The sequence below is a fragment of the Carnobacteriaceae bacterium zg-84 genome, assembly GCA_013874835.1.
In the GTDB taxonomy this organism is placed as follows: Bacteria; Bacillota; Bacilli; order Lactobacillales; family Aerococcaceae; genus WM01.
Genome location: CP059430.1, coordinates 749,728 through 865,070, shown reverse-complemented (window position 1 = coordinate 865,070; position 115,343 = coordinate 749,728). Strand labels below are relative to the sequence as shown.

Below are 115,343 nucleotides of genomic sequence, written 5' to 3'. Positions count from 1 at the left end.
GCGGAAAACTTCTTTACATTTGGTATGTCTAATCGTGAAGTTGAAGCCTTTTATGAAAATGGCTCGTATAATGCACGTCATATTTATGAAACCAATCCAAAAGTTCACCGTGTCCTAAACGCCTTATTGGACGGTACAGTGCCACATACAGCACATGAAGGTCAAGAGATTTTTGACTCGCTTGTCACTTACAATGATGAGTATTTTGTCCTACAAGACTTTGAAAGTTATGTCATGACACAAGAAGAAGTGGATAGAGCCTACAAAGATAAAGAACGTTGGACAAGAATGTCCTTGCAAAATGTTGCTAATGCGGGGCCATTCTCATCTGACTATACGATTTTACGTTATGTTGATGAAATTTGGAATTTAAAGCCATACAAACGCCAACGTTAAACATATAGTGTTAGTGAAAAGAAATAAGTAATATTTTTGGAACTAGCCTAAAAGTCAATATCTATTTAAATGAACAGATTTGATTATACTCAAAAAGGCATGAAATCAACTCTTTAAACAGATTGATTTCATGCCTTTTTAGAAAAACAACCCTGACACAACTCTTTAAAAGTGTTGTGTCAGGGTTGTTCATTAGTCAATAATTGTCATATTTTCTAATTCTTTAAATGGTTCTGTTTCATTGATACGGTCATAAAACATAATCCCATTTAAGTGGTCGATTTCGTGTTGTACGACAATGGCAGGAAATCCTTTTAGTACCATGCTTTGCTTATTACCGTCTATATCAAAATACTCTAGTGTGATTTTTGAAAAGCGAGGGACATAACCGGGTACTTCACGGTCAACAGATAGGCAACCTTCTCCAGTTTTTAAACATGTTTGTTGGACAGAGTGTTTTATAATTTTAGGGTTAATCATAACCATATCTAAAATAAACGGATCATCTTCGTATTCTCCTGGAACAAGAAGTGCAATCATTTGTTTAGATACATTGATTTGTGGTGCTGCTAGTCCAACACCTGCACGTAATTCATATTTTTCAGCAATTTCTTCATTTTGGCTATTGTGTAAAAACTCAAGCATTTCTTTTGCGATGTCTTTTTCTTCTTGTGTTAGTGGAAAAGAAAGAGGTGCTGCTTTTTCTCTTAACGTTGGATGTCCTTCACGGATAATATCTTTCATTAGTAACATTCTATTCGCTCATTTCTAATTTATATTGATAGTATTATCATATTAAAAAATAAAAAATTTGTCTATTATTTTGCCATACAAGAAAATAGTCATTCTATGGATTGTATGATAAGATGTTACTGAATAAAGATAAGTTAGGAGAGAAGAAATGAGTGAGCATGTTTTTGAAGTAGTTTCTCCCTACCAACCAAGTGGCGATCAGCCACAAGCGATTAAAGAATTAGTCGCAGGTATCCAACAAGGGAAAATGGCACAAACACTATTAGGTGCCACAGGAACAGGAAAAACATTTACGATTGCTAATGTTATTAAAGAAGTAAATAAGCCAACTTTAGTATTGGCACATAATAAAACATTAGCGGGACAGTTATATAGTGAATTAAAAGAATTTTTTCCAAATAATGCAGTTGAATATTTTGTGAGTTATTATGATTATTATCAACCAGAAGCGTATGTTCCTTCTAGTGATACATATATTGAAAAAGAATCGAGCGTCAATGATGAAATCAATAAACTACGTCATTCGGCAACAAGTGCTTTAGTTGAGCGGAAAGACGTTATTATTGTTGCGTCTGTATCGTGTATTTATGGATTGGTTAATCCAGAAGAATATAAAAAATTCGTATTGTCGTTGCGTGAGGGACAAATTATTGAACGCGATGACGTATTACATCGTTTGATTGACATGCAATTTACACGTAATGATTTTGACTTTAGGCCCGGAACATTTCGTGTAAGAGGTGACAGTGTCGATATTTTTATGGCATCAAGAGATTCTCAAGCCATTCGTGTGTCCTTTTTTGGAGATGAAATTGATCGTATTCAAGAAATAGACGTGCTAACAGGAGATGTCAAAGCGACACGTTCTCATGTTGCCATTTTTCCAGCGGCGCATTTTGTTTCAAGTGAAGAACAAACCTTAAAAGCGATTGACTCTATTCGAGAAGAGTTAGAGGAACGCTTGAGTGAACTTCGTGCCGACAATAAATTATTAGAAGCACAACGATTGGAACAACGTACAAACTATGATATTGAAATGTTGCTTGAAATGGGTTATTGCAATGGTATTGAAAATTATTCCAGACATATGGATGGTCGTCAACCGGGAGAACCTCCTTATACATTATTAGACTTTTTCCCAGATGATTATTTGATTGTTATTGATGAATCACACATTACAATGTCGCAAGTTCGAGGTATGTATAATGGTGATAGAGCCAGAAAAGAACGCTTAGTTGAATATGGATTCCGATTGCCAAGTGCAGTTGATAATCGTCCACTGCGATTAGAGGAATTTGAAGACAGAGTAAATCAAATTATCTATATTTCAGCAACACCAGGGCCGTATGAATTGGCACAAACACCGACTGTTACCGAACAGATTATTCGTCCAACAGGATTACTAGATCCACCAGTCGAAGTGAGAAAAATCAAAGGACAAATTGATGATTTAGTGAGTGAAATTAACGAACAAATCGAAAAAGGTGGACGTGTTTTTATTACGACATTAACAAAAAAAATGTCAGAAGATTTAACGGATTATTTAAAAGATATTGGTATTAAAGTGAAATATTTGCATAGTGATATTCATACACTAGAACGAACAGAAATTATTCGAGATTTGCGTGTTGGAACATTTGATGTTTTAGTTGGTATTAACTTGTTGCGTGAGGGATTAGATGTACCCGAAGTGACCTTAGTAGCGATTTTAGATGCCGATAAAGAAGGATTTTTAAGAAGTGAACGTTCCCTTGTGCAAACGATTGGACGTGCTGCACGTAACGCTGAAGGAAAGGTGATTATGTATGCAGATAAAATAACGGATTCGATGCAACGTGCCATTGATGAAACGAATCGTCGACGAAGCATTCAACAAGCTTACAATCAAGAGCACGGTATTGTGCCAAAAACGATTAAAAAAGACATCCGCGACTTAATTGCGATTACGCAAGTGGCTGAAAAAGAAGTGGAGCATACGAAGTCTTACAAAGAAATGACTAAAGCAGAAAGAAAAGAGAGCATTCATCACTTAGAATTAGAAATGAAACAAGCTGCAAAAGAATTGAACTTTGAAAAAGCAGCAACATTGAGAGATATTATTTTAGAATTGCAAGCGGAGTATAAAATATGAGGGAAAACATCGTTAATTTTTTACTAACGATTCTATCAGTTGTGTTTTTAGGAATAGGAGTTAGTTTCAGCGTTAAAGCAGATATTGGATTAGGGAGTATTGATGCTTTTAATTTATCATGGTCGTATTTGACTGGTTATGATATAGGAACAATGACAACGGTGACAAATATGATGTGTGTTTTTTTACAAATTCTCATTTTAAGAAAAAATTTTAGGGTACGTCAGTTTTTACAAATTCCGGTATCTTTTGTATTAGGCATATCTATTTCCATGATATTAACCTATGTGCTGTCCCATATAACGATAACACATTATCCTTTTCAACTAATACTGGCAGTTATTGGTTACATCATTGCTGCAATTTCTGTTGGATGTATGATTGCTTTAAATTGTGTGAGTTCACCGATTGAAGCATTAGGATTAGTGTTGTGTGAGAAAGGGAATTTTAATTTTCGTCGTTTTAGACAGTGGTATGACGTCTGTTTAGTTGGTTTTGCTATTATTGTGTGTTCTATATTACAAGAGGCATTACCCATTCGAGAAGGCACAATTATCTCGATTTTGATGTATGCAAAAATTGCAAGTTGGGTAAGATATAAACTTGAACAAACTCATTTTATAAAACGTATTAGAATACAGTAAACACAATATTTAGTATATGTGAATATCATTTAGTTGCATATTTTGATAATTTCATGTATGATGTAACAGTATCGAAGAAAGATTGGAGAATTATAATGGGTAAATCTATTATTGTTTATTCAAAACCAAATTGCATGCAATGTCAATTTACAAAACAGTTTTTAGAAGAACATCAAGTTGATTTTATCGTGAAAGATGTTATGGAAAGTGACGAAGCAATGGCAGAAGTAAAAGATCTTGGATTTTCGTCATTACCAGTTGTCGTAATTGACGGAGAAGAGCCTTTTTCAGGATTTAGACCAGACCGATTAGAACAGGTTGTGTAAATAGTTATAAAAAGAGTTTAATCATTTATTTTTTGATTAAACTCTTTTTATTTGTTCAAAAAATATTTGACAAATTTACTATATTATATAATATAATAATATAGAGAATAAAAATTGTGTTTTTTAACATAAAAGGAGGGGGTTTATGAATTATTGTTTTTGAAAGTGTAAACGTTTAAAAAGGAGGGAAAAATATGGTGAACACTTTAAAAACTAAAAAGTATACTCGAACACTTTTTACTCTTAGTTTATGTTCTATGGTTTTAGCATCGGTAACGCTAATACAAAATTATCAAGCAGTGGGAGTTGAAATGACACAACCAACTACAACCTCTAATGAGGAGAATCACTATTTAGAATGGGTTTCTACATCTGCAATTAAAGGAAAAGCAACTGTAAAAGAACAGGAAGGTATTCGTTACAATGTATTGGAAGCGGTTAATGGGAACGATAACGGTACGAATATGGCTGTTTTTGAAAAACAAGGGTTGCAAGTTGATGAAGAGGGAAACGTTACAGTGGGGCTAACTTTTGTTGAAGAATCAGAAACAGGTCATGGTCGTTTTGGTGTGTTATTACGCCATAAAGATGCTAATAATCATATTTTTGTTGGATATGATAAAGAAGGATGGTTTTGGCAGTATAAAGCACCTGGCGTTGATAGATGGTATCAAGGTTCAAGGATTGCAGCACCTGCTAAAAATTCAAGAAATGAATTAGTTGTCAGCTTAAAACATGATGGACAATTAAATGCAACTGTAAATGGAAACGCTGTTATTAACACAGAAGTTGTGCCACAGAATGTGTTAGATGCTTTACAAGATAGTCGAAAAGTGGCGTTAAAAGTCGGTAAATTTGGTGATCAAGTGACTAAGGTAGCCATTGTAACAGACAATCAAGAAAATGTATCTACACAATCAGATAATGGAAATGTCCCAGTAGGAACATCTATTACTGAAGTGGATAATCAAGCAAATTATGATACATTAACATCTGGTACGCTTGATGTAAAAGTAGATCAAGCATTTCCACGTATTCGTGAATATAAATTGGGAGATGAGCGATTACAAGGACAAGTAACAGCAACAAATACAGTACGTATCAACGGGCATGACATAACACCACAAGTAGCTTATTCTAAAGTGGATAATGACAAAGCTATTTATACGATGACACTGAAATCAGAAGCAGATTTGATTGATGCTGTTATTAAAGTTCAAATAAAAGTAGAGAATAATATTGTTCACTATGATGTGATTGATATTGAGAATCATTATGAAGTTGTTCCAGAGCAACAAATAGATGATGTTAGAAAACTTATTCAAACGATTGATATACCGGGGTACTTTGTTTCTGTATCAAGTGAGAATGCACAATCTAGTTTCTCAGGAGCTAGAATGTCTGTCAATACACATGAAAAAGGTGATGTGTACTATCGTCCATCAGAATTAAAAACAGCAGAAGATTTTGAAAGAGGATTTATGTATGGTTTTGTATCAGACAATCATTTAGCTGCTGGTGTATGGAGTAATTCACAATATAGTTCTGGTGGTGGCGGTAATGATTATACACGTTTGCGTGTTTCAAAACATAATGCTGACTCACAAGCATATATCGGTATTGGTAGTTCACCATTCATTTATCAAAAAGCACATGATAACAAAGTATATCATGAACGTACTTTTGTGTTGCCAAGTGCAAAAATAGTTGTCACAAAAGATAGAAATAACGACCAAGTTGTTGATTGGCAAGATGGAGCCATTGCTTATCGTGATATTATGAATAATCCAGTAGGATATGAAAGTGTGCCAGATTTGGTAGCATATCGTATCGCTATGAACTTTGGATCTCAAGCACAAAATCCATTTTTAATGACACTGGATGGTATTAAAAAAATTGCTTTACATACAGACGGTTTAGGACAATCTATTTTATTAAAAGGATATGGTAGTGAAGGTCATGACTCAGGTCATTTGAATTATGCAGATATTGGAAAACGTATTGGTGGAGCAGAAGATTTTAAAACATTGATTGCCGAAGCAAAACCATTTGGTGCGAAATTAGGGATACACGTCAATGCATCAGAAACATATCCAGAATCTCTTTACTTTTCAGAAGATAGATTGATGAAAACAGCTAGCGGTGAATATAGTTATGGCTGGAACTGGCTAGATCAAGGTATCAATATCAACGCTGCTTATGATATGGCAAATGGACGTGCTAATCGTTTCAAAGATTTGAAAAATGTTCTTGGAGAAGGTCTAGATTTTATTTATGTGGATGTTTGGGGTAATGGACAATCTGGAGATAATAATGCATGGGCAACACATATGTTGGCAAAAGAAATCAATGAATTAGGTTGGAGAGCTAGTTTTGAATGGGGTTATGCAGGTGAATATGACTCAACATTTCAACATTGGGCAGCCGACTTAACGTATGGTGGATATCGCTTGAAAGGTATCAATAGTGATATTGTAAGATTTATTCGTAATCATCAAAAAGATTCATGGGTAGGAGATTATCCTTCTTATGGTGGTGCTGCCAACTATCCATTACTTGGTGGATACAGCATGAAAGATTTTGAAGGTTGGCAAGGAAGAAGTGATTATAGAGGATATATTACAAACTTATTTGCCAATGATGTCATGACAAAATATTTCCAACATTTTACTGTATCGAATATGACTTTAGGACAACCTGTGTCCATGACTGATAATGGCTCTACCTATTCTTATACACCAGAAATGTCTGTAACATTAACGGATCCACAAAATAATCAGCTCGTTATTAACAGAAAATCAAATAATGTTTCTAGTGCTGAGTATAGACAACGTACCGTTTCATTAAATGGACGTATGATTCAAGATGGTTCTGCATATTTGGTACCTTGGAATTGGGACGCAAATGGGCAACCATTGCCACAAGAAAAACAAAAAATGTACTACTTCAATACACAATCAGGTGCAACACAGTGGCAATTACCAGATGATTGGCAAGTAAGTCATGTTTATTTATATAAACTAACAGACTTAGGAAAAGTAGAAGAAAAACAAATTCCTGTACAAAATGGTGCTATTCAATTAGATGAATTATCAAATCAACCGTATGTACTATATCGTACGCCACAACAAAATATAGACGTTTCTTGGAGTAGTGGCATGCATCTTGTCGATCAAGGGTTTAATAGTGGTTCATTAAGTCAATGGACAATTTCTGGAGATACAGCATCTGCTGAAATTGTACGTTCTCAAGGAGATAATCCAATGTTACGCTTGTCAGGAAATCAAGAATCAGTTTCTTTAACACAACGTTTAACAGGACTAAAACCAAATACAACTTATGCGGCATATGTAGGCGTAGACAATAGAAGTGATGCTAAAGCCTTTATTCGTGTGAATACAGGAGAAAAAGAAATTGAAAATTATACGAAACATTCTATTGCTTCTAACTATGTTAAAGCTTACGCACACAATACATTGTCACAAAATGCAACAATAGATAATAAAAGTTTATTCCAAAATATGTATGTTTACTTTACAACTGGAGATAATGTCGATAATGTGACATTAACATTATCAAAAGAAACTGGAGATGGGGCAACTTATTTTGATGATATTCGTATTTTTGAAAATCAATCCGCTATGTATAATGAATCACATGATTCAACATCAAAAACCGTCTTTAAACAAGATTTTGAAAATGTTGCACAAGGTATTTTCCCATTTGTCATTGGCGGTGTCGAAAATGTTGAAGATAATCGTACACACTTATCTGAAAAACATGAACCATATACACAAAGAGGTTGGAATGATAAAAAAATCTCTGATGTTATTGAGGGAAATTGGTCATTAAAAACAAATGGGTTGAGTGGACGGAATAAATTGGTATATCAAACCATTCCACAAAACTTTAGATTTGAAGCTGGTAAAACATATCGTGTGTCATTTGACTATGAAAGTGGTAGCGATAATACGTATGCCTTTGTTGTAGGAAATAGAGCTTATGAAAATCCAAATACGTTAGAAAAACAAACACCACTGGAGAATACATGGGTAAATAGTGATACCGCAAAACATGCATCATTCCTTGTAACAGGAGATGAATCTGAAAACACATGGATTGGTATTTTATCAACAAGTACAGCAGGAGATACAAGAGGCGACGCAGGAAAAGCTGTTAACTTTAAAGGATATAATGACTTTATGTTAGATAATTTGATGATTGAAGAAATCGAATTAACTGGAAAAATGCTCATTGATAATTATCTGAAAGAACATTTACCAATTCCAGAAGGTTATACAGTAGAAACATTAAATGCTTATAAAGAAGCGTTATTTGCATTGAATTTAGTGCCTGAAACAATTACGCTTGATGAGGCACGTGCTGTTATTGCAAAAGTGGATGATGTGTACAATGCTCTTGAACCGGAAGAAACAGTGATTACACCAGAAGATATTGAAAGTGCAGATGCTCCTTCACAAAGTGGCGAAGACATTATGCGTGCATTTGACGGAGATTTATCAACAATATGGCATACGCCATGGAGTGAAGTGGCGATCAATAGACCTGTGACGATTGTATTAAAAGAACCTAAAGATATTACAGGTTTTGTTTATACTCCACGTCAATCAGGAAGTAATGGTAATTTAAGAAATGCGACACTTGTTGTGACAGATGATAAAGGTCAAGAGCATACTTACTCAGCAGAGAATTGGGCGAATAATGCTGAAGAAAAATGGTTAGAATTTGGTGAAACCATTAAAGCGAAAAAAATTGTTTTAACGGGGACATCATCTTATGGAGATTCTGAAAATACATTCCAATCAGCAGCAGAACTGTACTTCTTACTTCCTGAAAAAGAAAAACCAATACTTGATGAAACACCTTATACAGAAGCACTTGAAAAAGCGGGAACCTTATATGGTGTAGAAGATAAAGTGAATCGTATTAAAGAAGTATTTGCTTATGCGAAAGAACATCAGTTATTAACACCAGCAACATTGAATTACTTAGTTGAAGCATTAACGAAATTAGAATCTATTCCTGATTTTGTGACGAATGGTATGCATGTGACAGTAAAAGAAGATACCGACGGAAAAAAAGTCGCCATATTTGAAGATGATGACAAAGATACAGAGGCAACTGTTCGTATTCCTGTATCTGGTTTAGCAAATGATGTATATGCATTTGTTGTGAAACATTTGGCAAGTGAAGTCGTTGACTTAAAACCAGAAGATCATGATCTTTATGACATGTATTTTGTCGATAAAAATGGAGAGAAAAAACAAATTAAAGAATCAGCAGATGTAACTATTCCAGTAACAAGAGAAGTTGAGCATGTGTATCATGTTTCAGAAACCGATAAACGCACACTTGAAGAAGTACCGTTTACGATGAATGAAGAAAAAACAAGTGTTACTTTCCATGTTGAACACTTTAGTCATTATGCAATTGCATATAAACCAATACCAAAAGATGAAAGTTCAACAACGACAACGACAATGACGAGCACGTCATCCACAACTGAGACGACTACGGAAACAACAACACAAACAAATACAGAAACAACAAGTTCTCAGGTATCAGCAACACAAACAGAAAAAGTGACGACAACAACACAAAAACGTCCAAGTGAAAATGCTGATGCTGAATCTAGTGTTAGACAAGAAAAACCTCGTATTTCTATTTCTATTCGTCACACAACAGCATCTGATAAAGAATCACCAAGTCAACAAGGGGAAAAACCAGTAGGGAAACATTTACCGAATACAGGGGATGCGTCTACTTCAATGATTACTATTGGACTTATTGGCACTATTGTCGGTACAGTAATGAGTATCGTATCTAAAAAACGAAAAGCAGAATAGTAGTAAAGAATATCAATCACACAAGATAGCGTCTTGTGTGATTGGTTATCTCTTTTGATATAGAGCGCATATGAAAGAAACATTATATAGAATTAGAAATGGTATTGTTCATAGTGTTACCTCATGTATTATCTCATATCGGATACATTATAAAAACAACGATAAAAATACAAACAAATTCTTTAGCGATTTAAATCAAAATAAACAATATAACAAAAATATGTAACCGTATACAATTAAAGCGATTAGTATTTTATTAAGGAATATAGCTAATATATAAATCAATCAATAAAATTTAAATATCTTTTATTGACTAAAGAAATCATTCACTTAGAACGAATAATATCATTCATACAGAATAACCGTTAGTATTACAGTCTTTAAATAGGACACGTCAATGATACACATGTAATAACCATTTACCAAATACGTTTCAACGCAACACTTTTTATGTGTTTGTCGGAATGCGTTTTATCATATTTGGATTGGGAGCATGGTGGTATAAAAGGGAGGAAAAAATGAATAAAATCATAAAATGGATAAGTGCCATGTGTGTGATGTTCCTTTGCATCATTGGAGCAACAACAATACATGCAACAGAAAACGCATATCAATTCTATCCAACAGTACAAGACATCACTTATCAAGAAGAAAATTTATCATTAAGTAATCAGACGATTTCGCTTTATTTTGGGAATGGAATTGATGAAGAAACGAAAGCTTATGCACGTCAGTTATTGACAGCACATCATATTGTTTTTCAAGAAGTAACTCAAAAAGTAGACAATGGTATATCATTAAATGTTGAAATAACGGATACACAAGAAAACTTGTTTAGTCATTGGGATGCTTATTCATTAAACATTAACGCAACAGGTGTTCATATTATTGGAAAACATAAAGATGCAGCGTATTTTGGTTTGACAACATTACATCAAATATTAACACAAGCAACAAACCAAACGCTTCGTTATCTTACAATTTCCGATTATGCAGATGTGAAATATCGTGGGTTTATTGAGGGGTATTACGGTATTCCATGGTCTCATGAAAATCGTCAATCTTTAATGCAATTTGCAGGTCAATTTAAGGCTAATACATATATTTTTGCACCAAAAGATGATATTTATCATAGTCAACAATGGAAAACTCTATATCCAGAAGAAAAATTAGCACAAATACGTGAATTAGTAGAAGTGGGTAAATTAACAAAAACACGGTTTGTTTGGACAATTCATCCATTTATGAGTGGGGCTCGCTTTAATTTTTCACAGTATGAAGAGAATTATGGTTATTTAATCAATAAATTTGAACAACTGTATACAACGGGGGTACGTCAATTTGGTATTTTAGCCGATGATGTTGGTTCTATTGATCGCAATCAATTATTACGTTTATTAAATGATATTAGTCAATGGGCAAAAGATAAAGGAGATGTAGAAGATATTCTATTTTGTCCGGCTGGCTATAATACATCTTTCCAAGGAAATTTTTCAGAAATGAAAAAACTGAATGAAGCACCGGATAATATTCAATTTTTCTGGACAGGTGAAACAGTTGTTAATAGAGTAACGAATCAAACAATCAATCGTTTTAAAACATCTTCTACAACAGATGGACACCCAGGTAGAGCACCGTATTTTTGGTTGAACTGGCCTGTAAATGATTATAAAAAAAGTCGTTTACTAATGGGCCCAGCTGGCACATTATTAGAAACAGGTGTTACTGATTTAGCTGGTTTAGTGACCAATCCAATGCAACAAGCACAAGCAAGTAAAGTTGGAATTTTTGCTACAATTAACTACGGTTGGAATACACACCATTTTTCTTCTGATGATGTGTGGCATGACGGTATGGCATATATTGAGAAAAACCAAACAGATGCTTTATTAGAAATTACAAGACATTTACAAGATGTATCTCCAAGTGGACATGGTTTAGTCATGGAGGAATCAGAAGCATTTAAAGATTTGATTGCATCTTATCAACAAGCAGTAGAAAATGGAACATCTATCAAAGAAGTAGGTACATCTTTGATACAAAAATATCAAGTATTGTATCAAGCAACACAAGATTTTTTAAATGGTGCTGAAAATGAAGGATTAAAAGAAGAAATGACACCATGGGTAAACACACTCGCCAATATTGCACAAGCAAGTCAGTCTTTTATTGAAAGTGCGATTGCTTTAGAAGATAACGATACAGAAAAAGCATGGTTGGCATATTCTAAAGCTGCAACACAAGAAGAATTATCAAAAACACATACTGTACAAAATATTAGTAGTGTAGATAAAGTAGAAGCAGGTGCAAAACGTTTAACGCCATTTATGCAGTTTTTAAAAGAGAAAATGGCAGATAAAGTGAAACGAATTGTATTGCCACAACATGATGACACACAATCTGCTCCAGAAACACCTACGCTAGTTAAATCATCTCATTTCAATAGTATTTATAGTGGTAGTGAAGCAAATATGCTTGATAATAATCCAAATACATTCGTTTGGTACAGTGTTGCGGGAGATTCATTACCTCGTGATGCCTATTTAGGCGTTGATTTACATGAGGTGTACCGTATTGGTGACATTGCCTTTTTACAAGGAACAACATCTAATGACGATATTTTTAAAAATGCGGTACTTGAATATTCAGTTGATGGTGTGACGTATCAACCTTTTACAGATACGCTTTACAATCAAAAAGATGTTCGATACGATGCTACACAACAAAATATAAAAGCACGTTATATTCGTTTGAGAAATGGTGATAGTACAGAAAAATGGGCTGCCATGAGAGAAATTAGTGTGACAACATTAGCCAATCAACAGCTTATTGAAACGAATGTTGATAGTTTAAAAGAATTACCGGCAAAACAAACACCACAAACATTTATATTAAATCCAACAACACAAGTGACATTACAACCAAATGAATACATTGGATTGGATTTACAACGTATTCGCTCTTTAAAACGAGTGTCTATTGAACACACTAGTCAATTACCAATTTATGCAGGAACAAATAGAGATGATTTAAAACCATATACATTGGAAACTGTTCCAAATGCACGTTATATTGTGATAAAAAATACAACAGATAATCCAGTAACATTTGATATTCAACAATTTAACGTCGAAACAAATGATGTTCTACCATTGAAAGTGAAAGATACAAACTTTACGGATATGGAAAATCCTTTAGCTGCATTTGACGGAGATTGGAATACTAAAGCATGGTTTAAAAATAGTCAATTAGCAGGGAAATACGTTGTGTACGATTTAGGTCAAACGATTACTTTAGACAAAATCAAACAAATTGTATCTGACTCAGAACATGACTATATTCGCCATGGTAAAATTTCAGTTTCTGAAAATGGTACAGATTTTACAGATGTTTTAACATTAGGAGATACTGAAAATGATTTAGAAATAGAAGGTGTTTATCCAGATAGAGAAGTCCAAGTTTTAGGTAAATCTGCTAATGTCAATCATTTACCTGTTCGTTACATTAAAGTGATGTTAACGAAAAATAAAAGTGGTGATGATAAATGGGTACGTTTTAATGAGATTGTGTTAAATGACCGTGAAGAATTAAAAGTATCCAATAATCCGACTTTTGACGTAACACCGGCTGTAAGAAATGCCGATAGACCAGAAAATATGGTAGACAATCGTTTAAATACAGCTTTTAGAGGTTCACAAGATGGAGGAGAGTTACTCTATCATTTATCAGAAACAGCTTTCCATAATGCTTTAACTGTTATTCAAAATGACGAAGTATCTCATGCGAAAGTAAGTGCTCAAAATCGTGCGGGTGACTGGCAAGAGATTGGCGAATTAACAGGTGGTATCAATACATTTAACTTAAAAGATAAAGGTGATATTGTTACTGTAAAACTAACATGGCAGGAAAATAATCGACCAGTCATTTATGAAATGTATACCACTAATGGCATCAATCGTTTACCATTACAAAACTTGTTAAAAGAAATTGCGACTTTAAACGAAAACGATTATGCAGAGGGGTTCCCTGCCTTAAAAGAAAAAGTGACAGAGGCAAATCGTGTGTTGCAAGATGATGAGGCAACAGCAGAACAAATTGCACAAATGGTACAAGCATTACAAGATAAAGTCAATCAATTAAAAAAATATCATCTATTTATCTCAGAAGATGTGACAGTGAAAATGGCAGATGCAGATACTATCAAAGACTTAGAGATGAAGGTTGTACCAACGACAAGTCCTACTTTAGATCAAACGAATAAAGAGTACGATTTATATGACATTTATTTCGTGAAAAAAGGAACGACTGAAAAAGTGGAAGTTACACAACCAGCTAAAGTCATATTAAATATAAACGAAAATAAAACAGTGGCAGAAATCGTATATATCAATGAGCAAGACGAAAAAGAAAGTTTATCATTTGACATAATGCGTGAAGAAAACAAAGTTGTATTCCTAGCAACACACTTTAGTAAATACGGTGTGGTGTATACATCATCTAAACCGGCTGAACCAGAAGAAAATAAACCGGACGAAAATAAACCAGATGAGAATAAACCGGACGAAGTACCTGTGGAACAACCAAAAGATGAAGCAACAACGACCACAACAACAAGTCAAACTGAAACAAGTCAGACAGAAACAACCACACTCACAACAACGACAAAACAAGAAAAAACAGAAAACACAAGCACATCTGTAAGTACAAGTGTTGTACCAAAAGAAATTGCAGATGCAACAATGACAAAACAAAGAGTACACTTTATTAGTGGCTCTTCACAACAAGTAACAGATAAAAACAGTACACAAAATAACCGTCAAAAAGAACAATCAAAAGGATTACCGAATACAGGGGAACAAAACCACTGGTTACAAGTAGGTTTAGGTGCTGGTTTATTATTACTAGGTATTGGACTATGGATACTTTATACACGTCGTAAAAAGTAAGGGGCGAAAAAATATGCAAATGAAAAAAGGTTTAAGCATTTTGTCTATGGTAGCATTTTTAGTCGGGATTAGTGGTTATCACGCTATGGCAACAGAAACAATCACACAAAAAGTTAATATTGCACTAAATGCACAGGCGACGACAAATGATTCAGAAACAAACTATTGGGGTGCTGATAAAGCTGTTGACGGTATTATCAATAGAGAAGAAAGCGTCAAGGCTAATCAATCTCGTTGGTCAACAAATAGAGGGACAACAGATAAAATATTAACAGTTGATTTAGGTCAAGAAAGAGCATTTCAAGAATGTCGTATCGCTTGGGAAAGACAAAATGTAAAAGGATTTCGTATCGAAGCATCTCATAACGGAACAGATTATACACCGGTTTATGAAAAAAATGATGATACTTATGTTGAATTAGACACAACTGTTCGATTAAATACAGAGCAAACAGCACGCTATGTACGATTGGTTGTGACCAATTATGACGGAGGAGAAATAAATTGGGCGTCTGTTTCTGCGTACGAATTTCAAGTGATTTCAGAAATGACATTGCCGAATTTAGCATTGCACAAAGAAGCTACATCAAATGGGAATGAAGCTAATAGTTTAGCAGCAAATAAAGCAACAGACGGTAATGTGGATACAAGATGGGCGAGTACCGTTGGACAAAACCAAAAATGGTTACAAGTCGATTTAGGTGACGTCAAAACAGTAGGTTCAGTCGTGTTAGAATGGGAGCGTAAAAATGCTCAAGATTACACAATACTTGTTTCTGAAAATGGACAAGATTGGACAGAAGCCAAACATATTACAACGGCACCAGACTCCTTTAGAGAAACGATAAATTTGGATCAAAAACATCAAGCACGCTATATTAAAGTTCAAATCAATCAATTCAATCCAAGTGCTCCAAATCGAACAAGTGATTCACCAATTAACTGGGCAACTGTTTCGATTATGGAACTAGAGGCATATAGTGAACGTATTATACCTGAAAAACAAGTAACACTCCAAGATGTTGCCAACGGCTTACAAATACCCGACATTACTTCAGACATGACAACGTGGACATTACCAGAAGTACCAAATGGATATACAGTTTCCTTTATTGGTGCAGATTTGGAACAAGTTATTGACAGAGATTTAACGATACACAAACCATTAGTTGATACACCTGTTGTGGTAAACTACAAAATCTCTAATGGTACAGACAGTATTGAAACAGCAGCTATTCCTGTTACGGTACCGGGACAATATACAGTTGAAGAAACAGATAATGCAAAACCAACTGTTGTTCCTGCGATTGCAGAATGGAAAGGTCACACAGGTGAGTTTTCTGCAACGGATAGCACGCGTATTGTTGTAAATCCTACTGATAGACAAGCCTTACAAGAGATTGTAAATAGTTTTAAAGAAAGTTATACAGAATTGACTGGCAAACCTATTGATATTGTGGAAGGGACAGATACCCAAGCAGGAGATATTTATTTCTCTTTAAATCCACAAAATAGTGGCTTAAAAGAAGAAGGCTATTTCATGAATATTGATGATGCTATTCGTGTAGAAGCTAGTCATGTCAAAGGTGCTTTTTGGTCTACACAAACGCTTTTACAACTTTTGAAACAATCTACACAAATACCAAAAGGACTTGCTAGAGATTATCCAAAATACGCTGTTCGTGGATTTGTATTAGATGTTGGTCGCAAAATGATTAGTATGGAGCATTTAAGAAATACATTAAAACTTATGGCTTGGTACAAAATGAATGACTTACACGTGCATTTAAATGATAATTTCATCAATGTCGAACGTTACCAAACAACAGATAACCCTTACGGTGCGTATTCAGCATTCCGTTTAGAGTCTAATATTAAAGAAGGCGGTAATAACGGGCTGAACAAACAAGACTTAACGAGTAAAGATTTATTCTATACAAAAGCAGAATTTAAAGCGTTTATCCAAGAAGCAAAACGCAAAGGTATACAAGTTGTTCCAGAATTTGATACACCTGCCCATGCCTTAGCTTTTACAAAAGTAAGACCTGATTTAACAATGACCAATCATGCCGTTAGACGTTGGGTAGACCACTTAGAAGTAAGCAATCCGGCTGCTTTACAATTCGTAAAAGATGTTTGGAATGAATATTTAGACGGAGATAATGCCACATTTGGAGATACAGACGTGATACATGTTGGGGTAGATGAATTTGAAGGAAATAACGAAAGTTTTAGAAAATTCACAGACGATTTACTTGCCTTTGCACATGAAAAACATAAAACACCAAGATTATGGGGTAGTTTAACAGCCAAATCAGGACAAACACCTGTTCGTTCTGAAAATGTTCAAATGAATATTTGGAATACAGGCTGGGCAAATCCTAGTGCGATGTATAAAGCAGGCTATCAACTTATCAACACATTAGACGGCCCTTTATATATTGTTCCGGGTGCAGGCTATTATAATGACTTCTTAAATACACAAAACTTATATCAAACATGGGAACCAAATAAAATGGGTTCTGTTACCATTCCAGCAGGATCTGAGCAAATGTTAGGTGGTGCCTTTGCGATTTGGAATGATAAAATTGACTTAGAAGCGAACGGTATTACAGAATACGATGTCTATAAACGTTTCCAAGCAGCTTTACCAACGCTTGCTACAAAATTGTGGGGAAACAGAGATATTGGCAACTACAATACTTTTACACAAGCACTTACACAAATAGGCGAGCCTGCAAACCATAATCCGTATTATGATGTTGCATCAAAAACAGATACGATTGAAAAATATACATTCAATAAACAAAATTTAAATGATACATCAGGAAATGCGTATCATGGAACAGATGCAGAAAATGTGGAGTACGCAGACGGCAAAAAAGGAAAAGCTTTAAAATTAAATGGTGGTACAAGTTACTTTAATACACCAATTCAACATATCGGTCCAAACAATGTTGTGTCATTTTGGGTAAAAGTAAACCCTGATGCAGAGGGTGAACAAATTGTATTAGAATCTGATAAAGTAGCCATAAAAGCAGTTCAAAAAGAAACTGGTAAAATGGGTATTTCACTTGAAGGATATGATCATTCATTCGAGTATACCTTACCAAAAAATGAATGGGTACATGTCATGATAAAAGGATACCAAAACAAAACGGAACTTTATGTAAATGATGTGCTAACAGATACTTTAGGAAGAGGACAAACTGGCAATAAATTTACGACACTTGTTGTTCCTGCTTCAAGAGTAGGTAGTAAAACACATGCTTTAAACGGTTTATTAGATGATTTAATTATTTCAAAAGCAACACCTGAGGAAGATGATCCGATTGATCCAACGAACTTTACGGTGTCTTCTGATAATGAAAATGAAGACGGACGTATTCAAAATGCATTTGACAATGATTTAAATACCATTTGGCATACAAAATGGAGTCCAGCTAAACAAGACTTACCAGCAACTATTTTAATAGATATGCAAAAAGAAATAGAGATTGATAAACTTGGTTATGTAGCTAGACAAAATGGTACAAACGGTGATATTAAACACTTTAGATTATCTGTGAAAACAAATGAATCTGATGACTATACAACTATATACGAAGGTAGATTTAGTCCAGATAAAGCAAAACAATTTGCCTCATTTGCACCTTCTCTTGCACGATATATCAAACTTGAAGTATTAGAGGGTGAAGCTGGATTTGGTTCAGCAGCTGAATTTTCTTTATACGAGCATGATATGAAAAAAGTGCTACGTGACTTAGTTGCAGATGTTAATGATAGTTATGTACAAGAAGATTATACTGATTCATCTTGGCAAGACCTAGTGGCACGTAAACAAGAAGCACAAACTGTATTAGATGATGAGCAGGCAACAAGAGAACAAATTGATGCAGCAGTTGAGGCGTTAAACACGGCTGTTAATCATCTTATCTTAAAAGATGAAAGCCCAACAGAACAACCAACGCCACCTGCGACAACATCAACGACATCAACAACATCAACAACATCAGATAGTACAAGCACAGAAACGACAACGACTCAAAGTACTGAAAGTAGTCAAACGACAACTCAAACAACAACGACCCAAACGACTACTCAAACAACAACAGAAACAACAACGCAAAGCACAACCACTCAAACAACGACGACAACAGAAACAAGCCGTCCAAATGATGAAACGACAACGACCCGTCCAGCTGGTGAGGTGACCACAAGTACAACGACTCAAACAACACAAAGTGAAAGTCCTGTCACAACAACAATAACAAGTCAAGATGTCACAACATCACAATCTGGACAAAGTACGCAACCAACATCAACGACAACACGCCGTACGAGAGTAGTACGTCCGTTGCCAAGTGAGTTTGACAAAGGGAAACAAAATGAACATGTGTTGATTGATGAAAAAACAGGTATTCAAGCCATTAATCTTCAATATGATAGAGCAAAACATGTTTTAGTCGTAAAAGAAAGAGAAGCTATCTCTGCTTTAAGTTCTCAACCACATATTGCTTATGACATATATGTATTCAACAAAAAAACACAACAAATTGAACAGATTACTGGAGAAACAAAAGTCTTTGTCCCAACGCGTCATCACATTCAAAAAGTACATTATATTAAAGATAATCAAGTGAAAGAAGATGTACCTTTTGAAGATGTATCAGGCGGTATTGTTTTCTATACAACGCATTTCTCTGTTTATGCTCTTGTATACGATAAACACGATTTACCAAATACAGGAACAAGTCATGACTTTGTATGGCAAACAATTGGTTTGATGCTATGTTTAAGTGCTAGTGTTTATCTATTACGTAAAAAAACAAAATAGTTTAATGTCATAAAAAAGAGGCGAATCTACATTTTTGTAGGTTTGCCTTTTTTTATTCTCATAATAGAGAATTTCATAGTGTTTTCCTATGCTTTCACACTTTTTTAAAGTACAATAGAATAAGAACATAGAATAGGAGTAGAATATGTTATATACAACAACAGCAACGAATACGGACGGTATTAACGGATTAGTTTTTCTATCTGATTTCCCTGAAAAAATAAAAGTGTCACACCCACTTGACAATGACTTGGGGTTTAATCCAGAACAGTTGATAGCTCTGTCTTGGTCAACATGTTTAAATGCTACAATACAATCTTTATTGAAAGCACGAGGGTATGCACATATAAATTCTAAAGTAGATGTGACTGTTGATTTACAAAGAGAATCAAATGGTGTTGGTTTTTTCTTTGATATAAAAGCCGTTGCAACGATTTGGACATTACCACTTGATATAGCTACTGATATTGTTGAATCGGCACATCAACGATGTCCTGTATCCAAGTTAATCAAAGATGCAAAAACCGTTCAATTAAGTGTTCAAATTGCTGAATGAACATTAAAAAATTCTCATTTTAACTCTGTTTCTTCCTATTTATAACACATCATATACATAGGGGATAACAGTCTAGGAAATGTAAAAAGAGAATGTTATAATGCACGTAATGGAGGTGTAGGATATGAGTAATCTTTCAGAACAAGCAATTCAAAGTGTCGAAAATGACGTTGCAAGTTTAGTGTCTGAATACAAAGTGAAAATGGAAGATATATCTCGTGATATTGATGCTAAGATTTTTGATTTTAAAGAAAGCATTGAACAAGAGATTTCTGATTATCAGCAACATGTTTCAGCACACTATCAAGAAAAACTAACACAAAAACGCATTGAAACAGAAAAAGAAATAGAACAAGAGATACATGAGTTGCAAGAAAAAATTCATCATCATAAAGACATGTTCGTACAACGTATTTTAGAGGAGGTTCAAACACGCTATGGCAGTATCTAAAATGCAAAAATGGACCATTTTAGTTGAAGATGAATATCGGTCTTTACTGTTAAAAACAGTACAAGAATTACAACATTTTGAACCTATTGATACAAATTTTGTCACAAAAACAGTAAATGATGACGAACATCAATACGAACAACTTTTAACACATATTCGTCATGCTCAATCAGTATTAGGACCATTTGTGCCTAAAAAAATAAAAAAGACACGTTTTTCACTTACATTATCTGAACTTGAACAACAAATGGTTGATGTAGACAAACGAGATATTTTGACACAAATACTAAACATTGATGAAAAAGAAAAATTGTTACAAAAGCAAATGGGGGATAACAAAGATAAGCATGACTTATTAAAAAAATGGCAATCTTTGCCATTATTGCCTAAGGACATGAGAAAATTAACGTATATACATACATTTGTTGGTGTTATTCCACAAACAAAAACAAATGATTTTTTAGACACATTATTACATCATGAGCATTTATTTGTTGATGTGTTGTATCGTGATACGCATGATATTGGTCTGATTGCCTATATTGATAAAACGTTGGTGAATGAAGCGAATGATGTGCTATCAAGTGTCCAATTTGAAAAATTTGATTATCCATTTGAACAATTACCAAAAGATATGTTGATAGAAACAGAACTTTTGCAAGAAGCAATAAATGAAAAACGGTATCGACTGATTGCGGAAAAAGAAGCATTAAGTCAATTTTATGCTGATTTATTACTGTTAGAAGAATATACCTATACAAAATATTTATGCCAAAAAGCATCTGCTTATTTTTCGACAAGTCAACATATTAGTGGATTAACTGGCTGGATTTCAGAAGAAAAAAGTTCTCTACTTCAATCTCTTATAGCCAAAACATTGCCACAAGGAGCGTATGTCTTTTTAGAAAATACAGAAAGTGTAGACGAAAAAGAGATTCCTATTGTGTTAAAAAATCATCCTTTAGTCGAACCATTTGAATTATTGACAGAAATGTACAGTGTTCCAAAATATTCAGAAATTGACCCTACACCATTACTAGCACCATTTTACGCTGTCTTTTTTGGTATGATGGTGGCAGATATTGGCTATGGATTAGTGATGTTTTTAGGCACACTATATGCTTTAATAAAACTTTCTTTACCTAAATCAACGAAAAAAAATATTAAATTATTTCATATTTTGTCGTATCCAACGATGTTGTGGGGACTGATTTTTGGGTCATTTTTCGGACTAGAATTACCATTTCATCTTTTATCGGCGTCATCAGATCCTATTACGATATTGATCATATCCGTTGTGTTTGGTGTCATTCAACTGATTTTTGGTCTTTTAGTAAACACACGCACCCAATTAAAAGCAAAACAATATAGTGCTGCTTTTTCTGATGGATTGTGTTGGGTAGGGTTACTCCTTGGTTTAGTGATGTATGCATTAAGTCAAACGACATCACTCACATGGTTAGCAACAATCGGACAGTATACTTTGTTAATAAATGCTATTGGGATTGTTTTGAGTACAGCTTTAGGAACAAAAAATAAAATTTTAGGTATCGGTTCAGGTGTTTATAAATTATATGGAGCAAGTAGCTATATTGGTGATTTATCAAGTTATACACGTTTAATGGCACTTTGTGCTGCCGGAGCAAGTATCGGTTCAGCGTTTAATTTAATTATTTCGTTACTACCAGTTCCTGCTCGTTTTACAATCGGCATTGTTTTGTTTGTTTTACTACATGCCCTTAACTTTGGGTTATCCTTATTAGGTGCTTATGTACATGGCATACGTTTACAGTTTGTCGAATTTTTTGGAAAATTTTATGAAGGTGGCGGTCGTGCCATTAAACCTTTAAAAACCTATGAAAAATATAATGATTTAAAAGAAAGATATTCGGAGGAAAAATAATATGGACGCATTTTTAACATTTATGCAATCACAAGCGGGAAGTTTTACATTAGCATGTTTAGGGATTGCTTTAGCTATCATTTTTAGTGGGACAGGATCTGCTAAAGGTGTTGGGATGACAGGTGAAGCTGCTGCAGCTTTATCAAAAGAACAACCAGAAAAATTCGGTAAATCAATGGTATTACAGTTATTACCCGGTACGCAAGGATTTTATGGATTTGTTATTGGTTTAATGATTTATTTCAGATTAGGAACACTTACTTACGATTCAGCATTTAAATTATTGATTGCAGGTGCTGTTGTTGGCTTTACCGGTTTAACATCTGCTATTGCTCAAGGACGTGTGGCAACTGCTGGTATTCAAATTTTAGCGAAAAATGAAGAACATTTCATGAAAGGTGCTATTTATGCCGGAATGGTTGAAATGTACGCTATTTTAGGATTTGTTATTGCTATGTTTTTAGTAATATAAATTGGTGCAATATGATGAATGATATAAAACAATTTACACAGCATATCTTACAGAGAAAAGAAAAAGAATTATTAAAACAGTTATCAGAGCATCAAGTATCAGAAAATAATCGCTTTGAGAAAGAACATGATATGTATGTATCAAAAAAAGACAAAGCAATGCAAGAGATTGATGCAAAAGAAACACTTACTTATAGCATAGAGGAACAAAAAATCATCAATCATAAACGAAATATGATTTTAAAAGCAAAACAAGAGGCGTTACTATCTTTATTTGAAAAAGCCGAAAATGTTATGGCTAATTGGTCATCTACACACTATCAGCAATTTTTTGATAGCGTCATTCAAACACTTGATTCAACAAAACAATATCGATTATCTTTAGGAGAACGTGTAGCACATGATTTTGTATTACCTGATTTTATTAAAAAATCAGATGAAACAATTAAAAATGCATATGGTTTTGTATTAGAATCGGAAGGCATTGTCTATAATTATTTATCTCATCAACTATTATCTGATTTAAAACAAGATTATGTAGGACAGTTAGCTACATTACTAGATGATAAAAAATAGAGTAGGGGGAGATAGGATGAATGATACAGTATACGCAAGTTTAAATACTTTTGTTCGTATAAAAGAAAATCAATTATTGTCTAAGGAAACCTTCGATACTTTATTAAAAGCTCAATCGTTGAATCATGCATTCAATCAATTAAAATCAACGATTTATAGTGAATTAACAGAACAGTTTGAAGAACAGTTAATGTCAATTTTAACGGATACGTATGCTCAGTTAAAACAAGAAACACCTAAACAAGAAGTGCTTGACGTGTTTACATTGGTATATACGTACCACAATTTAAAAATTTTGTTAAAAACCCATATTGCCAATATGTCGTTAATGCCATTGTTAATACCTATTGGGCGTTATGAAAAAGATGCTTTAGAGCAATTGGCAAAAACAGGTACGTCAGATGTATTACCAAAAATAATGGTAGACGAAGTGTATCATGCGATTGCTCATTACAAAGAATACGGACAAATTCAAGCTTTGGATATTTTAATGGATAGAGCTTACTTTATTCATTTAAAACATATTGTTGATGATTTGGAACAACCTGAAGTCAAAAAAATTGTAACGGCTTGGGCGGATTTATACAATTTGAATTGTGTATTAAGAACACTTCATAAAAAAGTGAGCCGTAGTTTTTTGCTGTCGATTTTATCTCAAACAGGTAGTATGGATATAAACATCATTGTCGAGTTAGCGATGAGTAATCGATTAAGTGATTTATTTGCTATGTATCGTGAAAAAGATTTTTCGACTGTTTTACCAGATATTTTTTCAGTCGATACGTGTTCATCTATTGATGTCGAAAAAGCAAGAGATAGTATTGCACATTACTATTTATCAAATGCACCTTATCAAGCATTTGGTATGTTACCTGTTTTATCTTATATGTATTACAAAGAAATGGAAATTAAAAATTTACGTCTAATTCTAACAGGAAAAGATAATGACATGGACGAAGCCGTGTTAAAAGAAAGGATGCGACCAATCTATTATGGCTTATAAAATTGCAGTAGTTGGTGATAAAGATTCTATTATGCCGTTTAAAATGATTGGTTTTGATACATTCTTTTGCAGACAACCACAAGAAGCTAGAGAAACCATTCAAACATTGGCCAATCAACATTACGGCATTATCTATGTAACAGAACAAATTGCGCAAATAATTCCAGAAGTTATTGCTTATTACCGAAACAAATCTATCCCAGCGGTTATTTTAATACCGAATTACAAAGGCAGCTTAAACATCGGATTAAACAATATACAAGAAAACGTAGAAAAAGCTATCGGACAGAATATCTTGTAGCCGTAGGAAGCAACGCTGACGTACGGATACAAGATGGGACGGACGAGTGCAACAAAAAAATCTCGAAGAGATTTAACAAGCACTCGGAGTACCAAACCATAGAAAGCCGTAGGAAGCAACGCTAAGGAAGCTGCGGAGCAAAGCTCCCTAGTACGATATTCGTAACTAGCAAAGCTAGAACGACTATCGCAATGGGACGGACGAGTGTAACAAAAAAATCTCGAAGAGATTTAACAAGCACTCGGAGTACTAAACCATAGAAAGCCGTAGGAAGCAACGCTAAGGAAGCTACGGAGCAAAGCTCCCTAGTACGATATTCGTAACTAGCAAAGCTAGAACGACTATCGCAATGGGACGGAGCGAAACAAAAATGTAAGGAAATCACGGAGCGAAGCTCCCTGATACGACATTCGTAAAACAGCAAAGCTGTAACGACTGTCGCTATTAAGAAAGAAAGGACTAATGTTGTGAAATCAGGAACAATTATAAAAGTGTCAGGGCCATTAGTCATGGCGTCTGGTATGGAAGATGCAAATATCCAAGATATTTGTAAAGTAGGACATATTGGATTGATTGGCGAGATTATTGAAATGAGAAAAGACGTTGCTTCTATCCAAGTTTATGAAGAAACGTCAGGAATAGGTCCGGGTGAACCTGTTGAAACAACAGGAGAGGCATTATCTGTTGAATTAGGACCTGGAATATTGTCACAAATGTTTGACGGTATTCAACGTCCTTTAGATACATATCATGAAAAAACACAAAGTGATTTTTTACTTCGTGGTGTAGACATTAAACCATTAAGTCGTGAAAAGAAATGGGTCTTTTCACCTAGTGTATCTGTTGGAGATACTGTTGAATCAGGAGATATTATCGGAACGGTTCAAGAAACAGAAGTGATTGAACATCGTATTATGGTTCCATATGGGAAAAAGGGTGTTATCACATCTGTTGAATCAGGAGAAGTTACATTAAACGATACAGTGTACACATTACGAACAGAAAAAGGGATTGAAAGTTTTACAATGTTACAAAAATGGCCTGTTCGACGTGGTAGACCATTTAAACGTAAAATGAATCCAAATGAACCGATGTTAACTGGACAACGTGTCATAGATACATTTTTCCCTGTTACAAAAGGAGGAGGAGCAGCCGTTCCAGGACCTTTTGGAGCAGGAAAAACAGTTGTACAGCACCAAATCGCCAAATGGGCAAATGTTGATATTGTCGTTTATGTTGGATGTGGTGAACGTGGAAATGAAATGACAGACGTTTTGAATGAATTCCCAGAATTGATTGACCCAAATACAGAAAAGTCTATTATGAATCGTACTATTTTGATTGCCAATACATCTAATATGCCTGTGGCAGCACGTGAAGCATCCATTTATACAGGTATTACCATTGCAGAATATTTTAGAGATATGGGGTATAATGTAGCGATTATGGCAGACTCAACATCACGTTGGGCAGAAGCATTACGTGAAATGTCGGGACGATTAGAAGAAATGCCCGGAGATGAAGGGTATCCTGCTTATTTAGGTAGCCGTATTGCCGAATACTATGAACGTGCAGGGAAAGTCGTGACGTTAGGTGGAAAAGAACGTATAGGTTCCGTCACAGCGATTGGTGCCGTGTCACCTCCTGGAGGAGATATTTCTGAACCGGTCACCCAAAATACATTACGTATCGTGAAAGTCTTTTGGGGATTAGATGCCTTACTAGCACAAAAACGACATTTTCCGTCAATGAACTGGTTAACATCTTATTCACTATATTTGGATGAAGTTGGGCATTATTTAGACAGTGCATTATCATTAAATTGGTCAGAGCACGTTATACATGCCATGAAAGTATTGCAAGAAGAATCAGAGTTGGAAGAAATTGTAAGGTTGGTCGGATTAGATTCATTAGCAGACAAAGATAAAATTACTATGTTAATTGCTCGTATGATTAGAGAAGACTATCTACAACAAAATGCTTTTGATGAAGTAGACACATTTACTTCTTATAGAAAGCAAGCAACTATGCTAGATTTAATCATTACATTTGAAAAAGAAGCACGTAAAGCATTGTCATTAGGTGCCTACTACGATGAAATTGTAGATGGCACGGTACACGTTCGTGATAGAATTGCACGTGCAAAATATGTACCAGAAACTGAACTAAAGACACTACATGTATTAAAAGAAAATATTCCACAAACACTACAAGACGTAATGGCTAAAGGAGGTATGACAGAGCGTGATTAAAGAATATAAAACAGTTAGCGAAGTCGTAGGACCTTTAATGGCTGTTGAACACGTAGAAGGTGTTAAATTTGATGAATTAGTAGATATTCAGCTACAAGATGGCACCGTTAGACGTGGACAAGTCTTAGAAGTACACTATGACAAAGCGTTAGTCCAGTTATTCGACAGTCCAAGTGGTATTAACTTGCGAGATACAAAAGTTAGATTTAAAGGAAAACCATTAGAACTTGCTGTATCAGAAGATATGGTTGGCCGTATTTTTGATGGAATGGGTCAAGTGAAAGATGGTGGTCCAAATATTATTCCTGAAAAATTTTTAGATATTAACGGACAAGCAATTAATCCGATTTGCCGTGATTATCCGGATGAATTTATTCAAACAGGAATTTCGTCTATTGACCACTTAAATACACTAGTACGTGGACAAAAATTACCCGTCTTTTCCGGATCGGGTTTGCCTCATAAAGAACTTGCCGCACAAATCGCTCGTCAAGCGACTGTCCTAAATTCCGATGAAAAATTTGCGGTAGTTTTTGCTGCTATGGGTATTACTTTTGAAGAAGCAGAATACTTTATGGAAGATTTTAGAAAAACAGGTGCTATTGAGCGTTCTGTTATGTTTATCAATTTAGCCAATGACCCTGCTATTGAACGTATTGCAACACCAAAAATGGCATTAACAGCAGCAGAATATTTAGCTTTTGAAAAAGATATGCACGTATTAGTTATCATGACAGATATGACCAATTATTGTGAAGCATTACGTGAAGTGTCTGCTGCACGCCGTGAAGTACCTGGACGAAGAGGGTATCCTGGTTATTTGTATACTAATTTATCCACTTTATACGAAAGAGCAGGACGCCTTATTGGAAAAAAAGGTTCTGTTACCCAAATTCCAATTTTAACAATGCCTGAAGACGATATTACACACCCAATTCCAGACTTGACGGGATATATTACAGAGGGACAGATTATTTTATCCAGAGATTTATACAATGCAGGTATAAAACCTCCAATCAATGTTTTACCGTCTTTATCACGTTTAAAGGATAAAGGAACCGGAGAAGGAAAAACAAGAGAAGATCATGCCGCAACAATGAACCAATTATTTGCTGCCTATGCTCAAGGAAAACAAGTAAAAGAGTTAGCTGTTGTATTAGGTGAATCAGCTTTATCTAAAACGGATAAATTATACGTTGAATTTACAACACGTTTTGAGGAAGAATATGTCAATCAAGGATTTTATAAAAACCGTTCTATTTTTGATACATTATCACTTGGTTGGGAATTACTATCTATTTTACCTAGAACAGAGTTAAAACGTATTAAAGATAATATGTTAGATAAGTATCTTTCCGAGGAGTGATGACATGACACGTTTAAACGTTAAACCAACCCGTATGGAATTGTCTGTCTTGAAAAAAAGATTAAAAACATCTACTCGTGGACATAAATTATTAAAAGATAAACAAGATGAACTTATGCGTCGTTTTATCCTTCTCATCAAAGAAAATCATACATTAAGACAAGATGTTGAAATGCGTTTAACAAAGGGAATGCAATCTTTTGTTTTAGCTAAATCATTATTACACGAAGCTTTTATTGAAGAAGCGTTTGCTTTACCAACACAAGAAGTATCCTTACAAATAGATGAGCAAAATATTATGAGCGTTACAGTACCTAAGTTACATGTACAATTTCCTGAAGATGTTCATCAAAAAAATACATTTCAATATGGTTTATTAAACTCAAATAGTGATATGGATAAAGCGATTGATGAGTTAACAGATACAACAAAAGCATTATTACGTTTAACAGAAGTTGAAAAAACATGTCAGCTACTCGCAGATGAAATCGAAAAGACACGCCGTCGTGTAAATGCATTAGAACATTTAATTATTCCACAACTTGAAGAAACTATTGCATATATTCAAATGAAACTTGAAGAAAATGAACGTAGTAATATCATTCGTATGATGAAAGTAAAAGATAAATAAAAAATCATCAGGCACTTTTTAGTGTCTGATGACTTTTTATTTAATAAGTTGATACTAAACGGATAACTCATGATAAATATCTTTTCTATGTCCAAATTCAAGTGCTAAAATAATCAAAGTATTTTCTTGAATATCACAAATCAATCGATAATATCCAATACGATAGTGCCATTCCCGTGACTTATCTCCAGTTAAACCTTTCCCGTGTTGTCTAGGATTATTTGTACCTTCTAAATGCTTATCAATCCATGCAAATAAAAGTCGTTGAATCTGTCTATCTATTTTTTTGATTTGATTTTGTGCTTTTTTTGAATAGTGAATATGATACATTATTCAAATCCTAATTCTTTCTTGAAATCAGCATGTGATAATGTTTCAGAGTTTTCCAAATATTCTTGGAATGATTGTTTATATAATTTTAAATCATATTCATCTTCAATCACTGTTTCTAAAGCTCTCTTAAACAAGCTAGACAAACTTTGTCCTTGAATTTGTGCATAATTTTTAAAAAATGTTTCCTCTTCTTTATTTAATCGAACGGTAATTGTACTCATGTTATCTCCTCCGTATATGTGTTACATTGTAACACATTATTTTTAGGAATGTCATTTTTCTTATTCTAGTTACGCCGAACAAGAAATAAAATATCTTAATATTTTTATGAAAACAATAGATAACTTTGCTAATTTATGTTATATTAGAAAGAAGATTATAATATTAGGTGGAAATAAAATATGGCAGAACGTGGATTGTTGATTGTTCTTTCTGGACCGTCAGGTGTTGGAAAAGGAACTGTTCGACAAAAAATATTTGAACAAACTCAAAACGATGCACTGATTTACTCTATTTCAGCGACAACAAGACAGTGTCGTGAGGGAGAAGTAGACGGTGTTGATTATTTATTTAGAACAAAAGAAGAGTTTGAACAAATGATTAAAGATGGCAAAATGTTAGAATATGCCGAATACGTTGGGAACTATTATGGGACTCCCGTTGATTATGTAGAAGAAATGTTAGAAAAAGGCAAAGATGTCTTTTTAGAAATAGAAGTCAATGGTGCTATACAAGTAAGAAGTAAAATGCCAGAAGGTGTATTTATTTTTTTAACACCACCTGATTTAGAAGAGTTAGAACGACGTTTAATTGGTAGAGGAACAGATGATGCTCCTATTATTGAAAAACGTATTAAAAAAGCAAAAGAAGAACTTGCTTTAATGAAACATTATGATTATGCTGTTATCAACGATGATGTTCAATCAGCTGTTGATAAAGTGAAAGCAATTATTCAAAGTGAACATTTAAAAGTGACTCGTGTTTTTGACGAGTGGCATAGTAAATAAGTAGGAGGCAAATCATTATGATGTTATATCCATCTATTGATAAATTATTAGATAAAATTGATTCAAAATACTCACTAGTTATCGTTTCTAGTAAACGAGCTCATGAACTAGACCGTCATGAAGAAGGTGCTTTAGAAGATTACGATTCATATAAAAATGTAGGTCGTGCTTTAGAAGAAGTTGTAGCAGGTGAGTTAACGATTGACCCGCTGACAACACCAGAAGAAGTTTAATAGTCTTAAAAGTAGCGAGGAAACGATTCTGTTATACTCGCTTTCTTTTTGTGAATTTTTAAAAAATATGCTAGAGTAATAGTGCGTATTATGAGGTAGAGGAGGAATACAATGTCCATGTTTTTAGATTATGCAAAAGTCTTTGTAAAAGCTGGAAAAGGCGGAGATGGTATGGTGGCGTTTCGTCGTGAAAAATATGTTCCAGACGGTGGACCAGCTGGTGGAGATGGTGGAAATGGCGGTAGTGTTATTTTTCGTGTCGACGAAGGACTTAGAACATTGATGGATTTTAGATATAATCGTATTTTTAAAGGTAAAAATGGCGAAAATGGAATGAGTAAAAGCATGTTTGGTAAAGGTGCAAAAGATACTTATGTCAATGTTCCAGCGGGAACCATTGTTAGAAATGCACAAACAAATGCTGTCATTGCAGATATGACTGAAAAAAATCAAGAAGTTGTCATTGCCAAAGGTGGACGTGGTGGACGTGGAAATAAACGTTTTGCAACACATAAAAATCCCGCTCCAGAAGTTGCTGAAAATGGTGAATCAGGAGAAGAATTAGAAGTTATTTTAGAGTTAAAAGTGCTAGCTGATGTTGGGTTGGTAGGTTTTCCATCAGTTGGGAAATCGACTTTATTATCTGTTGTAAGTAGTGCTAAACCTAAAATAGCCGAATATCATTTTACGACAATTGTACCAAACTTAGGTATGGTTAGTGTTCCACATACATCAGAACAATTTGTTATGGCAGATTTACCCGGATTGATTGAGGGAGCTTCATCTGGGGTTGGGTTAGGTATTCAATTTTTAAAACATATTGAACGTACACGTGTTATTTTACATGTGATTGATATGGCAAGTATTGAAGGAAGAGATCCTTTTGATGATTATGAAAAGATTAACCATGAGCTGTCTACTTATCAATTACGTTTATTAGAACGTCCAACAATTATCGTGGCAAATAAAATGGATATGCCACAAGCACAAGAAAATTTAATCGTCTTTAAACAAAAACTAAATGAAATATATTCTGATAAGCAGATTGATATTGTGGAAATTTCTGCATGGCAATCAAAAGGTGTTGAGGAATTATTACTTAAAACATACAGCTTGTTAGAAGAAACAGATCCATTCCCATTATTTGAAGATGAGGTTGTGCTTGAAGAAAATATTGTTTATACATTGGAACAAGAACAACCGTTTACGATTACACGAGATGATGACGCAATCTGGGTATTAAGTGGAGAAAAATTAGAAAAATTATTTGATATGACTAATTTTTCACATGATGAAAGTATTATGCGTTTTGCACGTCAGTTGAGAAGTATGGGGATTGATGAAGCATTACGTGAAAAAGGTGCAGTAAGTGGAGATACCGTACGTATTAAATCTTTTGAGTTTGAGTTTGTCGATTAAGGTCATACAGTTAGAAAGGAGTTGGTCATATGTATTTACAGTTTTTAGGAACTGGTGCAGGCGTCCCTTCAAAAAGTAGAAATGTATCATCTATCGCTTTAAAAATGTTAGATGAACGAAATGAAGTATGGTTATTTGATTGTGGAGAAGCTACCCAACATACTATTTTACATACGAGTATTCGTCCTAGAAAAATTACTAAAATATTTGTTACACATTTACATGGAGATCACATTTATGGATTACCTGGATTATTAAGTAGTCGTGCGTTTCAAGGAGGAGAAGAATCTTTAACGATTTATGGACCAGTCGGTATTAAAGATTTTGTCTTAACCTCTTTAAAAATTTCACATTGTCATTTGAAGTATCCATTACATTTTGTTGAGCTCGAGCAAGAAGGAGTTGCTTATCAAGATGATAAAATTGCTGTAAAGTATATGACATTACAACATGGAATACAGTCTTATGGCTATCGTGTTATTGAAGCTGATTATCCTGGTGAATTACAAATTGAGAAATTGAAACAGTACAATATTCCTAATGGGCCTATTTTTGGTCGTATTAAAAAAGGTGAAATTGTAACATTAGAGGACGGTACAGTGATCAATGGTAAGGACTTTATTGGTGAGCAAAAAAAAGGAAGAGAAGTCGTTATTTTTGGAGATACACGTTTTGTGTCATCCCATATTTCATTTTGTCAACATGCTGATGTTTTAGTACATGAATCGACATTTGGAAAAGGCGAAGAAAAATTAGCTCATAATTATTTCCATGCCACTTGTCAACAGGCAGCAGAAATTGCTGTAAAAGCAAATGTAAAACAACTTTATTTAACACATATTAGTTCAAGATATTTAGGACAAGATGTTAAAAAACTTCAAAAAGATGCACAAGCCATTTTTGCAAATACAAAAGTTGTCCATGATTTATTAGAAATTGAGGTGCCTTTTAATCATGACTAGAACGATTTTATTAACAGGAGCAACTGGTGGATTAGGACAGGCGCTGGTTGAAGAATTAACACAAGAACCAACACATTTTATACTAGTTGGTCGAAAAGAACCAATATTAAAAGAATTAAAAGATACGTTTACAAGTGATACAGTAACTGTTGATTACATTGTTTGTGATTTATCGAAAGAACAAGATAGACAAATGTGTTTAAATGCGTTACCAGAACAAATTGACATCATCATTCATAATGCGGGTTATGGTATATTTGAAGAAGCTCATTTATTTACAGATAATACAGTAGAGCATATGTTTTCTGTAAATATTTTGTCACCGATTGTATTGACGAATGCTTTATTACCTAAATTATATAAACAAGGTAAAGGACATATTATTTTTGTTGCTTCTCAAGCGAGTAAAATGGCAACACCCAAGTCATCTATTTATTCAGCAACGAAATTTGGACTAAGAGGATATGCGAATGCTCTTCGATTAGAAGCAAAAAAACATGGTATTTTTGTGACGACGGTTAATCCCGGACCTATTGATACAGGATTTTTTGATATTGCAGATAAAACAGGACAATATCAAAAAGCAGTAGCAAATACCATGCTCACAGCAAAAGATGTTGCTCGGAAGATAAGTCGAAGAATTTTTAGACCTACACGAGAAATCAATTTACCATTTAGTATGGCGGTAGCAGCGGTTCTTTATGAAGTATTGCCAACAGTGTCGGATAGATTAGTTTTGAAATTGTTCAATAAAAAATGACAATCATTTCAATTTATTATATAATAAATTGAACAATAAAAACGATGAAGGAGTTTATTATGGCTAAAGAAATGACACATTTAAAATTTTATTTTAGAAATGGTGAAACTTGGACAGTCGAAAGAAGAACGATTGGAGATTTATGGATTAAACAAATCACAACAAGTTTTGGACGTATTGGCGAAAGTGATTTCCAAAAAATTCATCCATGTGGTTCTTTTAGAATTGAAGTATATCCAGAAGCTGATCATGTTAATACAAAAGATATCAATCTTGGCGGATTAGAACAAGGTATGTTTGGACGTGTACGTACATATCAAGATATTGAAAAAATGGATATTGTATTTGATACAAATGATGCAGACACTGTTTATTTCCCTTATAAAGCATTAGATGAAGATGGTATGGATAATAAATATCAATCATCAGTAGTTGCATCTAACGGACATTTATACATTGTTGTAGATTCTGAAAAAACAGTAAACGATATTTATCATGTATAAAAAGAAAGGTGAGGTTTTTAACCTTGCCTTTTTGTATTTATAAAATTGTATTTTTTAATAACTGATTTTATCTTTCTTACGATTGATAAAACTGATAGTTGGTATAATTATGGCTTTTTTTATAAAATATAGACCAAAAAAAATTAATTGTTCGTTTTTTTGAAAAAATAACTTTATTTTTCATGTTTTTTTCATTTTAAAATACAATTTATTGTCTGAAACCGTAAAAAAAGAATAAAATTTGTTTTATTTTTCGTGTTTATATGTTAAAATAGAATTGTTCTTATGGAACATCATATCGAGGAGGGTATTTATATATGTCAAAAAGAAAAGTTTTAGGATTAGTTACAATGAGTGCAGCTGCGGTCTTATTATTAGCAGCATGTGGTAATAAATCTGCTTCTAATTCAATGGAGAAAACAACTGCTGGTGAAAAAGCAGCGAAAAAATTCTCAATTGTTATGGTAACTGACTCTGGTGGTGTTGACGATAAATCATTTAACCAAAGTGCTTGGACAGCAATGCAAGCATGGGGTAAAGAACATGGTCGTGAAAAAGGTGCAGAAGGTTATAACTACATTCAATCTTCTGGTGAAAAAGACTATGCAACAAACTTTAAAAAAGCTGTATCAGCAAAATATGATTTAATTTTTGCGGTAGGTTTCACTTTACAAGAAGCAGCAAATAAAGCAACAGAAGAAAACAAAGATAATCATTTTGTTACAGTTGATAGTGTAATTAAAGATCAATATACAAATGGTGCATCTATCTTATTTGCTGAAAATGAATCTGCATACTTAGCAGGTATTGCTGCAGCTAAAACAACAAAAACAAATCACATTGGATATATCGGTGGTGTGAAAACAGAAACTTTAATTCGTTTTGAAGCTGGATTTGTTGCTGGTGCAAAATCTGTTAACAAAGATATTACAGTTGATAGACAATACGTTGGTTCATTCCAAGATGCAGGAACTGGTAAAACAATCGCTAACACAATGTTTGCTAATGGTGCAGACGTTATCTACGGAGCTGCTGGAGCATCAGGTTTAGGTGTGTTTACTGCTGCAACTGATTTAATGCAAGCTGACGATTCTAAACAATTATGGGTTATCGGTGTTGACTTAGACCAACATGAACAAGGTAAATACAAAACAAAATCAGGCGAAGAAAAATCTGTTACTTTAACATCAACATTGAAAAAAGTTGGTGAAGCTGTTGTGAAATTTGCAGAAGCAACAGAAAAAGACGGATTCAAGAGTGGTTTAACACGCTATACTTTAGCTGACGGTGGTGTAGATTTAACAGACGGTCAATTAAGTGCTGATGTTAAAGATGCAGTGAAAAAAGCTAAACAAGATATCATTGATGGCAAAGTAAAAGCACCTGCTACTGAAGCAGAATTAGATGAATTTTTAAAAAAATAATCTTATATAAATAATAGTAACACCCACTCAATATTGTGTGTTGAGTGGGTCTTTTTATAAAAGGTGAAAAGTTGAAAGGAATGACATAAATGTCCGAATCAAACTATGTTATTGAGATGCGAAACATAACAAAGAAGTTTGGTGATTTCACAGCCAATAAAAATATTAACTTAAAAGTTAAAAAAGGTGAAATCCATGCTTTATTAGGTGAAAATGGTGCGGGTAAATCGACACTTATGAATATGTTATGTGGATTATTACAACCAACAAGCGGAGAAATCCTCATCAATGGTGAAACTGTTAAAATTACCTCTCCAACAAAAGCAACAAAATTAAAAATCGGTATGGTGCATCAGCATTTCATGTTGGTAAAAAAATTCACAGTAACAGAAAATATTATTTTAGGAACTGAGCCAACACAAGCCGGTGTTGTGAATATAAAAAAAGCACGTGAAGAAATTTTGGCATTATCAAAACAATATAATTTAGATATCAATCCAGACGCTCTTGTAAGAGATATTACAGTAGGTATGGAACAACGTGTTGAAATTTTAAAAACATTGTACCGTGGTGCAGATATTTTGATTTTTGATGAGCCGACCGCTGTTTTAACACCTCAAGAGATTGATGAACTGATTAAAATTATTAAAGGTCTAGCAGCAGAGGGAAAATCTGTTGTTATCATTACGCATAAATTAGATGAAATTCGTGCCGTGGCAGATAAATGTACTGTTATTCGTCGTGGAGAACATATTGATACTGTTGATGTGGATAAAGTGTCTTCTCAAGAATTGGCAGATATGATGGTAGGGCGTGCTGTTTCCTTTAAAACAGATAAAGCACCTGCTAACCCACAACACCCTGTTTTAGAAATTAAAAATTTACATGTTAATGAATCTCGTGGCTTACCAATCGTGAAAGGTGTTGACTTAACAATTCACGCTGGAGAAGTTGTCGGTATTGCAGGTGTTGACGGTAATGGACAAACAGAACTTATTCAAGCTATTGCTGGATTAACAAAATCAACACAAGGAACCGTAACGTTGAATGGTAAAGATATTACAAATCGCACACCAAGACAAATTACGGAAACTGGTTTAGGTCATATTCCAGAAGATAGACATAAACACGGATTAGTATTGGATATGACGGTAGAAGAAAATATTATTCTTCAAACTTATTATCAAAAACCATTCAGTAAACGTGGTTTTTTAAACGATAAAATTATTTCAACGTATGCTATGCATTTAATCAATGAGTTTGACGTACGTACACCTAGTGAAAAAGTGAATGCATCTGCTTTATCTGGAGGAAATCAACAAAAAGCAATTATTGCACGTGAAATTGATAGAAACCCGGACTTATTGATTGCAGCACAACCAACTCGTGGATTAGACGTTGGTGCAATCGAATTTATTCATAAACGTTTGATTAGTCAACGTACACATGGCAAAGCAGTGTTGTTAATGAGTTTTGAATTAGATGAAATTATGAACGTTGCAGATAGAATTGCTGTTATGTATGACGGTAGAATTGTAGCGATTGTAAAACCAGAAGAAACCACTGTAAGAGAATTAGGATTGTTGATTGCAGGTTCATCTGTTGAAAAAGCAGACAAAGAAGTAGGAGGAGGTTCTCATGAATAGTCATAAAAAATTTCAAAACCTACTTGTACCATTTTTATCCGTTTTACTAGGTTTGGTATTTGGTGCAATTATTATTGCATTGATTGGAAAAGATCCTATTGAAGCTTATCAATATCTATTTGGAGGAGCATTAGGTACATCTTATGGAATAGGACAAACATTACGTTCTATGGCTCCACTTATTTTAACAGCATTAGGATTTTCTGTTGCTTATAAAGCAGGATTCTTTAATATTGGATTGTCTGGACAAGCATTAGCTGGTTGGTTGACATCTGTTTGGGTTGCCTTATCATTCCCAACATTACCTCAATATATGCTATTGCCACTATGTATTGTAACAGGTATGATTGCTGGTGCTGTATGGGCTGGTATTGCTGGTATTTTAAAAGCTTATTTCAATGCTAGTGAAGTGATAACAACTATTATGTTAAACTATGTTATTTTATACGTAAATGACTTCTTAATTCGTAATGTAATGACAAACCCAGCAGCTGATAAAACAAACACCATTCCACAAGCGGCAAGTTTACGTTGGGATGTCTTAACAGAATTAACGGATAATTCAACAGTTCATTTAGGTATCATTATTTCTGTTTTCATGGCACTTTTGGTACATATTATGTTAAAACGTACAACATTAGGATTAGAATTACGTGCTGTTGGATTAAACCCATTTGCTGCTGAATATGCAGGTATGAACGCAAAGAAAAATATTATTCGTGCGATGTTTATTAGTGGATGTCTTGCAGGTCTTGCAGGTGTTATGGAGGGCTTAGGGCAATTTGAAAACATCTTCTTACAAAATGGTGTTTCTCCTGCGATTGGATTTACAGGTATGTCCGTTTCCTTATTGGCATTAGGAAATCCACTAGGTATTATTTTATCAGCAGCATTATTCGGTATTTTTGAATCAGGAAGTTCAGAAATGTCTTTAATGACAAATGTACCTGCTGAATTAGTAACTGTTATTACAGCTATTATTATTTTCTTCGTCGGTGCAAACTATATTATTCGTTTTATACTTGATAAAATAAAATGGAAACAAAGCGAGGAGGCATAATAATATGACTATTACACAAATATTAACATTGATTGTTGGATCTACTTTATTGTATGCGTCACCTCTAATTTTTACAGCTTTAGGTGGAACATTCTCCGAACGTAGCGGTGTTGTAAACGTTGGATTAGAAGGAATTATGGTTGTTGGCTCTTTTGCTTCTATTGTCTTTAATTTAGAGTGTGCTGAATCATTCGGTGCAGCTACGCCGTGGATTGGACTATTAGTCGGAGGAATAGCAGGATTATTATTTGCGATTATTCATGCTATTGCTACAGTAAATTTAAGAGCCGATCACGTTATTTCTGGAACAGTCTTAAACTTAATTGCACCAGCATTATGTGTTGTGCTAACAAGACTTTTATATGAAGATAAAGGACAAACAGATATTATCACAGAATCATTTGGATTATTTTCATTCCCAATTTTAGAAGATATACCTGTTATCGGACCTATTTTCTTTAAAAACACGTATGTCGTTGCCTATATTGCTATTTTAGTAGCATGTGTTTCTTGGTTTATTTTATTTAAAACAAGATTTGGTTTACGACTAAGAGCAGTAGGGGAGTATCCACAAGCTGCAGATACATTAGGTATTCATGTATCCTCTATGAAATACTATGCTGTTTTACTTTCTGGTTTTTTAGGAGGTATTGGCGGTGCTGTTGTATCACAATCTATCACAAGAAACTTTTCAGCAGCAACTATTGCTGGACAAGGATTTATGGCAATGGCAGCCATGATTTTCGGTAAGTGGAATCCAATTGGTGCTATGTTCTCATCACTATTCTTTGGCTTAGCACAAAGTTTAAGTATTGTAGGAACAGCTATTCCGGTCATTTCAGATATTCCGTCTATTTATTTGAAAATCACACCATACATTGTTACTATCATTGTATTAGTGTTATTCATTGGTAAATCTGAAGCACCTGCCGCAATCGGAAAAAATTATATTAAATCGAAATAATAAAAAGAGAGTTAGACAATTTGTCTGACTCCTTTTTGTTTTATCATAAGATTAAAATTCATTTTCTTGTATCATTGTTTGTATATGTTTTTGTTTCTTTTTATGAAATTCTGTAATATCGCCAAAAAATAAGTTTTTTTCAGGAATTTGATATAACTCTTGCATCTTCAAGCTAATTGATCTTGGTATATGGGAAGAATTACGTTCATATCGAGATAATGTATCTTTGTTAATAGACAAAATTTTTGACGCTTCAATTAGTGTTAAATTGGCATTAGCACGTGCTGCTTTTAAAGATAAAACAATCATGATAATATCCCTCCTTTTATATATATTCTATATTATCCGAATAAATTCGGATAGTCAAATAGAAAAGTGCTTTATATACTATAAAATCTATTTTCTCTATATATAAATTCTTTTTATTTAATGTTTTATTATAGTATAATAGACTTAAATATTTTGTTTTAAATAAAAAATATAGATTTTGTGAATAGAGGATATAAGTTGAAAGAAATATTAAAAAAAGCGATGAGTCAATCTTTAAAAGACGCTCTTTTAGAAAAACAAAAGACACAAACAGCTATTTCAAAAGAAACAGGTATTGCAACAAGTACATTAAATGATTACATCAATGGACGCACATACATTTCTGAAAAAAATCAAGAAAAAATAGCACGAGCTCTTGATATGAGTGTTGATACACTATTTCCAAAACAAAAAATAGTTTCTTATTTAAATTCACCTATTGAACAAAGTGAAGTGCATGAAGCAAATACAATATATGGCACTTTAACGACTGAAGAACTTCATCAGATTGCAAAACCATTTACACAAGAGCAGGTTTTAGAAATGCATATCGTTAAAAATGATGTAGGAAACTATGACGTATCAATTATACAAATGAATAAGTAATAATTTATATTGATGGTGAATGGCTAATGCTATTCACTTTTTTTTATTTGGAATAAACTAACCAAAATAAAATACTTGGGTTGCCCCAAGCATTTTATTGGTTATCAAAATAGACTTTTAAAGCATTAACAACGTCTGTTGCCACTTTTTGTCTGTAATCTTCTGTATTAAAAATTTTCACGTCATTATCATTATTCATATAGCCTAATTCTAAAAGAAGAGAAGGCACTTTATTATCGTATAGAACTTGATAAACGCTTAATTTAACACCATTTGTTTTTAAAGGTAGATTTTCAAATTGTTCATTTACTAAGTCTGCTAAACGCATATCTTCGTAGTGGAAGTAGTGAACGGTTGTTCCGCTTGGACCTTTTACATCGGCTGAATCATAGTGTAGGCTGATGAACACATCAGCTTGTGCTGTATTGGCAATTTCAGAACGTTTTTCTAAAGTAACATCAACATCAGATGTACGTGTCATAATGACTTTAGCACCATTTTCTTCTAATAATGTTTTTAATACTTCCGCTGTTTTTAAAGCGAGAATACGTTCGTTTATATTTTCTGAAATATTTGAAACAGCACCACCGTCTGTTCCTCCATGTCCTGGATCTAACACAATTGTTGCACCATTTAATGTTTTTGATTTTGTTCCAACTCTTTGCGCTACATTTTCAAAGAATTTTGCTTTACTTGCATTGATATAACCATCTATATTACTACTAGACGTTGCTGAATAATAGCCATTTTGAGCTTCCTTATCTTTTACATATAAGAACTCACCTTTATAAATGTTTTCCAATGCTCCTGAAGGACCAGGAGAAGCGAGTAAACTTGTTGGATCTGTTGCTTTAATAATGTTTCTTGCTGGATAATTATTTGCTTTTATTTTAGAAGTGACTTGATTACTTTCTGCAGATTGTTGTGTTGTTTCTTTTAATGCAGATGATTCTACCCAAGCTAATTCATTTTGATAAAGAATTTGGCTCCAGTCATTTTTATCAAAAAATTTTAAATAAGTAGCTTGTCTATCCAGTTTTCCTATTTCTTTATCAGTGGATCTAGGATCTTTAAACACAGATACATTTTCTTTTGCCACACTCATTGTACTTCCTGAATGTGTTACATTTACTTGGTCAGCATATAAGTCTTCTTCTTGAATCCATCCTTGTGTATTATCGTAAAAGATATGTACCCAATTTTTTTCTTTTTTTAAAATGGTTACTTTACTATCTTTTTTGACTAGTTGTTGGATAACACTGTCGGTATTAGCGTTTTGTCTGACTGCAATATATTCTGCTTTTACTAATGTTGTTGTGACTAAAGATAAAAAGTAAATATTTAATATAGCAACAATAATAATTGTTGCTGTTAAAATGATAAACCTATTATTTTTACTTGTATTCATTTAGTTATTCCTTATATTTCATCTTTTGTAAGTATCTTTTTTTAATATAACATAAAATACATATAAAGAGAACAGATAACTTTCAAAATAAATAGATTTTAAGTATTTTTTAGTAAGACATATTTTTAAAACTAAATTGAAGTATGGTATAATAAAATGTAAAGACGTGAAAAGGAGAGTTTTATGACATCTTTAGGTAATATTTTAAAAGAAAAAAGAGAAAAATTAGGCTATACTCTAAATGACATTCATGAAAAAACGGGTATCCAATTACGCTATTTAGAAGCGATTGAAAATGATCAATTAGATATTATTCCAGGAGATTATTATAAGAAAAATTTCGTTGTGCAATATGCCTCTGTTGTAAAAATGGACGGAGAAAAATTGCTTGAAGAAAACAAACGACAAGCTGAACTAGCAGAAAAAGAACGTTTGAAAAAAGAACAAGCTATGAAAATGAATAAACCGAAAAAAGTAGCACCGGTTTCTTCTAAACCAGCAATGGCGGCTACAACACCAGAACAAAAGAAAAATAGAAAACCTGTTATTATATTTTGTGCCATTGCTTTAGCCATTGTTGCTTCGTTAATTTATTTTTCACCGAAACTATTCCAGCAATCAGTAGAAACAACGACTACAACAACGACAACTGCTGCATCTATTACGACAACAAGTACAGCTAGTACAACAAGTACAACAAGTACAACAACTACGACGACCACTGAAAGCACAACAACGACAACAGAAACGACACAGTCTAGTACAGCTAATAATAATGGTGTATCACAAAATACTGTAGCACCTGGTGGTAGTAATTTGGTTGTTCAATCGTCAACAGCAAATCAAATCGTGTATGGTCTAGGTGATGCATTTAAAAATTATAAAGGTGACTATAACTTAACGATAAAAGTGACTGAACCAACATGGGTGCGTGTGTCTGTTCACGGGAAAGTTATTTTAGAAAGAACGATTACAGATAAAGTGCCAACAACTATTCGTGCTTTAAATAATGCGAATGATGTTACCATTACATTTGGTATTTCTCAAGCAGCAACATTAACACTAAATGGACAAAATGTGGCTGTTCCAACGACATCGAGGGTTGAAACGGTTAAAATCAATTTAGCAAAATAGGTGATAAAAAATGAATATTGCAAACAAATTAACACTAGCAAGAATGATTGCCATTCCATTTTTTATTGTGTCTATGTATGTATTTCAAACTTTTGAAATAGCAGCGCTGATTTTTGTATTGGCAAGTATAACAGATTGGTTAGATGGTTATTTAGCTAGAAAATATCATCTCATTACAAATTTTGGAAAATTTGCTGATCCTTTAGCAGATAAAATACTTGTCTTAACAGCATTTATTTTGTTAGTTGAAAAGCACTATATACCTGCTTGGATTGTGTGTATTATCGTTTGTCGTGAATTAGCCATTACTGGATTACGTTTATTACTTGTCGAACAAGGGAAGGTTATGGCTGCGGACTGGTCGGGAAAAATAAAAACAGCTACACAAATGTTTGCGATTATTTTTTTACTAATGAATAATTTTCATGTTGGAAACATATTTTTATATATTTGTTTATTCTTTACCATTTATTCAGGTATAGAGTATTTTTATAAAAATCGTTCTGTTTTTGAAAATTTATCATCATAATGCATATACTATAAATAGAGGGTTTATTTATGAAAGCAGAAATTATTACAGTCGGAACAGAATTACTCTTAGGTGAAACATTAGATACAAATACGCATTATATTGCCAATGTTTTAAAAGAATTGAGTATTCCAACTTATTTTCATACAAGTGTTGGTGATAATATAGAGAGAATACGTCGTTTATTAAATATTGCTTCCAAAAGAAGTGATTTAGTGATTTTATCAGGAGGACTTGGCCCTACAAAAGATGACTTAACAAAAGACGCATTAGCTGAACATTTACAAGAAACATTATTATTAGATGATGAGGCTGTTGATAAAATCAAACATCATTTTCATAAAATTGAAAAAGAAATGCCAGAAAATAATTTGCGACAAGCTCACTATATCAAAAATAGTCATATTTTAAAGAATCACAATGGATTGGCTATTGGTATGGTGACAACAAAAGATAATGTGATGTATGCTGTATTACCTGGTCCTCCCTCTGAAATGACAACAATGGTGGAAAAAGAACTATTGCCTTTTTTGAAAGAAAAAATAGGTGGCGTTTTTGTGTCAAAAACACTGAGATTCACAAATATCGGTGAATCTGCTTTAGCAGAAAAAATTAGTACTATTATTGATGCACAGTCTAATCCTACGATTGCGATTTACGCATATACAGGTGATGTTACCATTCGATTAACCGCAAATGGTCGAACAACACAAGAATGTGAAGAAAAAATTAAACAAACAGAAGCATTGATTTTAGAACCATTAAAACCTTATTTTTATGGATACGATCATCAAACACTGGCTGATGTTGTGATTGCTTTATTAAAAGAAAAGCACTATACACTCAGTGTTGCAGAAAGTTTAACAGGTGGTTTATGTCAAAGTAAGCTCGTTAGTGTTTCTGGTGCATCTGATGTTTTTTCAGGCGGTGTTGTCACATATCAAACAAGTGCTAAAGAAAAAATACTTTGTATTCCTTCAGAATTACTGTTAAAATATGGAACGATAAGTCATGAGTGTGCTGTGGCTATGGCACAAAATGTAAAGGCATTATATGGTAGTGATATTGGTCTTTCTTTTACTGGGATTGCTGATGAACATGCAATAGAAGATAAAGCATCTGGAACGGTGTATATTGGTATTGCAATGCCAAATAAAGAACCTATATCATATTGCGTACATTTCAATCGTGGTAGAAATGCCAATAGAGAATTATCCGCAATATTTGGTTTAAACAAATTGAGAGAATTGCTCGAAGAAAAAGGAGAACATTATGGTTATTAGTGAAGAAAGAATGAAGGCATTGCAAGATGCTATTAAGAAAATTGAAAAAGATTTTGGTAAAGGATCTATTATGCGCTTAGGAGATAGAGCCGATACAAAAATTGATGCCATTTCATCAGGTTCTATTTTAATTGATTCTGCATTAGGCATTGGTGGTTTCCCTCGTGGACGTATCATTGAAATTTATGGTCCAGAATCATCTGGTAAAACAACAACAGCTTTACACGTTGTTGCAGAAGTACAAAAAACTGGAGGAGTAGCGGCATATATTGATGCAGAACATGCAATGGACCCTCTTTATGCTAAAAATTTGGGAATTGATATTGATGATTTATTCTTATCTCAGCCAGATAGTGGGGAAGAAGCACTTGAAATTGCTGAAGCTTTAATTAGTTCAGGTGCGATTGATGTTATTGTCATTGACTCCGTTGCTGCACTTGTACCAAAAGCAGAAATTAAAGGTGATATGGGTGATTCTCATGTTGGGTTACAAGCTCGTTTAATGTCACAAGCGTTAAGAAAATTATCAAGTGTGATTAACAAACAAAAAACAGTTGCTATTTTTATTAACCAATTACGTGAAAAAGTCGGTGTTACATATGGAAATCCAGAAGTAACACCAGGAGGACGTGCTTTAAAATTCTACTCAACGATTCGTATGGAAGTACGTAAGAGTGAAGCCATTAAAGGAAGCAAAGATTCTGAAATCATTGGTAACTCAACAAAAATTAAAATTGTAAAAAATAAAGTGGCACCACCATTCAAAACAGTTTATGTCGACATCATGTATGGTGAAGGTATTTCTAAAACAGGAGAAATTTTAGACTTAGCTGTTGAGCATGACATGATTAAGAAAAGTGGGTCATGGTATTCTTATGGTGAAGATAGAATTGGGCAAGGGCGTGAAACAGCTAAAAAATTCTTGTTAGAACACCCAGAAATCATGGCTGAAGTTGATAGAAAATTACGTATTAAAATGGGACTTATTGAACCAACAGCAGAAGAGTCTGCTTTATTAAACAAAGATATTTCTACTGAACAAGAAGAAACAGTCGATATTACAGATCCATTATTAGTGGAATTATTAGAAGAGGAATAACATAAAAGGGCTATCTCAAAAATGAAGTTGACAAATTTTATTTCAAAAATTTAGTCTTATGTATGCTGTATCAATGGCAAGCGGATACCCAAACATGTCTGCTTGCCATTTTTTTATCATATATCGGGTCAACCTCTTTATCTTTAATATTATGAAAAAACGTGTTTATTTATTACTATCATTAGGTTGTATCATACTATCGATATTATTTACATTCAAACAAGTCATACCATATCAATGGCAAACGTCATTTTATGGTTCTGTGTACACTGATGATCAGCCACTTGGAGATTATCGTTTACGAGTGCATGCTATTGAAAAATTAGATACTGTCATTAAGACAAAAAATAGCACTCTTTTTTACATAGTAACACATGAGTATGGTACGATTTTATTAGAAGCAGAAAAAGACGATAAAGATGTGAACATGATTTATAGCCAAAAAGACGCATTAGCAACATTACAACCTACTTTATGTGTTAGAGTTATGCCAAAATATACGTCTGGGTACACAGAAATAGAAAATAATCTTCCTAAGTATTTATCAAGTGATAATATGACATTATCACGCTATGTATCGGTTTATCAGTATAAAAAAGTAGCACCATGGGCGTGGATTATTTCTCTTATTTTCTTATTTTTTGCTCTTAAATATTTATATCGGTTATTGACAAGGAGAAGAACATAATGAGAAAACAGCGATTAAAAGGTACAAAAATAAAATTACTCATTAGTTTTTTTGCTATCATTTTCTCTTGTTCAGCCGTATCGGATATTTTTCAATCTAATGAACAACTGGCAAAAGACGCTTATGATAAAGGGCAAGTTTATAAACAATATACTTTACTATATGCCAATCCTGTAGCAATAAAAGTATTTGATATAGATAAAACATCTATTGAAATAAACGAAACAACATTATACCTCATTAAACATGAGTACGGCTATGTTATGCTTGCAGCAGAAAAAAACAACACTATCGTGCGTGATTTATTTCATCGAAAACAAAGTTTAAAAGAGCAACCTGCCTATGTCATGACAACTTTTGTTCCAACAGTTGAAAAAGTAGGACGTCGCTCAAAACGTTTATTTACAAATGTGACTGTTGACTTATATACCGATTTTTTAAGAGCTGTGCCAAAAGATGCAATAATTGGTTCGGAATATGTATCCTTAAAGAGATTTAACGACTCACAAGTTGTCAAACACTTGATAGGTTTTGGTGGGATAATAATTAGTATTTTTCTATGGATAACATGCACGAAACGTATTAAACAAAATTTAAAAATGTATACAATTTTTGAAGAATACTTTCCAGAAGTGACATTTGGATATGGTATTATTGCTTCAAATGCTTCATACAAAGATAAAAAATTACATCTTTATGTATATAAAGATACCCTCATTGTGAATCAGAAGAGTTTTATTTTTATCCCCTTAGAAGAGATTGCAAGTATAAACTATACAACATATATACGAAAAGTAAAGAATAGTACCGTTACTATTTTTCAATTAAGTGTTAAGAAAACAAATCGACAAACGATTTCTCTAGTAGAGAATGCACGGAATCTTAAATTACGTGTCGTGCTTTTTTATGAGTATTTAGAGAAGCACAATTCAAAAATCCGTCGAAATATGTCTATCTAAGCTTTTTGGTTTTACATCGGTTTTAATTATCTGTATACTAGATGCAGTCAAGCGACCTTCAATCGCTTAATCAAACGAAATGATGGTGATTTTATGACAAAAACAAATGCAAATACTCGAGTTGTTGTTGGCATGAGTGGAGGAGTAGACTCTTCTGTGACAGCACTTCTTTTGAAAGAACAAGGATACGATGTGATAGGTATTTTTATGAAAAACTGGGATGATACAGACGAAAATGGTGTCTGTACAGCAACGGAAGATTATAAAGATGTTGAAAAAGTTGCTCAGCAAATTGGTATCCCGTATTATTCGGTGAATTTTGAAAAAGAATATTGGGATAAAGTGTTTACGTACTTTTTAGATGAGTATAAAAAAGATAGAACACCTAATCCTGATGTGATGTGCAATAAAGAAATAAAGTTTAAAGCCTTTTTAGACTATGCTATGGATTTAGGTGCAGATTATGTCGCAATGGGGCATTATGCACGTCTATCGACAGATGAATATGGTGTAAAGCACTTATTAAGAGGCGTTGATAATAATAAAGATCAAACTTACTTTTTAAGTCAATTATCCCAAGAACAATTACAAAAAGCGATGTTTCCTATTGGGCATTTACCAAAATCAGAGGTAAGACGCATCGCACAAGAAGCTGGTTTAGCTACAGCAACAAAAAAAGATTCCACTGGGGTATGCTTTATTGGTGAACGTAATTTCAAAGAATTTCTTTCTCACTATTTACCAGCACAGCCAGGTCCTATGAAAACATTAGACGGCAATATCATTGGTGAACATGCCGGATTAATGTATTATACGATTGGACAAAGACAAGGATTAGGCATTGGTGGTGTGAAAGGTTATTCTGTTCATGAACCTTGGTTTGTCGTCGGAAAAGATTTAAAAGAAAATATTTTATATGTCGGACAAGGTTATCATCATGAGTATTTATATACGGATTATTTAACAGCGAGTGAATTACAATTCACAACAGATGAAGAAAAACCGTCTGTGTTCCACTGTACAGCTAAATTTAGATATAGACAAGCTGATGTTGGTGTGACCGTTCATTTATCAGACTCACAAAAAGAAGCAAAAATTATTTTTGATGAACCAGTTAGAGCCATTACTCCTGGACAAGCTGTTGTATTTTATGACGGCGAAGAATGTTTAGGCGGCGGCATTATTGATGCAGCATATAAAGATAATGAAAAAAGACAATATAGTTAAAAGAACAACCTTCGGGCTGTTCTTTTATAGAATTTGTAAGCGTTTTTTGTTATAATGAATAAAAAGAGGAATAGTATAGCATTTGGTCGTTATATAGTTTCTGTCATATGTCATTTTTGTTTATTTAGCTGTCAACTAGAAAAAGTATCTCTTCATGTTATATTATGGCCTAATTAAGAAGAAACATTGTTAAACATCTTTGTCGGTAAATAACCGTGCTTTCTTCTTTATCTCAGAAGATGTTACATACTATTATATTAGGAATGAATATGATTAGAAATTCATTGGTTAAATAAAAGGAGGAAATGGTATATGAAACAAAGATATTTTTTGTTATGTATAATACTATGTTTATGTGGTTGTACACAATCTGTAGGAAAAATACAGGCAAATCCTTTTTCAAAAAATGAAGAAGCATTATTATCAATTTTTTAGAAGATATTCCCATAAGAGTAAAAATTACTCCGCCAAATCAAGCACAAAAAGTGACGTATATTCTTAAAAAAATCACACACACAGGAGAAATGATTATTGAAGAAAGTGACTTTTTGATGCAAGATGAAAAAGAAAAAGAAATAAATCCTTTTGAATTGATTTTACGATATAACAATCATACATTGCAATTAATACTAGGAAGTCATAGATTTCTTAAACCATTAAAATTACCTGAATTGATGTATGGTATGGCAGGAAAAATATATGAATCAAAACTTAACAAATCTATTCAATTAAATGAATTTATTCCTTTATTTGTGTATAAAGACAGTTCTAATACCACATTGGAAAATATTGATAATTTACTAAGAAAAGATTTTATCGCAGAAGAACAAGAAATATATTATATCTTTGGCATTCAATGTGAATAAAAAGCACGACTATCGTGCTTTTTTTGTTTGTCTGTGTTAAGATAATAAACGAGATATAACTTAGTAAGTAGGTGACATATTGGAAAATGAAGAAATAAAAATACAAGATATCCCTGAAGCGAAAGTTTTTGTTAAAGAAAATCTTGTTTTTATCAATGAACATGAATATACACTAGAAGTCGATTTTAAAAATGGCTTTCAAATAGATGCTCTAGAAGATAGATACACTAAATTATTACAAAAATATCATTATATTGTAGGGGATTGGGGACATAATCAACTTCGTTTAAAAGGATTCTACAAAAATGATATGAAGAATGTAGAAGAGGATAGTAAAATTTATACACTGGAAGATTATTTACGTGAATATTGTGCTTTTGGGTGTGCCTATTTTGTACTTTCTTTAAATGGTAATCCTGTTATGCCTAAAGAAAATGCTCCACACAAGTCTAATCAACAAAAACGTAAAAAACAAAATACATCTAATCATAAAAAGCATACACATCAACAAAAACAACCACAAAAAGAAAAGACAAAAAAACATGCTTTTGTCATTCGTAAAGGAGATAAAAAAGCATGAGATACAAAGGTTATTTAATTGATTTAGATGGTACTATTTATGTAGGGAAAAAAAGATTACATGAAGCAGAATCTTTTATTAAAACCTTGCAACAAAAACAGATACCGTTTCTATTTGTGACCAATAATGCAACAAAATCTCCTGAAATGGTGCAGACATTTTTACAAAATTCATTGGATATAGAAGTGAATATCTCACAAATCTATACCAGTGGTTTAGCAGCTTTAGATTATTTGCTCGCTGAAAAATTAGGAAATAAAGGATTTGTTATTGGTGAACAAATTTTAAAGGAACAATTTTTAAATGCTGGATTTATTGAAGAAAAAGAACATCCAAATTTTGTATTGCAAGCGCTGGATACACAAGTGACATACAATGATTTAAAAATGGCGAGTTTAGCGATTCAACAGGGTGCAAAATATATTGTGACAAATATTGACAAACAATATCCAACAGAAAAAGGATTTGTTCCCGGAGCTGGTGCTATTAAAGAGTTACTTGTTGCAGCAACAAGAGTTGAACCTATTATTATTGGCAAACCATCGTCTATTATTATGAACCATGCAATCAATAGATTAGGCGTTCGTAAAGAGGATGTTATAATGGTTGGTGATAATTATCAAACGGATATTTTAGCCGGTATTGATAATGGAATAGATACATTATTGACGTTAACTGGTGTTACACAAAAATCAGATATTCCTCATTTACCAAAAGTACCAACACATATTGTGAATGACTTAAGTGAGTGGAATTATCTATAAAAATTTTTTAAAGGAAAGTTTTATATCATGACAAAACAAGCAGGACATCAATTTTTAGCTAAATTAGGTAAAAAAAGATTGCGTCCAGGAGGAAAAGAAGCAACAGATTGGTTGATTAAAAATGGGAATTTTTCTAAAGAGAAAAAAGTGCTAGAAGTTGGTTGCAATATGTGTACAACATCTATTGAACTTGTCAAAACATACCAATGTCATATTACTGGTATTGATTTAGACAAAAATGCACTTGAACAAGCAAAACAAAATATTAAAACAAATCAACTAGAAGAGTATATTACTGTTCAACAAGGTAACGCAATGCATTTACCATTTGATGACAATTCATTCGATATTGTCATCAATGAAGCAATGCTGACCATGCTGTCTAAAAATGCTAAAGTAAAAGCCATTAAAGAGTATTACCGTGTTTTGAAACCAAATGGTATTCTACTGACACATGATATTACATTCTTTAGTGATACATTAGAGAAAACTATTGATACTTTACGTGAAACGATACATGTCAATGTTCATCCAATGCACCGTGATGATTGGCTACATCTGTTTCAAGAAATAGGCTTTGAAAGCCAAGAAATACACGGTCAAATGTCTTTGATGACGCCTACGGGAATGATAAAAGACGAGGGATTTTTAAACACGATGAACATTCTTAAAAATGGATTGCTTAAATCGGAAAATCGACCAATGTTTTTAAATATGTTTAAATTTTTTAATAAGACAAAAAAAGACTTAATGTACATTGCAATTTGTAGTAGAAAGAAGGAAAAATGATGACAATAGGAAACATAGCCAATCAAGCGGGTGTATGCTTTTCATTTGATACATTCAAAACAGTCAAAAAAGTATTGGCAAAATCAGAAAAAATTGATAGACATAACCATATCGGACATCAAATTGTTTTTGTTATTGTGAAAGGATCGGTTACGGTTTTACTAGACGGACAAGAAGAACATTTGTTGACTCCGGGTACAGTACTAACCTTTAATGGCGAACATACTATTGAAGCAGAAGCAAACGAACATTCTGAAATTTTTGTTACGTTAATAAAAGAATAATATCAATCCCTTATTGGAAAGTATGCCAGTAGGGGATTTATTATACATCAAAAATAAGTATTTATATAACTAATATAGGCTCTATGTCAAATAGGGTTGATGACTCATAAAAAGTAGTGATGTCACAAATGTTACGTCACTATCTTTTTATTTTAAGTCACAAAGTGATGTACGGCTCACCGAAATGTACACGATACATTTTTCTCTTCCCCTACGTTGTGCGGGGAAGGAGCTATTCGTACATCACTTTTGACTTAAACTATTAAGCAACTAGTGAAGTAGATGGTACGGTATATGGTACATATAACTTACAGATTAATAAAATACGATTTCTAAAATGTGAAAAGTTACGATAACCATAGGCATTTCTCTTAAGTACCTTAATTTTATGATTGATTCCTTCAAGTGCACCGTTAGTCAAATGATGGTAGATAAAGGTGTTTTTAATATAGGGTAAATACCCTTTGAACGTTCTTAATACTCTACGTAAACCAGGAGAAATAGCTTCCTGTTTAGCCCATATGAGTATTTCTTCAAATCGGTCAAAATCTCTATTATGTAAAGCATCTCTTAATTGATGAACAACATCGTATGTGGCCCGTAGTTCGGGGACTTGTTCCAATAAATAATCGACTATCCCTTGTGTATGCGTCATCCAATCAAACAGTGGAAAACGGTGATAAGGATAACTACTTAGTGTATCTGTGTTACTTAAAAACAACTTCCAATAACGTTTCATTTTGTTGTATAAACGGCGATTGTTCTGATGTAAAGCTTTCATTACATGCACTCTGTGTTTTGTTAACTCACGATTTAATGCTTGTACAATATGAAAAGGGTCGATAATGATATGTGCGTTAGGAAATACTTGCTTGGATATCTGAATATAGGGGCGAAACATATCAATCGTAATTGTTTTAACAGCTTTTCTTGTCTGGGTATCGTATCTAGCAAAGTAGTCTAATAGCGTGCTGGATTTACGGTCGTGTACAACGTCAATCAGTTGATGAGTCAGTGCATCACAATAGATAAAACTCATGGCACTATCAGAAGATTTTACTGACTTAAATTCATCAAAGCATAGATGATGAGGTAATTGTGTGTTGTGATTTACTTTTAAAGTAGAGGCGACTTTATCAACAATACGTCTGACCGTATGTACAGATACATTGTGTTGTTTAGCGATGTAGGTTTCTGAAATGGTTTCTGTTAAAGTGTCCATTATCTTTTGTTTTAAACGGTTTGTGATAAAACAATGCTTATCCACAATAGGTGTTTCAGCTGTAAATGATGATTGACAGGATTTACAATAAAAACGTTGTTTAGTGAGTGATAAATAGGCGTTTAGTCCTGAAATTTGGCATAAAGACAGTTGTGATTGACGTGTCCCATTTTTTACAATGCCATTGGTTGCGTGACAATTTGGGCAACAATCTGGTGTATAGGTTAATTTACCGTATAAGACCAATGATTTTTTATGTCGAATGTCACACTCTGATATGTTTTCATGATCAAATGTGATGTTTTTATCCTTTAATTGTAGTAAGATTTCTGTTATATTAGACATAGGCAATTTCTCCTTATTATTTGGTCGTACTTTTAATTTAAGAGAAAATTGCCTTTTTGTCTACATAAAATTAGGGTTGCTGGCTTATGCCATCAACCCTAAAAATTATACAGCCCTAATATATTGAATAACTGTTAAACAAGGTAAGTGGCTATAAAAAACTATAAAATATTCAAATAAATGACAGATGAACAAGTCGATGACTTGTCTGCATGTATTAAGAACACGCTACGTATTATCAATCAAAAAGATATTCAATACAAAGAAGCGTGTCTGTTTTCAGCATGAAAAGATTATTTAAAAAAACCGCTATTCGTGTTGACCATTATCATACAGAATACTCTTTTGGCTATAAAGAATGGTATACGCATGTGTTTCATTCACGGAGATATAAAGTAAAAATATATAACAATTTTTTGTCTGCTGAAGCAGTTGCAAAACAAATTCATGGCACTGTTATAGCCCTTTAGTTTGTAAATGAATTTATTAAAAAAACCAAAAAAATATTTATACAGTATTTTGTATGAAAGCCATTTTTGAAAACAAGTGTTTAAAAATAAATACTTCTTTATGTATTCAAAAAACTGTATAAATAAACAAAAACATCTTTTTTACAACATTTGGTAGTGTTTACATCATTGGAGTAAAGTTGTATAATATGTTTACAAAAGAAAAAATAAATTAAAAAGAAACAGGTACACAGCTGTGTCAAGTGAGATTTCTTATGTAGAAGAATGCAGCAGAAGGGACTACGAATATAGTAGATACAGGTTTATAATATGAAAATAGATTTGTTTAAAGTTTTCTGGTTATTCATTGATATTGGATTCTTTATCATACTTTTAATAAAATATTGGAAAATTATTATTTCTTTTGATACTTATTCGATTATTTCAATAGTGATGCTTATTTTATATATAATAATTAGTGTCATAGAATATAAACATCTAGACGATTAATTCTATAATGCTTTATATCATTTTGTGTCAAAAGACACGAGGACCGCCTTATTATTTATTTTTTATAGTTTCTAGTTTACATAATATAAATTATATAAAGTTATGTGCCGAAAGAAAATATTTAGTGTTTTATAATGATACTACTTCTCCTATAAAGAATTTATCTAAGTATATTATAAAATAATATTTCAAATAATTACTAAAAGGTTCAATAAATATTTCTTAACAACACCATTTGATATAGTACCTAAAAATAACCTTCGTGGCACAAAAATTATTTAATTAACACAATAGGTAAACCGACGTTTTTATGATGTCGGTTTACCTATTGTGTTAAATCTATTTTAAAACTTCTTTTAAAACATCATTTTTTAATTGTTCCACTCTATCTAATTTTTCCCATGGCAAGTCTAAGTCAGAGCGTCCAAAATGTCCGTAAGCAGCTGTTTGTTTGTAAATAGGACGGCGTAAATCTAACATTTTAATAATACCGGCTGGACGTAAATCAAAGTTTTTTTCGATTGCTTTTACTAAAACTTCTTCAGATACTTTTCCAGTTCCAAAAGTATCTACTGAAATAGAAACAGGTTTAGCGACACCAATAGCATAAGCTAACTGGATTTCTGCTTTATCTGCCAATCCTGCAGCTACAATATTTTTTGCAACATAACGAGCAGCATACGCAGCAGAACGGTCTACTTTTGTTGCATCTTTTCCAGAGAATGCTCCACCACCATGACGAGCATAACCTCCGTATGTGTCTACGATGATTTTACGGCCTGTTAATCCAGCATCTCCGACAGGTCCTCCAATAACAAAACGTCCTGTTGGGTTAATGAAATACTTTGTATTGTCTGTTAACCATTCTTTTGGAATAATCATATCAATAACATGTTTTTTAATATCTTCATGAATTTGTTCTTGGGTAACTTCTGGGCTATGTTGTGTTGACACAACAACTGTATCAACATAAGCTGGTTTTCCATTTTCATCGTATGCAACGGTTACTTGAGTTTTACCGTCTGGACGCAAATAAGATAATGTGCCATTTTTTCTAACATCTGTTAATTGTTTTGCGAGTTTATGTGATAGATAAATTGGCATTGGTAAGTAATCCGGTGTTTCATTATTGGCATAACCAAACATTAACCCTTGATCCCCTGCACCAATCGCTTCAATTTCTTCATCGCTCATTTGCCCTTCACGTGCTTCTAGAGCTTGGTTAACACCTTGGGCAATGTCTGATGACTGTTCGTCAATAGCTGTTAATACAGCAATGGCATTTCCATCAAAACCGTATTCTCCTTTGTTATATCCAATAGTGTTAACTGTTTGGCGCACAATTTTTTGAACGTCAACATAAGCATTTGTAGAAATTTCTCCTGCTACGAGTACTAAACCTGTTGTGACACTTGTTTCACAAGCAACACGTGCATTGGCATCTTGTGCTAAAATCGCATCTAAAATTGCATCAGAAATTTGGTCTGCAATTTTGTCGGGATGCCCTTCCGTTACAGATTCAGATGTAAATAATTTATAATGATTTGTCATACATTTCTCCTTGTGACATATATTTCATTGATACCTTATAGAAAATGGAATACACCAACTACTATTCTATTTTGAACGTTCGTTTTGCTTTATCCATAAAAAAGCACCATTCATGTATTTCACAGAATAGTGCTAACATACTAAACGAAGCCATCACACTTATCGCTCAAAGTTCTGACTTTGCTAAGATTAGCACCTTCCGATTTAAAACGGGGTTGCCGGGTTTCATCGGGCCTTTACCCTCCACCTACTCTAGATAAGATTATCAATAACGCTATCATATATAAAATTTATTTTTTTGTCAATCATTATGCAGTGTACGTGTTTGATTTTTTTATAAGCCGAGTTGTAAAATAAAGTGCAAAAGCAAAATAGTGTTATAAAAACAAAAAAAGACAGATAATTAACTTACTAAGATTCACCACAAAATTAGAAAGGTCATTATCATGTCTAAAACAAATTATAACACAAAAAAACAATATAAACAGCTATCATTGGTTGAACGTACAAAAATTGAAACGTTATTAAACGAAAAAAAGCCAATACGATATATCGCTGAACGACTCGGAAGAAATGTATCCACAATTTATAGAGAAATTAAACGAGGAAGCGTTAATCAAATTGTTAATCGAAATGGTATCCAACGTGACGAATTAAAATATTACGCTGAAACAAGCCATTACATCTATAAAGCTAAGCAACAAAATAAATATCATCATGATTTAACTGAAAAATTTAGTCAACAATTTTTCAAAGACTTACAACAGGTAGTTACTGAAAAATATAGAACCCATAGTATTGATACCTTTGTACATTGGTATCGGCAAAATCATCCTAATGAAAAAGTCCCTTGTACGAAAACGGTTTATACGTTTGTTCATCAAGGTATTATCCCTATCAAACCAATTGATTTACCCAAAATGGTAAGCATTAGAAAACGACCGAAAAAAGAGAACACCAAAACATACAAGAAAAATATGGGTACATCTATCGAAAATCGACCAGACGTAGCGAATAATCGTACAGAATTTGGACATTGGGAAATTGATTTAGTCTTATTTAAGAAGACAAAAAATGAAGCACTATTATTAACGTTAGTAGAACGACAAACACGTTATACAATTATACGTAAAATGAATGATAAAACAGCACAATGTGTCTTACGGACATTAAAGAATATTTTTAAACAATATAGGAAATCAACCTTCAAGAGTATTACATCTGATAATGGGTCAGAATTCGCCTCGTTATCTGAATTAGAATCGACATATTTAAGCATTTACTATGCACACCCTTATTCATCTTATGAGCGTGGTACTAACGAAAATCATAACGGACAGATACGGGAGTTTTTACCTAAGGGTAAATCTATCAATACCGTTAAAAAGTCAACTATTCGTAAAATAGAATCCTGCTTAAATCAGAAAATACGGCGTAAATTAGGTTATCGTACACCTGCAGAGTTATTTTTATTGCGGGTAGATTAATAGTTTAATAAAAACAGGTTTCCCGTCAAGGCACACTTTGTTTTTCGCCTTGACTAGAAAACCTTTGTTTTTATTGTTTGGTTATTAACCCCGCAAAAGAGAAAGTAATTATCTGTTTTTTTGCACTTTACTTTACAATTGGAGGATTTTTTTATAAAATAATTCACAGATAAATTACTATTTTTAAGATGATTGACACTGAATTTAAAGTATTGTTATGACAAGTGAAAAGATATATCATTCATGATTTTCTTTTATGTTCTATCTATACTGTCTTGATATACTTGTTTTCCATATTTTTTAATAAGAACATAAAATACAGTAATAAAAAGGCATAGATATGTTCCATAAAATATACCTAAATAAACGACATATACGGGTAATTTTGATGTGAGATTCAAATAAAATTCTGTATCAAAAAAGAAAACACTAACACTAATCGTTGTGAATAAAAAAGCACTTAAAATACTTAGTATAAGTGGAATTATTGCTTTTTTGTATAATTTATTTGTCGAGTATCCTAACAATAAATAAATAGAAAATAAATCGTGACTGTCTAATAGATAAGCTTGTATAAAACTATACATCATGGCAACTGATAGAATGATAAACACACTGAGCAAGAGTACTTTAAAACCATTTTGCATACGGTCATATTGTGTTAATATTTTTTGAGTACTTGTTTTATCCAATAAATCAATATTTCCATATGATGAGATGACTTGTTTCACTTTTTCATGTTCTAAAGAATTTTCTGCATTGATTAAAGAAAAACGATACCGTGTTGGTGTATTTTTTAAATGATGTTTTTCGAAAAAATTATTTGATACAACGAAACGATAAGCTCCACCTTTTTCATAAGCATCAAACCATCCTATATTTTGATAAATAATACCTGCAATAGATACATCTATTTTTTTTACCGTAAATAATTTTTGAATATCTTCTTCTGTAAAATATCCATAGGCTGAAGTCTTACAACTTTCTAAAATACCTATCGTTTGTGGTTTGCCAGTCGATAACACGGTATCATGAATATTATTTGGGTCTTGCATAGAGGATAATTTAAATTGCTTACTTACTGAAACATCATCACTTAATGATTGAACAGTATATGGAATAGCAATAATCCATGCTTTCTCTCCTGAGAGCACATCATGAAGAGTATCATTTTGACCAGTTTCTTGAGCCAACCATTTTAAATCTTCTTCTGGATAAGCCGTTAATTGAATATTTAATAAATATTCTGTCTCAAAAAGACGAGATAAAATTTTTTGTTCATTTACATAACGGCGATGCTTTTCTTGAATATACGGTTGTTGAAGTAATTCTTGATTTGCAAATAAATAAGTTTGATTAGGTTCAATATAAAATTTATTATTCTTTGTTTGAATTGACTTGCTTGTCAATGATTTTTGCACATCATATAATAGGTTTTGTTGATGTAAATCACTTAAATAAACACCTTCTTTACCTTTATTATCGTGCCATTTTCCGTCATAAAAAGCTTGTTTGATTGATGTATCTCGAATTGTTGGTACAGGTTGTACTTCATAATCAAATTGTTGTGCCATTCTTCCTACAATGGTTTGATGATTGGCGGTGTCTGTTTCATAATAATATAAGAAAAAATTAGTTAACAATAGCATAATAGCACTTGTAAATACGAATACGGTACCAATATAAATAGATACTTTTTTTGATAAAGGAATTTTTGTTTTAAATGCCTTTCCTTTTTTATGTGCTTTGTCAATGTATGGATTCATTATCAAAAATAAAATAAAAGATAAAAAATAAGCAATTATATAACGTATGCCTTCAGAGAAAAAAATTGTAGTATCTGGAAAAGTTAGCTTTTGATAACTTAAACTTGCTAATAAACATGATGATAGTAAACTTAATACAATACTTATTATTCCTACACATCCTACTAATAAGCTAATTTCTAACTGATACAAATGGTTTAATTTTGTTTGTCCAAGTAACGCATAAATGCGATAGCGTTCTGTGATACTTTTTTTATACGTGTACAATAAAACGATAGTTACAAAAATAACAACAGTCAGTAAAATAATATTAAAGTTTTCTGAAAAACCATAGTGACGTTCTCTGAATACATCAATAGCATCATTTCGATATTGTGCTCCTTCAATATTAAAAAAAGCTAAATTATTAGTTGGAAAAAACGTAGGATGATTTAATACAATAGAATAAACAGACAAGAATATTTTTGAGGTAATCAATGCATTCAAGTCTTCTGATGAAATAATCATTTGAGGTGGTGTATACTGTCTACTTTCCTCTTCTTTTCCTCTTATCCAAAATTGACCATAATCTTTGATGACATCTTCGACTGTCCAAGTTTGATTGGCTAATTGAAAGGTATCATTTTCTTTTACGTGATACAAATTAGCTAAGCTTTCTGTTAATACGGTATGATGTGGTTTTAAATGTATCACATTTTCTTTTCGTAGACTAACTGCATTTGCTTTTTCATTCATGCTACCAATAGCAATAAGATTTTTTTCTTCTTTTTCATTTTGAATATGCCCAACTGTCATGATACCAAAAGGAATGTCTTTTTTTATAGTATTATCTTTATAAATAATATGTGAAAATCCACCATAAATAGCTTCTTTTTCTTTTTGAATTGTCTTTAAATAACTATTTGATAAAACGCATACACAAAAAAGCGTTGCAATAGAAATAGCTAACGCTGTGATAATTGTCCATAACACTTTATTTCGACGATGTAAAATAGCACTTAAAATAAATAGATTTTTTCTCATATAGACAACACCTGCCCATCTTGAATCATTAGTTTCATATCACCTATATTAGCTAATTCTGTATCATGTGTTGCAATAATAACAGTCTCGACAAATTCTTGGAGACATAATTGTATAAGTTCTACTAATTTTTGGGATGTGGCACTATCTAAAGCTCCTGTAGGTTCATCAGCTATCATGACACGTGGTTTTGTGATGAGTGCTCTAGCCAACGCACAACGTTGCTGTTCTCCTCCAGAAATCTCTTGAGGCATTTTGTTTAATAAATGTTCTATACCAAGCATAGATACTATTTTTTTGAAATAAACTTTGTCTAATGTTTTTTTATGAATAAATAAAGGTAACAGAATATTATGTTTTACAGTCATTTCTTTAATTAACTTAAAATCTTGCCATACAAATGACAAAATATCTGTACAATAGAGAAGTCTTTGTTCTGGTTTCATCACACATATATTTTTTTGATTTAACCAAATGGCACCATTTGAGGTTTCTAAATAACCGGCTAATACTTTTAAAAGTGTGCTTTTTCCAGAACCACTTTTTCCAACTAGTGTGACAAGTTGATGTTTCTGTATCGCCAAAGATACATTTTTTAAAATTGTTGTTTTGCCAAAAGAAACGTTAACATTTTCTAATTGATACATATTTTACTACCCCTTTCTTTAATAAAAATACAGATTATATAAAAGGTTTCTTTTATAAATTATTTTTAATGATTATTTAATATTAAAAACGGTATGGTGCTAGAGTATCCCCTACATGCACAAAATCTACATAATATGAAGCGGTACTTGTTCCACCTTTCCACCATGCAAATCCAGAAAGTACTTTTAATTCTGTTGTATTATTTCTCACACCTGTTCTTTCAACATTGCTATTATCATCGTATGTGACATATAATCTTATTTCCATTCTTGCTTCTGTTTGAGTGGATGTCATTTTTGCCATTGCCTGTTTGTCTTCTTCCCCGTGATACAGAAGTACATTTCCTCTAGCCGCATCAACTGAACCGCTTACAGTATACATTAAACCGAAGAATAAAATTATCGATACTAATATTTGTTTTGCTCTCATTTTGTTTCCTCCCTTTTCATAAAGAAACCTCCTATATAACCGAAAACACCATTTTTTAATGATGTTCTAATTGTTGTATATCATATTTTTATATATAAGTCAAGTGATTTTAGATTTTTATATGTGTTTATCATTGTGTGTTCATGATTCAATTAAATAAAATGAGGTAAGTTCTAAATACTAGACTTACCTCGTTTATTCACCCAATCACATGCAATAATTCATATTTATCATTTAAAAAGTCAGTGCTCTTAATGTATGACGTTTTATCTTTTGGCAATATTTTTTGAAATACAATAACACCGTCTTTCAATACAAAAATATTATTTGCTAATAAAAGAGCCTCGTCAATATCGTGTGTGATGAGTAAAGTCGTCAAACCATACTCACGTGCCATATCCATATACCATTGCTGTAATTGTAAGCGTGTCATAGCATCTAACGCACTGAATGGTTCGTCTAATAGGGCAAGTTTGGATTCTGTCATCAATGTTCTAACAAACGCCACTCTTTGACGCATGCCTCCTGATAGCTGACCTGGATACTTATTGATGACACCTTCCAATCCTACTTGCCGTAATAAATTTATTCCTCTCTCTTTGGCAATTTCTTTTTTAACGCCTTTAATTAACATAGGCATCATCACATTATCAATGATTTTTTGATAAGGCAATAACAAATCTTTTTGCTGCATGTAAGCAATTCTTTTGGCTTTTTGATGATAATCTATAAAACCAGAATCTGCTGTTTCTATATTGGCAATCAGATTAAAAAGAGTTGTTTTTCCACTACCACTTTTCCCTAACAAACATGTAATATCATATTCGTTTACTTTAAAATCAATATCTTTTAAAACTTCTTGTTGACCATAATGTTTTGAAATATGGTTAATTTTCAATAAATGCATTTGTAAATCCTGTATTATTTTCTAATGTTTTTTCAAGTAATTTTTGCTCATTTACCCACTGATAGAAAGCGTTCCATCTTTTTGAGTCGATATAGCCCCATTTATGTCCATTATCAATATATTTCGTAGAAAGAAATTTTTGACTTTCTTTTACTAATTTTTCGTCTAATTCTGGTGCTGCTTTTAATAAAATAGTAGCTGCATCATCTGGATGCTCTGCACTATATGTATATCCTTTGGATAGAGCTTGTACAAAACGTTTTACCATGTCGGCTTTATTTTTGATTGTTTCATCATTACTAATCAGTACAGGTGTATAATAATCAAAGACTGGATTTAATTGATTAAAAGCAAGATAATTTGTATCAACACCGTGTTGTTTTGCAGCAATACTGTCCCAACCTTCAAATACCCAAACAGCGTCTATATTTGTTTTTAATGCAGACACAATATCTGTCACTGTTGTAGGAATCATGTTGACTTTACTTGAATCTCCACCATCTTTTTCAACAATATGTTTCATCATAGCTTGTTCAAGTGGCAATCCCCATGTGGCATAGCGTTTACCTTCTAATTTTTTTGGACTATCAATACCCGTTTCTTTCAAGGATAGTATCCCTGATGTATTATGAGAAACAATAGCTGCAATAGCTTTAATTGGAAGTCCCTCTACTAAACTTCCAATAAGAGAATCTTGGAAACCAATACCGAATGCTGCTTTATTACTTGCGACAGTAATCTCTGCTCCGTCTTCTCCAGGTTGAACAATATCAACATCTAAACCTGCGTCTTTAAAATAACCTTTTTCTTTTGCTACATAAATACCTGTATGATTTGTATTTGGTGTCCAGTCCAATACAATGGTTACTTTTTCTAATGCTTCTTCTTTTTTTGTTTCTTCTACTTTTTGTTGTTGGCATGCACACAATATAAACACCATACATGCACATAGTAATTTTGTCATTCTTTTCATTATACTATTCCCCACTCTTTCTTTGATAGTGTAACACCTTCTTTTCAATGAGTGTCACGATGCCAACTAATAACAAGCTGAAAATACTTGTTAACAAAATAACTGCAAACATTTTATCAAAAGCAAATGACTTTCTCACTCGAGTCATATATACACCTAACCCGCTATCGCCACCTAGCCATTCGGATATAACAGCTCCTACAACCGCATAAGACGTTGCTATTTTCAATCCTGTAAAAAAGGCAGGTAACACAAATGGAATTTTGACATATTTCATTTTTTGCCAGTGTGTTGCTTGCATTGTTGTTAATAATGTTAAATAATCGGTATCAATCGACTTTAGTCCTGTAAAGACATTCATTGTCATTGGAAAGAAACAAACGAGGGTGATTAAAATAATTTTTGGCATTAAACCATACCCAAACCATAAAACGAGTAAAGGTGCTAGAGAAATTGTAGGAATTGTTTGTGATAATACTAATATTGGATATAAACTATGCTGTATCCATGTTGAATAGTCCATTAAGAAAGCTAATAGGACACCTAAACATGTACTGATAAACAATCCAATAAGTGCTTCATATAATGTTGTTTGAAAATGTTGTTGTAATAATGAAAAATCTGATAGAAATGCTTGTGTGACTTTTGTAAAACTTGGCAACATAAATTCGGGTACCCACTGCAATCGACTAGCAATTTCCCAAATGATGATGACAGTAACGATAACGCACACACTACTCCATGCAGATAATTTTTTCAATACAGGTTTCACTCCTTTCAATCATAAAAAACCTCGTTTCTTTATGCATAGCAGCACAAAGAAACGAGGTAAATATTCATAAATATACCTTGTTTTTCACAATCCCTACAATCGTACTAACGAACAGGTTCGAAGGGTATCATCTCAGCCATTAAAGGCACCCCTTTGTGTTACAACTTTATCATAATCTAAATTCAAGGAGGTGTCAAATACTATAGATTCATAATCGTTCAGATATATAATTCTTTATCGATATAAATCAATTTACTTAATTATCATTTTTTCTTCAAAAATATCATAAAAACCCTTTAACTTATTTTCTCTATTGTTCATATGCTACGTCATTTAGTTTAACTTCAACGTAATGTTACTACCAATAGGTATTAAACAACTAGGATGGGTATGACCACAATCAAAATTCAATAAAATAGGAATATTTCTATGCCCTACAAATTCATTAATAATATCATTAATAACATCACTATCTTCTCCTATTGTTTCAAATTTTGAGACAATAAGTCCGCCTATTTTATCAAAAACACCATGTAATGCTAGCGTTGTGAAATTTCTATATACCCTACCTAAATCTGTATACACATCTTCTAACAAAAGTATGGTATCTTCTGTTATTTCTGGCATATACTCCGTTCCTATTATTCCTATAATGGTATCTAGATTCCCCCCAATCAATGTACCACTATATTCACCTTCATTGAAAATAATCCACTCATTTTTATTTACTTTTTTGGCTCTTTCATAGTTTTCCCAATTTATCCAGTCATCTGTCCAAATATCTGACATTTGTAATTCTACTGTTCTTTGCTTACTAAAAATCATTGATTTAAAATAAGAATAATTCAATTCATTAAATGGTTCAAACTCTCCAAAATTAGAGATGACACTCTGAGATAGGTAAGTTATACATCCAGTCTTTTTATATAGAGCTAAAGCAAGTGCTGTTGTATCGGAATATCCAATAAAAATAGGTGCTTTCTGTTCAAATAACTCATAGTCTACATACTTCAATATAGAGTTAGAATTATATCCTCCTATAGAAGTCATGATGACATCCACATGAGGAATGAGTTGATTAAATTCTTCAGCTCTGTCTCTTGCTCCTCCAGAAATTTCACCTCTATAGCCTTCTTTTTCGGTTAAATTTCCTTCTACTACAGTAAAACCTTTATTTTTTAAAAATTCTATGCCTCTCTTATATCGTTTTGGATAATGAAACGTTCCTGGATAAGATGGAGAACAAATACCAATTGATTTGATATCTCTTTCATTTTTTACTCTATTGAAAATAATCTTAATAATTCTTTCATCTCCTTTTATAGTGCAGAGTATTTCTCGTGTTCTAAACAAACATCTCCTACTCTCTCATTACTCTAATTAATTGGAGTTGATAATATAGTTCTTTGTTTTTTATATATCTTTTCTTCAAATATTAGAGAAGTTTTATGATTTCGCTAAGTATATCCATGGTCATAAAAATTGTTTTCTATTCCAAATACCCAACATCTATATACCCATAATGAAATTGAGCATGCTTTCGTACAAGTCGAGTAAAACCAAATGTTTCAAAAAGTGTATCTTTGTAATGCGCTTTTATAATCACTTTTTCTTTAGCAACACGTTTTGCTTGTTCTATCCATTCAGTTGTTATGGTTTCTTTATTCGCTAAAGAACTTAAACCTTCTAAATTTTTTGATTCATCAATCGCATAACGAAACATAGGATCGGCATATACAATATCAAATGCCTTATCGTTACACTGCATGAGGTAATCTAAGCTGTGTATACAATGTGTGTTAATACGTTTCATTGCTTGGTTAATAGATGTATGATGTGTATCGTACGTTTTTAAGCCATCCTCAATGATAAAATGGATGAGTGGATTATCTTCCAAAGCAACGACATCGTAGCCAAAATAGCTTAATACAATACTGTCACTAGCTAGTCCCATTGTCGTATCTAAAACACGTTTAGGAGCACTTCCAATTAGCTCAAGTAGAGGCTCTTTTTGTTGTTTAATGCGAATTATGGCTGTATTTGGGTGAAAAAAGAACTGTGATGTTGATGTGGTATACATGAGTTTATCTTTATAAACAACGAGTACATGAGAAAATTGTTGACATAACGATTTCAAGGTCATTTTTTGTCTAGGAAAATATGTTACATCAAATATGTGTGCAATATGTTTAGCTTTTTGATTTAATGTATTCGTTGTTTCAACGGAAGTTGTAATAATAAAAGACATGGATACCTCCTATTTATGATACGCTTGATTATTGATAATTCGATATGCTCTATAAATTTGTTCACTTAATACAACACGTATGAGTTGATGAGGCATTGTAATTCTTCCAAATGAAAAAAGCTCATTAGCTCTTTTTTTGACGTCATCACTTAACCCAAGAGAGCCACCTATAATAAAAGATAACCGACTTTTCCCATGAAGAGCATACTGTTCTATTTTTTCAGCAATCGTTTCAGATGTGACTAATTGTCCTTCTATGGCTAAAGTGATGACAATATCTTGTTCACTAATTTTAGATAGGATACGGTCGCCCTCTTTTTGTTTTACAAGTTCTTTTTCTTTTTCACTCATGTTATCTGGTGTTTTTTCATCGGGTACTTCTATAATGTCAAATTTACAATAGGCTCCTAATCGTTTGCTGTATTCGTCGATAGCTTGTTTTAAATATTTTTCTTTAAGTTTACCCACGGCAATAATTTTTATATTCACTCTGTCATCTCCAATGTTTCTATAAGCAATCGTTCACGTAAAGCATGATGTACAACTGGTGGCACCATAGCTTTTATGTCGCCACCTAATTTATAAAATGTTTTAACGCCACTTGAACTAATGTGAGAATACTCTGGTTTCGTTAATAGAATGACGGTTTCGATATCTTGATTATAACAAGACATGGTTTGTTCATATAATAAATCTGCTGTTTGGCGTACACCTCTTAAAATAGCTATTGCTTGATAATGCTTAGCGACATCAATAAGTAATCCTTTTGTATGTCCAATAACATATACATTGTCTAATGATTGACAAACTTGTTTCACGAGTGTGATACGTTCTTTTGAAGAAAAGGTGTATGTTTTTTGTTCATTTGTTGATACGACAACAATAATCTTATCAAATAACGAAAGTCCTCTTTTTAAAATATCTAAGTGACCATTGGTAATTGGATCAAAACTTCCTGAAAATATTGCTATTTTTTCCATACACTACTCCTTACTCTTTGTCATTCGTGATAACATGATAAAATGTTACAGCAATGGTACCATATTCTTGCCGTTTCCACTGTGATAAACAACCAATAGTAGTTGGTAAATAAATAGATTTGTCCGTTTCACAAACAGCAAGCGTATCTTCTGTTACAATGCCTTGGTCGATTAGCTTTAATAAATCTTGTTCAATCGTTTGTTGTTTATAAGGAGGATCTAAAAAAATAAGATGCACAGGTTTATTGAATTTATACCCTAGTTTTTTACAATCTCCTTTTATTAAGTGAAATTTTTCAGGTTCTTTTGTAATGGCGATATTTTCTTGAATAATGGCTTGTGCTTTTCTATCTTTTTCAAATAATATCGCAAAATCCATACCACGAGATACGGCTTCAATAGATAAACCACCACTTCCACCATATAAATCAAGACAGATACCACCGTCAAAATAAGGACCGATAATATTGAATATAGACTCTTTTACTTTATCTGTTGTTGGTCTTGTAATATCGCCTGCTAATGCTTTGAGATGTCTACCACCATATTCACCAGAAATAATGCGCATATTTTTCTCCTAATCTAGAAAACAGAAGAATTAAGCTAATTCTTCTGTTTTCTCTAAACTTTTTTCAAGTGCATGTTCAAATGTCATATCAATATCTGGTAAGTAGGACATTTCAACAGATCGCACAAAATGTAATTTATTTATTTTTTCCATGACGCTTTCTATTTGCTCGTCGTTGACGTACATGGCAACGTAGTGCATACGTTTTGATGTATAATAAATATGACCGAAACGTTTTAATCCGGTTAAATTACGCAATGAATAAACTTTAACGATAAGTCCTCGTCTTTTTACTTCATTCATGTCTTTCTCCTTACTGTAATTCAATCAATAAATCTCTTGAATCAACCAAATCTTGTTCATGCACATAAATTTGATCTACGACACCACTTTCTTGAGCTTGAATCATGGTTTCCATTTTCATTGATTCTGTCACAACAAGAGGTGTTCCTTTTTCAACTTTATCACCTTTTTGAACAAGTAATTTCACAATCGTTCCCGGCATGGTTGCACCTATTTGTTTACGATTAGACGGTTCTGCTTTCTTACGAACTGAAACTGATTGATTGGCACTTAAATCTTTGATTAAAATTTCACGGTTTTGTCCATTAAAATTAAAGTAAATTGGACGATTCCCGTCTGAATCAGGTTCTCCAATTTGCACAAGACGAATGGACAAAGTTTTACCTTTTTCAATTTCAACAGAAATTTCTTCACCTGCACGCATTCCATGGAAAAATGTAGGTGTATCAATGTGTGACACATCTCCATATTTTTCAGTTGCTTTCATATAGTCTAAAAAAACTTGAGGATACATAATATAACTTAATATATCTTCTTGAGTTGGTTCATAGCCTAATTCTTGACGTAACAAAGCACCTACTTCATCAAAAGAAATTGCCTCTGCTAATAACCCCGGTCTGACGGTAAATGGTTGTTCATCTTTTAAAATAAGTTTTTGTAATGCTTTTGGAAATCCTCCAACGGGTTGCCCTAAATCTCCTTTGAAAAAGGCTCTTACAGAAGCTGGGAAATCAATGTGCTCTCCTTTTTCAAAAATATTATCGACTGTTAATTTATTTTTAAGCATAAATAATGACATATCGCCAACGACCTTTGATGATGGCGTCACTTTGACAATATCTCCAAATAATTGATTGACGTCAGCATACATTTTTTCAACGCTTTCCCACTCTGTGTCATCAATTCCTGTTGCTTTCGCCTGTTGTTGTAAATTGGTGTACTGTCCACCAGGCATTTCGTGTTGATAGACGGCTGTATGTGAGCCAAGTTGGGATTTTGTTTCAAAAGCATCGTAATATTGACGTACGCCCGACCAATAATGATTGATTTTCTCGATATTTTCTAAGGATACATTTGGTACTCTTTCTGTATCGGCTAATCCGTACATTAAAGTACTCATACTTGGTTGGCTTGTTCCACCTGAGAAAGCCCCCATAGAAACATCGACAATATCCACACCTGCTCTGGTTGCTGCAGCATACGTATAAATACCATTGCCACTTGTATCGTGTGTATGTAAGTGAATTGGAATATTGATTTCGTCTTTCAAAGCACTAATCAATGTATAGGCAGCTTGCGGTTTTAATAAACCTGCCATATCTTTAATTGCTAAAATATGTGCCCCACTATTTTGAATGTGTTTAGCAAAATCAATGTAGTAGGCTAAATTATATTTTGGTCTATTCGGATTTAATAAATCTCCTGTATAGCACATTGCCACTTCAGCAACTTTTCCAACATCTCGCACAGCTTGAATACTTTTTTCCATTTGCGGTAGCCAGTTTAAAGAATCAAAAATACGGAAAATATCAATACCATTTTGTGCAGATACTTTAATAAATTCTTCAACGACATTATCTGGATAATTTTGATACCCAACAGCATTAGCTCCACGAATTAACATTTGCAATAGTGTATGTGGCATTTCTTTACGTAATAATGCTAGACGTTCCCACGGATTTTCTAATAAGAAACGATAAGCTGTATCAAAGGTTGCACCACCCCACGCTTCCACAGCAAATAATTCTGGCAAATATTCTTTATAGTATGGTGCGATTTTAACCATATCATGTGTACGCATACGTGTTGCCAATAAACTTTGATGAGCATCTCTAAAAGTAGTATCTGTTAAAAGTAATTCGTGTTGTTCACTAATCCATTTTGCTAGAGCATCTGGACCTTTTGTATCTAAAATATGTTTTGGATAGTCAAAAACAGAACGTTCATGTAATTTTGTTGGTAATAATGCTTGATGATAAGCATGTTTTTCATGTTTTGAAATACCTGCAAACCCATTTACTGTTACATCTCCTAAGTAGTGTAACATTTTATTGCCTCGATTTCTTAATTTTGAAAAGACAAATAGTTCTGGAGTTGTATCAATAAATGTTGTTTTCGCTTCGCCAGTTTCAAAAATCGGATGAGCAACTACATTTTGCATAAAGGCAATATTTGTTTTTACACCACGAATACGAAATTCAACGAGTGCACGTTTCATTTTTGTAATGGCATCTTTAAATGTACGTCCATATGTACAACATTTTACTAACATTGAATCAAAATAAGGTGTTACGACATTTCCTTGGAAACCATTTCCTGCATCTAAACGAATACCGTAACCACCTGGAGAACGATAAGTATTAATACGTCCCGTATCTGGAATAAAGTGATTTTCTGGATCTTCTGTTGTGATACGGCATTGAATGGCAGAACCGTTTAAACAAATATCAGATTGATTTTCAATATGCAAAGCATCATAAATAGTTTCGCCTTGTGCAATTTTTAATTGTGTTTGTACAATATCAAAACCTGTTACTAATTCTGTAATCGTATGTTCTACTTGTACCCTAGGGTTGACTTCGATAAAGTAAAAATCTTCTTGTCCAGTCCATAAAAATTCAACAGTTCCTGCATTTTCATAATGAATAGATTGTAAGAAATCTCGTGCTGCTGTACAAATTTTTTCTCGTATTGTTTCAGTCATAGAGATACATGGAGCTACTTCTACGACTTTTTGATGACGTCTTTGTACAGAACAATCACGTTCAAACAAGTGAACCGCATTCCCATAAGCATCTCCAATCACTTGTACTTCAATATGTTTTGGATTTTCGATATACTTTTCAACGTATACATCACTTGAACCAAATGCAGCTTTTGCTTCTCCTGATGCACGTAAATAATTTTCTTCTACATCATGCGCAGAGCGAACAATACGCATACCACGTCCGCCACCACCTAGTGAAGCTTTAATCATGACAGGATAACCGTACGTTTGTGCAAATGTGTAAATATCATCTAATGACTGTACAGGACCGTCTGTTCCCGGAATGGATTGTAAACCTGCTTTTAAAGCTGCTTCTTTTGCTTTTACTTTATCTCCAAGAATATCTAAATGTTCTGCTTTTGGACCAATAAAAATAATTTGTTCTTCTTCACAACGTCTAGCAAAATGGCTATTTTCAGATAAAAAGCCATAACCAGGATGAATGGCATCAACATTTGCTTTTTTTGCAATTTCTAAAATAGACTCTATATCCAAATAGGCGTCAATCGGACGTTTTCCTTCTCCGACTAAATAAGCTTCGTCAGCTTTAAATCGGTGTACAGAATGCTCATCTTCTTTTGCATAAATAGCTATTGTGCGCATGCCTAATTCATTGGCTGCACGGAAAATACGAATGGCAATTTCACCACGATTGGCAACTAAAATAGTTTTAATTTGTTTCATCATATTTTATAGACTCCCTGTTATTTTTTCTATCATACATTGAAATTTTTAAGACAATACCTATGGAAATAAACGACGCAATCAAACTCGAGCCACCATAACTAATAAAAGGTAAAGTAACACCCGTTAAAGGCGCCATACTTGTCACACCAGCAATATTTAAAGAAATTTGTATCATGAATAAAATGGCAATACCTAATAAAACAAATTTATCAAAAACACGTTTTACGGTTAAACTTCTTTTAAAAATCAAATAAACAAGAATAAATAATAGCACTGTGACGAAAATAACACCAAAAATACCTAATTCTTCTCCAATAATAGATAAAATAAAATCGGTATGAAACTCGGCTAAATAGCCTGTTTTTTGAACGCTATTTCCTAGACCAACGCCCGTTATACCACCACGTGCTAAAGCGTAAAAGGAATTACGAATTTGTCTGGAAGCATCCGCAGAACTATTAAATGGATTTAAAAACACCAAAATACGTAAAACACGATAATCAGACGTTCCTATCGTGTTGGCTAATAACACCACAAAAGAAATCAATGCTGCAAAGCCAATGCCTAACCATTTTAATGCTTTTTTCCAAGGAAATATGCCACTAGACAACCAGATTAAAATCAGTGTTCCTAACATAATAGCAAAACCACCTGTATCGGGTTGTAATAATACGGTTAATAAAATACCTGAATAAACAAGCCCTAGTGTTACTTCTTGATGATGTTGGCACCAAAATTTTATACCTTTACTAGCTTGTTCTGGAATGGGTAACTCTGGTAAGTATCTTCCTTCAGCAAAATAAAAAGCTGTCATCCAAATTAAAATTAATTTAGCAATTTCAAGTGGTTGAAAATTAAAAAGCCCTAAATTCAACCAACCTTTCGCTCCATTAACAGGTGTCCCAAAGAAAAGCAAGCCAATCAAGATAATCATAATCCCACCAGCAAAACGTTTCAGTAGCGTTACATTTGTAAAAAAGCGATATTTAATGGTCATTGTGGCGACACAAATGACTAATCCTAGCGCTAAAAACATAGCTTGTCGTTTCACATAATAAAATGGATCTTGTATCACAATAGATGCTACATAACTTCCTGCTGTATAAACAGACATAATACCAATTACTGATAAAATCATCGCAATCGCAAAAATAAAAATTTCTAGTAATTGACTTTGTTCCAATTTCTTCATTTGTATACTCCTAAGCACTAAAATACCTAGATTATTATACCATAAAACATTGAAAAATACTGTAAATTTATTAAGGAAACTATTTAGTTTGACTTTCAAAGTAACTTCGTTTAAAATAAACGTCATCTTAATAAAAGGAGTTGTATCATGACAAAACAAAAAGGACTATTTTTATTGCGTTTAGCTATTATCTTATCCGGTATAATTGGTTTGGCCTTTTTATTGCCCGATAAATTATATAAATTTACGTACTATACAAATATTTCCAATTTATTGGTCGTCCTATTTTATATGTATCTATTGTATTTAGGTAACAAACCGTATTCACAAACAATATGGCGTTTAAAAGGTGGTATCACGATTTGTATTACTTTAACATTTTTAGTCTATGCTATTTTATTAGCACCAAAAGCAAAACCAGAAGATTTTTATCATATTAAAAATTTTACCTTGCATTATATTGTACCGATTTTAACCATTTTTGATTGGTTAATTAGTGACAAAAAAGGACAATACAAAAAAAGTGATCCTTTTTTATGGACAATTGTTCCTTTAATCTATTGTATTTTTTCACTGATAAAAGGTTTTGTTTTTCATATTCCTATCCCAGAAGAACCACATAGTCCGTATCCTTATTTCTTTATCAATATTGATAAATACGGTTGGAATGGCTTTTTCACTTATTTTACTGCTATTTTAGTTTTATATATTCTTTTAGGCTATATTATGGTTTTTGTCAAACGATTAAAAAAATAAATATCTAAAAAACCGGAGTGTTTGAGTCACTCCGGTTTTTTTATTCTTCACTTAAGTTTAAAACAGCCATAAATGCTTCTTGTGGTACTTCTACACTACCAACTTGTTTCATACGTTTTTTACCTTCTTTTTGTTTCTCAAGAAGCTTTTTACGACGTGATACATCTCCACCGTATAACTTAGCTGTAACGTCTTTTCTAAGTGCTTTAATATTGGTACGAGCTAAAATTTTATTTCCAATTGCTGCTTGAATTGGCACTTCAAATAATTGTCTTGGAATCAATGTTCTTAATTTTTCAACTAGAGCACGTCCTCTATTTTGTGCAAATTCTTTATGCACAATCACACTAAAGGCATCAATCACATCACCATTTAATAAAATATCCATTTTCACAAGGTTACTTGCACGATACCCTATCATATCGTAATCAAGTGATGCATAACCTTTTGTGCTTGATTTTAAATTATCAAAGAAATCAAAAATAATTTCTGATAATGGTAATTCATAAATCACATTCACACGAAACTCATCTAAATAATCCATTGTTACAAATGTTCCACGCTTCCGCTGACAAATTTCCATAACCGCTCCAACATAATCGTTAGTCACCATAATACTTGCTTTTACATAAGGTTCTTCAATACTGTCAATCATCGTTTGGTCTGGCATTGCTGACGGATTATCAACAATCACTTGAGAACCATCTGTTTTATTTACATGATAAATAACAGACGGTGCTGTCGTGATTAAGTCTAAATTGAACTCACGTTCTAAACGTTCCTGAATAACGTCCATGTGCAATAATCCTAAAAATCCCGTACGATAACCAAATCCTAATGCTTGAGATGTTTCAGCCTCAAATTGTAAAGCAGCATCATTTAATTGTAATTTTTCTAAAGCATCACGTAAATCATTATATTTAGAGGAATCTGTTGGATATAATCCACAATAGACCATAGGATTCATTTTACGATAACCAGATAGTGCTTCTTTGGCAGGGTTACTTGCTAAAGTTACCGTATCCCCTACTCGTGTATCTTGAATGGTTTTAATACTTGCTGTAATATACCCAACATCTCCAACCATTAAGTAATCACGTTTAATTGGTTTTGGAGAAAAAATCCCCACTTCTACCACATCAAATTCTTTTCCGTTACTCATTAACTGAATTTTATCACCCGGTCTAACAATTCCATTTTTCACACGAACATTTAAAACAACACCACGATAACTATCGTAGGCAGAGTCAAAAATAAGTGCTTGTAAAGGTGCATCAATATCCCCTTGTGGAGCAGGCACCATACTTACGATTTGTTCCAATATTTCAGGAATACCAATTCCAACTTTTGCACTTGCTAAGACAGCTTCACTGGCATCAATACCGATAACATCTTCAATTTCTGTACGGACACGCTCTGGATCAGCAGCAGGTAAGTCAATTTTGTTAATTACAGGGATAATCTCCAAGTCATTATCTAATGCCAAATAAACATTAGCTAAGGTTTGCGCTTCAATACCTTGTGCAGCATCAACTACTAAAATAGCTCCCTCACAAGCTGCCAAACTACGTGATACTTCATAAGAAAAATCGACGTGTCCAGGAGTGTCGATCAAATGGAAAATATACTCTTCTCCGTCTTGTGCCTTGTATGTTAATTCAACAGCATTTAATTTAATCGTAATCCCACGTTCACGTTCCAAGTCCATAGAATCGAGTAACTGATCTTGCATTTCACGTTCAGCCACTGTGCCTGTTCCTTGCAAAATTCTATCGGCTAATGTTGATTTCCCATGGTCAATATGGGCAATAATCGAAAAATTCCTAATCTTTTTTTGTCGTTCTCTCATGTATTCTTTATGCATATATAACTCACTTTCTTCCTTATTCCATTTGGACAAACGTTATCTGACACATTATATCACAAAATACAAAGAAAAAAACAGTGCTTTACATAGAATAAAGCGAGTTAATTTGCTTAACTCGCTTTAATTTTTTAATTCATATATGTGTTCATTGGATATGTTAAATAACTTGGATCCATCAATTTTTCAGGTGTAATAAATCCTGCCGGAGCCATTAACACTGACGGAATACGATTCACAACAGTTGCGCATGTGTGTGCCACTGTATCTGGTTTACTTACAGAAAAGACCATATTTGGCTCACCAATAATTTCAAAGTCACACATATCTCCTTCGTTTTCACGATATACTTTACCAATACATTCAACTTCTAATTCAATACCTTGATGTGTATGAATAGTGGTCACTGCAGACATCCCAATTGCATGACCTGCTTTAATTGTTTGACCTAATGTTTCTGAATAAATGTCTTCTTCCAATGTAAATGGAACGCTTTTTTGTGAAATATCTTTAATCGTCCAATTCATTTTCGCACAGATTCCTTCTGCTGCATTCCACATGTAAGATGGGAAACTTTCTGCACTTCCGATCTCTTTATCAAAAGTATCTAAATCATAGCCAGCTCCGTGTGCTTTTGCAAGTGCTAATCCATAATCTTCTACATTATAACTAACGGCACCTTTTACTTTTGTAATGTGATTCATACCAGACATCATCAATACAGGCATATTAATCCAGTAAATATCTTGCATACCTGAACCAGTAATTGTGATACCATTTTCTTTGGCAAATCTATCTAAACGATTTGTTTCTGATGGAGCTGTTGTCCAAGGATAAATAGCTTCTTCACATGTTGTAATAACATTAACACCATTTTTAGCACATTGTTCAAAAAATGGATACATATCAGACATATAACTGAAAATTGTCACAATAGCTATGTCTGCATCACAACTATCTAACACAGCTTGTGCATCGGATTGAATCGTTACTCCTGTTTTAAAACCTAATTCAGCAAATTCTCCTAAATCTTGTCCAATAATCTCTGGGTTTGCATCAATGGCACCTACTACTTCTGCTCCATGATCGTATAAGTATTTAATCAATACTTTTGACATTTTACCGCAACCATATTGAATCACTCTAATTTTTTCGTTCATCATAAAAACCTCCTATATCATGTGAAAAAAATCACTTTTTATATTATAATAAAAATATGCTTTTTATCACAAAACATCTTTTTTTGTTATCTTTTACACAAATAGTATAATGTCTATACTAACTATAGAGTCAAGACTTATATTTTAATTGGAGGAAAATATGTATCAAAAAATAAAGATTGGTGAATTTGCTAAGCAAAATCATATTTCTATTCAAACACTTCGTTATTATGAACAAATTGGTTTATTAAAGCCTGCCTATATTGATGATGTATCTAAATATCGCTATTATCACATTTATCAATCATCAATGGTTGATGCAATACACTATTTAAAACAGTTTGATTTTTCTCTTGAGGACATTAAATCAATTTTTTCACATCCAAACAATATAGATATTGTAGATACTCTCATCACAAAGAAACAAAAAGAACTAGAAGAAGTTAAAAAAAGACTTCATCAACAAATGTATGAATTAAGTTCGTTTCGTGAAAGTTTACATGTATATCAAGACAAACGGTATAAAACGGATATTGAAATAATCACATTACCAAAACGACATATTACACTTTTTCCTTGTCATAAAAATATTTATGATATGACGACTGAAGAATATGAACATACTTTACGTCGCTTTAAACAAAGTTTTGTTGAACAAGAACAAATTGATAATAGTTTATTTTATCGAATTGGTTCTATTATCAAAAAAGATTCTTTTGAACACTCTCATTTTGTATCGCATACATTATTTGCTGTAATGCCTACATCTTCTCAGCATACGACAGATTTAGAAGAAACAACTTATGCTATTTTCTATTGTCAATCTTTTGAAGACGAAATTCAAATGCTTCCTATTTTTAGAAAAAAATTAGATACATTAGGTTATAAAATAACGGGAAATTATATTTGTGAAGTCATTTTTGAAACATTTCAAACAGATTTATCTCCAAGACAATTATTTATTCGTATGCAAGTTCCAGTATCTCTTGCGTCATCTTAAACAATACTTTCACATTTTAAGATAATTATCATAAATCGTGTTGCTACTAACACGATTTATGATAGAGTCTTTAGAAAGGAATTTGATATTTTTAAAACCTATCAGAATAGTATTTATCATGCTTTTATCACACCTTATGCAAACAATATCACAGAATGATTAAAGCTATCAAACGGATTTTCTATGGTTATAGACACTTTTCTTATTTTAGATTTCATCTTTTAATCATACAACATCATTCTCAGGGCAGAAAATGAAAGTAAAAAAGGTGGTGAATGGCATTAGCCATTCACCACCAACACAATTAACAAAGAGCCGTTTTTATAAGACTATTGATAATTAATAAATGTTTGATTTTCCATTAAAAATGCAGGTGCTGTATCTTGATCATAACTTGTGTTATATTTTTTCATTAAATAATCATACACATCTGTTTTTTCTTTAAATTTAAGTGCTTGATAAGGTTCTTGGAATGATAATTTTTCAACAAACAAATAACCATTATCATGTGGGACTAGAACGCCCACATGTCCAATAAACAGGTAATCGCCGTCTAAATTATCATGAAAAACAACGGAAAGCATTGTCGCATTGTTTTGTGTAAATTGCACATGACTTAAATGCTCTTCCATTTTTTTAGCATGAACATGTACGTCTTTTGACGGTGTTGTTTGTACTCTTGAAAAAAGTTGATTGAAATATGCTTTTTCTTCTGTTGTGAATAGATTTTCCATATCAATAGAATCATTGTCTATAAACAATAATTGAGAGTCTTCTTTAATATTATCAGAAAAAGATAGTTGTTTTTTTAGTAGAGCAAATGTGTTAATACGACAATTTGTACCAGGAAAAGTATTTTTCTTTTGTGCCCATAATGTATCTATTTTTTCTTGATCATAAATAGGCATTTCTTTTTGAAAACCTGTTGCTAATGATATATGTTCAATGGTTTCATTATAATCTTTCACAAAAGACATAAATGTATTCACATCTTGTGCATCTAAATATTGTACTAATGCTTTGTTTACTTCTTCTTGACTATTTGTATCTGCCATATTTGACATAGTAAATTTAGAAATATTTTCGACAGTTGTCGTCACACTTTCTTCTGTCATTTTTTGTTCTGATGCTGTGCATCCTACAAGTAAAAGACAGGCACTTCCCACCAAAAAAATTGTTTTTCTCATCTTTTTCCCTCTCCCTCTCATTCATTTGGCCTTATACAGCTGATTTTAACACAATTTCTTTCCCTTTTGCGTTATATAATTTAGGAACAAGTGTATCTTGTTCAACAGAAATAACGCATTTTTTAATCTGTTTGTTGGTTGGTATATCAAACATCACATCCAACATCACTGTTTCAATAATTGCACGTAATCCTCTAGCTCCCGTTTTACGCTCAATTGCTTGTTTAGCAACTGTTTCCAATGCTTCTGTTGAAAAATCTAGTTCTACATTATCTAAGCCTAATAAATACGCATACTGTTTAACTAATGCATTTTTGGGTTCCGTTAAAATGCGTACTAAATCATCAACAGTTAATTTATCTAATGTGGCAATAATTGGTAAACGACCAATAAATTCTGGAATTAGACCAAATTTTAATAAATCTTCTGGAATAATATGTTTCATTAAACTTTCTTTTTCATCTAAAACTTTTGTCGAACTTCCAAAACCAATAATTTTAGCTCCCAATCGTTCTTTCACAATATTTTCAATACCGTCAAAAGCACCACCTACAATAAATAAAATATTGGTTGTGTCAATTTGTAAAAATTCTTGATGAGGATGTTTGCGCCCTCCTTGAGGTGGAATATTAGATACTGTTCCTTCTAAAATTTTTAAAAGTGCTTGTTGAACACCTTCGCCACTGACATCTCTTGTAATAGATACATTTTCACTTTTACGAGCAATCTTATCAATTTCATCAATGTAAATAATCCCTCGACTTGCAAGATCAATATCATAATCGGCAGCCTGAACCAATTTAACTAAAACATTTTCAACATCTTCTCCAACGTATCCTGCTTCTGTTAATGTTGTTGCATCAGCAATCGCAAATGGTACATTTAGCATTTTAGCTAATGTTTGTACTAAAAATGTTTTTCCTGAACCAGTTGGACCAACTAAACAAATATTACTTTTTTGTAATTCAACATCTTCTTTCACTTGAGAAAAAATACGTTTATAGTGATTATATACAGCAACAGCTAAATTTTTCTTGGCGTAATCTTGACCAATCACGTATTCATTTAAATGTTTAAAAATATCTGTAGGTGTTGGGATTTCTCCAATAAAATGTTCTAAAGAGTCATTTTGTTCTTCTCCTAGAATGGCATCACATAGTGCAACACATTCATTACAAATATAAACATCTGGTCCTGAAATAATCTGATTTACTTCATCATGATTTTTTCCGCAAAACGAACAACGTGGTTCTATTGTTTTATCCATCATTTCTATTTCCTTCTCCTATAATTTTAAATATCGCATACTGAAAGATAGCATATTCTCACAATAAGTACAAACATTTTGCCTTTTTAAAGTGATTAAATAAAATTCACCGGGTTGACATCAATTGACACATATATTTTTTCTTTTGCAAGTTCTTGACTATCATTTGTAATTTGGTATAACACTTTTTCAACAGCTTTTATATTTTTATATTTTAATAATATTTGGAAATAAAATTTATTATTGATACGTGCAATGGACTTTGCGCTTGGTCCAAGTAGCACGACATCTTTTCCAAGTGATTGTTCTAAAATTTGTTTAATTTGATAGGCACTTTTCAAAGCGGTGGATTCAAAGTGATGTGTAATGGTAATGGTTGTCGTATATACATAAGGTGGGTAATGTCCCATATAACGACTGTACATTTCACGTTTATAAAATTCTTCGTATTGTTGCGTTTGAGCAAGTTGTAACACATAATGTTCTGGATTATATGTTTGAATAATGACTTCACCTGATAGAGTTCCTCGACCAGCACGTCCAGCAACTTGCGTTAATAACTGATATGTTTTTTCAGAGGCTCTAAAATCGGATAGATAAAGTGATGTATCAGCATTAATTACACCAACTAGAGTAATATTTGGAAAGTCTAATCCTTTGGCAATCATTTGTGTTCCTAATAAAATATCTGCTTCTCCTGAGCCAAATATATTTAATAAACGTTCATGTTGCCCTTTTTTACTTGTTGTATCAACATCCATACGTACAACTTTAGCTTGTGGGAATAATTGGTATAAAGCTTCTTCCACACGCTGTGTACCTACACCGTATGAACGCACTTTATCACTAAAACAATTTGGACACTCTGTTGGAATAGATGTATCAAATCCACAATAATGACATTTCATTTTATGTGTATCTTTATGAAGTGTTAAAGAAATATCACAATTTGGACATTGCATGACGTGTCCACAATCTCGACACATTAAAAATGAGGCATAGCCTCTTCGATTTAATAATAAAGCGACTTGTTCCTTTTTTTGCAATCTATCTTCGATTGCTAATTTTAAGATATCTGAAAACAAGTCAAAATTACCGACTTTTTTCTCTGTAGTCATGTCGACAATTTGCACGTGGGGCAATGGTTTATCATTGGCACGTTTTGTTAACGTTAAAAAGGTATAATTTCCTTTTTGTGCTCTAGCGCGTGACTCCAGTGACGGTGTGGCACTGCCTAAAACAACAGGACATTGGTGATATTGTCCTCGCCATATCGCCACATCTCTTGCATGATATTTTACCGTATCCATTTGTTTATAGGTCGTTTCATGCTCCTCGTCTATAATAATAAGTCCAATATTATCAAGCGGTGCAAAAATAGATGATCTAGCTCCAACAACAATATCTGCTTTTTTTTCTTTTGCTTTTAGCCATTCGTCATAACGCTCTCCCTCAGATAATCCAGAATGCAACACAGCCACTCTCTGACCAAAACGACCTTTAAAATGTTTTACCATTTGTGGTGTTAAAGCTATTTCTGGAACAAGTAATAAAGCGGTTCGCCCATTTTGAATAACATCAGAGATTAACTGCAAGTATACTTCCGTCTTACCACTCCCTGTAACACCTTCTAATAAAAATGTCTTTGGTTCACGTTTTAAAATACTTTCTTTTACTTGAGTGTACACAGTTTTTTGTTCTTCATTTAACGTCAAAGGCATTGTTTTTTCAAATGTGATATGCTCATAAGGATTTCTTTCAATCACTTCTTCTGTTATCTCAATCCATCCTTTTTGTTTTGCTGATTGGAGTGTTTTTAATGAAATATTTGCCTCTGCTAATGTTTTAGTAGATACTTTTGAAGATTGACTTAAATAGTCAAGCAACGCTTTTTGTTGATGTGCATTGGCCCTAATTGGAATGCTTTCTATCGGTTTTACTAAGGAAACAAAACGCTGTGTTTTATGTGTAATTTTATCCTCAACAAGATAATGAACAATCACCTTTTCTTCTTTTTTCCATTTTAAAACAGCGTGTGTCATGCCTAAAGATTCAATCATTTTCCAAGAAATTCTTTTTTGTTTCTCAAATAAAGGAGGACAACATGTGTTGTCTATCCATTCCACTTCTTTATGATAATTTGCTTTTAAAAAATTAGGTAGCATGGTTTTATAGCAACTCATTTTAAACGAAAAAACGGTTTGAGATAAATAATCTCCTAAAGCGACTAATTCAGGTGTTAACACAGGTTCGGCATCTAAAATATCAGATATGTATTTTAGTTCATAATCTACTCCAGTGGTATACGTTATATCGACAACAAATCCTTGTACAAATCGAGTACCAAATGGTACTTTGACACGATAACCAATCGAAAGCTGATTTTTTAAATTGTCTGGAATAAGATAGTCATACGCTTGATCTGTTTGACTACTTGACACATCGACAATCACTTTAGCAATTTCATCCATAGCACACCTCTTTTCTTCATCTTCTACATTATACAATAAAAATAATCGAGGTTCAAAAACCTCGATTATTTTACAAAAGGAATACTGTACAAACACCAATGCTAGCACAAAGATAAAAATACCATTTTCTAACTTTATGATGAAACATAATCATTCCTGACAAACCACCTATACCGCCACCAAAAAGAAATAATAGTAACAATATTTTTTCAGAAATTCTATATTTTTTGTACACCGCTTTATATTTATCTATTCCCATTAACAAAAACACAAATAAATTGTAGAAAAAGAATAGCCATAAATGGTACATTATTTAATCACCAAATTAACAAGTTTATTTGGCACAGCTATAACTTTTACAATTTCCTTACCAGAAATGGCTTGCTTCACGTCTTCATGTTCTTTTGCCAATGTTTCCAATATTGTTTTATCTAAATCAACTTCAACAAATTGACGTGCTTTAATTTTACCATTTACTTGGAAAATCACTTCAACAGTATTTTCAACAAGTTCTTTTTCATCATAAAGCGGCCATGCAACATGAGAAATAGACTCTTTACCACCAAGTTTTTCCCATAATTCTTCAGCAATATGTGGTGTAATTGGTGCTAATAATTGAACAAGGCCTCTCATATAGTCTACTGGAAGAGCATCCATTTTATTAGCTTCATTGACAAAGACCATCATTTGTGAAATGGCTGTATTATAATGCATTACAGCATAATCTTCTGTCACTTTTTTCACTGTTTGATGATATACTTTTGTTAATTTACCGTCATTAAACGTTGTCACACGATCTCTTAATTTACCATTGTCATCAATCATCAAACGCCATACTCTATCTAAGAAACGACGAGAGCCTTCAAGACCTGTTTCACTCCATGGTTTTGACGCATCTAAAGGTCCCATAAACATTTCGTATAATCGTAATGTATCTGCACCAAATGTTTTGACAACATCGTCAGGGTTTATGACATTCCCTTTAGATTTTGACATTTTATTGCCGTCAGGTCCTAAAATCATCCCTTGATTAAACACACGTTGGAATGGTTCTGGTGTTGGAACAACACCAATATCGTATAAGAATTTATGCCAGAATCGTGCATACAATAAATGTAATACAGCGTGCTCTGCTCCACCAATATACATATCTACCGGGAACCATTTTTTCAATTTTTCTGGGTCAGCAAGTTGCTCTGTATTGGTTGGATCTACATAACGTAAGAAATACCATGAGCTACCTGCCCATTGAGGCATTGTATTTGTTTCACGACGTCCTTTACGTCCGTTTTCATCAACAATATTTACCCATTCTGTTATATTTGCTAGTGGAGATTCTCCAGTACCACTTGGTTTAATATTATCCGTTTTTGGTAATAACAGTGGTAACTCATCTTCTTTAACCAATGTTGATGTGCCATCTTCCCAATGAATAACAGGAATTGGTTCACCCCAATAACGTTGTCTTGAGAATATCCAGTCTCTTAGTCTAAAGGATGTCACTTGTTTTCCAACTTGATGTTCTTCTAACCACTTAATCGCTTTATCAATACCATCTTGTGTATTCAATCCATTTAAGAAATCAGAATTGATATGAATACCGTCTTGTAAAAATGGCAATGTATCTTCTTGTCCACTTGTTAATACTGGGATAATTGGTAATTCAAATTTTGTAGCAAAATCAAAGTCACGTTGATCATGAGCAGGACACGCCATAATTGCACCTGTTCCATAACCAATCAAAACATAGTCCCCAACCCAAATTGGAATTTCTTGTTGTGTCATTGGATTGATAGCGTAAGCTCCTGTAAAGACACCTGTTTTATCTTTTGCTAAGTCTGTTCTTTCTAAATCAGATTTTAAAGAAACGTCTTGTAAATAAGCATCTACTATTTCTTGTTGTTCAGATGTTGTTATCTGTTTAACAAGTGGATGTTCAGGAGCTAATACAACATATGTTGCACCAAATAATGTATCTGGACGAGTTGTAAATACGTCAAAGGTATGTTTTGTGTTTGCTACACTAAACGTCACTTGTGCACCGTGTGAACGTCCAATCCAATTACGTTGCATTTCTTTTAAATTTTCAGGCCAATCAATTAAATCTAAATCATCAATTAAACGGTCTGCATAAGCAGTAATACGCAATACCCACTGCTTCATTGGTACACGATATACCGGATGTCCACCACGTTCACTTTTTCCGTCGATAACTTCTTCATTAGCTAATACTGTTCCTAAAGCAGGGCACCAGTTTACAAGAATTTCATCTTCATATGCTAAATCTTTTTCACATAATTTTTCAAAAATCCATTGTGTCCATTTATAATAGTTTGGATCTGTTGTGTCTACTTCACGTTCCCAATCATAACTAAACCCTAGCTCTTTTAATTGACGTCTAAAATTCGCAATATTTTTATAAGTAAACTCAGCAGGGTCATTTCCTGTATCAATGGCATATTGCTCTGCGGGTAATCCAAAGGCATCCCAACCGATTGGATGCAAAACATTATAGCCTTGTGCACGCTTAAAGCGAGCTAAAATATCTGTTGCTGTATACCCTTCTGTATGCCCAACATGCAATCCTTGTCCAGACGGATATGGAAACATATCAAGTACATAGAAATATGGTTTATTATCATCTTCTGTTGTTTTAAATGTTTGATGCTCCTGCCAATAATCTTGCCATTTTTTTTCAATATCTTTGTGATTAAAATTCATACATATCTCCTTTATTAGTGATTTGATTGACAACAAAAAGCCCTATATGACTAATATAGCCATATAGGGTAATTATCTATAATTACGGTACCACCTATTTTATACTCATCATGCCGATAACGGTAGCGATCCGACTTTTTCTACATATCAAAAAAGTAACTTATAGGCGAGTTCAAACCGTTTCTTTGTGCTCTTCCACCAACCGAACACTCTCTATCAAAGACGACGTTCTACTACTCCTAATCATCGTTTATCAATCATTTTGTTACATTTTAAGATGAATTACAAAAAATGTCAATTATTTCACTTTTAATGTTTGATTTACATAAATTAAATCAGATGTCAAATGATTTAATGCTTTTAAAGCTTCAACAGTTGTCCCATTATTTTTTGCAATACGGTATAATGTGTCACCTGCTTTGACTTTATGTGTAACACCTATTTCTTGAGTCACATATGTTGTTGTAGATTGACCAGATAATGTCAACACTTGTCCTACACGAATTAACGCAGAATTTAAGCCATTTAAACGCATTAGTTCTGATACTGTTAATCCATTATTTTTCGCAATACGATATAATGTATCACCTTTTTGTACAGTATGTGTAGATTGTGATGACACAGATTTTACAGATTGTTCTACTTTAGTTTCTACTTGTTGTGGTGCACTCTCAACAACAGGTTTAACTGTTTCTGGCTGGGACACTTTTGGTTGGCTTTCAACAACTTGGTTTGATGCTTGTGATGCGGATAAGCGTAACACTTGGTTTACATAAATTAAATGACTTGATAATCCATTTGCCTCTTTAAGTGCTTCAACAGTTGTACCATTATTTTTTGCAATGCGGTATAATGTATCACCTGCTTTAACTGTATATGTTCCACTATTTACTATTGTTACAACCTCTGGTTTTGATACTGTATTTTCTTGTTTGATAACTTCTTTTACAACTGGAGTAGTTGGTTCAGATACTTGACCTGCCACTTTTAATATTTGTCCCACATAAATAGTGTCTGACGTTAAATTGTTTATTGCTTTTAATGTTGCTAGGTCCATACCATATCGACGACAAATCGCCAATAATGTATCGCCTTTTTGAACCACATATTGACCGTTTGCTGAAATATTTGCCAATACATTAACAGAATTTGATGTAGACACTGGTACAGTTGTTTGACTATCGTATCGTGTTAATCCGTATGTTGCGATAATACTATTTAGTTTTGCCGCGTATTTTGTATCCGTCGCATATCGTCCAGTTAACCATTTTGTTGCATCTTGATAAGAATTCGTACGGCTTTTCCATGCACCAGCATAAAATTGACTATTGCCCATTGCACCTGTTCTTAATAATTGAGCGTAATTTTGTAAAGATTCGTAATAAGATGGGTATTTTCTAAAACCAGCATTGATTTGGTACAATTCACCTTTTCCATTATCTTCCATTGTCTTCATTACAACAGATTGTCCATTATAGTGACCTTTAATACCAAATAAATTATAATTTGGTGCCGTAGCTAATCGACTTGTTCCCCAATTACTTTCTAAAATCGCTTGAGCAATCATCACAGAAGCATATAAATCATTTTCTCTAGCAATTTGTTGGGCGTATTGTCCAATAGTATTGATAAAATTTTGCTGTGCTGATTCTGCATGTGCTGTCTGTACACTCGTAATGGCAACACTTGATACCGCAAGTGTTGCCCCTACAGTTGCAGATGCTTGTTTTAATTTACTATTTTTCAACTTTTGTTGTTCATATAAACGCTTTGTTTGTCTTCTTAATAATTTCATGAATAATTCCCTCTCCAAATCTGATTACTTTTGATTATAGAGTATAAAAACCAGTTTTAAAAGAGGGCATGACACAGTGTTGTTTTGATTTAAAATATGTAATCTTTGTGTAATAATATGAATGAAACGGAAATATATTATATAAATAAAAAGGAGTGATTATTTTGTTAGACTCGGCACAACGTTTTAGCCATACCCTACTAACTCAATATGTTAAACCAAATGACTTTGTGATTGATGCCACTATGGGAAATGGACATGATACATTATTTTTAGCGCAACTTGTGGGTAAACAAGGAAAAGTAATTGCTTTAGATATTCAAGAACAAGCATTACAAAATACAACACAATTACTACAAGAACATAGTGCCTTAGATCAATGCGAATTACATTTATTAAATCACGCAAATATCTATCAAGTTTTAAACAATAATATGTCTATTTCAGCCGCTATTTTTAATCTAGGTTATTTGCCAAAGGCTGATAAAACTATTATTACAAATGGAGATACAACACTTCAATCTATCAAACAGATACTTCCACATTTACAAAAAAATGGACTTATCATTTTAGTTTTATACGATGGACATACAGGAGGACTAGAAGAAAAAGAAAGTGTGATAAATTATACTTCTTCACTCCCACAAAAAGAATATCACGTATTACACTATCACTTTTTAAACCAACAAAACAACCCACCACAGCTTATTGCGATACAAAAGCGTTAATATAAAAGGCTTGAAAGTCATAAGAATGTGACTTTCAAGCCTTTTTAAACATGATATCTTAAATAGCTACTTCAGGTTGCTCATTTGTTAAAACAGCAATATCACCTTGTTTACCAAAATATTCTTGCAATAAATCGTTTAAAGCATGAATGGCTTCGTGACAACGTTTTGCTTGATGTTCATTGATTGCTTCCATGATAAAAACAGCATGTTGTGTTTCTTCTGTTAACATCGTTCTTTGTGCTTCACGCCAGTTTAAACTACGGCATACGGCACCCTCATTGTCATAGTAAATCAATTCTTCTGGTAAAGCAGGAGAGTCTTCTTCGGCACCTAAAGGAAAGAATGGTTCGCCACCTTTTGCTTGTCCTAAATGTAAATCACCTTGAATACGGGCAATATCTTCTCCGCCACAAGGGACACCATAAGATAAAGATACACTATTATATAAATCAACTAGTGGGTTAATTGGTGTAAATTCTCTATCTTGACTAACACGTTTTAAAAGAGCCTCAATAGAACTTCTTGCACCTTTTTTTGTTTTAAAAGTGGCAAATGCTTCACGCCATTCTTTTATAACCTCATTTTGTGTAAATGTATCTTCTGTTAAAAATTGTTTTGCTGAAACAGTTGCACTATCTAATTTATTTTTGAAAAAGTCATATTTATCTTCTTTAGCATGATTGTCAATGCCTTTTAGACTTAATACAAATAAACTTCCATTAGGGAAAAGATTAAAAAATTCTTTATCAACAATAACATTCATATACTATTTCTCCTTTTATTTATAAAATAAAGCCAAGCGAAACAATTATCGCTTGGTTTTATTGATTATTTTTCAATAGCACTATCCACGATAACAGCCATTGCTTTTTTCATTTTAATGTCGTGTGTTAACATTTCTGCATTTAACACGTTACGAACAGCATCAATTTCCATACCGTATGTTGCTGCTAATTCTTCGATTTCTTTGTTCATATCATCTTCAGTTGCATCTAAGTTTTCAACTTCTGCTACTTTTTCTAATACTAAGTTTGTTTTCACTTGAACATCCGCATCTTTTTCCATTTGTTTATGTAAATCTGCACGAGTTGTTCCAGTTAATTGATAGTATAATTCTTCTGAAATACCTTGACGTTTCATATTGTTTAAGAAGAAGTCCATTTGACGATGCACTTCTGCGTGTACCATTTCTTCAGGTAATTCAACGATTTCTGCATTGTCAACAGCTTGACGTAATGCTGCATCTTCTACAGCTGTTTGTGCTGCTTCATCTTTTGCTTTTTGTAATGATTCTTGTAATTTATCTTTTAATTCTGCTAATGTTTCAACAGAATCATCAACATCTTTAGCAAACTCATCATCTAAAGCTGGTAATTCTTTTGATTTTACTTCTTTTACAGTTACTTTAAATGTTGCTGGTTGACCTTTTAAGTCTTCTGCGTGATATTCTTCTGGGAATGTCACATTAACTTCTACGTCATCTCCTGCTGATGTACCAACTAATTGATCTTCAAAACCTGGAATGAATGAGTTTGAACCTAATTCTAATGAATGGTTTTCACCTTTTCCACCTGCAAATGCAACACCGTCTTTAAAGCCTTCAAAGTCAATCACAACTGTATCGCCATTTTCTGCTTTACCTTCTTTAACAGATAATTCAGCAAATTGTTCTTGTTTTTTAGCTAATTCATTTTCAACATCTTCAACAGTTACTGTACGATCTTGTTTTTCAACTGTTAAGCCTTTGTAATCACCTAATTTTACTTCAGGTTTTACAACAACTTCTGCTTCAATAACCCAATCTTGTCCTTTTTCAATAGATTTTACATTGATTTTTGGTTGAGCTACTGGGAATAATGCTAATTCTTCAATAGCATTATCATATGCATCTGGTAATAAAATATTTAATGCGTCTTCATATAATGCTTCTTCACCAAATTGTTTGTTGAAAATTGTACGTGGCACTTTACCTTTACGGAATCCTGCAACGTTTAATTTTGGTTGAACACGTTTGAACGCTTTATCCAATCCTTCTTTGATTTTATCTTGAGAAATCTCAAATGTTAGCACACCATTATTTGTGCCTGTTTTTTCCCATTTTGCTGTCATGTTTCTTCCTCCACAAAATATTTCAATACTTTTTTATATTACACTAAAATAGCGTTAAAGTAAATTAGTTTCTTTGTCTGTCTTTGTTTTTGTTTACATCATATATTTTAATTCTTCCAAAATAGTATTATTTTTTAATTTGATATGTGTTCCTTTCATCCCTAAAGACTGAGCTTCTAATAAACCTGCTGATTCTAATTTTCTTAACGCGTTTACGATAACAGATCTCGTAATATTATAATCAGTTGCAATTTTAGATGCTGTGATGCGTACTTCTAAAGTTGAAATGGTACTGAATATACAACGAATTGCTTCCTTTTCACTATACGAAAGACTGCTTATCGCTAAAGAAATTCTCTCTTTCTCTCTAATTTCTTCTTGTTCTTTGTGGTTAATATAGTATAACAATTCTAATCCAACTACCGTTGCACTGTACTCTGCTAAAATTAGATCACTCGTTTCAAACAATTTTCCAATTCGTGCCAAACTAAGATTTCCAAGTCTTTTTCCTGATACAAAAATTGGAATAATGGTCGTCACACCATTACCAAAAATATCCTTATTCTCAACGGGAAAAGCTGTATACGACTCGTCAACTGTGATATTTTCATATGTTTTTGTAATCTTATTTAATTCTTGAATGTAAAAATCAGGAAACTGTCTTTGTTCTAAATAAGCTGTAAAACGTGGGCTATCCATTGTATAAAGTTCATCATAACCTAATATAATACCGTTATTATCCACGATATAAATATTTGAGTCTGTAATACCTGATAAAATTTTAGCCACTCGTTTGAAAGGTAAATCTTTATACGTTTGTGCTATATTTTCGATGTCACTGAAATCACGGTCTGTTTGAAGTAATGTCATCAATTCTCTTAATTTACTTAAAACTTGTTCCACTATCATTCCCCCAACCATTCATTATAAAATATAATGTTTTAATTTATCATCATGTGAAATAACGCCAACTTTTTCTTCAACGTATGCTTGTGTAATGGTAATCGTACCTCCAGGCATATCTGGTGCTTCAAATAGTAAATCTTCTAATAATTTTTCTAAAATAGTATGTAAACGTCTAGCACCAATATTATCCGTTTCATCATTTAATTGATACGCAATCTCTGCCATTTTAGCAATCGCTTCTTGCGTAAAAATCAATTCAATATTTTCTGTTTCTAATAATGCTGTATATTGTTTCAACAATGAATTGTTTGGTTCTTTTAAAATACGTTCAAAATCTTCCTGTGTTAAGTCAACAAGCTCAACACGTATAGGAAAACGTCCTTGTAACTCCGGAATTAAATCCGTTGGTTTTGCCACATGAAAGGCTCCAGATGCAATGAATAAAATATGATCTGTTTTGATAGGACCATATTTAGTCATCACCTGACTTCCTTCAACGATTGGTAAAATATCTCTTTGAACACCTTCTCTTGATACTTGTCCACCATTATCTGATTTTGATGTAATTTTATCGATCTCATCAATAAAAATAATACCTGAAGACTCCGCTAATTTTAATGCTTCTGACTGAATATCATCTTTATTGACCAACTCTTCACTAACTTCTTGAATAAGCAATTCTTTTGCTTCTAAAACCGTTACGGTACGTGTGATTTTCTTACGCGGTGTCATAGAACCAATCATCGACTGCATTGCAGATAGTTGTTCCATAGCAGGCCCGCCACCATAAACTTCTTTTTCACGTTCTAATAATTTTATAGTCACTTCTTTACTATCCAATAAACCATCTTGGATTTGTTTTTCTAACACACGTCTATCTGCTGCAATTTCTGGTGTCACTTCTTCCACTTCTTCATGGTTCGGTATTCCTAATCCTTGGAACATATTTTGAAGAGCACTTAAATCAGAAGATTGTTGTTTCTTTTTGAAAATTCCTGGTTTTAACGCAGCAGCAATACGTTTAATGGCTTCTTTTTCTGCTTTTTGGTAAATACCTTTTTTCTTTTCTTTATCAACTAATTGAATAGCCGCATCTACTAAGTCACGAACCATTGACTCTACATCACGTCCAACATAACCTACTTCTGTAAACTTTGTTGCTTCTACTTTAATAAATGGTGCTTTTACCAATGTTGCTAATCGTCTTGCAATTTCTGTTTTTCCAACACCAGTAGAACCAATCATCATTAAATTTTTGGGTGTCACATCACGTTGCATATCCGCAGATAATTGCAAACGTCTATATCTATTTCTTAATGCAACAGCAACCGCTTTTTTAGCATTATCTTGTCCAATAATATATTTGTCTAATTCTTTAACAATTTCACGGGGTGTTTTTCCCAATGCTTTTACCATTAAGCATTCAACTCCTCTACAATAATATTGTCATTTGTAAATACATCAATTTCTGATGCAATTTTCAAACTTTCATAAGCGATTTGCCCAGCTGAAAGTGTATTGTCCGTTCTCATAAGACCTCTTGCTGCAGCAAGTGCATAATTTCCTCCAGACCCAATCGTTAAAATACCGTCATCAGGTTCAATGACTTCACCTGTACCAGATACCAATAACATTTGTTTATCATTCATCACAATCAATAACGCTTCTAATTTTTGAAGCATACGATCACTACGCCATGATTTTGCTAGCTCAATAGCTGCTCTTTGTAAATTTCCTTTATATTGTTCTAATTTTTCTTCAAATTTTTCTTCTAATGTAATAGCATCTGCAACAGAACCAGCAAATCCTACAACAACTTTATCTTGGTACAAACGACGAATTTTTTTTGCACTGCCTTTCATGATGACACTTTGACCCATTGTCACTTGACCATCTCCAGCCATTGCAAATTGTCCATTTTTACTTACTGCACAAATTGTTGTCATATTATTCTCCTTTATCTTTTCTTTTTGCACGAGGATGAAATTGTTGATAATTTCGATACAAACTTTCTTTTGTAACATGTGTATAAACTTCTGTTGCTTTTAAACTATCATGTCCTAATAACTCTTGAATAGTACGTATATCTGCTCCATTATTTAATAAATGTGTTGCAAATGTATGCCGTAACATATGAGGATGTATATTAAAAGTCAAGCTACTTTTTTTAATGATTTGATTTAAAATATAAGATACACCAGCAGGTGTCAAAGGTTCTCCTAAATGATTTACAAATAACACATCATGTTTTTGTCTTTGCATCAGTGCAGGACGTCCTTTTTCCAAATAGTCTTGCAATGTATCTTCTGCCCACTCTCCAAAAGGAACGTAACGCATTTTTCCACCTTTGCCAAGAATAAAAATAAGTTTTGCACGAAAATCGACATCTTTTAATGTAACAGAAACACATTCACTCACACGTAATCCACAACTATATAATAGTTCTACCAATGCCATATTACGATAATCAAGTGGTTCAGTTCCTTTTGTCGCCTCGATAATTTTTTCCATTTCAGGTTCATAATAAAATTTTGGCAAGCGTTTTTCTCTTTTTTTATAGGTAACATATACAAATGGATTTTCTTCAACATAGTCTAAACTTAATAGATATTGATAAAAAACACGTAAACTCGATAATAAGCGAGAAATACTATTTTTACTATACTCTTGCTCAGTCAAATACGCTAAATAGTACTTAGCATCTCTAATCGTTACATTTAGTATATCTGACTCTTTGTCTTGCTTTAAAAAAGAAACAAATTTTTCAATATCACGTCTATATGCTTGAATTGTCGCAAGGGAATATCTTTTTTCACGCTGTAACATGTCTAAAAAATCCATAATATGTTGTTCCATTAAATCGCCTCCAAAGACCATTATATCTTAATTAGTTAGAATTTTCAAAATTGTTGCATTTTTTTGTACAATTCTGACATATTATACTAAAACGAGGCGAACCACCAATTTGATAGTGTGGTTCGCCTCGTCATTTTCACTCTATAATACTAATATAAGTGAATACAGTTATCATACTGTTCAGGTTGACTTCTATGTGAAATATGAATAATTGTTTGATGAGATAAAGACAGTAAATACTGTTCTATCTCTTTGGAAGATTGCTCATCCATTGCACTTAATGATTCATCTAAAATTAAAATAGGTTTCTTTTGACAGAGTGCTCTTATCAATGCGATTTTTTGTTGTTGACCCCCAGACAATGTACTCTTTTGGTCGAAACGTTCATCTAAACTATCTAGTGTTGGAAAACGGTCTTTTAATCTAAAAATGTCTAGTAAAGAAAGCATGTATTCACTGTCATAACATTGATATAAAGTGATATTATGTAAAATGGTATCGTGAAACATTATTGGTTTTTGTGGTACATAAGCAAAGAAAGATTGTACTTTTTGATAACTCATATTTTGGATTGAAATATTATCTATCAAAATATCTCCTTGTGTATACTCTTTATTTTTCGTTAATAACTCTATCAATGTCGTCTTACCACTACCATTTTTTCCAGTTATAAGATAGTGTTTTCCTTTATCAAATTGAAGTATTTGTTTAGAAAAATCAAGAAGTCTTGTATCATTTAGTTGATACTGTAAATCATGACAAATGATATGATGAAAATCTGATTGTATATTTAAGTTATCTTCATATATCTCTGTTTTCAGAAATGTTTGTTGAATATCTTGTGAAGATTTAATATCAGATAATGAAGATGCGATTAAATTGATAGGATGTACTAACTCTGTTGAAATGGAATAAATTGCCACAATAGTACCAACAGTAATGGCACCACTTAAAACTTGGTACCCTCCTATCCATAAAATCATGATTGTTGTTGCATAAAAAGAAAAACCAATCAGCACATTTCCCATACTACCAATACGTGTTTTGGCATCAATATCTTGACTAATCGCATGATATTTTTTGAATAACTTTTCTTTAAAATGAGCTAGAGAAAAACTATTCTTTATAATAACGACTCCTTCAATAATATCTGATAATTGCACTGTATACTCCGACTTTGTTTTAGAAATAACACTTTGCAATCTTGATAAATGACTTTTCAATACATACGGAATAATAATCGGTAAAAGCGATAATGTTAGTATAAATAATGCCGTCATAAAATCTAATGAAAAAATAGCGATAACCGCAAATAAAAACGACATTAAACCATGCCACAACGATAATTGAGCCTCATAATACAGTTCTTTGATCATTTCAATATCGTTAGAAATGGTTGATATATAGTCACTTCCTAGAGTGTCATGTGGTAAATGTAATAATTGATAAATGGCTTTTTCGTGTAAGTATTCTCCCATACTATTGATGTATTTTTGACGAAAGAGTTGTTGCCCGTATTCTGCTATCAATAAAATTAACGTAGCTCCAACCAATAAAATCACGAAATGATAAAATTGAGATATATTGTGTTCGAGCAGTGTGTCTACAATAAATTTGGTTAACACACTAAAACAAATATTCATCAATGCTACGAAGAATAGACATACTAAACTAAGATAAAAATACTTATTTTTAAATGGCACGATATATCACCTCACAAATATTTTTTGTGCTTAAACCTACACTATTTAATTCTTTTTCCCATGATATGATACATTCTACAGCAGAATTAGTCTTTTTCTTTAAAAGAATATCCTGAAAATTTTTATAAAAATATTGAGTGAAATACTTATCAGGAAAAAATGAACATGGCTTGATAAAACCTTGTTCAGTAATTGTCCATTCTGTTAAACCTGCTCCACAACTTAAGCCTGTTTCAGAAAGATTTTTCAATATTTTTTTAGAACTATTTTCTTCCCATAAAGCTATAGATATATATTTTGAATACTTATGTTGTAATTCCAACATTTTTTGAGACAAAATTTTGTATTCTTTATTTGACAAATACCATTCATTTTCTATTCATATTTTTTACTAGTCAATATATCATCTTTTGTATTCATAAATTTTCCTCCTATATGATAATCCTTATTCTCAACTAACACAAAGTGAATAATCACTGTTTATGTTCATAAAATAAATCTTTAAAATTGATATATCAATCTGTTAATAACGTAAAGTGTGATATTATATGACATCCAATCATCTGGAGGAACGACATGTACATCACACAAAAAAGAAGACGCTAAGAAACATCTTCCTTTCAATCTTATTCAACTGTTCCGAAAACAAGTAATTGGGTTAATTCTTCTGATGATATATTTCCAAAGTATTTTTTCACGTCAATCGTATCAAATACATTTTGAACATGTTCCTTATCAAATTTAGTTCCACGTAATGCTGCTTCTACATCTACAATGTCACCTAAACCAAAGAAATCACCAAAAATTTTAATGTCATCAATGTGTCCATTTGATACATTTAATTTAAATTCGACTAATCCAAATGGGAATTTATGATGACAAGCCATTGAAAATTGTGGAGAATGTCCATAATTCCAGTCCCAATTTCCAAAGCGTTCATCACGAATTTTATAAACACCTTCCCAGTCTTTATCTGTTAGATGGTATTCTTTTACGTCGTCACGTGATGATACACCAAAAATTTCTAATAATAAACTGTCACGAAATTCTTGAGTTGTCATATTTTGATATTGTGCTGATACATAAGGTTTAATGTTTGTAACACGTGAACGAACAGATTTAATACCTTTAGATTCAATTTTTTCTTTTCTTGGCTTTAATGCTTTCGTGACAGCATCTAAATCAGCATCAAACAAAATTGTACCATGAGCTGTCATACGACCATTTTTAGCGTACATAGCATTTCCAGAAAATTTCTTTCCGTCAATCAACAAATCATTTCTACCTTGTAACTCTGCCCCAGAAACACCCATTTTATGAAGTGCGTCAATAACAGGTTTTGTAAATTTGCCAAAATCTCTAAAAGAACCATCATCATCTTTAATAAAACAAAAAGAAAAATTACCTAAATCATGATAAACAGCTCCTCCACCGGACATACGGCGAACGACGTGAATACCTTTTTCATCAATATACGACTGATTAACTTCTTCAGCTGTATTTTGATTACGCCCAATAATAATAGACGGTTCATTGATATAAAATAATAAAATCGGTTCATCTACTAACTTATTTTCTACTAAATATGTTTCTAAAGCAATATTGACACGTGGATCTGTAATCTCTTTATTATCTACAAAATACATGACATATCCTCCTTTAAATTTCGTATGTATCAAAATCTTTTGCTAAATAAACTGGAATATGTTCAACCATTTCTTCTGCTTGTTGTTTTAAAACGCTTTGATAATTCACAGGTAAATGCGTTAAAACCAATTGCTTAACATTCGCTAAATCTGCAATCTTTCCGACTTCTCCTGCTGTCATATGCACGGTACTATTTTCTGAACCATTCATAAACATTGCATCTGCAAGTAATAAATCTGCATCTTTTGCAAAAGTAATAAAGTCTGCTAAATACCCAGAATCTGCTGTAAAAACAAATACTTTTTTAGTGTTTTTATCTTCAACCCTTATCCCATAACACACAACTGGATGAATGGTTTTTAAAAATGTTATTTTAAAAGGACCTACTCTTAAAATTTCCTCTGGATTATAAACAATTCCCTCACTCACATTTTGCATCGTCAATTTAGAAAATTCTTCTGAATGCTGATGTCCATAAATTTTTAATATTTTTTTAGGCAAATGTTCTAGTGCAGGCTTTAATTGATAAGCATATTGCAACACACCTAAGTCTGCAATATGATCTGCATGGTAATGCGTAATCAGCAATGCATCAATATCTGTCGGTTCCATAATAGAAGCAAGATGTTGAAAAGCGCCACTTCCAATGTCGACAAGTAATTTAAATCCGTCTGCCTCTAATAAATAAGACGATGTTGCTTGTGTCGGTGTTGGATAGGCTCCCATACAACCTAAAATGGTTAATTTCATAGCAACCTCCTAAAATAGACTTAACAAAAGCACATATAATGTATATAAACTTGATAAATAATTTTTACTTTTTCCAGTATTTAAATAATGTTTATTTTTAAACATAAATTGTATAAATAATCCAACAATACCAACTAGTAAAACATCAAATAATATATTCGTTAATGCCACTCTTCCTATTGCAAAAGGAAATGCAGCCATACCAATAAGCCCTGCAATAGATAAATAACGTAATAAATTTTTTGGTAAAGCAACCATTCCATATTTAACAATGTCTAGTTTCTCTGATTCTGCGTAATATACTAAAAGTCCACTAACAAGAGGTAAAATGGCTACAAATAAATTCATAGTAATTAAATTTACTTGAATAAATGAAGCTAAAATCGTTACGACCAATCCTTTTAAAAATACTTGTAATATGATGTAATAAATCGTACCTTTTAACTTGAACGGTGCATACATCAAATGCGTACTTACAACGTATAAAAATGCAAGTATTGTAAAAATAATATTCGTTATATAATACAGTAATACTAAAAAAATAAGAATAATTAGCTCAAACATATATAAGGGTTGCCATTTTACATAGCCACGCTTAGATACATTGATAAATAAATATTGCTCAATAAATTGCATCATTAACATAAAGAAATAAAAAACAATAGCTCCCACTAAATTCAAAGGATTACCTTTAGAACCAAATGATGTTCCAAATAAAATCAATGTTAATGGCATAATAAACAATTTTATAACTGGATGACTTGCAAAATATTTAAGTTGCTTTATAAATGTATTTAAATCCATATCATTACCCTAACCTTTATAAAATATGAATACAACATGTACCCAAATTACATTATATGAGAAAACCCTTAATATATCAAGTTTTCTACTTTTAGACACAAAAATAAACACAAATAACTATAAATAGGGGGACCCTATTTATAGTTATTTGTTATTTCATTCTAACGACTTCTACTTTGTATCCGTCTGGATCAATAATAAAATAATAAGATGGTGGTATACCTGGTAATCCTTTTAAGTCTGTTACATTATAGCCAGCATTTTTTTGTTGTTCATGTAGTGCTTCAAGATCTTCTACAGCAATTGCAATATGACCATATCCTGTTCCCAACTCATACGCACCATGTCCATAATTATAAGTTAATTCTAATTCATAATCACTTTCAGGCAATGTTAAATAAGCTAGTGTAAATTGATTTTCTGGAAAATCTCTTAATCGAGACACTTTAAAATCAAATGCTTCTGTATAAAATTTAATAGATTCTTCTAAATTTTTGACACGATAGCACGTATGTACCATTTGTTGTTTCATTTATATTATCCCTCACAATATTAATTGATAAAATATTTTTTTGTCACATCTAAAGCGTTTGATTCAATAATAAGATTTGCGTGTTCATTTAAAAATACTTGTGATACTTTTGCCATTTCTCCGTATTCTAATGCTATGTGCAACACATGTTGACGCTCATTTGCTGTTGAGCATGTTATAACCCAATAATATTCTCCATTATAATCATATAAATGATTTTCTAAATGTTCCACTTTTATATATTTGGCAAAAGAAACAAAATCAGCAATTTTTTCAAATACAAAAACAAGTGATTTAGTAGATTCTTTTTTTAATTCTTCTTTTTCAAACAGTTGTTTTTGAGATATTGCTTTTTCTTTTTTTTCTTCATTTGATTCTTGTTCTAAATATTGAATCATTTTATCAAGCGGGTTATTACTATCAAAATCAATATCTTGAATAGATGCTTTTAAGTGCTCTTTAAAATTATCGACCATTCCTTTTGTAATATATAAGTCAAAACCGTCTCTTTTAGGCACTACTTGAAATGTCACAGAATCAATACCTTCAAATTCATGACGCATACCAACTTCATCCAAAATGCTATAAAAGAATGTTTCAACTTTCTTTTGACTTCCTAATAAGTCAAAAAATGTAATACCTCGTTCTTCTAAATCAGACTTAGCAATCATCACTTTTATTGTATTTTCATTTATGTGTTCCATTTTCATTCGTATCACCTCTTTTATATAAATTATAATGAATATTTTATAACAATTTCATTATTTGTAAAGTAAGATATATCTATTCTTTAAACATTATTTCTTGATAGACATCATCTTTTTCAAAAAGTGCCACAACATACGGGCATGTTGGAATAATTTTTAACTGTTCTTCCTTAGCGTATGCAACAACTGTATCTACCAATTTTTTAGCAATGCCTTGTCCTCTTAATGTTTCTGATACATATGTATGATTAACATCAATCACATTATCTTTCACAAAAGCATATGTTATTTCTCCTAATAACTGTCCGTCAACTTCATAAACAAAACTATTTCCTTTTTTTACAAATTCCATTATAAATCCTCCAATACTTTCTCTTTTTACAAATGGGGCATGTTCTATACCTTGTCGTATAAATAGTATAACATTTTATACACACTTTTTGATGAAATATGCTCTTTTTCTTTCTTTTATATAAAAGAAATACATATATACAAAAAATGACTAATCCTATAAATATCATCTTCTATCTTCCATTTCCTTTTTATAGTCAAGTACTCGTTGCTGACAATCTTCTGCTTGTATGATGTCTTGAATCATATTAATAAAATTGTTTAATGGTTCCTCTTTAAAAAATTGACTATTTTTTAAACAATCTAAAATTAATTTTTTAAAATTGTATGTATTCTCTTTTCCAATCAATCTGATACCAATAAAGGCAATACATTCTTTATCTTGATGGTACACAAATTGATTGATATTCCATAAAATAAAATGAGTATCTATATAGTCATGTTCTAATTGTTTTAATATATTCACTACTTGAAAAAGAACATCAAAAAACATATATGTAGAAACACCTTGAGATAAATATGTTTTTAATGAAATACAGTTTACATATTCTCCAGTATATTCTTTTTGTGACAGTTGGTTCATAGATAAAACTGGAGCAGCTGTTGAAAAGAAAACATATTCTTCAAGAGGTTCTAATATTAGTGTTAGATATACTCGATTTTGTTTTTCAGTTATTTTAAAAGTAGCCATCTAATTTCCTCCATAGTGTTAAACGCTCTATTGTAGTATGATTGTGATGTTGTATATATTGATACATTTCTTCGCTTAATCCATGATAATCAATAACGACTATTTTTTTGTATTCTCTTAGACAATATTTAAAATAAGGCACAATACTAACAGCATGCTTTTGTAAAGAAAAACACTGTGGTAACTTTTCTTTAACAATACCAGCTGTATAGTCTACCACACTTTGATTATCATAAAAGGTTAAAACAAGATGTTTACGATAAATAATAAATATTTTTTCGTACACACTGGCAAATGCAAAACGATATCTATAATCGTTTTGTACAATGTAGTGTTCATGAAAGTCATCTATTTTATCTTTATTGGTACATTCCGCACATAGCCATTGTTTTTTATTTTGTGAAAAAGAAAAGATATCTATTTTCTCGTATATTCTTTTTTGGCATATAAGACACAACATTATAAAATCAATCCTCTCTCCTTTGCGAGTTTATTCATATGTTCTATCTCTTTTATCGCTTTTTTTAAATATCGTGATGCACCATTATGTAAAAAATATACAAGACCACTTGGTGCATCAACTGTTCGTCCAACTCTACCGGCAATTTGCACAAGACTAGCTGTTGTGAATATTGGTTGGTGTGCATCTACAACAATGACATGAATATGTTTAAAGGTCACACCTCGTTCTAAAATGGTTGTGGTCAACAAACAGTCGTATTGATTGTCACGCATGGATTGGATTTTTTCATAGCGATGACTGTCTTGTGCATGTACGGATGCAATAGCTAAATTGGGATATGCTTTTTTTAACTGTTTTTCTAAAACATGCATATCGTCAATATTGGGCAAAAAGACGAGAAATGGTTGATTTTTATTTATAAATTGATGCAAAATAGAAAACAATACTTTAGGTTTTTTCTTCCAAAATCCAATATACATACTTTTTGGCACAACAAGTGGGTGCTTATGATACCTTGCGGGTAATGTCACGCAAGATAAGGTTCCTTTTTTTATTTTTTTAAGTTGATCTTTACTAGGTGTTGCTGTTAACAAAATTAAACTACTTTTTTCTTTTAATACTTTCTCAATACGATTGGTTAATATAGGATTATTGCTAAAAGGAAATGAATCTACTTCATCAATAAACAATAAATCAAACGCATGTTTAAATCGCAATAATTGATGTGTGGTACAAATCACCAATTTGCTATAACGATAAGATTCGGAATTTGCTCCGTATAAAACAGCAATATTTTCATCAGGAAAAACTTTTTTTAAGCGAAGAGATAATTCAATACATACATCTACTCTAGGTGCAGATAAACAAACTCTCCCACCCTCCTCAAGAATACGATGAATACCGTTATAAATCATTTCTGTTTTTCCTGCACCTGTTACAGCATAGACGAGTAATTGTTCATTGGATAGTGCTGCTTGCTCAATACGTTTAGATAGTTTTTCTTGTTCATTGGACAAGGTACCCTTAAAATCAAAGACAACATGTCTATGTTTATTTTTTGGTTCTGGATAAGAAACAAGATAGTCGCACTCTTTTAATAGACCTAAATTTATACAAGAAACACAATAACCACAAAATTGCAGACATATTGAACAAGGTGTTTGATACTTAATAGGCATATCACAGCGACAGCATTTTCGATTAGACACAGCTGGTATACAAATAAAAGACTTGAATTGAGATAAATCTTTCTTTTTTATAACTATCTCACGTCCATAAGCATTTTCTTTCATATTTATCACCTATTGATAATATATGCCATTTATGACAAAATCTTTGTTCTACAATAAAAAGGCTGTATAATTTTTAGGGTTGATGGCATAAGCCAGCAACCCTAATTTTATGTAGACAAAAAGGCAATTTTCTCTTAAATTAAAAGTACCACCAAATAATAAGGAGAAATTGCCTATGTCTAATATAACAGAAATCTTACTACAATTAAAGGATAAAAACATCACATTTGATCATGAAAACGTATCAGAGTGTGACATTCGACATAAAAAATCATTAGTCTTATACGGTAAATTAACCTATACACCAGATTGTTGCCCAAATTGTCACACAACCAATGGCATTGTAAAAAATGGGACACGTCAATCACGACTGTCTTTATGCCAAATTTCAGGACTAAACGCCTATTTATCACTCACTAAACAACGTTTTTATTGTAAATCCTGTCAATCATCATTTACAGCTGAAACACCTATTGTGGATAAGCATTGTTTTATCACGAACCGTTTAAAACAAAAGATAATGGACACTTTAACAGAAACCATTTCAGAAACCTACATCGCTAAACAACACAATGTATCTGTACATACGGTCAGACGTATTGTGGATAAGGTCGCCTCTACTTTAAAAGTAAATCACAACACGCAATTACCTCATCATCTATGTTTTGATGAATTCAAGTCAGTAAAATCTTCTGATAGTGCCATGAGTTTTATCTATTGTGATGCACTGACTCATCAACTGATTGACGTTGTACACGACCGTAAATCCAGCACGCTATTAGACTACTTTGCTAGATACGATACCCAGACAAGAAAAGCTGTTAAAACAATTACGATTGATATGTTTCGCCCCTATATTCAGATATCCAAGCAAGTATTTCCTAATGCACATGTCATTATCGACCCTTTTCATATTGTACAAGCATTAAATCGTGAATTAACGAAACATAGAGTGCATGTAATGAAAGCTTTACATCAGAATAATCGCCGTTTATACAACAAAATGAAACGTTATTGGAAGTTGTTTTTAAGTAACACAGATACACTAAGTAGTTATCCTTATCACCGTTTTCCACTGTTTGATTGGATGACGCATACACAAGGGATAGTCGATTATTTATTGGAACAAGTCCCAGAACTAAGAGCCACATACGATGTCGTTCATCAATTAAGAGATGCTTTACATAATAGAGATTTTGACCGATTTGAAGAAATACTCATATGGGCTAAACAGGAAGCTATTTCTCCTGGTTTACGTAGAGTATTAAGAACTTTCAAAGGGTATTTACCCTATATTAAAAACACCTTTATCTACCATCATTTGACTAACGGTGCACTTGAAGGTATCAATCATAAAATTAAAGTACTTAAGAGAAATGCCTATGGTTATCGTAACTTTTCACATTTTAGAAATCGTATTTTATTAATGTGTAAGTTATATGTACCATATACCGTACCATCTACTTCACTAGTTGCTTAATAGTTTAAGTCAAAAGTGATGTACGAATAGCTCCTTCCCCGCACAACGTAGGGGAAGAGACATGTATCGTGTACATTTTGGTGAGCCGTACATCACTTTGTGACTTAAAATAAAAAGATAGTGACGTAACATTTGTGACATCACTACCTTTTATGAGTCATCAACCCTATTTGACATAGAGCCAATAAAAAAAGTCAATATTTTTATGTATTTTATCATTATCAATAGTAGAAAAAACAGGTAGTGAATGGTATTAGTCATTCACTACCTGTTTTACCAATAGCATTATTAAAAAATAGAATAACGTTGTCTAGCTATTCTTCTATTGCATTGATATATATAAAGACAGAGTGTTAATATTATCCAAATAGATAGATTGATAAAAATACTTATTACATCTAACTGATTGGTATAAATCATATTTGTAATAGTACTAAAAGGAAGTACATTACTACATAATTGCCATAAAGGTGGATAAGTCGATACAGCACCAACAGATCCTCCTAAAAGCACAATCATACTCGCAACTATATTTGTCCAAAAATATGGATTGTGATATGTCCAAGATAAACAGCTTGCAAATAAACCAAGCACAATACCCGAAACAATACAAAAAGGTGCCAATATTAAAATATAGTATAGAGAAACAATATTTAAACTAGCAAATAATACACCATTTATCACTGCTAATAAATATGCTCCAAAAAAACAAATCAGAAATTGATTTCCCCAATAATAAAAAGAAAATGGGTGATGTACAATGACATATTTATCAATCCCTCTATTCATATTTCCAATAAAGAGTTTGGATACCATATATACAGCCATCGTCCCACTTGATAACACAATGGAAACCGTCATGATTTTAGATGATAATTGATAATTATAGTCTTGCATAATCAGTACCATTAAAAAGGCTTGGAACATTGGTATAATAATGAAGTGAAGCAAAAATGTTCGTAAATGATTAAAATAAGAAAGTGATGTAAGTACAATTTTCATAAGCTTCCCCCAAATTGACCGAATTGTTTTGCTTTTTTGATTAAATAATGAGTTGTATAAAAGCTAATACCAAGCATAATGACAATACTGACAAGGCATTTTAATAAATTGATCCCTGTTAATACTTCTTCTTTTAATAACCAACCAATAGGCATTGAAATTGGTATAATCCACTGCATAATTTGTTTTAAGGGCATAAATAATGTAGGAACAGTGAATAAACCTGATAGTAATAGTATCGGTAAAGAAATCAATTCTTCATAAATAATGGCATTCTTTGTTAAAACAAATACAGAAGCAATGCATAAATCTAAAACAGTTGCACCAAACCAAAGTAAGATTATGAATAATATATCAATTAAAGTAATAACTGGCAAAAATCCTAAAAAAATAGATAATAAAAAAGCAATAGGAAAACTTAATAATCCAAATAAAGCTGCTGGCATAACCAGTGCAACTAAGGAAATATAGTCATCTAGTGGATTATTGATTAAATACACGAATGTTCCTTGCCATTTTTGCATACCTACAACTCCTGCTGCTGTTGTTCCAGATGCCCATAATCCAAAAATTCCTGCTCTTAGCCAAGCAACTTGGTTAACTGTTTCATGTTGAGAATATGCTGCTAAATATTGAAATAAAATCAATGTTGTTGTGCTGGATAAAACCGTCATTAAAAAATAACTATTTTTGCTATACAGTTTTAAATGAAATATAACTAATGATAAAAAACGCATACTCTATCTCCTTTTTAACTGTTCAGCAATAGCTAAATAAGATTCTTCTAATGTTGCCGGTCTATCAATCTTAGTGAGATTAGATAAGCGAATGATGCTCTCCACTGTTCCTTCATGATAAATTTTACCTGCACCAATCAATAAAATACGATCTGATAAAAATTCAATTTCAGACATTGTATGACTTGTTAATAGAATAGCGATTTTCTCTGTTTTAGCAAGATGTTTAATCATTTCCCTTATTGTACGAGCAATTTCCACGTCCAATCCCGTTGTTGGTTCATCTAAAAGAATAATTTTAGGTTTGTTTAAAAGCGCTCTTGCAATATGCAATCGTTGCTTCATTCCTCTTGAAAATTCCCTTACTTTTTTATGTTCAACATCTTTTAATTCTACTAATGTTAATACTCTATTGACTTCATCTTGTACTTGTTTTCTAGCAACTTTCTTCAGATGTGCAAAAAATATTAAATTTTCTCTTGCCGATGCATGACCATAAAATCCTAATTCTCCACCTAATACAACTCCCATAGGAAAGTATTTTCGTGTTTTTTTCGTTAATGTTGTACCATCAATCAAAATAGAACCACTTGTTTGTTCTAAATATCCAGCTATCATTTGTACCAGCGTTGTTTTTCCTGCTCCATTAGGCCCTAAAAGTGCAACTACTTTTCCAGATTCTAATGTAAAAGAAATATCTTCTACAGCTACAAATGTCTCCTTTTTAGTTATAAATTCTTTCCTTAAATGTTGAATATCAATTTTAGTCATATATTCCCCTCTTACTATCACTTTGTTCTAACTTTACTAGTTCTTTCTCTAACTCTCTTACTTTCATCATATTATCTGTTTTATAATATAATACAATCAATAATTGATAGTCAAATACAATTGAATAAAATTCTCCCTCGTTTACATGATAAACTAAAGCTTGTTCTAAAATGGGAATGGCTCTTTTAAAATCTTTATTTAAAAAATAAAAATAGCCTAATGTACCTAATGCTTCTGAGATATAAACGGTAGCATATTTAGATACCATATCAACATTTAACTCTAAAAGATAAATGGCTCTTTTTAACTGCTCTTTTTTTAGAAAAATTTGTGCAAGATTTATATTTATTTGACTTAAATATCGAGCTACTTGATGTTTTTTATTATCAGATATATCTTTGGAATAAAGAAGTGCTTTTGATAATAATTGTGCATTTTTCATGATTAATTCAATATATAAACTTCCCCACATCTCTCGATGTGATTCGAGTAAGAAAAAAGCATATAAATTATTAACAAGTACGGTCATCATCAAATCATCTTGAATATTTGAGTGATTTTCAAGTACAATTTCATTTAAAATACTTTCAACTTTTTTAAAATTTCTAAATCTTTTTAATTCTGAAACAGCCATTCGATGTAATGCTGTCAAACGATTTAGCGTTGATTTTGATACATTTATATTAGATGCTAGCTCAAATAATTGAAGACCTTTTTTATTATTTCTTGCGACTAACACTGTTCCAGAAAAAATACATAATGTGTAATCAGCGTATGCTACTATCTCATCAAATCTATTTAACACACTTATCTCAACAGCTTGATAATCACCTGTTAAAAAAATAACCATATCAATCCAATACGCATATTTTTGTATTGGAATGCATGCTAATTCTTCTACAAGTTCATGAGTAGTAGGTATCTTAATACAATTATCGTGACATACTGTTAACATCATTTTTTGAATACTTTTAAATTCTCTAACACCTAAATCATTTAAATAATAAGGTACAGATCGACGTGGCATGAATGATATATCATTATGTAACACAATAAGTTTAGCAAGACTTATTCTTTCTTTTAAATAAATAGGTATATTTTTCTGATTTAATTGATCTATATATTTACTAATTCTCATGCTAATCTCCATCAGTTTCATGTTCAGGAGCATGATGCCATCCTCTAAAATAAACATTTAATCTTTTTAAAACTTCATCATTCAATTCATAAAATAATTCTTCTAATTGATTTTCCTCCATAATTTCCCTCCTTTCTGTCTTCATGCTCCATTCTACAAAGTTTTTATTCTCTGTCTATAAAAAAAGCCATATTTCTTTTTATAGCTGACAAAATGATTTATTATCAATAATTTTTATATTATATACAGACAAAAAACGGTATATCCCTTCATAAAAGACTTTTTAAATCAATTTTGTTTATTCTATGATGAAATTTGTAAATATTTAGTATAAAACTAAAAAAGAAATGAAAAAATTAAATAAAATATTGTAAATGTCATTAACTCAATAATAAAAGATGTTGATAGAAATAATCCACAGACATCTTTTGAGATAGAACTAAAAAGGCTGTATAATTTTTAGGGTTGATGGCATAAGCCAGCAACCCTAATTTTATGTAGACAAAAAGGCAATTTTCTCTTAAATTAAAAGTACGACCAAATAATAAGGAGAAATTGCCTATGTCTAATATAACAGAAATCTTACTACAATTAAAGGATAAAAACATCACATTTGATCATGAAAACATATCAGAGTGTGACATTCGACATAAAAAATCATTGGTCTTATACGGTAAATTAACCTATACACCAGATTGTTGCCCAAATTGTCACGCAACCAATGGCATTGTAAAAAATGGGACACGTCAATCGCAACTGTCTTTATGCCAAATTTCAGGACTAAACGCCTATTTATCACTCACTAAACAACGTTTTATTGTAAATCCTGTCAATCATCATTTACAGCGGAAACACCTATTGTGGATAAGCATTGTTTTATCACAAACCGTTTAAAACAAAAGATAATGGACACTTTAACAGAAACCATTTCAGAAACGTACATCGCTAAACAACACAATGTATCTGTACATACGGTCAGACGTATTGTTGATAAGGTCGCCTCTACTTTAAAAGTAAATCACAACACACAATTACCTCATCATCTGTGCTTTGATGAATTCAAGTCAGTAAAATCTTCTGATAGTGCCATGAGTTTTATCTATTGTGATGCACTGACTCATCAACTGATTGACGTTGTACACGACCGTAAATCCAGCACGCTATTAGACTACTTTGCTAGATACGATACCCAGACAAGAAAAGCTGTTAAAACAATTACGATTGATATGTTTCGCCCCTATATTCAGATATCCAAGCAAGTATTTCCTAACGCACATATCATTATCGACCCTTTTCATATTGTACAAGCATTAAATCGTGAGTTAACAAAACACAGAGTGCATGTAATGAAAGCTTTACATCAGAACAATCGCCGTTTATACAACAAAATGAAACGTTATTGGAAGTTGTTTTTAAGTAACACAGATACACTAAGTAGTTATCCTTATCACCGTTTTCCACTGTTTGATTGGATGACGCATACACAAGGGATAGTCGATTATTTATTGGAACAAGTCCCCGAACTAAGAGCCACATACGATGTCGTTCATCAATTAAGAGATGCTTTACATAATAGAGATTTTGACCGATTTGAAGAAATACTCATATGGGCTAAACAGGAAGCTATTTCTCCTGGTTTACGTAGAGTATTAAGAACTTTCAAAGGGTATTTACCCTATATTAAAAACACCTTTATCTACCATCATTTGACTAACGGTGCACTTGAAGGAATCAATCATAAAATTAAAGTACTTAAGAGAAATGCCTATGGTTATCGTAACTTTTCACATTTTAGAAATCGTATTTTATTAATCTGTAAGTTATATGTACCATATACCGTACCATCTACTTCACTAGTTGCTTAATAGTTTAAGTCAAAAGTGATGTACGAATAGCTCCTTCCCCGCACAACGTAGGGGAAGAGAAAAATGTATCGTGTACATTTCGGTGAGCCGTACATCACTTTGTGACTTAAAATAAAAAGATAGTGACGTAACATTTGTGACATCACTACTTTTTATGAGTCATCAACCCTATTTGACATAGAGCCACTAAAAAAGACTTTATATCAACTTATTGCAAATGTTGATATAAAGTCTTTTTACTAAATTTTTATAATTCTTCGCTTGTTGTTGGTCCAAAAATCATACCCATTGATTTTTCACCTAGATGTGTACCAATAACTGCACCAAATTCTACAATATTGAACGTTACTTGCGGGAATTGTTTTTCTAGTTCTTCTTTCCATTCTTGAGCAACATCTAAACGATTAGCATGATGAATGGTTGCTGTAAAAGGTACATCATATTGATTGACGTGGTCTTGAAATAATTCTGTAATACGAGAAATACCTTTTTTAAATGTTCTTATTTTTTCTGTTGGAACAATTTTACCGTCAATCGTTAAAATAGGTTTAATGTTTAACATCGAACCAATAACAGCTGAACCTGTTGATAAGCGTCCGCCTTTTTGTAAATGCATTAAATCGTCCACTAAGAAAAATGCGTTTTGTGCTGCAATCATCGTATTTAATTTTTCGATAATATTTTCTGGAGAAACATTTTCTCGTGCTAAACGAACCGCTTCTTTAACTAATTGCGCTTGAGCACCACAAGCACGTCTTGAGTCTACCGCATAAACAGTGAAGTTATCAAATTCTCCATTTAAACTTGCTACTGTTTGATACGTACCACTAATTTCTGAAGATAAATGAATGGAAATGACTGCATCATAATCTTTGGACAATTTTTCAAATAGTGCCATTGTTTGTCCAACAGATGGTTGAGAAGATTTTGGTAATTCTTTTGCACCACGTACTAAATCATAAAATTCACTTGGTTTAATCTCTTCTCCTTCCATATACGTTTTGTCTTTAAATGCAATGGATAGAGGTAAAACATAGATATTTAACGCTTCTATTTCATCTTTCGTCAAATAGGCAACACTATCTGTAACAACTGCAATATTCATGTTATGTACACTCCTTCTTTGTATTTTGTAAAATAAGTCATTAAACAGCAATTGGTGCTGTTATTTTTGCATGTTTTTGATAATTTATCAATGTAATATCTTCTTTTTGAATATCAAATAAAGAAAGATCTGGTTTATGCAATAATAATTTAGGTAAAGAATATGGTGTGCGAGTTAATTGCTCTTTTACTTGTTCTAAATGGTTTAAATAAATATGTGCATCTCCAATTGTATGCACAAATTCACCAACTTCTAATCCTACTTCATTCGCAATTAAATGTGTCAATAAGGCATAGCTGGCAATATTAAATGGAATACCTAAAAAAGCATCTCCACTACGTTGGTATAACTGACAACTTAATTGATTGTTAACAACATAAAATTGGAACATCGTATGACATGGTGGTAAAGCCATACTAGGTACTTCTTCTGGATTCCAAGCAGATACGATGATACGTCTTGAATCTGGATTTGTTTTCAAAGTATCGATTACTTGCTGAATTTGATCAATTTCATTACCGTCTGTTGTTTTCCAATGTCGCCATTGAACACCATAAATATTTCCTAAACTACCATGTTTTTGTGCAAATATATCGTCTTCTAAAATTTGTTGACAGTACTTTTGCATTTCTTGTTGATAGAGAGCATTAAATGCCTCGTCTACTAAACAACGTCTACCAAAATCGGTCATATCAGGTCCTGTGTAATCTGGACTTTCCACATAACGTTTAAAGCCCCACTCATCCCAAATATGATTATTATTTTCTAATAAATACTTCAAATTATTATCGCCATGTAAAAACCATAACAATTCACTTTTAATTAAACCAAATGGAACAGATTTAGTCGTGACTATTGGAAAGCCTTCTTGTAAATTAAAACGCATTTGATAACCAAAAATACTTTTTGTGCCTGTTCCTGTTCTATCAGATTTTTCGACACCTTCATCTACTATTTTTTGTAAAAAATCTAAATATTGTTTCATAGTATCCTTTCTATCGCTTACAAGACTACTCTATCTTCTAAACCTTCTAAGCGTGTACGATCATGTTTGTAAAACTCAACATCAACAATGTCTCCGTCCACAGATACAATCGCATACGTTCTTTCTTTAATTGGACCTCTTGAATGATTAAAACTACCTGGGTTAATACATGCAACCCCTTCTTCATCTTCTACTTTCAAGATATGCGTATGACCATATAAGGCAATGCGACATTTATTTTCATAAGCAGCATTGGCTAATTGAGCACGTGTAAAGCTAACAACATGCATGTGACCATGTGCCACAAAAATATTTTCATCTCCTGCTTTGACAATTTGATAGTTATCAAATGGTGCATAAAAATCATTATTTCCTTTCACAACACTATCACATAAAGACCATACTTCATGATTTTCATTTAACTCTGAATCACCACAATGAATGATATAATCTACTTTATCTCTATAATAACGTAATAATTCTAACATTTCTTCTTCGATACCATGACTATCACTAATCACTAAAATTTTCATGATAAAACCTCCTGAGGTAATATTGATAATAAGTGTTGAATGGCTTTTTTACGATGACTAATTTTATTTTTTTCTTCTGGTGTCATCTCAGCTGTTGTTTTGCCATATTCTTCTATATAAAATAATGGATCGTATCCAAACCCATTTTCGCCTTTTGGCACTGTTAAAATTTCTCCTCGCACATTTCCTGATGCGACAATAGATTGTTCATTCGGTCTTGCAAGAACCAAGGTGCAGTGAAATGTTGCTGTTCTTTGTTCTTTAGGAACACCTGCTAATTCTGACAATAATTTTGCATTATTGGCTGTATCACTTTTTGGTTCTCCAGCATATCTTGCTGAATAAACCCCTGGTTCACCATGCAAAGCATCCACCATTAGTCCAGAATCATCTGCAATAACCATAACATTTAGACGTTGTGCAATACTTTCTGCTTTTAAACGTGCATTTTCTTCAAAGGTTGTCCCCGTTTCTTCAATATCCTCAATATCTGGATAGTCTAAAAGCGTTTTGACAGAATAACCTTTTTCACCAAAAATTTGTTCAAACTCTCTAGCCTTTCCTTTATTTTTAGTGGCAATCAGTAAAACTTTTTCCATTTGTGTCACCTTCTGATACTTTTCTAAAGAGATAACCTCTACATCTAATTCGGGCATATCTAGCCATTGTTTTGCTACTTTTTCAAATTGTTCTTTATTTCCGGTTGTAAAGAAACGATGATGTTTTTCACCTTCATGTGTAGAAGCAATATCAAAATAATCCAACAACATACTCACATCCGTAATTGTTTCAACACCAGAATCAATGAGTGTGACGTGCTCACCCATAGCATTTTGTATATGCTCTTTTAAAAGCGGGTAATGGGTACAACCTAAAATAAGTGTATCCAAATGATGCTCCTTTAAAGTGTTTAATGTTTCCAAAACCGTTTCTTGTGCATCTGTTGTGTTCATTTTGTTCTCTTCAACTAATCCAACAAATTTTGGACAGGGTAAATTAAACACATGAATAGATTGTTTTTTATTTTTTAATGTACGTTCATACACACCGGATTGAATAGTACCTGTTGTTCCAATAACCCCAATTCGTTTATTTTTACTTTTAGAAATAGCTGCACGGCTGCCTGGGTCAATCACGCCAATAACCGGAATGGAGAGCTTTTGTTTTATCTCTGGCAATACGGCTGCTGTCGCTGTATTACAGGCAATGACAAGCAATTTAATATTTTTTTCTAGTAAAAAATGAACCATTTCCCAAGTGAATTGGCGTACTTCCTCTGGAGTACGAGGACCGTATGGACATCTAGCAGAATCACCTAAATAATAAATGGTTTCATTAGGTAGTTGATTTAAAGATTCTTTTACAACGGTTAATCCACCAACACCTGAATCAATGAAACCTATTGGTTGCTTATTCATCACTTTCCGTCTCCTCTAAACCATCTGCGATAAATTGTGCAAGCCATGCCATAATAGGTAATGCAACTGCAACAACTTGTAAAGCAGCTAGTATTTTTCCAATTTTTTTTCATTTTTTTCACCCCAATTACAGTACATTATACAATATTTTTTTTTTTTTGCTTATTTATTTACTTAAAAAATGATTTGCGTTTGTTGGTAGAGAAAATCTCGATATCTTTTTAATTGTGTTTACCATATTTTATTACAATAAAATATGAAAAGTTTTCTTTAGATAATGTCTTTAAACATATAATAATATTTCTTAAGGTTGGAATATTCTTTCTACCAATATCATTACAAAAAAGAGAGAACGTCCTCGCTCTCTCTTTTTATCTTTTATGACAGCATAAATTTATCGACGTTTTCCTTTACCACTACCACCAAGTAAGCTACCAAAAATACCTCTTGCCAATTCACGACCAACTGTTCTAACTGCTGTATTGATGAAAGAATCTGTTGCTTTATCAAAAACAGATTTAGGTTGACTTTTCGCCAGTTTTGCCTGTTCTTTTTCATAAGCAATTCGCTCTTTTTCAGCAGCTATTCTTTCTTTTTCTGCTTGTTTTTCTTGTTCTAGTCGTTCTTGTTCAGCTTGTTCTTGTTCATATTTAGCAGCAAGTACTTCATAGGCAGATTCTCTATCAACAGCATCTCTATATTTATACTCCATTGGTGATTGATTGATAATGGCTTGCTGTTTCATTGGATCAAGTGTTTGAAAACTACTTTTCGGTGGACAAATATACGCTCTTTCGACAATACTTGGTTGTGCATTTTCATTTAAAAATGACACAAGTGCTTCTCCAACTTCGAGTTGTGTAATGACTTCTGACACATTTAGTTCAGGATTTTGTCTAAATGTATCTGCTGCAACTTTAACAGCTTTTAATTCTTTTGGTGTATAGGCACGCAATGCATGCTGTACTCTATTTCCTAATTGTGCTAGTACTGTTTCTGGCAAATCAATAGGATTTTGTGTAATAAAATAAATACCCACACCTTTTGAACGAATAAGTCTAACTACTTGTTCAATTTTATCAACAAATACTTTTGGTGCATCTTCAAATAATAAATGCGCTTCATCAAAGAAAAAGACAAATTTAGGTTTTTCTAAGTCACCAACTTCTGGCAATGTTTCATATAATTCAGATAATAACCATAATAAAAATGTGGCATATAGAGTTGGTGATTGGAATAATTTATTAGCTGATAATATATTGATAATACCTCTACCTTGCTCATCTGTTTGCATAAAATCAGATAAGAATAGAGCAGGTTCACCAAAAAATAAATCACCACCCTGCTGTTCTAAAACAAGTAAACTTCTTTGGATAGCTCCAACGGATTGTTTTGTAATATTTCCATATTGTGATGTGTAGTCCGACGCATGATCTGCAACATCTTTCAACATCGCTTGTAAATCTTTTAAAT

At 32.6% G+C, this 115,343-nt stretch carries 101 protein-coding genes, 1 pseudogene, 2 riboswitches and 1 other annotated feature (2 of these 105 only partly in view); of the genes and pseudogenes, 47 read left to right on the top strand and 55 right to left on the bottom strand.

The features are described from left to right. A protein-coding gene (locus tag H1220_04075) for a glycogen/starch/alpha-glucan phosphorylase (GenBank protein ID QMI86530.1) crosses the window boundary here: on the top strand, nucleotides 1-396 show its 3' portion. It extends 2,004 nt beyond the left edge of the window; the window shows 396 of its 2,400 coding nt (coding positions 2,005-2,400); its start codon lies off the left edge, out of view; it ends in the stop codon at nucleotides 394-396. A gap of 192 nt (nucleotides 397-588) precedes the next feature. Here H1220_04075 and H1220_04070 read toward each other — a convergent pair whose 3' ends face one another. After that, nucleotides 589-1,149 carry a peptide deformylase gene (locus tag H1220_04070; protein QMI86529.1) on the bottom strand — a complete coding sequence of 187 codons (561 nt, stop codon included), beginning with the start codon at nucleotides 1,147-1,149 and terminating at the stop codon, nucleotides 589-591. 148 nt (nucleotides 1,150-1,297) lie between these two features. Here H1220_04070 and uvrB point away from each other — a divergent pair, with 148 nt between their 5' ends. The 16 genes from uvrB to H1220_03990 all read left to right on the top strand — a co-directional run bounded on the left by uvrB (nucleotide 1,298) and on the right by H1220_03990 (nucleotide 29,410). Then, a complete protein-coding gene (uvrB, locus tag H1220_04065) occupies nucleotides 1,298-3,280 on the top strand; it encodes an excinuclease ABC subunit UvrB (protein QMI86528.1) in 1,983 nt (660 codons plus the stop codon). Then, nucleotides 3,277-3,924, top strand: a complete 648-nt coding sequence (locus H1220_04060; protein QMI86527.1) for a YitT family protein — start codon at nucleotides 3,277-3,279, stop codon at nucleotides 3,922-3,924. The genes uvrB and H1220_04060 overlap by 4 nt, the downstream gene beginning before the upstream one ends. Nucleotides 3,925-3,977: 53 nt before the next feature. Next, complete coding sequence (gene nrdH, locus H1220_04055; GenBank protein QMI86526.1) at nucleotides 3,978-4,250, top strand: glutaredoxin-like protein NrdH; 273 nt, start codon at nucleotides 3,978-3,980, stop codon at nucleotides 4,248-4,250. Nucleotides 4,251-4,444: 194 nt separating this feature from the next. Next, on the top strand, nucleotides 4,445-10,117 hold the full coding sequence (locus H1220_04050; GenBank protein ID QMI86525.1) for a discoidin domain-containing protein: 5,673 nt from the start codon (nucleotides 4,445-4,447) through the stop codon (nucleotides 10,115-10,117). 518 nt (nucleotides 10,118-10,635) lie between these two features. Then, entirely contained in the window at nucleotides 10,636-15,063 is a 4,428-nt protein-coding gene (locus H1220_04045) for a beta-N-acetylglucosaminidase domain-containing protein (GenBank protein ID QMI86524.1), read from the top strand. 13 nt (nucleotides 15,064-15,076) lie between these two features. Next, nucleotides 15,077-19,900: a discoidin domain-containing protein gene (locus H1220_04040; protein QMI86523.1), complete on the top strand. Its 4,824-nt coding sequence runs from the start codon at nucleotides 15,077-15,079 to the stop codon at nucleotides 19,898-19,900. A gap of 145 nt (nucleotides 19,901-20,045) precedes the next feature. Beyond that, nucleotides 20,046-20,456 (top strand): OsmC family protein, encoded by a 411-nt coding sequence (locus H1220_04035; protein QMI86522.1) that lies wholly within the window; start codon nucleotides 20,046-20,048, stop codon nucleotides 20,454-20,456. Between the two features lie 124 nt (nucleotides 20,457-20,580). Then, nucleotides 20,581-20,907, top strand: coding sequence for a hypothetical protein (locus H1220_04030; GenBank protein QMI86521.1), 327 nt, complete (start codon nucleotides 20,581-20,583; stop codon nucleotides 20,905-20,907). After that, nucleotides 20,894-22,810, top strand: a complete 1,917-nt coding sequence (locus H1220_04025; GenBank protein QMI86520.1) for a V-type ATP synthase subunit I — start codon at nucleotides 20,894-20,896, stop codon at nucleotides 22,808-22,810. Before H1220_04030 ends, H1220_04025 begins: the two co-directional genes overlap by 14 nt. Nucleotide 22,811: 1 nt before the next feature. Continuing rightward, nucleotides 22,812-23,282 carry a V-type ATP synthase subunit K gene (locus H1220_04020; GenBank protein QMI86519.1) on the top strand — a complete coding sequence of 157 codons (471 nt, stop codon included), beginning with the start codon at nucleotides 22,812-22,814 and terminating at the stop codon, nucleotides 23,280-23,282. A 14-nt stretch (nucleotides 23,283-23,296) separates the two neighbouring features. Then, complete coding sequence (locus H1220_04015; GenBank protein ID QMI86518.1) at nucleotides 23,297-23,857, top strand: hypothetical protein; 561 nt, start codon at nucleotides 23,297-23,299, stop codon at nucleotides 23,855-23,857. A gap of 16 nt (nucleotides 23,858-23,873) precedes the next feature. Then, the gene (locus tag H1220_04010) at nucleotides 23,874-24,860 is read left to right on the top strand and encodes a V-type ATPase subunit (protein QMI86517.1); all 987 of its coding nucleotides are present in this window, start codon (nucleotides 23,874-23,876) and stop codon (nucleotides 24,858-24,860) included. Further along, nucleotides 24,850-25,161 carry a V-type ATP synthase subunit F gene (locus H1220_04005; GenBank protein QMI86516.1) on the top strand — a complete coding sequence of 104 codons (312 nt, stop codon included), beginning with the start codon at nucleotides 24,850-24,852 and terminating at the stop codon, nucleotides 25,159-25,161. Before H1220_04010 ends, H1220_04005 begins: the two co-directional genes overlap by 11 nt. A gap of 467 nt (nucleotides 25,162-25,628) precedes the next feature. Further along, a complete protein-coding gene (locus H1220_04000) occupies nucleotides 25,629-27,413 on the top strand; it encodes a V-type ATP synthase subunit A (protein ID QMI86515.1) in 1,785 nt (594 codons plus the stop codon). After that, nucleotides 27,406-28,779 carry a V-type ATP synthase subunit B gene (locus H1220_03995; GenBank protein ID QMI86514.1) on the top strand — a complete coding sequence of 458 codons (1,374 nt, stop codon included), beginning with the start codon at nucleotides 27,406-27,408 and terminating at the stop codon, nucleotides 28,777-28,779. Before H1220_04000 ends, H1220_03995 begins: the two co-directional genes overlap by 8 nt. Before the next feature lie 4 nt (nucleotides 28,780-28,783). Beyond that, nucleotides 28,784-29,410, top strand: coding sequence for a V-type ATP synthase subunit D (locus H1220_03990; protein QMI86513.1), 627 nt, complete (start codon nucleotides 28,784-28,786; stop codon nucleotides 29,408-29,410). Nucleotides 29,411-29,464: 54 nt separating this feature from the next. On the opposite strand, the gene H1220_03985 is transcribed toward H1220_03990, so the two are convergent. After that, on the bottom strand, nucleotides 29,465-29,740 hold the full coding sequence (locus H1220_03985; protein QMI86512.1) for a type II toxin-antitoxin system RelE/ParE family toxin: 276 nt from the start codon (nucleotides 29,738-29,740) through the stop codon (nucleotides 29,465-29,467). Next, complete coding sequence (locus tag H1220_03980) at nucleotides 29,740-29,964, bottom strand: translation repressor RelB (protein ID QMI86511.1); 225 nt, start codon at nucleotides 29,962-29,964, stop codon at nucleotides 29,740-29,742. The genes H1220_03985 and H1220_03980 overlap by 1 nt, the downstream gene beginning before the upstream one ends. 180 nt (nucleotides 29,965-30,144) lie before the next feature. Between H1220_03980 and gmk the strand changes: the two genes are divergently transcribed. The 10 genes from gmk to H1220_03930 all read left to right on the top strand — a co-directional run bounded on the left by gmk (nucleotide 30,145) and on the right by H1220_03930 (nucleotide 39,721). Further along, entirely contained in the window at nucleotides 30,145-30,750 is a 606-nt protein-coding gene (gene gmk / locus H1220_03975; GenBank protein QMI86510.1) for a guanylate kinase, read from the top strand. Nucleotides 30,751-30,770: 20 nt separating this feature from the next. Then, nucleotides 30,771-30,983 (top strand): DNA-directed RNA polymerase subunit omega, encoded by a 213-nt coding sequence (locus H1220_03970; GenBank protein ID QMI86649.1) that lies wholly within the window; start codon nucleotides 30,771-30,773, stop codon nucleotides 30,981-30,983. A 111-nt stretch (nucleotides 30,984-31,094) separates the two neighbouring features. Further along, nucleotides 31,095-32,402 carry a GTPase ObgE gene (gene obgE, locus H1220_03965; protein QMI86509.1) on the top strand — a complete coding sequence of 436 codons (1,308 nt, stop codon included), beginning with the start codon at nucleotides 31,095-31,097 and terminating at the stop codon, nucleotides 32,400-32,402. Nucleotides 32,403-32,431: 29 nt separating this feature from the next. Next, nucleotides 32,432-33,364 carry a ribonuclease Z gene (gene rnz, locus H1220_03960; protein ID QMI86508.1) on the top strand — a complete coding sequence of 311 codons (933 nt, stop codon included), beginning with the start codon at nucleotides 32,432-32,434 and terminating at the stop codon, nucleotides 33,362-33,364. Then, on the top strand, nucleotides 33,357-34,124 hold the full coding sequence (locus H1220_03955; GenBank protein ID QMI86507.1) for an SDR family oxidoreductase: 768 nt from the start codon (nucleotides 33,357-33,359) through the stop codon (nucleotides 34,122-34,124). The genes rnz and H1220_03955 overlap by 8 nt, the downstream gene beginning before the upstream one ends. A gap of 59 nt (nucleotides 34,125-34,183) precedes the next feature. Beyond that, a complete protein-coding gene (locus tag H1220_03950) occupies nucleotides 34,184-34,627 on the top strand; it encodes a hypothetical protein (protein QMI86506.1) in 444 nt (147 codons plus the stop codon). Nucleotides 34,628-34,944: 317 nt separating this feature from the next. Beyond that, the gene (locus tag H1220_03945) at nucleotides 34,945-36,051 is read left to right on the top strand and encodes a BMP family ABC transporter substrate-binding protein (GenBank protein ID QMI86505.1); all 1,107 of its coding nucleotides are present in this window, start codon (nucleotides 34,945-34,947) and stop codon (nucleotides 36,049-36,051) included. A gap of 89 nt (nucleotides 36,052-36,140) precedes the next feature. Next, nucleotides 36,141-37,697, top strand: coding sequence for an ABC transporter ATP-binding protein (locus H1220_03940; protein QMI86504.1), 1,557 nt, complete (start codon nucleotides 36,141-36,143; stop codon nucleotides 37,695-37,697). Next, nucleotides 37,690-38,757 (top strand): ABC transporter permease, encoded by a 1,068-nt coding sequence (locus tag H1220_03935; protein ID QMI86503.1) that lies wholly within the window; start codon nucleotides 37,690-37,692, stop codon nucleotides 38,755-38,757. Before H1220_03940 ends, H1220_03935 begins: the two co-directional genes overlap by 8 nt. A 4-nt stretch (nucleotides 38,758-38,761) precedes the next feature. Then, complete coding sequence (locus tag H1220_03930; protein ID QMI86502.1) at nucleotides 38,762-39,721, top strand: ABC transporter permease; 960 nt, start codon at nucleotides 38,762-38,764, stop codon at nucleotides 39,719-39,721. A gap of 51 nt (nucleotides 39,722-39,772) precedes the next feature. Here H1220_03930 and H1220_03925 read toward each other — a convergent pair whose 3' ends face one another. Then, nucleotides 39,773-40,027, bottom strand: coding sequence for a helix-turn-helix transcriptional regulator (locus tag H1220_03925; protein ID QMI86648.1), 255 nt, complete (start codon nucleotides 40,025-40,027; stop codon nucleotides 39,773-39,775). A 201-nt stretch (nucleotides 40,028-40,228) separates the two neighbouring features. On the opposite strand from H1220_03925, the gene H1220_03920 reads away from it, so the two are divergent. Beyond that, on the top strand, nucleotides 40,229-40,636 hold the full coding sequence (locus H1220_03920) for a helix-turn-helix transcriptional regulator (protein QMI86501.1): 408 nt from the start codon (nucleotides 40,229-40,231) through the stop codon (nucleotides 40,634-40,636). Between the two features lie 94 nt (nucleotides 40,637-40,730). On the opposite strand, the gene H1220_03915 is transcribed toward H1220_03920, so the two are convergent. Beyond that, nucleotides 40,731-42,044 (bottom strand): N-acetylmuramoyl-L-alanine amidase, encoded by a 1,314-nt coding sequence (locus H1220_03915; protein QMI86500.1) that lies wholly within the window; start codon nucleotides 42,042-42,044, stop codon nucleotides 40,731-40,733. Nucleotides 42,045-42,227: 183 nt separating this feature from the next. On the opposite strand from H1220_03915, the gene H1220_03910 reads away from it, so the two are divergent. From H1220_03910 to H1220_03855, 12 genes are all read left to right on the top strand, one after another. Beyond that, nucleotides 42,228-43,178, top strand: coding sequence for a DUF4115 domain-containing protein (locus tag H1220_03910; protein ID QMI86499.1), 951 nt, complete (start codon nucleotides 42,228-42,230; stop codon nucleotides 43,176-43,178). A gap of 10 nt (nucleotides 43,179-43,188) precedes the next feature. Beyond that, a complete protein-coding gene (gene pgsA / locus H1220_03905) occupies nucleotides 43,189-43,707 on the top strand; it encodes a CDP-diacylglycerol--glycerol-3-phosphate 3-phosphatidyltransferase (protein ID QMI86498.1) in 519 nt (172 codons plus the stop codon). Between the two features lie 29 nt (nucleotides 43,708-43,736). Continuing rightward, nucleotides 43,737-44,990: a competence/damage-inducible protein A gene (locus tag H1220_03900; protein ID QMI86497.1), complete on the top strand. Its 1,254-nt coding sequence runs from the start codon at nucleotides 43,737-43,739 to the stop codon at nucleotides 44,988-44,990. Beyond that, entirely contained in the window at nucleotides 44,980-46,089 is a 1,110-nt protein-coding gene (recA, locus tag H1220_03895; protein QMI86496.1) for a recombinase RecA, read from the top strand. The genes H1220_03900 and recA overlap by 11 nt, the downstream gene beginning before the upstream one ends. A gap of 151 nt (nucleotides 46,090-46,240) precedes the next feature. Beyond that, the gene (locus H1220_03890; protein QMI86495.1) at nucleotides 46,241-46,777 is read left to right on the top strand and encodes a hypothetical protein; all 537 of its coding nucleotides are present in this window, start codon (nucleotides 46,241-46,243) and stop codon (nucleotides 46,775-46,777) included. Next, nucleotides 46,777-47,736, top strand: a complete 960-nt coding sequence (locus tag H1220_03885; protein ID QMI86494.1) for a hypothetical protein — start codon at nucleotides 46,777-46,779, stop codon at nucleotides 47,734-47,736. Before H1220_03890 ends, H1220_03885 begins: the two co-directional genes overlap by 1 nt. 93 nt (nucleotides 47,737-47,829) lie before the next feature. Beyond that, on the top strand, nucleotides 47,830-48,963 hold the full coding sequence (mnmA, locus tag H1220_03880; GenBank protein QMI86493.1) for a tRNA 2-thiouridine(34) synthase MnmA: 1,134 nt from the start codon (nucleotides 47,830-47,832) through the stop codon (nucleotides 48,961-48,963). Between the two features lie 524 nt (nucleotides 48,964-49,487). After that, on the top strand, nucleotides 49,488-49,829 hold the full coding sequence (locus tag H1220_03875; GenBank protein QMI86492.1) for a hypothetical protein: 342 nt from the start codon (nucleotides 49,488-49,490) through the stop codon (nucleotides 49,827-49,829). Between the two features lie 79 nt (nucleotides 49,830-49,908). Then, nucleotides 49,909-50,409, top strand: a complete 501-nt coding sequence (locus H1220_03870; protein QMI86491.1) for a YutD family protein — start codon at nucleotides 49,909-49,911, stop codon at nucleotides 50,407-50,409. Beyond that, complete coding sequence (locus tag H1220_03865; protein ID QMI86490.1) at nucleotides 50,406-51,173, top strand: TIGR01457 family HAD-type hydrolase; 768 nt, start codon at nucleotides 50,406-50,408, stop codon at nucleotides 51,171-51,173. Before H1220_03870 ends, H1220_03865 begins: the two co-directional genes overlap by 4 nt. A 24-nt stretch (nucleotides 51,174-51,197) precedes the next feature. Next, complete coding sequence (locus tag H1220_03860; GenBank protein ID QMI86647.1) at nucleotides 51,198-51,962, top strand: class I SAM-dependent methyltransferase; 765 nt, start codon at nucleotides 51,198-51,200, stop codon at nucleotides 51,960-51,962. A gap of 5 nt (nucleotides 51,963-51,967) precedes the next feature. Then, nucleotides 51,968-52,246, top strand: coding sequence for a DUF1637 domain-containing protein (locus tag H1220_03855; GenBank protein ID QMI86646.1), 279 nt, complete (start codon nucleotides 51,968-51,970; stop codon nucleotides 52,244-52,246). A 262-nt stretch (nucleotides 52,247-52,508) separates the two neighbouring features. Here H1220_03855 and H1220_03850 read toward each other — a convergent pair whose 3' ends face one another. Then, nucleotides 52,509-53,813, bottom strand: a complete 1,305-nt coding sequence (locus tag H1220_03850; protein ID QMI86489.1) for an ISL3 family transposase — start codon at nucleotides 53,811-53,813, stop codon at nucleotides 52,509-52,511. Between the two features lie 284 nt (nucleotides 53,814-54,097). On the opposite strand from H1220_03850, the gene H1220_03845 reads away from it, so the two are divergent. Beyond that, the gene (locus tag H1220_03845; protein QMI86488.1) at nucleotides 54,098-54,283 is read left to right on the top strand and encodes a hypothetical protein; all 186 of its coding nucleotides are present in this window, start codon (nucleotides 54,098-54,100) and stop codon (nucleotides 54,281-54,283) included. 828 nt (nucleotides 54,284-55,111) lie between these two features. Here the strand turns inward: H1220_03845 and H1220_03840 are convergent. After that, a complete protein-coding gene (locus H1220_03840) occupies nucleotides 55,112-56,323 on the bottom strand; it encodes a methionine adenosyltransferase (protein QMI86487.1) in 1,212 nt (403 codons plus the stop codon). Between the two features lie 156 nt (nucleotides 56,324-56,479). Next, a riboswitch (SAM riboswitch) is annotated at nucleotides 56,480-56,586 on the bottom strand. A gap of 183 nt (nucleotides 56,587-56,769) precedes the next feature. On the opposite strand from H1220_03840, the gene H1220_03835 reads away from it, so the two are divergent. Beyond that, the gene (locus tag H1220_03835) at nucleotides 56,770-57,810 is read left to right on the top strand and encodes an IS30 family transposase (protein ID QMI86486.1); all 1,041 of its coding nucleotides are present in this window, start codon (nucleotides 56,770-56,772) and stop codon (nucleotides 57,808-57,810) included. Nucleotides 57,811-58,064: 254 nt separating this feature from the next. Here the strand turns inward: H1220_03835 and H1220_03830 are convergent, their stop codons facing one another. The 14 genes from H1220_03830 to H1220_03765 all read right to left on the bottom strand — a co-directional run bounded on the left by H1220_03830 (nucleotide 58,065) and on the right by H1220_03765 (nucleotide 73,073). Beyond that, nucleotides 58,065-60,599 carry a hypothetical protein gene (locus H1220_03830; GenBank protein ID QMI86485.1) on the bottom strand — a complete coding sequence of 845 codons (2,535 nt, stop codon included), beginning with the start codon at nucleotides 60,597-60,599 and terminating at the stop codon, nucleotides 58,065-58,067. After that, nucleotides 60,596-61,246, bottom strand: a complete 651-nt coding sequence (locus H1220_03825; GenBank protein QMI86484.1) for an ATP-binding cassette domain-containing protein — start codon at nucleotides 61,244-61,246, stop codon at nucleotides 60,596-60,598. Before H1220_03825 ends, H1220_03830 begins: the two co-directional genes overlap by 4 nt. Nucleotides 61,247-61,328: 82 nt before the next feature. Beyond that, nucleotides 61,329-61,676 carry a hypothetical protein gene (locus H1220_03820; protein ID QMI86483.1) on the bottom strand — a complete coding sequence of 116 codons (348 nt, stop codon included), beginning with the start codon at nucleotides 61,674-61,676 and terminating at the stop codon, nucleotides 61,329-61,331. 199 nt (nucleotides 61,677-61,875) lie between these two features. Beyond that, nucleotides 61,876-62,583, bottom strand: a complete 708-nt coding sequence (locus H1220_03815; protein QMI86482.1) for an ABC transporter ATP-binding protein — start codon at nucleotides 62,581-62,583, stop codon at nucleotides 61,876-61,878. Further along, complete coding sequence (locus H1220_03810; protein QMI86481.1) at nucleotides 62,564-63,556, bottom strand: ABC transporter substrate-binding protein; 993 nt, start codon at nucleotides 63,554-63,556, stop codon at nucleotides 62,564-62,566. Before H1220_03810 ends, H1220_03815 begins: the two co-directional genes overlap by 20 nt. A gap of 4 nt (nucleotides 63,557-63,560) precedes the next feature. Further along, the gene (locus tag H1220_03805) at nucleotides 63,561-64,220 is read right to left on the bottom strand and encodes an ABC transporter permease (protein QMI86645.1); all 660 of its coding nucleotides are present in this window, start codon (nucleotides 64,218-64,220) and stop codon (nucleotides 63,561-63,563) included. A gap of 181 nt (nucleotides 64,221-64,401) precedes the next feature. Further along, nucleotides 64,402-64,491, bottom strand: a riboswitch (TPP riboswitch). A gap of 170 nt (nucleotides 64,492-64,661) precedes the next feature. Then, nucleotides 64,662-65,681 (bottom strand): LD-carboxypeptidase, encoded by a 1,020-nt coding sequence (locus tag H1220_03800; protein QMI86480.1) that lies wholly within the window; start codon nucleotides 65,679-65,681, stop codon nucleotides 64,662-64,664. A gap of 136 nt (nucleotides 65,682-65,817) precedes the next feature. Beyond that, nucleotides 65,818-66,576, bottom strand: coding sequence for a class I SAM-dependent methyltransferase (locus H1220_03795; GenBank protein QMI86479.1), 759 nt, complete (start codon nucleotides 66,574-66,576; stop codon nucleotides 65,818-65,820). A 9-nt stretch (nucleotides 66,577-66,585) separates the two neighbouring features. Next, a complete protein-coding gene (rlmH, locus tag H1220_03790) occupies nucleotides 66,586-67,065 on the bottom strand; it encodes a 23S rRNA (pseudouridine(1915)-N(3))-methyltransferase RlmH (protein QMI86478.1) in 480 nt (159 codons plus the stop codon). Next, nucleotides 67,062-67,556, bottom strand: coding sequence for a pantetheine-phosphate adenylyltransferase (gene coaD, locus H1220_03785; GenBank protein ID QMI86477.1), 495 nt, complete (start codon nucleotides 67,554-67,556; stop codon nucleotides 67,062-67,064). Before coaD ends, rlmH begins: the two co-directional genes overlap by 4 nt. Nucleotides 67,557-67,566: 10 nt before the next feature. Then, complete coding sequence (rsmD, locus tag H1220_03780; GenBank protein ID QMI86476.1) at nucleotides 67,567-68,124, bottom strand: 16S rRNA (guanine(966)-N(2))-methyltransferase RsmD; 558 nt, start codon at nucleotides 68,122-68,124, stop codon at nucleotides 67,567-67,569. Nucleotides 68,125-68,154: 30 nt separating this feature from the next. Further along, nucleotides 68,155-68,427: a YlbG family protein gene (locus H1220_03775; protein QMI86475.1), complete on the bottom strand. Its 273-nt coding sequence runs from the start codon at nucleotides 68,425-68,427 to the stop codon at nucleotides 68,155-68,157. Nucleotides 68,428-68,437: 10 nt separating this feature from the next. Further along, nucleotides 68,438-71,869 (bottom strand): pyruvate carboxylase, encoded by a 3,432-nt coding sequence (locus tag H1220_03770; protein QMI86644.1) that lies wholly within the window; start codon nucleotides 71,867-71,869, stop codon nucleotides 68,438-68,440. Next, the gene (locus tag H1220_03765) at nucleotides 71,865-73,073 is read right to left on the bottom strand and encodes an FtsW/RodA/SpoVE family cell cycle protein (GenBank protein ID QMI86474.1); all 1,209 of its coding nucleotides are present in this window, start codon (nucleotides 73,071-73,073) and stop codon (nucleotides 71,865-71,867) included. Before H1220_03765 ends, H1220_03770 begins: the two co-directional genes overlap by 5 nt. 147 nt (nucleotides 73,074-73,220) lie before the next feature. On the opposite strand from H1220_03765, the gene H1220_03760 reads away from it, so the two are divergent. Then, nucleotides 73,221-73,829 carry a Pr6Pr family membrane protein gene (locus H1220_03760; GenBank protein ID QMI86473.1) on the top strand — a complete coding sequence of 203 codons (609 nt, stop codon included), beginning with the start codon at nucleotides 73,221-73,223 and terminating at the stop codon, nucleotides 73,827-73,829. A 40-nt stretch (nucleotides 73,830-73,869) separates the two neighbouring features. Here H1220_03760 and lepA read toward each other — a convergent pair whose 3' ends face one another. Beyond that, on the bottom strand, nucleotides 73,870-75,693 hold the full coding sequence (lepA, locus tag H1220_03755; protein ID QMI86472.1) for an elongation factor 4: 1,824 nt from the start codon (nucleotides 75,691-75,693) through the stop codon (nucleotides 73,870-73,872). Nucleotides 75,694-75,824: 131 nt separating this feature from the next. Continuing rightward, nucleotides 75,825-76,856, bottom strand: a complete 1,032-nt coding sequence (locus tag H1220_03750; protein ID QMI86471.1) for a dihydrodipicolinate reductase — start codon at nucleotides 76,854-76,856, stop codon at nucleotides 75,825-75,827. A 157-nt stretch (nucleotides 76,857-77,013) separates the two neighbouring features. Here H1220_03750 and H1220_03745 point away from each other — a divergent pair, with 157 nt between their 5' ends. Continuing rightward, entirely contained in the window at nucleotides 77,014-77,853 is an 840-nt protein-coding gene (locus H1220_03745) for a MerR family transcriptional regulator (GenBank protein QMI86470.1), read from the top strand. 329 nt (nucleotides 77,854-78,182) lie between these two features. On the opposite strand, the gene H1220_03740 is transcribed toward H1220_03745, so the two are convergent. The 6 genes from H1220_03740 to H1220_03715 all read right to left on the bottom strand — a co-directional run bounded on the left by H1220_03740 (nucleotide 78,183) and on the right by H1220_03715 (nucleotide 87,294). Continuing rightward, entirely contained in the window at nucleotides 78,183-79,040 is an 858-nt protein-coding gene (locus H1220_03740; protein ID QMI86469.1) for a DUF4300 family protein, read from the bottom strand. A 31-nt stretch (nucleotides 79,041-79,071) separates the two neighbouring features. Further along, the gene (gene clpX, locus H1220_03735; GenBank protein ID QMI86468.1) at nucleotides 79,072-80,310 is read right to left on the bottom strand and encodes an ATP-dependent Clp protease ATP-binding subunit ClpX; all 1,239 of its coding nucleotides are present in this window, start codon (nucleotides 80,308-80,310) and stop codon (nucleotides 79,072-79,074) included. A 92-nt stretch (nucleotides 80,311-80,402) separates the two neighbouring features. Next, the gene (priA, locus tag H1220_03730) at nucleotides 80,403-82,778 is read right to left on the bottom strand and encodes a primosomal protein N' (GenBank protein QMI86467.1); all 2,376 of its coding nucleotides are present in this window, start codon (nucleotides 82,776-82,778) and stop codon (nucleotides 80,403-80,405) included. 70 nt (nucleotides 82,779-82,848) lie between these two features. Continuing rightward, nucleotides 82,849-83,088, bottom strand: coding sequence for a DUF1294 domain-containing protein (locus tag H1220_03725; GenBank protein ID QMI86466.1), 240 nt, complete (start codon nucleotides 83,086-83,088; stop codon nucleotides 82,849-82,851). Further along, a complete protein-coding gene (locus H1220_03720) occupies nucleotides 83,088-85,499 on the bottom strand; it encodes a leucine--tRNA ligase (GenBank protein QMI86465.1) in 2,412 nt (803 codons plus the stop codon). The genes H1220_03725 and H1220_03720 overlap by 1 nt, the downstream gene beginning before the upstream one ends. A 61-nt stretch (nucleotides 85,500-85,560) precedes the next feature. Beyond that, nucleotides 85,561-85,755, bottom strand: a binding site (T-box leader). Between the two features lie 42 nt (nucleotides 85,756-85,797). Next, nucleotides 85,798-87,294, bottom strand: a complete 1,497-nt coding sequence (locus H1220_03715) for a LysM peptidoglycan-binding domain-containing protein (protein ID QMI86464.1) — start codon at nucleotides 87,292-87,294, stop codon at nucleotides 85,798-85,800. A gap of 164 nt (nucleotides 87,295-87,458) precedes the next feature. Between H1220_03715 and H1220_03710 the strand changes: the two genes are divergently transcribed. Continuing rightward, nucleotides 87,459-88,022, top strand: coding sequence for a class I SAM-dependent methyltransferase (locus H1220_03710; protein QMI86463.1), 564 nt, complete (start codon nucleotides 87,459-87,461; stop codon nucleotides 88,020-88,022). A gap of 58 nt (nucleotides 88,023-88,080) precedes the next feature. On the opposite strand, the gene H1220_03705 is transcribed toward H1220_03710, so the two are convergent. From H1220_03705 to H1220_03625, 17 genes are all read right to left on the bottom strand, one after another. After that, nucleotides 88,081-88,788: a hypothetical protein gene (locus H1220_03705; GenBank protein ID QMI86462.1), complete on the bottom strand. Its 708-nt coding sequence runs from the start codon at nucleotides 88,786-88,788 to the stop codon at nucleotides 88,081-88,083. A 65-nt stretch (nucleotides 88,789-88,853) separates the two neighbouring features. Then, complete coding sequence (locus H1220_03700) at nucleotides 88,854-90,134, bottom strand: trigger factor (GenBank protein ID QMI86461.1); 1,281 nt, start codon at nucleotides 90,132-90,134, stop codon at nucleotides 88,854-88,856. A 93-nt stretch (nucleotides 90,135-90,227) separates the two neighbouring features. Further along, nucleotides 90,228-91,043 carry a GTP-sensing pleiotropic transcriptional regulator CodY gene (codY, locus tag H1220_03695; protein QMI86460.1) on the bottom strand — a complete coding sequence of 272 codons (816 nt, stop codon included), beginning with the start codon at nucleotides 91,041-91,043 and terminating at the stop codon, nucleotides 90,228-90,230. Nucleotides 91,044-91,058: 15 nt separating this feature from the next. Then, nucleotides 91,059-92,456, bottom strand: coding sequence for an ATP-dependent protease ATPase subunit HslU (gene hslU / locus H1220_03690; GenBank protein QMI86459.1), 1,398 nt, complete (start codon nucleotides 92,454-92,456; stop codon nucleotides 91,059-91,061). Then, complete coding sequence (hslV, locus tag H1220_03685; GenBank protein QMI86643.1) at nucleotides 92,456-93,001, bottom strand: HslU--HslV peptidase proteolytic subunit; 546 nt, start codon at nucleotides 92,999-93,001, stop codon at nucleotides 92,456-92,458. The genes hslU and hslV overlap by 1 nt, the downstream gene beginning before the upstream one ends. Beyond that, entirely contained in the window at nucleotides 92,988-93,896 is a 909-nt protein-coding gene (gene xerC, locus H1220_03680) for a tyrosine recombinase XerC (GenBank protein QMI86458.1), read from the bottom strand. The genes hslV and xerC overlap by 14 nt, the downstream gene beginning before the upstream one ends. Before the next feature lie 149 nt (nucleotides 93,897-94,045). Further along, nucleotides 94,046-95,599: an ABC transporter ATP-binding protein gene (locus tag H1220_03675; GenBank protein ID QMI86457.1), complete on the bottom strand. Its 1,554-nt coding sequence runs from the start codon at nucleotides 95,597-95,599 to the stop codon at nucleotides 94,046-94,048. Then, nucleotides 95,589-95,924, bottom strand: a complete 336-nt coding sequence (locus H1220_03670; protein QMI86456.1) for a hypothetical protein — start codon at nucleotides 95,922-95,924, stop codon at nucleotides 95,589-95,591. The genes H1220_03675 and H1220_03670 overlap by 11 nt, the downstream gene beginning before the upstream one ends. Before the next feature lie 301 nt (nucleotides 95,925-96,225). Further along, on the bottom strand, nucleotides 96,226-97,245 hold the full coding sequence (locus H1220_03665; protein QMI86455.1) for a lipoate--protein ligase: 1,020 nt from the start codon (nucleotides 97,243-97,245) through the stop codon (nucleotides 96,226-96,228). A 13-nt stretch (nucleotides 97,246-97,258) separates the two neighbouring features. Beyond that, a complete protein-coding gene (locus H1220_03660) occupies nucleotides 97,259-97,996 on the bottom strand; it encodes an MBL fold metallo-hydrolase (protein ID QMI86454.1) in 738 nt (245 codons plus the stop codon). Nucleotides 97,997-98,005: 9 nt separating this feature from the next. Next, the gene (locus H1220_03655) at nucleotides 98,006-98,800 is read right to left on the bottom strand and encodes a hypothetical protein (protein ID QMI86453.1); all 795 of its coding nucleotides are present in this window, start codon (nucleotides 98,798-98,800) and stop codon (nucleotides 98,006-98,008) included. 151 nt (nucleotides 98,801-98,951) lie between these two features. Next, nucleotides 98,952-99,332, bottom strand: a complete 381-nt coding sequence (locus H1220_03650) for a VOC family protein (GenBank protein ID QMI86452.1) — start codon at nucleotides 99,330-99,332, stop codon at nucleotides 98,952-98,954. 20 nt (nucleotides 99,333-99,352) lie between these two features. After that, complete coding sequence (locus H1220_03645; GenBank protein ID QMI86451.1) at nucleotides 99,353-100,042, bottom strand: adaptor protein MecA; 690 nt, start codon at nucleotides 100,040-100,042, stop codon at nucleotides 99,353-99,355. A gap of 73 nt (nucleotides 100,043-100,115) precedes the next feature. Continuing rightward, a complete protein-coding gene (locus H1220_03640; protein ID QMI86450.1) occupies nucleotides 100,116-100,391 on the bottom strand; it encodes an N-acetyltransferase in 276 nt (91 codons plus the stop codon). A 165-nt stretch (nucleotides 100,392-100,556) separates the two neighbouring features. Further along, nucleotides 100,557-101,081 carry a hypothetical protein gene (locus tag H1220_03635; protein ID QMI86449.1) on the bottom strand — a complete coding sequence of 175 codons (525 nt, stop codon included), beginning with the start codon at nucleotides 101,079-101,081 and terminating at the stop codon, nucleotides 100,557-100,559. Further along, nucleotides 101,068-101,367, bottom strand: coding sequence for a hypothetical protein (locus H1220_03630; GenBank protein QMI86448.1), 300 nt, complete (start codon nucleotides 101,365-101,367; stop codon nucleotides 101,068-101,070). Before H1220_03630 ends, H1220_03635 begins: the two co-directional genes overlap by 14 nt. Nucleotides 101,368-101,540: 173 nt before the next feature. Further along, a complete protein-coding gene (locus H1220_03625) occupies nucleotides 101,541-102,836 on the bottom strand; it encodes a DEAD/DEAH box helicase family protein (protein QMI86447.1) in 1,296 nt (431 codons plus the stop codon). 175 nt (nucleotides 102,837-103,011) lie between these two features. Here H1220_03625 and H1220_03620 point away from each other — a divergent pair, with 175 nt between their 5' ends. Beyond that, the gene (locus H1220_03620; protein ID QMI86446.1) at nucleotides 103,012-104,316 is read left to right on the top strand and encodes an ISL3 family transposase; all 1,305 of its coding nucleotides are present in this window, start codon (nucleotides 103,012-103,014) and stop codon (nucleotides 104,314-104,316) included. 288 nt (nucleotides 104,317-104,604) lie between these two features. Here H1220_03620 and H1220_03615 read toward each other — a convergent pair whose 3' ends face one another. Genes H1220_03615 through H1220_03600 form a run of 4 tightly spaced genes read right to left on the bottom strand, consistent with a single transcriptional unit; the run spans nucleotide 104,605 to nucleotide 107,964 of the window. After that, nucleotides 104,605-105,318, bottom strand: coding sequence for a hypothetical protein (locus H1220_03615; protein QMI86445.1), 714 nt, complete (start codon nucleotides 105,316-105,318; stop codon nucleotides 104,605-104,607). Then, nucleotides 105,315-106,055, bottom strand: a complete 741-nt coding sequence (locus H1220_03610) for a multidrug ABC transporter permease (GenBank protein ID QMI86444.1) — start codon at nucleotides 106,053-106,055, stop codon at nucleotides 105,315-105,317. The genes H1220_03615 and H1220_03610 overlap by 4 nt, the downstream gene beginning before the upstream one ends. Before the next feature lie 3 nt (nucleotides 106,056-106,058). Continuing rightward, the gene (locus H1220_03605) at nucleotides 106,059-106,826 is read right to left on the bottom strand and encodes an ABC transporter ATP-binding protein (protein ID QMI86443.1); all 768 of its coding nucleotides are present in this window, start codon (nucleotides 106,824-106,826) and stop codon (nucleotides 106,059-106,061) included. Beyond that, the gene (locus H1220_03600; GenBank protein QMI86442.1) at nucleotides 106,819-107,964 is read right to left on the bottom strand and encodes a hypothetical protein; all 1,146 of its coding nucleotides are present in this window, start codon (nucleotides 107,962-107,964) and stop codon (nucleotides 106,819-106,821) included. Before H1220_03600 ends, H1220_03605 begins: the two co-directional genes overlap by 8 nt. Before the next feature lie 561 nt (nucleotides 107,965-108,525). Between H1220_03600 and H1220_03595 the strand changes: the two are divergent. After that, nucleotides 108,526-109,829, top strand: a pseudogene (locus H1220_03595) (ISL3 family transposase). A 247-nt stretch (nucleotides 109,830-110,076) separates the two neighbouring features. On the opposite strand, the gene H1220_03590 reads toward H1220_03595, so the two are convergent. The 5 genes from H1220_03590 to H1220_03570 all read right to left on the bottom strand — a co-directional run. Next, a complete protein-coding gene (locus H1220_03590) occupies nucleotides 110,077-110,934 on the bottom strand; it encodes a DegV family protein (GenBank protein QMI86441.1) in 858 nt (285 codons plus the stop codon). 40 nt (nucleotides 110,935-110,974) lie between these two features. Beyond that, a complete protein-coding gene (locus H1220_03585) occupies nucleotides 110,975-111,919 on the bottom strand; it encodes a thymidylate synthase (protein ID QMI86440.1) in 945 nt (314 codons plus the stop codon). A gap of 17 nt (nucleotides 111,920-111,936) precedes the next feature. Beyond that, nucleotides 111,937-112,452 (bottom strand): metallophosphoesterase, encoded by a 516-nt coding sequence (locus tag H1220_03580; GenBank protein ID QMI86439.1) that lies wholly within the window; start codon nucleotides 112,450-112,452, stop codon nucleotides 111,937-111,939. Continuing rightward, a complete protein-coding gene (gene racE / locus H1220_03575; GenBank protein ID QMI86438.1) occupies nucleotides 112,449-113,870 on the bottom strand; it encodes a glutamate racemase in 1,422 nt (473 codons plus the stop codon). Before racE ends, H1220_03580 begins: the two co-directional genes overlap by 4 nt. A 394-nt stretch (nucleotides 113,871-114,264) precedes the next feature. Continuing rightward, nucleotides 114,265-115,343: the 3' portion of a DUF853 domain-containing protein gene (locus H1220_03570; GenBank protein QMI86437.1), read on the bottom strand. 442 nt of this gene lie beyond the right edge of the window; 1,079 of the gene's 1,521 nt are visible here — the last part of the coding sequence; the start codon falls outside the window, past its right edge — the gene reads right to left on this strand; the stop codon is at nucleotides 114,265-114,267.

Bases quoted from the DNA above. Each gene is read 5' to 3' on its own strand.
- H1220_04070 (QMI86529.1), bottom strand. From the start codon at position 1,149: ATGTTACTAATGAAAGATATTATCCGTGAAGGACATCCAACGTTAAGA.
- uvrB (QMI86528.1), top strand. From the start codon at position 1,298: ATGAGTGAGCATGTTTTTGAAGTAGTTTCTCCCTACCAACCAAGTGGC.
- H1220_04060 (QMI86527.1), top strand. From the start codon at position 3,277: ATGAGGGAAAACATCGTTAATTTTTTACTAACGATTCTATCAGTTGTG.
- nrdH (QMI86526.1), top strand. From the start codon at position 3,978: ATGTATGATGTAACAGTATCGAAGAAAGATTGGAGAATTATAATGGGT.
- H1220_04050 (QMI86525.1), top strand. From the start codon at position 4,445: ATGGTGAACACTTTAAAAACTAAAAAGTATACTCGAACACTTTTTACT.
- H1220_04045 (QMI86524.1), top strand. From the start codon at position 10,636: ATGAATAAAATCATAAAATGGATAAGTGCCATGTGTGTGATGTTCCTT.
- H1220_04040 (QMI86523.1), top strand. From the start codon at position 15,077: ATGCAAATGAAAAAAGGTTTAAGCATTTTGTCTATGGTAGCATTTTTA.
- H1220_04035 (QMI86522.1), top strand. From the start codon at position 20,046: ATGTTATATACAACAACAGCAACGAATACGGACGGTATTAACGGATTA.
- H1220_04030 (QMI86521.1), top strand. From the start codon at position 20,581: ATGAGTAATCTTTCAGAACAAGCAATTCAAAGTGTCGAAAATGACGTT.
- H1220_04025 (QMI86520.1), top strand. From the start codon at position 20,894: ATGGCAGTATCTAAAATGCAAAAATGGACCATTTTAGTTGAAGATGAA.
- H1220_04020 (QMI86519.1), top strand. From the start codon at position 22,812: ATGGACGCATTTTTAACATTTATGCAATCACAAGCGGGAAGTTTTACA.
- H1220_04015 (QMI86518.1), top strand. From the start codon at position 23,297: ATGAATGATATAAAACAATTTACACAGCATATCTTACAGAGAAAAGAA.
- H1220_04010 (QMI86517.1), top strand. From the start codon at position 23,874: ATGAATGATACAGTATACGCAAGTTTAAATACTTTTGTTCGTATAAAA.
- H1220_04005 (QMI86516.1), top strand. From the start codon at position 24,850: ATGGCTTATAAAATTGCAGTAGTTGGTGATAAAGATTCTATTATGCCG.
- H1220_03990 (QMI86513.1), top strand. From the start codon at position 28,784: ATGACACGTTTAAACGTTAAACCAACCCGTATGGAATTGTCTGTCTTG.
- H1220_03985 (QMI86512.1), bottom strand. From the start codon at position 29,740: ATGTATCATATTCACTATTCAAAAAAAGCACAAAATCAAATCAAAAAA.
- H1220_03980 (QMI86511.1), bottom strand. From the start codon at position 29,964: ATGAGTACAATTACCGTTCGATTAAATAAAGAAGAGGAAACATTTTTT.
- gmk (QMI86510.1), top strand. From the start codon at position 30,145: ATGGCAGAACGTGGATTGTTGATTGTTCTTTCTGGACCGTCAGGTGTT.
- H1220_03970 (QMI86649.1), top strand. From the start codon at position 30,771: ATGTTATATCCATCTATTGATAAATTATTAGATAAAATTGATTCAAAA.
- obgE (QMI86509.1), top strand. From the start codon at position 31,095: ATGTCCATGTTTTTAGATTATGCAAAAGTCTTTGTAAAAGCTGGAAAA.
- rnz (QMI86508.1), top strand. From the start codon at position 32,432: ATGTATTTACAGTTTTTAGGAACTGGTGCAGGCGTCCCTTCAAAAAGT.
- H1220_03955 (QMI86507.1), top strand. From the start codon at position 33,357: ATGACTAGAACGATTTTATTAACAGGAGCAACTGGTGGATTAGGACAG.
- H1220_03950 (QMI86506.1), top strand. From the start codon at position 34,184: ATGGCTAAAGAAATGACACATTTAAAATTTTATTTTAGAAATGGTGAA.
- H1220_03945 (QMI86505.1), top strand. From the start codon at position 34,945: ATGTCAAAAAGAAAAGTTTTAGGATTAGTTACAATGAGTGCAGCTGCG.
- H1220_03940 (QMI86504.1), top strand. From the start codon at position 36,141: ATGTCCGAATCAAACTATGTTATTGAGATGCGAAACATAACAAAGAAG.
- H1220_03935 (QMI86503.1), top strand. From the start codon at position 37,690: ATGAATAGTCATAAAAAATTTCAAAACCTACTTGTACCATTTTTATCC.
- H1220_03930 (QMI86502.1), top strand. From the start codon at position 38,762: ATGACTATTACACAAATATTAACATTGATTGTTGGATCTACTTTATTG.
- H1220_03915 (QMI86500.1), bottom strand. From the start codon at position 42,044: ATGAATACAAGTAAAAATAATAGGTTTATCATTTTAACAGCAACAATT.
- H1220_03910 (QMI86499.1), top strand. From the start codon at position 42,228: ATGACATCTTTAGGTAATATTTTAAAAGAAAAAAGAGAAAAATTAGGC.
- pgsA (QMI86498.1), top strand. From the start codon at position 43,189: ATGAATATTGCAAACAAATTAACACTAGCAAGAATGATTGCCATTCCA.
- H1220_03900 (QMI86497.1), top strand. From the start codon at position 43,737: ATGAAAGCAGAAATTATTACAGTCGGAACAGAATTACTCTTAGGTGAA.
- recA (QMI86496.1), top strand. From the start codon at position 44,980: ATGGTTATTAGTGAAGAAAGAATGAAGGCATTGCAAGATGCTATTAAG.
- H1220_03890 (QMI86495.1), top strand. From the start codon at position 46,241: ATGAAAAAACGTGTTTATTTATTACTATCATTAGGTTGTATCATACTA.
- H1220_03885 (QMI86494.1), top strand. From the start codon at position 46,777: ATGAGAAAACAGCGATTAAAAGGTACAAAAATAAAATTACTCATTAGT.
- mnmA (QMI86493.1), top strand. From the start codon at position 47,830: ATGACAAAAACAAATGCAAATACTCGAGTTGTTGTTGGCATGAGTGGA.
- H1220_03875 (QMI86492.1), top strand. From the start codon at position 49,488: ATGATTATTGAAGAAAGTGACTTTTTGATGCAAGATGAAAAAGAAAAA.
- H1220_03865 (QMI86490.1), top strand. From the start codon at position 50,406: ATGAGATACAAAGGTTATTTAATTGATTTAGATGGTACTATTTATGTA.
- H1220_03850 (QMI86489.1), bottom strand. From the start codon at position 53,813: ATGTCTAATATAACAGAAATCTTACTACAATTAAAGGATAAAAACATC.
- H1220_03845 (QMI86488.1), top strand. From the start codon at position 54,098: ATGAAAAGATTATTTAAAAAAACCGCTATTCGTGTTGACCATTATCAT.
- H1220_03840 (QMI86487.1), bottom strand. From the start codon at position 56,323: ATGACAAATCATTATAAATTATTTACATCTGAATCTGTAACGGAAGGG.
- H1220_03835 (QMI86486.1), top strand. From the start codon at position 56,770: ATGTCTAAAACAAATTATAACACAAAAAAACAATATAAACAGCTATCA.
- H1220_03830 (QMI86485.1), bottom strand. From the start codon at position 60,599: ATGAGAAAAAATCTATTTATTTTAAGTGCTATTTTACATCGTCGAAAT.
- H1220_03825 (QMI86484.1), bottom strand. From the start codon at position 61,246: ATGTATCAATTAGAAAATGTTAACGTTTCTTTTGGCAAAACAACAATT.
- H1220_03820 (QMI86483.1), bottom strand. From the start codon at position 61,676: ATGAGAGCAAAACAAATATTAGTATCGATAATTTTATTCTTCGGTTTA.
- H1220_03815 (QMI86482.1), bottom strand. From the start codon at position 62,583: ATGCATTTATTGAAAATTAACCATATTTCAAAACATTATGGTCAACAA.
- H1220_03810 (QMI86481.1), bottom strand. From the start codon at position 63,556: ATGAAAAGAATGACAAAATTACTATGTGCATGTATGGTGTTTATATTG.
- H1220_03805 (QMI86645.1), bottom strand. From the start codon at position 64,220: ATGTTGCCAAGTTTTACAAAAGTCACACAAGCATTTCTATCAGATTTT.
- H1220_03795 (QMI86479.1), bottom strand. From the start codon at position 66,576: ATGTCTTTTATTATTACAACTTCCGTTGAAACAACGAATACATTAAAT.
- coaD (QMI86477.1), bottom strand. From the start codon at position 67,556: ATGGAAAAAATAGCAATATTTTCAGGAAGTTTTGATCCAATTACCAAT.
- rsmD (QMI86476.1), bottom strand. From the start codon at position 68,124: ATGCGCATTATTTCTGGTGAATATGGTGGTAGACATCTCAAAGCATTA.
- H1220_03775 (QMI86475.1), bottom strand. From the start codon at position 68,427: ATGAATGAAGTAAAAAGACGAGGACTTATCGTTAAAGTTTATTCATTG.
- H1220_03765 (QMI86474.1), bottom strand. From the start codon at position 73,073: ATGAAGAAATTGGAACAAAGTCAATTACTAGAAATTTTTATTTTTGCG.
- H1220_03760 (QMI86473.1), top strand. From the start codon at position 73,221: ATGACAAAACAAAAAGGACTATTTTTATTGCGTTTAGCTATTATCTTA.
- lepA (QMI86472.1), bottom strand. From the start codon at position 75,693: ATGCATAAAGAATACATGAGAGAACGACAAAAAAAGATTAGGAATTTT.
- H1220_03750 (QMI86471.1), bottom strand. From the start codon at position 76,856: ATGATGAACGAAAAAATTAGAGTGATTCAATATGGTTGCGGTAAAATG.
- H1220_03745 (QMI86470.1), top strand. From the start codon at position 77,014: ATGTATCAAAAAATAAAGATTGGTGAATTTGCTAAGCAAAATCATATT.
- H1220_03740 (QMI86469.1), bottom strand. From the start codon at position 79,040: ATGAGAAAAACAATTTTTTTGGTGGGAAGTGCCTGTCTTTTACTTGTA.
- clpX (QMI86468.1), bottom strand. From the start codon at position 80,310: ATGATGGATAAAACAATAGAACCACGTTGTTCGTTTTGCGGAAAAAAT.
- priA (QMI86467.1), bottom strand. From the start codon at position 82,778: ATGGATGAAATTGCTAAAGTGATTGTCGATGTGTCAAGTAGTCAAACA.
- H1220_03725 (QMI86466.1), bottom strand. From the start codon at position 83,088: ATGTACCATTTATGGCTATTCTTTTTCTACAATTTATTTGTGTTTTTG.
- H1220_03720 (QMI86465.1), bottom strand. From the start codon at position 85,499: ATGAATTTTAATCACAAAGATATTGAAAAAAAATGGCAAGATTATTGG.
- H1220_03715 (QMI86464.1), bottom strand. From the start codon at position 87,294: ATGAAATTATTAAGAAGACAAACAAAGCGTTTATATGAACAACAAAAG.
- H1220_03705 (QMI86462.1), bottom strand. From the start codon at position 88,788: ATGAATGTTATTGTTGATAAAGAATTTTTTAATCTTTTCCCTAATGGA.
- H1220_03700 (QMI86461.1), bottom strand. From the start codon at position 90,134: ATGACAGCAAAATGGGAAAAAACAGGCACAAATAATGGTGTGCTAACA.
- codY (QMI86460.1), bottom strand. From the start codon at position 91,043: ATGATAGTGGAACAAGTTTTAAGTAAATTAAGAGAATTGATGACATTA.
- hslU (QMI86459.1), bottom strand. From the start codon at position 92,456: ATGGTAAAAGCATTGGGAAAAACACCCCGTGAAATTGTTAAAGAATTA.
- xerC (QMI86458.1), bottom strand. From the start codon at position 93,896: ATGGAACAACATATTATGGATTTTTTAGACATGTTACAGCGTGAAAAA.
- H1220_03670 (QMI86456.1), bottom strand. From the start codon at position 95,924: ATGTTGGAATTACAACATAAGTATTCAAAATATATATCTATAGCTTTA.
- H1220_03665 (QMI86455.1), bottom strand. From the start codon at position 97,245: ATGTATTTTGTAGATAATAAAGAGATTACAGATCCACGTGTCAATATT.
- H1220_03660 (QMI86454.1), bottom strand. From the start codon at position 97,996: ATGAAATTAACCATTTTAGGTTGTATGGGAGCCTATCCAACACCGACA.
- H1220_03655 (QMI86453.1), bottom strand. From the start codon at position 98,800: ATGGATTTAAATACATTTATAAAGCAACTTAAATATTTTGCAAGTCAT.
- H1220_03650 (QMI86452.1), bottom strand. From the start codon at position 99,332: ATGAAACAACAAATGGTACATACGTGCTATCGTGTCAAAAATTTAGAA.
- H1220_03645 (QMI86451.1), bottom strand. From the start codon at position 100,042: ATGAAAATGGAACACATAAATGAAAATACAATAAAAGTGATGATTGCT.
- H1220_03640 (QMI86450.1), bottom strand. From the start codon at position 100,391: ATGGAATTTGTAAAAAAAGGAAATAGTTTTGTTTATGAAGTTGACGGA.
- H1220_03635 (QMI86449.1), bottom strand. From the start codon at position 101,081: ATGGCTACTTTTAAAATAACTGAAAAACAAAATCGAGTATATCTAACA.
- H1220_03625 (QMI86447.1), bottom strand. From the start codon at position 102,836: ATGAAAGAAAATGCTTATGGACGTGAGATAGTTATAAAAAAGAAAGAT.
- H1220_03620 (QMI86446.1), top strand. From the start codon at position 103,012: ATGTCTAATATAACAGAAATCTTACTACAATTAAAGGATAAAAACATC.
- H1220_03615 (QMI86445.1), bottom strand. From the start codon at position 105,318: ATGAAAATTGTACTTACATCACTTTCTTATTTTAATCATTTACGAACA.
- H1220_03610 (QMI86444.1), bottom strand. From the start codon at position 106,055: ATGCGTTTTTTATCATTAGTTATATTTCATTTAAAACTGTATAGCAAA.
- H1220_03605 (QMI86443.1), bottom strand. From the start codon at position 106,826: ATGACTAAAATTGATATTCAACATTTAAGGAAAGAATTTATAACTAAA.
- H1220_03600 (QMI86442.1), bottom strand. From the start codon at position 107,964: ATGAGAATTAGTAAATATATAGATCAATTAAATCAGAAAAATATACCT.
- H1220_03590 (QMI86441.1), bottom strand. From the start codon at position 110,934: ATGAATATTGCAGTTGTTACAGATAGTGTTGCCTATTTGACGAAAGAT.
- H1220_03585 (QMI86440.1), bottom strand. From the start codon at position 111,919: ATGAAACAATATTTAGATTTTTTACAAAAAATAGTAGATGAAGGTGTC.
- H1220_03580 (QMI86439.1), bottom strand. From the start codon at position 112,452: ATGAAAATTTTAGTGATTAGTGATAGTCATGGTATCGAAGAAGAAATG.
- racE (QMI86438.1), bottom strand. From the start codon at position 113,870: ATGAATAAGCAACCAATAGGTTTCATTGATTCAGGTGTTGGTGGATTA.